Here is a 115,343-nt window from a genome sequence, read left to right as displayed (position 1 = left end):
TACGTCTAGTACAGTCGCTGCAGCAGCAATATCACCTGTGGCACTTGTTTCAATTGTTCTTCTTGCACCTTTAGTAGAAGAGTTTGTTTTTCGTTATGCGGCCATAAACATTTTAATGTCTATGTTTAAGCAAACTTGGAGCATACTAATAAGCGCATTGTTCTTTTCTATCATGCATTTTGATTTTCCATTTATATTTGGATATTTTTTAATTGGAGTTATACTAGCTGTAGTATATATGCGTACCAATAGGTTACTAGTATCATTTGTTGTTCATGCTAGTATGAACTTAATTGTTGTTATACTCCAGATTTCTTGATAAAAAAGAAGCGGATTCGCGCAACTGACTAGTGATTTATTTTTTTGTTTATGAATTTAAAAATTATGGTAAAATTAATAAGACTACATTTGAAAATGTGGGTTCAAGTTGCTGTATTGACTGAATTACACACCAAAAAACCAATTCCATTACACGGGAATTGGTTTTTTGGTGTGTGTTTTGTTAGCGTAATGTTTGACGGCCTAAAGGAGATTTGTTTCTTTGTAGTTTAGTATAACTTAAATAAAAAGAAAATTCAAAAACAAAATGATGAATCTTTACATATTATTAAATTACAACACAAAAATGTAAATATATAGTTTATAATAAGTGGTGAAACACTCTCCTATGTTTCTAGTGATTGTATTTTTTATCTGTTTTTGGTGCGAAATCTGTTGATAGATTTTGCACTTTTTTTATTTTTTAATAGGATCAGAATGATATGGGGTATGTGTAGCAATGGAACAGGATAACGCAACAAGCATTAGCGGACATCATATGGTATAGCGACTCCATTAAGTTAACTGAGTTAACCTGAGTTATAATAAGGGTTTTTGTGTGCATTTAGGTTAACTTAAAAAGTCGATGTCATTTGAGCACAACTAGATAAATTTGATACTTAATGTCCTATAAGTATCATTAGCGGACATTAACTCAGTAAAAATAGTTATTTTATGTCCGCTAATACTTATTGCGTGATTTGGTTCCATTGCTACACAAAGACCAGATATAGTGCCCCTATTTCTTGTAAACTCCTTTTCTCCATACCCACTCAATAGGACCATAACGGAAATATTTACTCCAAATCTTGCTGAATAGTATTTGTACAAATATAATTAAAAGCCCGAAGATACATAGCTGCCAGTAATATACGTGTGAGACATCTTTAAAGCACCACGAAAGAATGACAAGCGTAAGTATGCTTTGAGTGATGTAATTCGTTAAAGCATACTGGCCAACGTTCATAAAGGGGTGCAGACATTCTATATATTTTTTATTCTCACAAACTCTCAGTAGAGTACAAATATAGAATATAGCTAGCATTTTCCCTCCAAATAGAATCCATAGTTGTACATCCTGAGAGTAATAGACATCTGTTTTTATAAAGTAGTAGATAATAGGACAAGAGAGAAGACATGACATACATAACGAACTCCACTGTAAAAATCTAATTTTCTTTATTAATTCCGGTACCCTTTTAAAAATATTTTTCTTACCAGCCCATAACCCTATTAAAAATAAGCCTATATATTCCGGGATTCCTATTAGGAGTTGCTGAAATTCCTGGGTCATTAGGAAGAAAAGACGTGCTTTTACTTGATGTGAATAATGTGTAAATAGATTTACTGTGTGATTGGTAGTGTTGCCTGTAAACATATATTGATAGTAGTTTGGCACTTCTGGAATAGAAGAACTTGTTCGTAAAAATACAATAATATGTAATACATAACTAACTAGTAGAAAACTACAACCAGCTACAAAAATAAGCTTAGTAGATTGCTTATAAAAGAATAATAGAATAAATCCAGCTAAAGCATACGCATGTAGAATATCTCCATACCATAGAAAGGTGAAGTGAAGTAAACCGAAGGCTAATAAAATACACAGTCTGCGAATAAACAACTTATACATGGGGTATCCTTTTGCTTCTGTATTTTTCATAAAGATATAAAATCCTACGCCAAATAAGAATGCAAAAATAGTGTAGAACTTTGCTTGTAAAAACAAATCTACTAAAAAACGAATCACTTTATCTGTATCGGAGTAACCTACCTGATTAAAAGGATCTAGTCCTGTCATAGTGGGTAGATTTGCAAAAAGGATACATAGTATGGCGATACCTCTTATTATGTCTAAAGAATAAATACGGGCGTTTTGTTGCATGTTAATTCTCCTTTCTTACAAAGAAAACGAGCACTATACTAGCTAGCGCTCGAATTACGTCTTGCAAAGAAACCATCATATGTAGCAGCTGAAACAGCTCCTTCTAAACGTTCAACTTCCTCACCTCTGTTATAAGCTACAACAACTGGAGTACCAGGAATGTCGTACTCTTGAAAGGCACTTTGATTTTCTGGTGTAGAGATATCAATACGATAGATTGTTCTATCATGCTTTTTTGACATACTATCGATATCTGGCGCAGCCTTTTTACAATAATGACAGGTTGGTTGATAGTAATACGCAATGAATTCTTCGTGGGATTGTATTTTCTGCTTTAATTCATCTTTTGAAATATCTTTTATATTCTCAGGTGATACTTTTGCGTCTGCAGCAGATACAATTGTTTTTTCTGGTGCTATAGTTTCTGTGTTGACTGATTCATTTGTAGTTAAAGTAAAGATCGCGATACAAGCAACGCATAAAGTTGTAAGAACTGCTCCGATTTTGTAGATTTTTTTCATAGTAAATTCCTCCTTTAATAAAAAAAAGGACAAACCTCGCCCGAGTTAACTGGGCGTAAGGTTTGTCCTTCACGCTACGTACAATAGAGTATAAACAATGGAAACAAATTTTCTATCTATATGTTACCATAAGATTCGTATAGAATGCTATAATAATTTTAAAAGAAAAACACAGGAATAAATAAATTGTAAAATTTCATGTACCAGACTGATTAATAAAAACAATAAACCAAACAACAAGGGGGAGTGACAGGGTTGCTGACATAAACCGCAAAGTATGAGTTGTTTTTTTGTATAATTAAGGAGAAAGGGAGGTTGTCTATTTTGATAGAATTAAGACTTAATGAGGATCTACTTAATTTTAAAGATTATGCAGAAGCGCAGGACGAACTTTTTAACAAGTTAGTACAGTTCATAGAATTAAAGGGACACCAAGCAAGGAAGGATTCTATAGAAGCTATTAATGCATGTGATTACTGCGGACATGCAATACAAAAAACATATGATGCATTTGCAAGTGAAGTGAATCCGAATGATATATGGTATATATCCATACAAGATGAAAATGAAGATGATTGGTTGAAAATAATGGGTAATGATGACGATTTTACCCAAGAGCAAATACAGATTTATCGTTGTAAAGCATGTGGCAAATGGGAAATTTGTAATGACGGTTAAGCATCCATAATGGATGCTTTTTCTTTGTTATATGGGGGAACTTTAATTAAACCATCATTAAGGAAAAGTGCACCGTACACTTTTGAAAAGGTTTATGGGAATCATTTTGGCAATTATTTTTGGTAAGACTGAATATTATTGATATCAAGCACCTTAAATAAGATTGAATGAGTTACAAAAATTATGTTTTTTGGTAACTGATTTTAGTGCTTTATTCATTTACTTTGCGGTTCATAGTAAGAACCCTGTCACTACTCCAACAAGGGGATTCTCTGTTGTGTATCCAACTGATAGGGACACTATCCTCCTCCAATAAGCATAAAAACATTCAACAAACACATCTCAAAAAGTGTGTGTACTTATGAAGTATATCTTAAGTACATTTTGATACCTTTTGAAGTAGTTTATGCTGTGAAAAGTATACTTTGTCTAAAGGTGTGCCTTTTTGAACATATATTACGTATCTGTGATATATTGGATAGTTATATATTGTAAAATTATTATATCTATGAAAATACAAATTATGTTATTTTATAAATATCTTAAATTAATGACTATATTACTGTAGGAGGAATAATTAAAATGCAACCTATTAATCTTTTATCTTTAGTTAATGCTAAAAGTAAACTAGGTGATACCATCTTTCAATCATATAAAAGCAGCTTCGGAATCGATATTGATGATGCTGAATTACAAGATATAAATTCTTTAGTAATGGAGTTACACTCTATTCGTGAAAGTGCAAGAATTGTAGATGGGTTCTATGTTGGATATAGAATTAATCAAATTAGTGGACAGTTTGATCTTTTACGATTTGGAGAAGATAATGTTATAAATATTGAGCTAAAAAGTGAAAATACTGGACCAGAAATGGAAAAACAACTTTTAAGAAATAAATACTACCTTGGTTTTAAAGGAAAAAAAATTTTGCAATTTACTTATGTTTCCTCAGAAAAACAACTTTTTTATTTAAATGAACAGGAAGAATTTGTAGAGGTAGAAATGGCTTTTCTAGTAAAACATCTAAAGAAACAAGTAGTAAGTGAAATTGGAGATATAAATGAATACTTTAGCCCCTCTCAGTATTTTGTTTCTCCATTTAATTCTACAAATAGGTTTTTAGATAATGAGTACTTTTTGAATGAACATCAGCAGAGAACTAAAGAAGAAATACTAAGCTATGATACAAATACCGATCCATCTTATATTTCAATTGAGGGTCACGCTGGAACAGGAAAAACACTTCTTACTTATGATATTGCAAAATCGTTTAGAGATAGTGGAAAAAAAGTTCTTATTATTCATTGTGGAGCATTAAATGCTGGACAACAAATTCTCCGAAATCATGGTTGGGAGATAACATCTATTAAAGACTATGAAGATTATACTTTAAGTGAGTATGACATTATAATCATAGATGAGACTCAACGAATATATACACATCAATTAGAGGTTTTATTAGAAAAAATAAAAGATACAAATGTAAAATGTATCTTTTCTTATGATCCTATCCAATGCCTTTCTGAAGGAGAGATCGAAAGAAAAATCCCTCGGTTTATTGAAGATAAAGTTTCTCATAAACATTATTCGCTAACTGATACGATTAGAATAAATAAGGAACTATCAGCATTTATAAAGAATTTATTTGATTTATCTAAGGGAAATCCCAATTTTAGCTATACAAATATTGATCTACGATATTTCGCAGAACCTTCATTGGTGAGTAATTATTTAAGGGTGCTTTCAGATAAGGGGTGGAAAGCAATAAATTATACACCTGGTTTACGTAGCATTTATCCTTATTAGTTTTATCAAAATTCGCAAGATGAAAGTGCACATAGTGTTATCGGACAGGAATTTGATAATGTAGTTGTTGTAATAGATTCTAATTTTGTTTATGACGGGAAATTTTTGACAAGTAAAAGGAATTACTACTACGATAGTACAAAAATGCTCTATCAGATGGTGACAAGAGCTAGAAACAAACTGCATATTGTTATTATTGATAATGAAGAAGTTTTAGAGAAATGTTTAAGAATCTTAAAATCTAATAGACAGGTTCCAGACCAGGATAATAAGAAAATTTTAGAAAAATGCTTAAAAATTTTAAAGTCTAATAAACAGATTACAGACTATGATAAAAAAGATTTTTTAGAGAAATGTCTAGAAATATTAGAATCTAATAGAGAAATTACAAGTTGAAAAATTGAGGGTAATTATGACCAGCAAATTTAATATAAAAGAAATGACATTTATATAATAATAGCGTGTTAATGAAAGGTAATAAGACGTATTGAAAGCTATTGATCAAACTAAAAGGTAGAAATAAGAGAGACTCTACCTTTTAGTACTCAAATGAAAATTACAATAGTTATCATTAAAATTGATGATCTGTGTCATACTTGTTTTTATTTTACTTGAATTCTACATGAAATTTTGAGTCTATAATTCCAAAAGATACTTTACATGGAAACAGGCTTTTTCCTGCTGAAGCAGAGCTCATACATGAAAGTACCCAATATTCCATTTATAAAGGTAAGCGGTATATTTGATTACTACCATCATTGTTTTTTACCGTAACAATTGGGGCATTTATCCTAGTTGTAGCAAAATCATCCGTTGATATCATCCCTACTGCATCATTGGTGTAAAAACCAGCGTTTAATACCTCATAAACCATTCCGTCTTCCTCATTAATAATCATAGGTATATTTAGTAAGGGGTATTTTTTAATATCATTATGAATAACTACTCCTGCTGTGTTCTTTCTTAACTGATTCCCTTGCATTTTTACACTCCTTTAAATGAACCTAACTTGTTAACAATAATTTGTTCTATTTTACATCTATTATATTAGAAAATTGCAGTTTCATCATGTTATTGTTATAAAAAGCATCTTCATATATAAGTTACCTTTATACGAAACATATAATAGATAATGATATGCTTATTTATATAATTGTTATTAGGGGGGGAAGTAAGTGGAGAGTGAGTTTCAAGTTAAAATAAATGGCGAGGGACAAACTTTAGAATCGATAGCAGATTTGTACTTAGGGTTGATAGAAGAAGATTTTAATATGACAATTGATGAAAAAGAATATAGCGCCATACGTTCATCATATATATATCAACTTCGTAGCAAATAAGGCATTATTTACACATAAAGATGAAAGTAAATATATTGAGTTATTCATAAAACGAAAATTATTTTCACGAGTGGGATTTCAACAATTTGTATTGAAAAATTCGTTTTTATTGGGGGATCGGGACCGTTATTATTTAGATGAATTAAGCCCCACTGCCAAAGAAAAATTAGGTGAATTAGCCAAGAATCAAGAGAAAAAAACTACTACCGAAAAAATGTATGAAACTAACGCTACAGCAGGCAAATCTTCTATATTCGGAAACAGAATTAACGAATTTAAGGTTAGTGAGTTCCCTATAAAATTATATAGTCTTAAAGACTTATTGGATGGTATAGAAGATCTTAACATGAAGTTTCGATATAAAGTAAAGGTGTATCGATATTTAAAGCAACAAGGTATCTCGAAAATAAAAATACAATCATTAATTCGATATAGAAGAGAAGATATAGAAAGTGCTGCGGATTTCTCGCTTCCTCTTGTTGTTGATAAAGAAAAACTATTGTCAAATATAGAGACTGTAATTTGCGGTGAGGACCAATAGACGTAAGGTTTGAGTGTAATTGTCCTACATTACAAAATCCCAAACACCATTCTTTGTTATTCGAATGAGTGTTTGGGATTTTGTAATGAAATTCAACAAACAAGTCAGTTTATTTTTTTTTATAATATAAATGGAAAAGTCCAACGAGAATAAAGGAAATGGAGAGGATTAGTAATTTTTGACCATGTATCTCATTAAAAGCTGTAAAAAATTTACCTAATGACTTATCCCATTCATCTAATGAGTTTGTATAAAATGCAGCCGCTATATAAGTGAAACCGAAAAGTAGAATTCCAGATAGTATAAGAATTGCTCCAGATATTTTCATTATTATCTCCCCCTTCTTACTTTATTTATACAAAAAAGTGAAAAAGACCTTTAAAATCTAAGGTCTTTTTCACTTTCTATATTATAACTTCCAAACTACGAAGCAGAATCCTACTTGTCTATAGGCTGTTCCTTTGAATAATTTGGTGAAATATACATCGAATGGTTGGATTCTGAAATCGTCATAAGCAACTATTTGATAATTTTGGCCAGCAGTATCTACTTCTCGTTTTGCTGTTCTGTTAAATTCTGCTCCAACGTTATATCCGACGCCAGCTGAAACGACTTTAGCCGAAACGCTGACATTCGATGAATAAGAATTTGAGACTTTAACTGATTGTTCTAATATTAATTTTCCGCTTGCTGGATCACCAGTTCCTGAAGTTCTTGCACGTACTACTAGACCACAACCATCTCTTTCCATACCATTTTTAACTACGAGCCAATCCCAATCAGCTAAAGGAGCTTTAGAAGAATTCTGAACGTCTTCTATTGAAGATACTCGAATAACCTTCTCGATTTGGGCGTTAGGTGTTGGTTTTTCCCATCCTGTTTCTTGTAATAATTTCTCTTGATTAATTGGGGCGAACTCTTGGGTTTTTTCAGATTGATCAAAGGATAGGTTCTCTTGTGTAAGTTTAAGATTATGTTGATCGTAACATGCTGCTGTAGTTTTAATCGGTTTTGAATTTGGCGATTTTTCAGTAGCTGCAAATGATGTACTTGAAAACAATAAACTAACTAACAAAATTGAAGTCCCCGCGATTTTTTTGAAATTCATTCCCATTCCCCTTTCTACTCCCTGTTTTAAACTAGTTCGTTTTCATTTTACAATAAAAGGGATTTTTACGTTATTGAGAAAGAAATGGTAATTATTTGGGTGTTAGTCAAAGAGATGCTATTGGACCTTAATGAAGACATATCAGTGTTTGATATTACTATAAGAAAAAGTGAATATAGTATGCCGTTTTTTATTAGAATCTTAAAGACTTTTTGCTAATCATATAGTATTCACTTTATGGAAAACATCTTAAGAATTGTGTAATAAATGTTGAGAAAATTCAGTTTTTAAATTTATTCATTCTAGAATGGTGGTATTCAATCCATTCCTCAATTGTCATGTTGGACTCTCTAGCAATTTTTTTTGCATATTTGTGAACGATTTTGTTCGTCTCTTTAAATCCGTATAAATTGATTCCAGCAGTAGTTTCGCCTATGAAACTAAATTCTGTATGTTCACCAGGATAATAGTTAAATGCAATTTGATGAATAGTAGTGTCGATTAGGTATCCGTCAAATAGAATGTAAGAATGTAGTCCGAATGCACCATTTTGGTAAATATTATTCAAGAAATGGTTTTTATGAAATTCGTGGTGATAAAATCCTTGCATAAAAGATAATTTATTTTTCGATACTTCATTTGTTTTTAGCAATAAATAATAAAGTAAAACACTGGCGTAGATACACAAGCCGCCTTTTTCATTGTATTTCAGAGTTTCTTTCCATGCTACATCTTCTTTTGTGAGAAAAGAGGATACTAGGTTGTGATCTTCGTATAAAGCGGCATGAGTTAATTTGGTAAGGTATAGAATCGGTTTTATGGTTTGGTTGGTAAATAGTTGGCCAGGTACCTTTTTACTTTGATAATGAAGGATATTCTGTTTTGTGTAGTCGTAACTTGTAATCCATTTTTTTTTAAAAACGGTAGAAATATTTTTAATGGCTTCGTTATGGGGATCTTGATTTTTATGTACTTTTAGAGATATATCCATGAGAACCCTCCGTATATATAATTTCACATACCTAAATGTGAATACCCCTGATTCTAATGAACAATATGAATTCTACCGTCCTCAAAAATTTCGATACTTTGATAACTGCCTAAGTACTCCATTGAAGTTACAAGCATTCCATGCTTTAGCAAAATCTCTTGACCTTTAGTAAATTTTTCTTCATCTAAAATCAAGTAATAAAAATAACACTCTTGGTTATCAATAAGTTCAGAGCTTACTAGTTGAAAAGTTCTACCGTACTTATTTATAAACCAAGTGCGAGCTTCGTCATGGCTAGAGAAGGAAGGGATTTTTTCTTCATCTTCACGAGAAATGTGACCAGGAACATACATAGAATCGCCAACTTTCTAAAGATTAATTGTTTTATAGTTTTATTTTCTCATAAAAAGGTATATCCTTAAACCCAAAAATAAAAATCGATAATAATATTATTATGTTAACTCTTTCTACTAAAAAAGCTTATTGTTGAAAGAGGGGGGATGTAGTAATGGAAAAAAAACGCAGCACCGTTTTGATCAAACTAATTAGTAATAATTAATTTGATGTTTAAGAGCAGCAAGCAAAAATAAAAAGAACCCTTGATATGATATGATCCCCTTATAGTAGACAGTAAAAAGAAAGCACATTAATCTGTTTACTATGGAGGGGATTTTTCTATGGGCAAAATTAGAGTAACTTATGATATAGAATTTAAGAAAAAAGCAGTAAATTTATACTTGAAAGAAGGAATGGGATACAAAACGGTTGCTAAAGAATTAGGAATTGATCACTCGGTAGTAAGACGTTGGGTGAAACACTTTGAAGCTGAAGGTATCAAAGGACTAGAAGAAAAACGTGGTAAAACGAAAGGTCCAGGTATAGGTAGACCAAAAAACAATCCAGAAGATCCAGAAGCTAAAATGAAACGATTAGAAGCGGAGAATGCAATGTTAAAAAAGCTCTTAGGGATGTAAAAGGAGGAGTGGAATCTGTACCAAAAACGAGGAAGTTTGAAGCCATCAAAGGGCTATCAGAAAAAGGTTATGCAGTTACCATTCTATGTGATATCGCTGGAGTAACTAGAGGTGGGTACTACAAATGGATTAAGCGACAGTTGACGCCTTCTGAAAAACAATTGGAAGATACCGAAATAAAAAAGAAGATATTGGAGTGTCATAAAAAACTTAAAGGGATTTATGGATACAGGAGAGTACAAGTTTGGCTGAAAGCCACTTATAACCTTCATTTTAATCACAAACGTATACAAAGGTTGATGGGTGAACTAGGTATCAAAGCTATTATTAGGAGAAAACGACCTTATTACGGGAAGAAAGAAGCTTATGTGATTTCAGATAACCATCTGAACAGGGATTTTCAAGCTTCCAAACCAAACGAAAAATGGGTAACAGATATTACCTATTTGATTTTCAATGGACAGAGATTGTACTTATCCGCTATTAAAGACCTATACAACAATGAAATTGTTGCCTATGAAATTAGCCGTAGAAATGACCTAAAACTAGTACTAGACACACTTAAAAAAGCAAGAAAAAAACGAAACGTGAAAGGGATTCTCCTGCATAGTGATCAGGGGTTCCAGTACACATCTCGTCAATATAATCAACTACTCAAAAAATATCAGATGAAGGCTAGTATGTCCAGAAAGGGAAACTGTTGGGACAATGCTTGTATAGAAAGCTTCTTCAGTCACTTTAAGTCAGAGTGTTTTCATTTATACTCTTTCCGCACAGCTGATGAGGTTAAGTTTGCTGTGCGCAAATATATACACTTTTATAATCACCAAAGGTTCCAAAAGAAACTAAATAACCTGAGTCCATATAAATATAGAACTCAGGTTGCTTAGTTGTGTTTTTTGAATACTGTCTACTTGACAGGGGTCACTTCAATATTGGGTTCTTTTTATTTTGTTAATGATTATTTGTGTTACGCATTATAAGGGGTAATGACATAACTTTTTAGTACTTTATTTTGTTAAATAGTTTCACCATGTGCATATTGAACAAAATCTACTTTTTCTTTTGATACAGATTGTAAATTTGTAGTGTTGCTGAAGCTGAAAGATAAAAAACTTGTGACAATAGCAAAAATTAATAGAGATTTTTTCATTATTTTAAAGCTCCTTTCTCTGAAGCCTTTTTATCAGCTTCGTTCGTCATATGTAGATACGTGCTAGCTTTTTCATATGATTTTAATTCGTAAAACTTATTGCCTAAAATAGCGGAATAATCTTTTACGTATTTCCATAACTCTTCTTTCTTGAAATAACAAATTCCTGCCAAAATGATGTCTTCAAAGTCATCTGTACTTAGATTGTCATTTAATCCTTTTAGGATATTGAAATGATGATTGTACTCTTCATTTGAAATCTTCAATCCATTTTCAATATGTAATCTAGCAGCGTTTTTATTATTTAATTTGAAATACTCCTGTGCTAATAAGAATAATGTTTTTTGGTTATTTACAAGTGATCCATTTAGGTATTTAATTGCTAGTTCGGAAAGGTTTTGATCTGCATACAATAACCCTAAATTATGTTTCACTTTTGCTGATAGTTTATCCTCGTTTTGTCTGTTGAAGGTACTTAAAGCTGCAAGGAAATGTTCTTCTGCACTTTCATACTGTCCAAGGGAAGTGCAAGCAAGTCCTAGTGTATTATTACAAGCTGCAACTTTGATTTCATAACCTGCATGCTTTGAAAATAATTCCTTTGCCTTTGTAGTATATTTGATTGCTGGTAGCGGCTGATAAATATGATAATGGAAAGAACCAAACATATAATTAAATTCAGCTATTTCAAGTTCATCTGGAATATCCTTTAATAATGTTTCAGCCTCTTCGTATTGCTCTTTAGCAGAAGTGTAATCTCCCATATTAATTGAATAAATTGCTTTAAAAAAACTATGATAATATTTTAGAAAGTTGTCTGCTTGATCAGGTATACAATCTATCTTTTCTAAACTATCTTTATAGTTTTTAACGTCATGTGTAAGTAACTTATATCTAAAATCTAGTAATGAATAATAGATAAGTATATTTTGATCTTCTTCGATTTGATGAATCTTACTATCAATTTCTTTCTTGTAATTCGTGGATTTTAGTACATGTTGTGAAATGATGGATTGATACCAATTGTTTAGTAGATTTGTTATTTCTCCTTTGGAGACAGTTTGAACATTCATATTTGATCCCCTCACCCTATTAGTATATATTTCCATAATTTTATCATGTTATCAGAATTTTAAGGTGTTGTTACTGTTGAAAAATAATAAACTGAAAATTCTGTTTTTAAGAAGGGTAGCGGGAGACCTTTTTGTTTGGTTTGCTCTTTCCTGAAAAATAATGAAATAAATATAAGTAAAAAGTGTTAACAAAGTTATCTATTCTGGTTATAATAAAGATAACAAAGTTATCACTTTTTGAAAGGGATGTTATAAATGGAAAAATACATTGTAAACTATCATACTGGTGTTACAGAAGAAGTTGAGGTAAGTGATTTAAGTGAAGCGAAGAAAGTTGCTGAAGAAGGAATAGCTTACACGCAAGAAAAAATCACAATTGAAACTTTAGATGGTGAAGTAATAACAACCGCATATTGGTATGGAATATCCCCGCAAGAGGATGATAATGTACTCGAAACGGTTGGCGGTGGCTTTTATCAAACGTGGAGTGATGAACTGGGGGAGTAGTTCCCCCTCTCGTTGGTTTAAAAGAATTTGCTGAGATACTGGGCTGGGATAAAGCACGTTTAAGCGTAAAGTTTTCTCGACAACGAGATGGGAAGAAAGTAAGGCCGTTATTACCTAATCCAATCCAGATCCTTGCTTCTACACCTGTTTGGACATTGAAACAGGCAAAAAAATATAAAGCTATAATTGATGGTAGGTCTGCTGAATAAGCAGACCTTTTTTATTTGAATTCAACATGATATTTTTTGTCTATAATTCCAAAAGCAACTTTACATGGAAACGGATTTTTTTCTACTGAAGCAGCACGCATACAAGAAAGAACCCAATGTTCTAGTTCTAAAGGTAAGCGATATGCTTGAATACTACCTTCATTGTTTTTCACTGTTATAATCGGTGCATTTACCCTGGTTGTAGCAAAACTATCCGTTGTTAGCATTCCTACTGTATCATTAGTGTGAAAACCAGTACTTAGAACTTCATAAATCATTCCATCTTTTTCATTAATAATCATTGGTATATTTAAATAGGGGTAGGCATTGATATCGTTATGAATAATTGCTCCTGCTGCATTCTTTCTTATTTGAGTCTCTTGCATTGTTTACACTCCTTCATAATCGTTTAAATGTGTTTACGTAAATACATTCTATTTTGCATCTATTATATTATAAAATTGTAATTTCATCTTGTTATAAAAAGCATCGGTACATATAACAGCACTATTTGGTGGATCGATATCAACAACAGTCATATAGCCTGAAAGTAAATAACCGTCTTCAAAATATGTAATTAATATTTCCTCTTCAGAAAATAAGGAACATACTAGCATATTTTCAATTCGCTCTTTTTCTTCAGTAGTTAAGATCGGACGGGTTACTTTGTGTTGTTCCTTAATGATTTCACGTATGCCGTCAAACTGTGCTGTTAATGCTGCGAACGGGGTGAATTTTACCATTCCTCTTCCCTTTGGCATATTAGCGTTATTCATGATTTGTGGCCTCCTATTAATGTGTTTCTGTGTCTAGCTGTAGCGCTATGCGTGTAAGAAATCCCTCGTAGAATACTGTTCTTCCCAAACCTTGTGCGTATTTCATCCATTACTTTTGTTAGTTTTACTTCTTGTTCTCGTTGCGTGACATTATCGAAAAGAGAAATTTGTTCCTCCCCTTCTCGAATTAGATTCGTTAGAGAAATGTTTATGCTGCGGATAGGTTCTCCAGTATATTGTTGATGTAAAAAGTATGTACAAATCTTATAAATATCCATTGTTAGGTTAGTCGGTCGGCTTAAAGTATGTGTTTTTTTAATCCCGCCGTTATAACTCTTGCTATAACCAACAGAAAATTGAACTGTTTGAGCAAGTTTGTTTTGTCTTCTAAGGCGATAACAGACTTCTTCAATATGTTCCAATAGAACAATTGGGAATTCTTCTATTGTATAGTCACGCATTAGAATTTGGCTTTTTCCGATTGAAGTTGTAGCAGGGACGTATTTCTCCGAAATACGGCTGAAGTCGATGCCGTTGCTATGTAAGTGCAATTCCTCTCCAATTTTGCCGAAGCTTTGTTTCAAGTATTTAAGGGGGGAATTGGCTAAATCCCCAATAGAATGTATCCCCTTTCGATTCAATTTTTCTTCTGTTTTGTACGAAATGCCCCAAAACTTATTAAGTGGTCGTATGCTCCATAATTTAGTTGGGACATCTTCATACTTCCAATGAGCAATTCCTTCTTTGTTCTTCTTTGCTTCAATATCTAAAGCAACCTTACTCATTAAAGGGTTCGGAGCAATTCCGATGGTACATTCAATGCGTGTATGTTCATATATTTCACGTTTGAATTTCAAAGCAAATTCATAGGGATCGTTAGCAAACAAATGAATGCTATCCGTAACGTCCAACAGAAATTCATCGCATGAATATTGGTGGAAATCCTCGATGGGTACGTATTGTAAAGCTAACTTTGTTATGTAATTAGAGCATTTTATGTAGGTACTCATAATCGGATTCACAACAAGAATATCTTTTCTTCGAGGAATCTCGTAGAGCCTTGCCATCTTCTTTACGCCCAGGGCTTTTAAGGGTGGTGTTGCAGCTAGAACGATTGAACCATTTCTATTTACATCACCTACTACAGCTAATTTTGTATGCATTGGGTCTAATCCCATTTTAATGCAGCTTACTGAAGCATAAAAACTTCGTAAATCAACACATAAGATGATCCTATTCGGTAGGATTGAATAGTCATACACTGTGATTCCTCCTTAAAATAAAAGAACGTCTGTTCCTATCTTATTATATGCGAACTTACGTTCTTTTATAAAGAGGTTTTAAAAATATAATTTAAATATAAATGTTTGAAGAAGAGTTCAAATCCCCAAAAACGAGCCTTTAAGTTTAATTCGTTCTTTCTTTTATGAGGTACCGCCAGCATTTCGGAAAAAAACACGCTAAGAGTATGCGAAATTTTATATAGTTTTTTGGCTAATTCAGTAACAAACGAGAAACCAAAAACCGCGCCATAATAGAGATGTATAAAAAATGTATAAGTCCATAGAACGAAAAAATGAAGTAATTATTTTTTATTGTTTTGCTCTGTTTTTATATCAAATGTTTATAATTTATGATAAAATGTTATTAACGGATAACAAAAAGTGTTATCCTTGAATAAATTATTGTATGACTGAGAACACTAGTCTTAATATTGGATGTGGTTTTATTGGCAGCATTCAACGGAGCTACACAGGCCCAGGTTGAAGATATTTTAAAGAAGATTGTTGATTGCATTAATCGGGGAAATGACCATTTTATCCTTTTAGCACAAAGAGATAAGAATGAAGCTACTTTGTTGGAATTAGGATTTAGACCCGCAGATGTAAGACGGATTGTTGAAGAAGAACTAACTTATGAAGATTATTACAGAGGACCAAATCCAAATGGTAGCAGTAATGTTCCCCCACGATTGCGAAGTAGTGATATGTGGGAATTTGGAAAGGTTGTTACTGGAAATAAAACGATGGAAGTTTATATTAAGTTTAGTTTTATTGAAGACAATGATGGTCCTTTTACCTGTTGTGTTTCTTTTCATGAACCAGATCGTACAATCACATACCCCCTCAAGGAATCATGAGGGGGCATGAAAAACAGGAGGAAAAAGATATGACGTTACAATTAAAATTCTGTGTTCATTGTTTTGAACGAACTCCGGTTGAACATAAAATTGTTAAAGATAAAGTTGAATTGCACGGCGAAACTATCATATACGATGCTGAACGTTATGAGTGTACTAAATGTGGACAGTACACAGATAACGATGAATTAACAGATAGAAACTATAATAAGATTTATCGTAAATATCAGGAAAAGAAAGATATGCTAAAAGCAGAAGATTTTTATTATGTTCGTAAGGAACTTTATCAGGTTAGTACGCGTGTAATGGCTAAATTAATTGGATGGAGCCCGGCTACTATCTCTCGATATGAACATGGAAGTTTACAGACAAAAAAACATGATACTCATTTTAAAACATATTTAGATCCACGCGCGATGAAACGAGCATTTGATAATTATCGTGATGAACTTGAAGATAAACCTAAAAAAGCACTTGAAGAAAGGTTATCTTTTTTATTAGATACAGTAAAATCGGGTGAGTTATTAAAGGGATTAGATGATAGGCTTACTTTATTAAATATAGAAAATATAGATGATGAATGGCAAATGACTTCTATAGAATCAGTAGAGAAGTTTTTTATTATAAAAGGGCAAGAATTTAATGAGAAAGATGAAGACGATTTAAGAGTTTCTCCTTTAAAACTTCAGAAATTAATGTATTTTGCTCAGGGATGGAGCCACGCTTTCACTGGACACGATTTATTTGAAGATAATTTCCAAGCATGGCAACATGGTCCGGTAATTCCTGATTTATATCATCGCTATAAATCATATGGCTCGAAGAGAATTGATAAGGATTTTAATGTATCTATCCATGATTTAGGTTTAACATCTGATCAGTTGAGTATATTACATTGGATATGGGATAAATATAGTAAATTTGAAGCGAAATTTTTAGAAGACTTAACACATATGGAGTACCCTTGGCGAAAAACGCGCGCAGATTTATCTGATGATGCGAGTTGCGATTGGATAATTGAAAAAGAAGATATTCATCATTTCTTTGATTCAATGTATAGAACATTAAAATTGCTACAGAGAAATTAATCTAAGGTTTATGTAGTCTGTGATAAATAAAAATCGATAATTATGTAAATGAGCTGTCCAAATGGATGGCTTATTTTATTTTTTGTTTAGCGTGGTTTTATTCCGAAATGCTGGCGGTACGCCCTTATGTGCCTTTTTCTTTTTCATAGTATTTCCTCCTTTTTTCTGCATGTTGGTCATTATACTCATCCCGACTTTATTTTTAAATTCTTTTATTTCGACAAAACATAGCAAGGACCGCGCGAGCTTCGTCGATGAATATTAAGAGGTATTAGAGGTTTGATATGGAATTCCCCTTATAGGAGGTGCGTAGCGCTATGTCAGAAGCAGAGGTAGTATATACCAGCAGTGAAGTATATACTCGTTTAGGGGTAAGTGGTAGCACACTTAGAAAGTATTCGGATGTCCTTGAACGTGAAGGGTATGATGTAAGAAAAAATAATCGAGGGAGAAGGGAATATTCAGAGTTTGATGTTGTACTTATTGAACAGTTAGTAGAGTTGAGTAAGCAAGATGGTATGACTTTAGAAAAAGCTGCAAAAAGGATTGCGAAGCAGTTTGGAATCCATAATATGAAAGAGGAATCCCAGGGATTAGATTCAGTTCCTTATCAAATACAGTATCAATTCCAACAACAATATAGCGCTATGATAGAAGAAATTAATAAGATGCAGCAAGCAAAACTTTTAGAAATGGAAAAGAGACTAGGTGATCGTATGGATGAAAGAAATAAATTGATCGAAGAGGATATGAAAGATCGGAAGGAACGTGAAGAAAGGATAGAAAAGAGGTTAGAGCAAAGGGATGATAATCTTATGAAGATGGTCAGAGAGATTCAAGAAGCAAAACGTACTATTATATCAGCTCAGGAAGAAATAGCAGCTGCAAAGAGGAAATCATGGTGGAAGTTTTGGAAGTAAGTACATTCATTAGTGGGTGTACTTATTTTTGTGAAATTAACATGAAATTAAATAAAAATGCAAGATTATCAGTTAAAAGTTCAATACAACAGTAAAGTTATAACATACTATATAACTGCAAATGAAACTTATGTATAAGTGCAATAGTAAAAAGGGCTGATATGAATATCAAACCCTTTGGACTATGTGTAATTATTTCACTGCCTCTTTTAATTCTTTTCCAGCTTTAAAAACAGGTGCCTTTGAAGCTGCAATTTGCATTTCTTCACCTGTTTGTGGGTTACGTCCTGTACGTGCAGATCTTCACGTACTTCGAATGTACCAAATCCAAGAATTTGTACCTTCTCTTCGTTAGCTAGAGCGCTTGTTATCGTATCTAATACAGCTTGTGTTGCTGCAGCTGCATCTTTTTGTGTAAGTACTGCTTTTTCTGCTACTACTTTTGTTAATTCTGTCTTATTCATTTTTTGCACCTCGTTATATGTAATTTGGTGACTATTATAACGTGTGTGTACACAAGATGCAATTTATAGTGTGCATAGAAAAAGCCCTAGTAAGAGCTAGGGGATAATTTTGTAAGGTAGTAAGAAATTAAAATGTATTCATTACATAGATTGTACTTATATATATTGATTTTTTAATTAAAGATACCTATTCTTTATGTTCTACTTGTTTCCACATATTCTAAAAGAAAAATATCCCTCTGATTTATTTCATCTTAGAAGGATATTTCCAATCTTTTTCTTTTCGAGTATTTAGATCAGGTTTAGATATATTTGTTGGAAGAGTTTGCTTTTCTATTTTAGCTATTCTCTCATCTAGTTTTTCAATAGCCTCTTTTGTTTCTTTCAGTTCTAATTTAATTTCTGTCAGTAAGCGAAGTATTGCATCTCCTTTTGTCATTTTCAACAGTAATCGCTCCTTTACTTAATAAAACGGAAATAACTTATTCTTAGATATATAATAGCATTTCTATAGAATCTCTAACAATTTAATTATAAAAAGGAATATATAAGTATAGGAAGAAAACACGTTATATCACGGATTATAACGCGTCCAAAGTAGGCTGAAAAAATAATGACCTACGCTAAATTCTAAAGAAAGAGAAAACAAGATAAAAGACGAAAAAGGAATTTAGAGATATAATTGTAGTATTGCATGCATAGGATACCAAAAAAATCATTAAATACGCTTGTTCATATGTGATTATTAGATAGAAAAAATATAAGGTGGTATAAACATGAAATCAACAGGTGTTACACGAAAAATAGATGAATTAGGGCGAATTGTTCTTCCAAAAGAGTTAAGAAGAACGTTAGGAATTGCAGAAAAAGATCCTATAGAAATATTTGTAGAAGAAGAAAAGATCATTTTACAGAAATACAAAACTTATGATGCTTGTGCAATAACTGGTGATATTTCAGAAAAAAATATATCATTGGCAAATGGTCAAATCGTTTTAAGTCCTGAAGGGGCTGAACTTTTAATTAAGCAAATCCAACAACAATTAGTTAAGTAAGTTCGTTCTTCCTATTGCATATAATTAAGGAAAGCCATCTATATTGATGGCTTTTCTTTTTGACATTGAATAGTACACAAAGTGTATTACATATTAAAAAGAGAGCACCTACGCTAATAGATGCTCTTAATCTGTTAAGGAGTTAATCATGAGTGAATGTGAAACAACGGAGGGTTGTCCCATACTTTACTATATGCTTGTTCCTATTAAAATGTTACATAGTAAAAGCACCTGTTTCCGCAAGTGCTTTTACAACCAAGACTATTCTGTTTTTGTATTTGAAAGTTTCGTATTATAGTATGTAATTATAAGTAACAAGTTACCCCAAAATACAATATGCGCTATTTGTCTCTCGCATATTTTTTGAAAAGAATAATACCAAGTGTAAAATAAATTTAATGATTGACACAATAATCTCTAGAATGCTACGGTTTTAATGGTAAAGTGATAAGAGGTTTAATGTTTAGGTATGGCGTATATGATGCTAAAAGGCAACTGAATACCTTTAGAGAATGAATTGTATATTCTTATATTCCTTAAAGCGAAATATAAAGATAATCTAATTAAATAAACCGTCCATATAGAGAGGAAGAAAGTTAGATGTTTAAAAGAGTTAGATCAGTTGTAGCTGCTATTATAGGAACAAGTCTACTACTAACAGCTTGCAGTAGTGAAGAAAAAGAGACAAAAAATAATGCAAAAGCAACTAACAAGAATGAAACAAAACAGTCCATTCATTTACCGTATATAGCGGAGATCCCAACAATGGATGTAACGAAGGCAACGGATAGTGAATCAATGAATGTAATGCGGAATGTGTTTGAAGGCCTGTACATACTAGGAGAAGATAACAAAGTAATTCCTGGTGTAGCAAAATCATATGAAGTGAGTGACGATAAGAAAACATACACATTCCATCTAAGAGATTCCAAATGGTCAAATGGAACACCTGTAACAGCTGCAGATTTCGTATACTCTTGGAAACGTGCTGTGAATCCTGATACAGCGGCAGAATATGCGTTTTTATTCTTTGATATTAAGAATGCAAAGAGAATTAATAGTAAAGAGCTACCTATAGATCAGTTAGGGGTAAAAGCAATAGATGATAAAACATTAGAAGTGCAATTAGAGCAGCCTGTCCCTTATTTCATTAATTTAACAACGTTTGCAACATTTTTACCTATTAACGAGCAGTATTTTGAATCACAAGGAACGCAATATGGCTTAGAAGCAAGTCAATTGGTCTATAACGGAGCGTTTACATTGGATAATTGGAAGCATGAACAAGGTTTTCAGTTGAAAAAAAATTCGAATTATTGGGATACTAAAACAGTGAAATTAGACGAAATTAACTTTGATATTGTGAAAGATAAGTCAACAGAAATTAATTTATATGAAGCAGGTCAAATTGACCGTGTAGGACTAACAGGTGAGTTTGTAGATAAATATAGAAATAGTTCTGATTTCAAAGAGCGACCTGAAGTAACTATGCAGTTTTTACGTATGAATCAAAAAAATGAAGTATTAAAAAATAAACATGTCCGTTTGGCAATTAGTCAGGCGATGAATAAGAAAGCCTTTGTAGATACAGTGTTAAATAATGGATCTCTTCCTGCAGATGGTTTTATACCCACTGAGTTCGCTAAAGGTTCGAACGGAAAAGACTTCCGAAAAGAAAATGGGAAATTAATAAAAGATGATGTAAATGCAGCGAAAGAGAACTGGAAAAAAGCAAAGCAAGAACTTAAAAAAGAACAGATAACACTAGAATTGTTAACAAGTGATAATGCAATAGCCAAGAAAAATGCGGAGTACTTAAAGGGCGAACTAGAAAAGAATTTAGAGGGGATAACGGTGCATGTTAAAACGCAGCCACGTAAACAGCAAATTCAATTGCTGCTGAATAGTGATTATGATTTAGGAGTTGATGTATGGGCTCCTGATATTCCTGATCCGATTACATTTTTAGATTTGTTTACGACAGATAGTACATATAACTTTGATAAGTATTCAAATAAGGCATATGATGAACTAATTCATCAAGTGAAAACAGACTTAGCTGGTAATGAAAATACTCGTTGGGAGACAATGAAACGAGCAGAGAAAATATTATTAGAGGATGGAGCAGTCGCACCATTCTATCAACCAGGTAGATCATACTTACAACGTTCTTCAATTAACGGAATTGTAACGAATGATTTTGGTGGGGAATTTAACTATAAATGGGCTGAAGTTAAGAAATAGGTAAAAAAGGATTCGAATTATTCGAGTCCTTTTCGTTTGCATTACATTGCGATTATGCAGAATTGCATATTTAATTATCTTTTTATATCGACAAAAAACGACATTTTTTTCGATATAATTATATTAGAATCGAATATAACGATATTGGATGTTACAAATATACTGAGGGATATTGGGGAATTCTTGTTTTTTAGAAGGGAAAATATTATGAATGAAACACTTAAGAGAGAAGATAAAATTTCAGAACAAACATTAAACAAATTCTTGAGTAAAATTATTGATGAAATTGATTTCCAAAGGAAAAATCAAGAGGATATCGCTAAAATAATCGGTATTTCTTCAGGAACGCTTTCGAAGAATTTAACGGGGAAAAATCAATTTGGATTTTGGAATTTAATTAAATTATTGAAGCTATTGTATGCGGGTGATATTGATAAACAAAGAAAGATGCTACACATCTTCTGTTCTGTCACAACAAGCAAGAAGAACTTGAGGATTGCTATGGAATACGCCAATGCAAAAGGTGATTTATCACTTCTTAAGCTATTAGTAGAACAGGAAAGAAAGTCTTCACTTGCAATGAATAGGGAATGGGCTTATGTATATGAATTGGTATTACTTAGAAGTAATGGGACAATTAAAAAGCAGGAATTATTATCTAAGCTTGAAGATCATAAAGGTAGTAAGATAATTAAGACAAATGAGATGAAGGTCTTATGTGGTATATTAACTTACTACACCATGTATGATTTAGAAAACTATAATTCTCTGTTCAAATATGCTGAAATGTTACTTCCAGATGTAGATGCAATTACTGATAGTTTCATTAGGTCATCTTATCTTGGCAGGATTAAAGAAGGATTAGCATATGCCTATTTAGTACAAGATAATCTTGAAATATGTAGGAGTGTGTGTCAGGAGATTTTAGCAATAGATGATTCTAAAGATTGTTTCCATCTTTTAAGGGCATCCGCACTTGCGTATATAGCAGAGTCATATACTTTCGATTGCTATGATAGTGCATCTTGGTATATGAAAAAGGCACTGAAGCAGCTGGGAGCATGTAATTTTGAAAGGGAAAAGCAAAGAAAGCTATCAATTCTTAACACATATGCTTTTATTAAGTTAGTAAATAAGCAAGAATTAGAGAATATAGTTATATATCATTCTGCAGAAAAGTCTTTTTTAGAAATCATTAAGGGGAATTACAAAAATGCAGTTGAGATCCTGAGTGATTTAGACAAGAAAAATGGGATGCTAACACCGATGCAATATTGTTATTTAGGAATAGCGAAGAATGATATTTCATTAATTGAAAAGTCGATTGTGTTACTAGAGTGTGCTGGTAATAGGTTCTATTGTAGATTCCCTAAAAAAATAGTGGTAGAATTTAATAGAAGTGGTATAATGTACGAGGGTGGTGCTATATGAAGAAATTACTATTTGTAGTAACAAGTATTTTTTTAACAGCAGGAATTGTTTACACTGCTGTTGGTAGTAAAGAGCAACCAAACAATTTAGTAAAAAAAGATTCAGAACAATTATTAGCTAGAATGGGTGATCCTGGAAGTGGAATGGGTTAACCTTTAAATAATTAGAATGCGATTGTCTCATAGGAGGCAATCGCATTCGTTGTTTTTAGGGATATTTCCTAAATATCAAATTCGAAATACAGGAAAAGTTTGTGAATTATTCACAAACTGATAGCTAATACGAAATCAAAATTTTAAACTATATTGTTAGTAAAGTTGCAAAAAACCCTGTGTTATCAAATCTACTGATAACACAGGGTTTCCAATGATTATTCCGCGAGGGCGGGGCATTGAAAATGTGTAGCCCCTTTTTACAGGCTAATATTAAACAAGTGCACTTAACTCACGTATCATATAAAATATGCTGAAAAATAATTTTACATTCATTTGGCAAAATGCTTTTTTATGAAGTAGGTGTATTCAATAAGAACCTCTAACACTTCTTGCTGTTTTTGTGGAGGCAAATCGGATATTGCTACTTTAATTAATTCTAATTTACTTTCTAGGGGTGCATTTCGCCCGAATAGTTCATCTATGGAGACATTATGTATTTCAGCAAGATTCATGATGGAATCTGCATCAGGATCAGCTTTCCCATATTCCCAATTTGCATAAGTAGTGCGGGCAATGTTTAGGCGATGTGATATATCGGATTGGGTATATCCTTGTTTTTTTCTCAATTCAGCAAGACGTTTGCTTAGATGGGACATATCATCACCTTTTCCTTTCTGATTTATAAAGTTAGTGTAAAACAGAAAAGGTAAATTGTGTCCTAATGACTAATAATAAGTCATATTTTAATTTTATTTGTAATAATTAGTTTAAATGTTATGATGATAGAGAAATAATTAGAATTCCATGAGCAAAAAAACAGGAAGAAATCGAAACATTAAATCGAGTTTCTTCCTATTATATATACTTACTAAAATAATGAATTTCCTATATCTATTGTGGCCAAGTTTTGACGTCTTGTACGCTCTCTTAAATAACGTTCTGTAGTCATGATAGATTCATGCCCTAAATAGTCCCTTATTTTTTTTAGTTCAACACCCTTTTCCATTAAGTAATTAGCCATGAAATGCCTACAAGTGTGAGGAGTGATTCTATCCTGTCGGTAACGCAGAAAATCTAAATTTATTTCTTCTATTTTTTTAGCCACAAGAGAAGAGAGATAGTCCGCTCGATAATTTGATCCATCAGCTTTAGGGAGAAAAGCGGAGGTACTCGATGCATCTAGTTCTGTTGTTTGTTTACGTAAACTTCGAACATGGCATAAAGCATCCAGTGTATCTTCAAAGATGCGAACTTCCCTACTTTTATTCCCTTTACCAACGACACGAAGTAGATAGGCATTTAAAGATGAATGAAAGACCAAATCTGCCCATTTAGCAGTTGCGATTTCTTCAATTCGTAGTCCTGTTGTAGTTAACAGGAAAAATGCAGTGTAAACAAAATAGTTGGATTTTTTTAGTTCATCTAATATCTGGTTAACTTCTTCTGGGTAAAGGTCACGATTGACCAGTTCTTCTTTTTTTACGGATACTTTTTTAAGGCGACTACTAAAGTTGTCTGAGAGTCCGTTGTTATCATGCACATATTTTAAAAACTGCTGAACTACTGTTTTCTTTTTACGTAATGTAGTGGCCGCATATTTCTTACTTAATTCATAGAAGTAGATTTCCATCTCATTATGGGATAACTCCTGGATGGTTCCGATTGTTTCTTTTATGTAACGAAGAAAATGAGAAAGATCATGCAGATACTGTTGTTTTGTTCGCTCACTTCTTTTTTTCGTTAAAGAAGGCTCATCGTGAAAAAATAAATAAACCAATGATTCTTCGCTTAATTGCGAGTAGTCAATATTACGGATACCCAAATCCATAATGCTTTCAAAATGACTGCTATCAAAAAAATCCGATTTTGATTTTACAATTTGGTTATTATGTTCGTAATTTATGATATTCAAATTTAAACACAACCTTTTATAGAATGAAATAATAAACATATATTTTTATATAGATTTTAATGATTCTAATTATACCACAATAAATACATAATTTACCGTGGTATAAACTTAAATGATTAAAATATTATTTTCACCTTAAAATTTAACGTTTCTGTTTAGGTGATGTATAATGGAAATATTAAATTTATTTTTTTGTACATTTCAATCCAAATGCGGTAGGAGGAGATTTTTTTGACTCATCTTCGTCTGAAAATTTTACATGAAATCCATAAATTAGAAAGTACCCATTGTTCAATTTGCCCTCTGAACAACCTATCAGTGAATTGTACAGATGAGCAAGAACAGGCAAAACAAAGAAACTACAAACATTGTAAAGGATGTCCCGTTTTCGATTCCATCCGAGAAAAAGGAGATCAATTGAATTCTTTATCGAAAAAGAGTACATTTAATAAGGTGCGAGAACGTTATATGGAAAATCCATTTAAGTATTTGCAGTATAAGGAGTACTCAATCACAGATGTAGTGAAAGAAACCGGTTTAACAAAGTATCAACTAAGAAAATTTAAAGAACAGCTAGAGTGAAAGTTTCGAATGAGGTGAGATATGAGCTATTTATCTTTAGAAGAGGTATGCGATCGGGTAGGTCTAACAAAAAATCAATTAGGCTATTTAATTAGGTATAAACACATCCAACCTATTAATCTGGCTACCTGGAAAGCAGATGGGGGATATTGCTTTGAAAAAGAGGATGTAAAAAAGCTAGAGGAATTATACAAAGATTGTTTGACATTAAAAGAAGCTGCTGAATTTCTAAACAAATCTAAGACATACGTTCATAATGCAGCTAAAGATGGGATATTGCCTTTTAAAGAGATTGCTAAAGGGACATCTACTGAACGATTATACTTAAAATCCGATTTGGAAATTTTCAAAGAAAGAATTGAAAATAGATCAAAGGAGAAATTAAAAGAAAAAAAGCAGCATTTAAGCCTATACCTTGATGAAAAAGTTTTAGAAGCAATAAAGAAAAAGGCTGAAAAGAAAGGATATAATGGCTACAAGAAGTTTGCTGAAGACATTTTATCCGCCGAAGTAAAAGAAGACATAGAAGAATAGAATTCCCAAAGAGGATAGACTCCAAAAAACGAAAAAACGTTACAAGGGGTCTATTTACGTTTTTAAGAGGTTTTTAAACCGTTGAATATAATTACATTAACTGAACAGCTATTGATTCTTAGAGAGGAATTTGAGAGGTCGTTTTTCACGTCAACCTCTGTATAAATTACTAAAATTTCTAAAATAGGTTTTATATAAATTTAAAGTTAATAAAAGGAAATTAAGATTTGATTTTAAAGGAGGTTTATTTTAGATGAAAAAAGAGTACAAAAAGAAATGAGAAACGCAATTAAAAATGAACCTATTAATAGGTTGAGTACAAAGCTTTATATGAAATTTACAAGATAAAAAAAATCAAACATTTAAGTTTACATATTTTGATTATAGTAAACTAATTTCTTGTTAAACTCTTAAACTATAAGATTATGATTAGGCTTCAATTGGACGAATTTGCTATTTTAGAGTGTAGAAGTATGGTAAAATAGAAGTATAACTGTATATCGTGTGAAGGTGGGCTTGTTATTATCCCTTCTTTCCATTCGGGAGGAAAGGGGGTGATATAACATGGAATTTTTGTTTGAACTTTTAAAAGAAATTGCAAGAGCAGTTGTGCGTGAGGTTTCAGCATATGCACTGAAAAAGCAATTTGAAAAAAAAGACAACAAAAAACCCTCGCTTCACCGACCAAAGTTCAAGCGTGGGCCTAAAAGAAAAAGATAATGCATAATAACAACCACCTTGACAGTAGCAGTTATAAGGCGAGATGTTGACAGCATCTCGTCTTTTTTAGTTTATGCAATTCAGTTAAGTACTATACTTTATATATATTGGATATGCATTCAATATATATCTAATCTACAGTAAACATACCATATTTTTATTTTTTGGTCAACGTTTGGTAATATAAGGGGCTAAATAAAGAAGCATATACATTAATTCATAATACAGGTGATAAGAAAAAATAACTGTGGTTTTATAGAGAAGGGGTAGCTTGATCTGCGTACAATGTACAACCAAAATCAGAATAAATTTTAATGTTGTATTTAATATAAAATAAAACATATTTATCACAAAAACAGCCCATTCCTTATTAGGAACTGGGTCTTTTTTGTAAGGCGAAATATTCTCACTTTTAGAAATGGATATTTTCAAATGGTAACTATTCATGAAATAATGATATGTTATAATTTTCATAATATACACGAAAAGAAGGGATGGAATGAGCACACAAATTAAAGTAACACCGGAACAATTAGAACAAGCTGCTAAAACCGTAAAAAATACGAAATCATCATTAGAATATTTACATAAAGATTTATACTCTCAAACTGAATATATAGCTTCTCAGTGGAGCGGAGCAAGCAGTGATCGTTTCTATCAGATGTTTAATGAAGCAAAGCCAATGATGTTTAACATTTTGCAAGAATTGGATAAAATCGCAGTAGAATTAGATCGTGCAGCTGTTAAATTCAGAGAAGCGGATGAATTGTATGGCGGAAATTTAGTTGACTCTGACATTCAAGAAGGAGGCATGTGTGGTAAACTCCCTCCAAAATCAGAAGAGTCATTTTTGAATAAAAAGGATTTAAATGCTGCGTGGACTGGTATTTCTACTGGGTTTGTAGATGGTGCAGTGGATGCCTGGGAAGGACTAATATCCTTAGGTGATAAAGAAACTTGGTTAAATATGCGAGATGCGATTGTAAACTATGATGAAACTATTCCTGCTGCGTTGAATGCTCTATCTGATTCATTTGTAAACAATTTTTGGAATGGAGATATGGAAAGTAGAGAGCATTATGTAGCTTATGGTGTAGCAACGTTAGGACTCGGGCTTCTGGGGGATAAGGCTCTTAGTAAGGCAGGACAAGTGGGGAAGGTAGCTGCAATTACAGGTATTAACAAAGGGAAATCACTTGTTATTAATTCTCCTGCTTATAGGAATGCATTGCATATATTAAATAACTATGAGTTCAAAGGTGGTAAATACCTTTCATATGCGGGAATTGGTAGCACGCAACAATATTTACAGAAAGCGGCCACCTATACTTATGAAGGTAAAAATGGTCCAAAGACAATTAGGTTAAGAATGGGTGAATTAGCTGGCGATAAACATCCAGTTTCAGGAATACCATATGACTTAAAGGGATTCCCTATTTTCGATGCTTTTGCTGAAGTAAAATTAAAAGAAGTTGACTTTAAAAAATCAAGACCTACTCATGATAGAATATGTAATAAACTGTTATACGAACAGATATTAGAAGATCCCAAACTCGCTGCTAAATTTACTGCAGAGGAAGTTGAATTATTTAAAAATGGTCAGAAACCCAAAACATATACATGGCATCACCATCAGGACACAGGCAGAATGCAGCTAGTAGACGCGAAATTACATAAGCAGACTGGTCACACAGGTGGGTATAACATCTGGGGTAAAGACGGAGAAAAATAGGGAGGTTTATTAATGCATAACATTGTATGGGTTGGTGTAAGTAAAGAAAAGGTTACAGATTATGAAATCGAACAAGTAGAAAAATACTTAAACATTAAACTACCTAATGATTTTATTGAATGTGTGAAAGAATACGATGGAGGTTACCCTCGTCCTAAAATATTTGATGTACCAGGACAAGATGAAAATGTATTCAATGATTTATTGACCTTCCATATGGAAGATGAGTATTCAATTGTTAAAAATTACGAAGATGTAAAAGAAGAATTATTAGATAACATATATCCTTTCGCAAATGACCCTTTTGGGAATTTCTTATGCTTTGACTATCGTAACAATCCCACATCACCAACAATCGTATTTTGGGATCATGAAGAAGAGGACATGGAAAAAGCAATACATCCTGTTTGCTCAACATTTACAGAATTGCTTGCAAGTCTACGTGATTTCGAAGAAGAAAATTGAGGAAACTAAAAAATGGTCTAGAATTCTAGACCGTTTTTTTATGATTTACTAATTTTCCAACCATCATCCGTTTTCTCAAGCTCAATTATGATTACTTTTTTAGGATTACCTTTGTATACAGCATCAACAGTTACTGTAGCAATTTCATTTTTCTCTTCGACTTTTCGAATCTTATAGCTTTTAAGGTCTTCACTAATTGATTTCATTAATTCTGCATTTCCACCAATAAAACCAACTATTTTTTTTGCTTCTGGAGTGAATAACTCACCAAAATCTTTAACATTTCCTTCTTTTGCATCTTCGAAATACGCTGTAGCAACTTCTTCGGGATCACGATTATTTCCACATGCTGCAAGTGCTGTAACTGATAAAGCCATTACCACTATTAACATAATCATACGCGTAAATTTGTTCTTCATTTAAACCGCTCCTTATATATAACTTAATTTCAACTCGTAAAAAGAGCTAAATCACTTGTATAAGTATATAATAATTAAAACTATAAAACTATATATTTTTAGATAATACTTTTATAATATAATAATCATAAAAACGAAGAAGTGTAGGGGAAATTCACCTATTATTACAGTATTGATTTCCGTTATATACATTAGTATAATAATAATGTCAGAGCATGCTCTGATTAGTCAACGTTATATTGGGGTATAACAAGACAACATTCATCTTTAAAATCATAAAATCGGATTCACTTATATGAAAGATAAAAGCCCTTCTTTAATTAGGAGGGCTTTTATCTTTCATATAAGTGTACAGCATATACATGTTCAGAAATGTAGTAATTTTGTATCTGCAGGTTTGGTTCCAGAAGGCACGATATGTATTTACCTTTATTGTATATTCATTATATTATAGTATTATCACCTTAACAAATTGACTACCTAAGGAGAAAATCACAATGAACCTGAATAAGAAAACTATCGCTCTTACTCTAGCCTTATCAATAGGAGTAGGAGCTTGCGGAACCCCAAAAGAAAAGGAAGTTGATCCGAAAGTATCACTAAAGTCTAAAATGGATTATTCACAAGTGCCTTACAAGGAAAGAAGCATTTATGTAGACTATCAGCATGGATCTATCACGAAAGAGGAGATGACCGCAAAGCAAGCTGATAGCTATGAGAAGGCTAAAAAAATTCTTGAGAAGAACTTAAACTCTGAAGAGCTGAAAGAGCTCAACAAGCAACGGGAAGAACGCCGAGAGAAGTTCCTGAAGAAGCAAGAGCAGATGAAGAGAGACGACAAGAAGAAAGCTGAAGAGGATGCTCTGAAAGATAAGAACCGCAAGGAACGTCTCGACAATCATAAGCAAGAAAAAGAGCAGAAAGAACTTCAGAAGCATAATGAAGAGAACGCAGAGGAGATGAAGCGACAACTGGAGGGATTATCACAATGAAGATACTAACCACAGCTAGTAAGACATTAGAAGAATGAAATTAAACTTAATAAAGTGATAGCGAGCTCTGACCAGTCAACGTTATAGAGGTATAACAGGCGACATTCATTTTCAAATCATAAAATTAGATTCACTTATATGAAAGATAAAAGCCCTTCTTTAATTAGGAGGGCTTTTATCTTTGCTTAAAGAGTACAGCATATACATAAGCAGAAATATAGTAATAGTTATGTAGTTTGTATCTGCAGGTGTTGTTCGAGAAAACACGATTTACATAAAATTACAATTGACAAAAACAGAATATTCATAATCATTATAGGAATCACTAGAACAATATCTTATAATGATACTATACGATACATTAGAAAAATTTCTAAAAATAACTATACTGAGGTGAATAATATGTCATTAAAGTTATGGATTAGTCGCGAAGAAGCAGCAGAAATTCCTAATTTTAAAAGCCACGAAGAAGCAAGAAAGTATTTTAAAGAGAAGTATGGAGATACATTCCAACTTTCTGAACCTTTCAAGATAGATGGTGAACAAGTATATTCCTACATGTATATCGTAGATAAAGAGAAATTTAATAAAATGCAAGATTATATGGAAAAGCATAATACGCGTCTTATTAACGCTGGGGACCCAGAAACCGAGGGATTCATGGAATCATACCAATCAATTCTAATTTTCGAAGATGGCAGATTAAGTATTAGCCTTTAATAATAACAATATTCTATTAAATGCAGTATAAACCTGGAAATAGGTTCTTATTTTAGAGCGTTATTTTCAGGTTTTTTACTAAACTGCAAGTAGATCTTAAAAAGAACATGAAAAATGTGAAGTGACAATAAATTCATTTAAACAACACATAAACGTGCAATACCAGGTGTATGATATTTTATATGAAAATTCTCCATTTAAAACTCCCCTAAAAATTTACAGTAACTCCATACAAAACAAATACATTGTATATATAATATATTTATAGATACTAACATTAAGAAAAAGCGTTAAATAGTGATTTTAGAGTTTACTATTTATCTATTCACAATGCATTAAACCAGTAGTGAAAATTTAGTGGCCGAAGCAGAAGAGAGGATGATTAACAATGGGACAAGTCTTTATTGATGAAAAAGGACCGCAAGAAACAATCAGAATTCCGAATACATACCGAGATGATAGAAGAATAAATCTCGGTGATGATTTAATGCGTTCTTATGTAGCTGATGTACTTTATATTCCAGAAGATTCCCTAGAAAATGTTAACAAAAAATATCTGGAACTGGTTGAAAACTATAGAAACGGACAAAAAAATAAGGTTGAGAAAGAACTAAAAGGAAATTTTAATTTCGGTGTTGCAAGTATGAAAGAAGTGAATAGTAGTTTTTATCTTAATTTATTTAGCATAATACTAGATTCGAATGTCTCTAACTTACTATTTTCAGTAAATAAAATGTCAATGGTTATTGATGCTAGGCTTACACAGTGGATTCTCCAAATGGAGGCAAAAAGATTTATTACTTCTCCTATTTTGTTTAAATACAGTCTCACAAAGTATTGTGAATTAGAAGCATCTGAAGAGGTTATTAGAAATCTTTTTGATCAAAAAAAAACAATCAAAGAAATACTATTCTCTATTCAAAAAGATTTGAAAGAGTTTGTGGCAAAACATAAAAATATTTCTAGAATGAGGGATCAAATAGCATATTACAAAAAAATGATAAAGTACATTGGGAATGGGAAAAAATTAGCTAATGATGTAGTATTTGAACAAGTATCATTCGACTGGGAAAAGGTAAGCTCTGATGTTGATTTATGGCTAAGCGAGAATAAGCTAAACGGTATATGGCAACCTGAGCAATCCACACTAATTCTTGATCAGGGGATACCTTCTAAGCCATTTGAGGGTATTGGATTTGGGAACATAATGGTAGAAAAGGATTCTAAAGAATTTGTTGGATTACAATTAGCAGATATGCTAGTGGTGATAACAGGGAGCTACATTTCGAAACTTGCATCTGCAGTTCGTTATGATAAATCGGAACCAGACAAACCTAAACACCTTGATGCAAAATGGTTTGAACTAGAGAGTCATCAGTTTGACCTAATATCTAAAATGACAGAGTTCCTATTTGGAAATGATCATATTTACAGTGTCATAGGAGATACTTATTTTGATGAAACTCACTTGTTTGAAATGTATTGTAGGTATATAAGTTCCTTTAGTAATCATGAAAAATATGTTAAAAAGAGTAGTGAATTACATGTTAAAGATATGTTTAGTTATCTCGCAGCTGCTACAAACGAAAAATGGAAATTAGGAGTACAAAACGAGTTTTTCGCAAGGAATATGTATGGAGATTATATGACTGGAATTAAAGAGGGCGTGCTAAGGAAATTATAATTTGTTCGCTTACTTAAAGTTGGTGATAAACTACAGTAACTTGATGTATACAATAACTAAAATTAAGAGCTTAGAATCCTTATAGGTTATAATTTCTAAGCTTCTTTAATAGATTTTTTCAAAACTCTGTACAACGTTAATTCAACAACAGTTAGTATATATTTTAAAAATATATTGGCTTGTTTATATTTTATCAGTAAAGGTAATGAACATGAAGAATAAGCAATTGTAAAACTTGAGGGACGTTCCTTCAAATGTATAATATATTAAGAACGCAAAAGAGCCACAATCCCCAATGGCTGAGATTATGGCTCTTTCAAGAAGCAAGAAGACACAAGAGAAAAGTACAGTGACAAGGTATTTATAGATAGAAGAGACTTGTCATTGTTACGTTCTCATTAAAATTATAGCATAAAAGAATTTTAATGAGGAATAGCAACCGAAAAACTAGTTGCAAGATTTATAGTGAATAAATTACAAAAAACCAATTCTTGTATGGTAGAATTGGTTTTTTGTAATAACATAGCCTAAAGGAGATTCGACTCTTTTTCTTAGTATAACCAAAAATAAAAGAAAATTCAAAATAAATCAATTGCAAAAAGTGATTTACTATAAGATATTCATGAAATATAAACAATATAGGAGTAAAGCATATGAAAATAGATAAGAATTCTTCCGATTACGTGAAAATTTATCGATTTGATAACAAAGGTTTTTTTTGCAAACCCTATAATTCTGATACATATGATCATGTATTTGAATTTATAGATACTGAAGTGACCGATCTGATATTAATTAATCAAAAAATACTAAAAAAAAACGTCTATACACCTAAGTATAATGACAATATGTGGTCAGGCTGTTTTTGTTTTATAAGTGAATACGTAAAAAATATTACTAGCGACGATGGTCCTTTGAAAATGCGAAAAGGTCATAAACTTAATATCGCCCTATTACCTAAAAAGACAAAAATTTGGGTTAGAAACTGCAGTCATCTAGGAAAAACAGAACCATTTTTTAATAGATTTATCTATCCCATTGAACATGAAGGTCAAATAAAGTTAATATCTAGCAGCCAAAGTTTCAATTGTTATTGTTGGGTACGAATGAGTGTTGAATTAGCCTTAGAACGAATTGAATTGTGGAAAATAAACAACACAGGCTGTGAACTACCTGAATGGTTGACAGAATTTTATCTATTAGAAGACCAATTAGGACTTATCTATCCACTATCATTATGGGATAGATTCATTTTACATATAAAAAATTTTAAAATAATCATTGCAAGAAAATAGCATTTGTATGCTGATCAAAAATTAATAATGCACTATTATTAATTTCAGAAGGCCCTGACTAGGGGAGCAGGACCTTCTGAAAGGGAATGTTATATAGTTATCCATAGGATTACCTTCAGATTACTATAATTGCAATTTAAAATCCAATAGAAAAGGTTGATAAATAAAATAACTCATCTTTCATTTTTTTATTTACATATTTATCAATATTCTATAAAGTGTATTTAAAATCTATTTGTTCTAACGGAACAACTATGTTTCATGAAAATTAATTAGATGTAGAATAACATTTGAATAGAGATACGTATAGTAAATGTACTTTTTTCATAATAGGCGATGGAGTTCGCCATAACCGCTATATATAGCTAATGACTCCTACTGATAAACGAGGCTTTTTCATGTTTATCAGTAGGAGTCATTTTTTTGTATATCACACATAAGTACATGAATAAGGAGTGAATATTTTAATGGAATTTAAAAAGAAAAAAACAACGTTCGGTAGGTTTTTATATAAACACGAGATTGAGGAAGAATGGCTTATAAAAAAAACAGGAATCGGAAAAAAGATAATTGATGATTTAATAAGTAACCCGAACAAATTTCCCTCAAGAAATAATAAACGGAAGATCATAAAGGTGTTACATAAATTCAATCCCCTAATTAAATCTAACGACTTTTGGAATTGATAAAAAGGGAAACTATATCGGAATGTACTTTATTCATTCCAAATATGCTTATGCTTGCTAAAACTTATTCCTGCAACTCCTTGTTACTTAATCGTTTATAAGTTTTATATGCCACTCCTGCAGCTATGAAAAAACCAATCACAAAAAATGTTGAACCTCCTAGTGTAAACAAATTACCTATATAATTCTCGTGAACTTCTTTTACTTTAGGATTCACCAGAAATCTACTCCTTTCTCCAATTTTTTGGCAAAAAAACAGACTCCTACCAGTAAATTTTTACTGGTAGGAGTCATTAGCTAAGTAGCGGTTATGGCGAACTCCATCGCCTATTCAATTAGGGATTCTTCATGCATATAGCTAACTTACTAAGTGCTGATTAGCACCCTATCATATATTTTGAAACCTTACAGCAGCATTCTCCCCTGATATATACATATTCTGTATGTAAGTCCCATGTGCCCATTTTTTTCATTCTGGTATTTATTAAGCACTTTAATATGTCAAATTAGACTTGTAAAATATACTTCTTAACATATTAGGTCGATAAAAAAATTGTATAAGCTTTAATGTTTTGTCATACTCTATCCATGTAAGACGTTTACATTTTCATAAAAGGCGATGGAGTTCGCCATAATCGCTATTATATAGCTAATGACTCCTACCCATAGACAGGAATATTTCTGTCTATGGGTAGGAGTCATTTTTTTGTATATAAAAACGTATACAAAATTGAACTTCACTTTGTTTAGGAGGAATTTCAATGAAAGCCGTGTACTTTGATTGAAGGAGAAGATGAGACATGAAAAAACAAGTATCTATTTTCGCTCTGATGATATTGAGTGTTTTTATCGTCTGTACAGTAGGAGTTGCAAAGAGTTCTTATGATTGGCATACAGGTGTAGACATTCCGTTTACATACATTCCTAATATTTCAGTAGAAAATCAAGGAATTGGTATCAAAGGTTCTCAATCGCTTTATTCTGAAAAACATACAATTAAGTATGAACTAGTAAAAAAGAAGTTTTTATCCGATGAAGTATTTGATTCAGTTGAAGTAAAGGGAAGCCATAACCCGAATGAGAGCTTTTTTATAAAGTTACGAGCACCTAAAGGAGAGGGATATCACATACGAATATCAGGTTCTGGACATGGAAATATTGGTATCATACCGTATGAAGTCAAAAACTGAATTATAAATAAAACCAGCTGATAAAATCAGCTGGTTTTATTTATAGGTTTATAATTTCCCTACATACATTCCTACAAAAGCAAATAATATACCTATAGTATAAGTGGCTCCCAAATAGAGAACGAAATCAAACCATTTCTTATTTGTACCAAGCTGAATGGCTTCCAGCTTGAATGTAGAAAAAGTTGTATAGGCCCCCATAAATCCTGTCCCCACCAATAGTTGCCAACTTTTATCCAATCCTGTTCCTACTATATACCCTAATAAAAAAGCCCCTGTTATATTAATGATAAATGTAGCCATTGGAAAGGAGGTTTTATTCCTTTTCTTAAACCAATTGCTGATACCAAAACGAGTAATTGCTCCACAAAACCCACCAATGGCAACCAATAAGGCATGATACTCTGTCATGACTCTGTTCCTCCTTTGGCTTGTAAAACGTTTTGTTTCATCTCATACCTCATAAATTGAATTTCTCCTAGTTTATAACCCATTCCAGACATAAGTAAACCACCTAACATACTAATGCATACATACAGCAGCGCGAGCATCCACTCCGAATGATTGACTAACTTTATCGTTTCTACGCTAAATGTAGAAAAAGTTGTGAATGCCCCTAAAAATCCTGTTCCAATGCCAGTAACAATCTCTTTTCTTAGAATTTTTAAACGGGAAATATAGGTTGTAAGCCATCCTAATAAACAACATCCAATCAAGTTAATTAATAATGTGGCTAAAGGGAATGATTGATGCCAATACCTATCAATTATTAAACCAAATTGATAGCGAGAGAGCGCGCCTAATATTCCAAAAAGCCCAACGATAATATATGCCATTTTTTCACCTCTTTTTATATTTTGTCCAAAAAAATAGACTCCTACCAATAGACAAGAGTGATCTTGTTCATTGGTAGGAGTCATTAGCTAACTAAATAGCGGTTATGGCGAACTCCATCGCCTAATGTATACGAATATCAGTATACTAAATATCTCTCAACCTTCCAAGAAATTCATATTAATTTCAATAGTTTTTTAATATTATAATATAACTATTGATCAAGTGAAAGAAAATAAATTACTCAAAAACATTTTCACTTCAAGAAAAAGGGAATAATTAAAAAGACAACAAACAAAGAGGTTTATTGTCCTCATAAAAATAGGAGCGCTTGACCAGAGTACTCCATATCGCTAATAAGAATACCTTTAAAAGTATATGAGACCTTTGGATAAATATGTTTTAAAAATAAAATCCGTATTCAAGTAGGAAAGATCGCCCAGGAAAACGATCTTTGACCAAAACCCATATTGAAAAGTGAGTATTTGGCAGCAATATATCATATGTACATTTTTATTTCATGTGCAATTTTAGCGTAAATTTATATATATACGAAAAAAACATGCACAATTTTTGTGCATGCGTAATAAACAGCTATGTCCCATCTATATAAATATATGCTTGTTTTATACAAAATGTGAGTATGTTTAAAATAAAGATTTGACGAACACTTCGGTGTTGAAGATATTTATACAATTAATGCTTGATATTAAAAGATTATGAGAGCATTAAATAGAATTTAGCAACAACTAAGTTATGTATAATGATTTATTTAACTTTTATTTTTTATGAAGTTGAAGATATAATGAAATCGATATTTCGAAAAAAATATGTCCTGTAGCAAGGATGCTTTTTTGTATGCTATGTGGAGACCAAATATTGTTTTGGGTATGTGCATTAATGGTATATCCATATCCACTATAATAAATTTATATAGCCCTTAACATAAAAAGAAATTAAGATTTACGTATTTTATGAACAAACATTTAAATATAATATGAAGATATAATATTTTAGATACCTAAAAAGTGTATTTGGAAAACTAAATAAACAAACATTCTTTTTTATTATTAGATTTGTATAAGATTATTTTTAGGAAATTATTTAATTAAAGTGATTTCATTTTAAATCTTCAATTATTATTTATTGTGCTTTTGTTATACATAACTGAAGATATTCTTCTATGAACTAACCAACTTAACACGCTTACGAGATGTTTAAAGTGGGTGATTCCTGTGAACATTGATGTATCCACAGCTTATGGGAGCTCTGCCCGAAATTCCTACGATAAGAACTGCAGTGTCTTGTACGTTGACTCATGACGCTCTCGACTGGTCTTCGCAATTTCAGTAAGAATGGAGCGATAGAACGTTTAAGATCTTACATCTCCAAACAAATTTAGGAAGAAGTCTACCGTTGGAAAAGATAAAATTCTTTTATTATTGTGTCAAAAAGGTTTTCATATAGAAAATAGAACAGCATATGATAGACATTTATCAGTTTGTTTTTTTAGTTGAATGTTTACAATAAAGTATGAAGTTTTGCATAATAATATCTTTATAGGTAAAAATATATTATTATTTTTATATATTATATAAAACTATTTTCATTTTTTATATTCTTGATAAAAAGGATTGATAAAACATGTTTAACTTAAATATACAGAGTTTTAAGAATCATATAATAATCCAATGGCAATCAGCTGAGATTACTATTCTTTTAAAAGATATTATCAATATTACTACAAATGATATCCCTCTAAAAAAACTTGATCATGTTGTTTATATCGGAATTTCATCTCTTTCAAAGAAAAAGGTAATCATTAAAACAAAAAAATTCAACTATGTTTTGTATACTAATGATACATCGGAATTATTAAACAGAATAAATATTTGATAGGTAAATATTTATTCTGTTTAATAAAGTTATTTGTGAAACTAACCTGTTGGGTGTGTGTAAAAACAAGTAAATTTATGTAAGGAAATTGAAGTGTTTTGTTCATGATTTTGAAATATATTGGAATAGAAAGAAAAACGGTAGAGGAAGCAAGTTGTTGTTATCTTAAAAACATTTACTACTACCCAGTTATGTTCAAATCGTGGTTACCATAATAAAGACGTGAAAAATCTAAATCTTTTGGAAGGAGATTCTCCTTCCTGTGACCACATCACAATACAAATATTAACACAGGACTGAATTGTAAACTACTCGCCACGTAGTAAAGCTTGAAGTAGGAATTTCTCAGTTTCACAACAAAAGTAACCTTTTGTAGCACTGATTGTTACTTCAGGTAGGAAATCTAACCTTGGACGCCCTCTTGGTTTTCGCATTCAATTTCCTTCCCACCACCTCTTACATCAAGTTAAAAAAGATTTTTTTGCCATGCCAAACCAGAATTCCTCTCCGATCTACAGTTGGGGGGTATCACTCTTCACACGCTTGCCGAAGGAAAATCCTTTCAGCAAATTCGTTAAAAATAAAACAATTCTTCTTTTGACCACAGGGACTCTAATCAGTAAAAAAAACACTGGGTTCCTGTGCAAAAACTTCCACTTCAAATAGTCAGCTAGGCTGTTAAGTGATGAGTAATTCAAGGTATATCTGATATAAAACAAATCACATCAAAAAATTGAATTTTATTTACACTTGATTATATATTAATTTGGTGTACTATTGTAGTTAATGGTTAAATTTTCTATAAATGGAAGGTGAAGCGAAGTGTTAACTGAATTACAAAAAAGTTTCTTCTCACGATTACAGGTATCTCCCAAAGAAGATGTAAACTTTAAAGATTTACATGAAATTCTTCTGCGAATGGCATATGTAATACCTTATGAAAATTTAGACGTTATGGAAAAAAACATCCGGAAAATTACTAGAAAGAATGTTCAAGAAAAATTACTATTAATGCACCGTGGAGGATTATGTTATGAACTTAATACTCTATTATATTATTTTTTACACGATTGTGGATTTGATGTCTATCGCGTAGCTGGTACGGTCTTCGATTTAGGTGGCGATAAGTGGAAGCCTGACGATGGACATGTAATTATTATTTTAAATTATAATAATCAGAAATATATTGTAGACGGGGGGCTTGCCTCACATCTTCCATTACATCCAATTCCATTTAGTGGTGAAGTAATTTCATCTCAAACAGGAAAATATCGTATCCGCCAACAAAATACTGAAAAAGGAACTTATCTACTAGAAATGAAGAAAGGAGAAAATGGGGAGAGTGCTCAATTCTTAGATTCTGAACCTACTAATACATGGCGCACTGGGTTTGCATTTACATTAGATGAAATAGATAAAAACAAAGTAAATGCTATACAAAATATTATTGTAGAGCACCCCGACTCACCTTTTAACAAAGGATACATTGTCTGTAAATTAATTGAGGATGGACATATTTCACTTACTAAACAAAGTTTTACAGAAACAAGAAAAGGACAAAAAAGGAAACATACCATAAATGAAGAGGAGTATCAAAGGATTCTTAAAGAAGTATTTGATATTTCTCTGAATAAATATCCCGATAAAATTTTAGAAAGAGGCTAGCTTAAACTGGCCCATATAAATTCAATTGAGGTAGTTGGTATACTTTATTTGCAATATATTTTAACAGTGGAAAAACTAAAAAAACATGTATCTAATCAGACCAGTATCATGTATAGGATATTGGCCTGATCAGATTTCAAGAATAATTAGAAGAGAACTAATATTACAGCTTTTTATATGGGTAAAAGGATATACGATTTATGGAGAGACTTTCATCCAATGTGCATTTCTTCCTTTTGAAACAAGTTTAACTTCTCCAGATAATTGCAAGGTATTTAATGTCTTACTAATTGTACTTTTTGCTATATCAGGGTATATGCCACTAATAGTTTCTTGAGTGAAAGGCTGTTTTTGATTGTATACAAAATTTTGAATACGTTCAACTTTACTTTGATTACATATAGAATCTTGTATTCTGTTATGCAAGTCTTTATATGCCTCTAAAATAATAGTTAAGAAGTTTTTTAACCAGAAACTAATATTATGTTCATTACAATACCAATTAACTGAAGATTTACATACAGCATTGTAGTATTCTGATTGTTTTTCATTTATGTATTTATCTAAACAAACGTATTTTACAAATGTATGTCCATTTTTTAATAATAATAAATGCATTAATATCTGAGTAAGTCTACCATTTCCATGGCTAAAAGGGACTATGCAATAAAAACTCAATATAAAACGAGCAATTAGTAAAAGGGAATGTAACTCTTTATTTGTGTATAATGAATTGTATTGGGAGCACAAGTCGTCCACAGTTGGTGGAATCAGTTCATGAGGGAGCGGATGGTAATTAATTATGTGTATTCCGCTATCTTTAATTTCTGGTATAGAAAGTGGTTTTTGACGCCACATTCCACTATCTGAGGTATAAAAATTCATTACTTGAAAATGTAATTCTTGTATAGTTTCTGGGCTAATAGATAAAGTGCTGGATTTTTGATGTACGAAGGCCAGAGTCTGATAGTGACAAAATATCGCATCTTCCGCAACAGATTTAGGTACCTTGTTATTAAGAATAAGTTCTTTTATTCTTTTACTTGAGATTTTTTTATCTGTATAAATAGTAGTATAATTTTTCGTGTAATGTAGAGGTATAATTTTTTCGAAATTATTAAATATATTAGGCCTCTGCTCTTGATAAGAAGCTAACTTTCCTTTATACTCACTAATTTCGCTAATTAAGTTTATTAATTTCCTTTTAAGTTCAACATTTATGTACTTATCTTCGAAGAAATTTCGCACGCTGTGCCTCCTATTTTTCCCCGCCAACATAACATGAAATCTTCCATTCTATTACAATCTAATGTTCTGGTTTTCTATTTATTAAGGAATTAAATTGAAATTTCAGCTATAAATTTAATTCGTATCACAAAAGATTGTTCTCTCGAAATAATAAAAATTATATCGGAATTTTTATAGATATAATGTTAGCATGGAATTAATAAAAATGAAAGCCTTTTCAAGTTGATCTATAAAGTGATTTTAATATAGTGAATTTTAATCGGGAACTTATAAGGGGAATTTAACTTTAGATAGAACGGTTTTTATAGCAACCCGTTTTTCATCATATAATTCTTTGTTACTTAATCAGAATATCTATTGAAATTTCTTAACTACTCACCATTTAACGTCCTCATGCATCGCTTGAAATGAGAGATTCCTAAGCACAAAGTGCTATCGAGCTCTAATCGAATGGGATAATCCCAATCAAGAATTATTAAATTCATAAATGGAATGTAATATGACTGAAGTGTCAAAAGGTCCTGAAAGACTGAATCAACGATTTAATAAAGGCCCTCATAACAAAGAGTGAATTATAGCTTTAGGAGATTTATATGGGATTATTGCTCCAGTAGGCAGGCATTCTGGTAGAGTTAGAAGTTTGGACAGGAAGAGGATGTAAACATTTGCTTCTATGACAGATGGCAAAGTAAAATATGATGATAAAAAAGAAACGATTAATAGCATGCTAAACTTTAATAAATATAAAATAATATACATATAAATATCAATTTTCCAAGGATACATTCTGACGGTACAGCTTGGAGTGATCCACACCCTACTTTGAACAATCGTTCTGCAGCTAAAATAAAATTAGAAAACTCAAAGAATAATTTGAGGATATTTAGATAGTAGATAAATTTTTAAATTACATAAAAATAATATACATGATAATTTTTCCTATTTTGAGAAAGTGTAGCTTACTTCTTTAAACCTTGTAGCAAAATCACCATAGCACAAAACGTCATTAAAAACTACCGGATATGCACAAATATATTTTAAATATGACAAATTTGTTAAAAATAGGGATATATTTTTTTCTTTCCATTTAAATTGTAACATTGAAATGTAAGAATAAAAAAATTTTAAAAAGGGGATAATTAATTATGTTCACAGTAAAACAAAAGCTGGTTACCGTAGCGACTACTTTAGCATTAGGATGTGGATTTACTTTTGGTATAACACCTGCTTCTGCCGCATCGAACGAAACTACTACAGATCTTATTTCCATCTCGTCGTTCGAGAAACAACAGCAAACACATTTCACAGGTTATGTTGTTTCTGTTGATAGTAATTATATGACGATTGTGGATGCACCAACGATGGAAGAAGCTCAAATGTATCAAGAAAATTGGTGGGATTTTGTTAACAAAAATAAAATATTGCTTGTTCCAATTTTAGATAATAATTCTTATATTTTAGGAGATAAATTAGATGTTTATTTTAAAGCAATGACTATGTCGCTTCCTCCTATTGCAATGTCACCTATTGTTGAAAAAGTAACAGAATAGCCTAGGATACTATAAAATAAGAGTTTGTACGAACTCTTATTTTTTTTGAATGATATTCTTCAATTTAAGAGTAACCCGTTCATAAGAAGTTTCTATGCGTTTAATATTGCTATTGAGCAGATTAAAATTAGTTACAATCATGTAATGTAATTTGGAAACCGACTGCTACTTTTAAAATAAATCAATTATTAATATTATATTGCCTAATATAAGTAAGGTGTTCACCTATCCTATACATACTTTACATTTATAAAAGAATAGATTATTTCATAATACAAAATAACAACTGGAGCGTAATTGATGTATATTTTTTCAACAAGCGAAAGGGGCATTTAAATGTTAACTGAATTACAAAAGAATATTCTCTCAAGATTACAGATTTCATCAAAAGAAAGTATCTAATTTGATATCTTGCATCAAGTTCTTTTACAGATAGCACATTTATGCTAGTAGTTAAATTCGTTATTATATTATTTTTTTAATGATTTTCAATTTGATGTCTATTAATTATCGGGTATTCCTTATAATCCACAAAAAAGAAAATAGAAGTCTGATGGCAAACACGTAATAATTATTTTGGATCACAAAATTACTAATTCAAGAGATTATCTTTCTTTAAAAAAAATAAATGAAGATACATTGAACAATATTCATAAAATGAGTATAACGGATCCAGACTCCTTCTAAAAAAGGGTGATCTAATGTATAAATTAATTGAGAATGATTAAGTTGAAAACTAATTTTCCCCACTAATTCTAAATAAGTCTATAAAGTACAAGATTAATGGGGTTGTTACGAAATAAATGAAGCTGAAATATATTATAAGATATTATTAAAGTACATTAATAATAGTTTTATTATTTGTAAACATAATTTTCATACATATATGAAAATAGATATATCCTTTTATTTATAGATGTAGTCTAAACTATATTTATGCATGAGCCTGAGAGTTAGGAAAGAGATAGGCATAAAAAATAGTGGATTTATGGTATCCAAAAAATTTATAGAATAGCAGATACAGATAATTTCCTTTATTCATGCATGAGAGTACACATTGAATATCGATAATATAGTAGAAGGGGGGTATAGAGAATGCTAGAGAATGAGGCGGTATTAGTGAAAACATTTCTAGCTACCTTTGGTGGTTTTTGCGGTTACTTTTTCGGTGGATGGGATGTTTTATTAAAGATTTTAGTAACTATGGTCTCGGTTGACTACATTACGGGAATGATTGCAGCGGGTTATAATGGAGAACTAAAAAGTAAAATAGGTTTTAAAGGCATTGCAAAAAAAGTAGTATTATTTCTTCTAGTAGGCGTCGCAACTCAATTAGACATAGTATTTGGAAGTAATAGCGCAATTCGAGAGGCAACAATCTTTTTTTTCATAGGAAATGAGTTAGTATCTATCTCAGAAAATGCTGGACGCATGGGTATTCCACTTCCACAACCATTAGCCAATGCCATTGGAACCTTAGGTGAAAAAGCAAAAAGTACAAAAAAGTTAAATAATTAAAATAGTTAGTCGATCTAAATAAATATAATACACAATGAATGTGGAGGTTATAGCGCTCGTAATGACCTAGCATCCGAAAGTGAAATTATAAATGAAAGGGAAATCCTACTTTTTTAATGTTCATTTAATTTATTAGCGTAAGGAGTAAACATTGCATACTAACTTCCTTTAAAGATACATCAAAGGACTATTCGTAATCTGATTGTTAATTGCTTTATAGGTACTTTGCTCCTTATGTTTTTCAACTTCCTTAAAAAAGAACAACGACATGCTTTAGAAAGATATACATAAAAATATTATAAAGGAAGATACGTTTGAACCAATTTAAAGAGATGTTAGACAAAGGAGCAATCTCTATCGGCCAATCCGACCAATTTGGAAAATCTTTACGTCAATTTGATGAAGTACAATATGGAAATGGGATCTATCTTGTTATTTGGCACCCCATCTATATGGAATTTGTAGGTTCTCATGAATCAGGGGATTGGATTTCTAATACTAATTTACATCAAGCTATATGGATTAAAAATTTAAAAGAGCATTTTGCAAAACAAAAATAAAAAAGTCCCAAAAGTGAAGTGCATCCCAATTGTTAGACACAGTCTAACAATTGGGGGTACTTTTTTTATGGCTAAATTTTCTTCAAAGGAAAAAATACAAGCGGTGAGATGGTACAGAAAGTGGAAAAATAATTGCTAAATTTATAGGATTTACTCCTGCTTTACTTCGGGAGTTAATTATACGATATGAATCTTCAGATGAAAAGTCCCTTGAGAAGTGCTATACATTCTAACCTGCCCAGTTTAAACTAGATATACTTTATTATATAAATGAACATGGAACATCCATCAGAGAGACAGCGGCACTTTTCAATATTCCGTCTTATGAAACAAGAGGATTGGATGTCCTATAATTAAAGAAAAAGGGGCGTCCAACCATGAAAGATAAAAAAATCAGTAGTTCAAAGATTAATTGAAGCCTTACAAGCGGAAATAGAGCGTTTATGTATGGAAAATGCGTAATTAAAAAAGTTGAATGCCTTAGTTCAGAACAAGGAAAAATCACCAGACAAGACAAAGCACAAGTAATCTGTGGGTTAAGGAATAAGTTTTCTGTCAAGGAGTTACTTCAACTCGCCAATATTTCGCGTAGTACGTACTATTATTGGATAAAACAGTTCAATCGTTCTGATCCAAATGCGGATGTAAAAGAACTGATTCAAGCTATTTATAATAAACACGATGGTTACTAGGTCTATCGTCGTATTCGCGATGAATTTATGAATTGCGGGCACAAAATAAATCATAAAAAATTGTATCGCCTTATGAAAGAATTAGGGCTAAAATGTCTGGTTCGTATAAAAAATATCGCTCTTACAAAGGAACAATTGAGAAAATTGCACCGAATATTCTAAATCACAACTTCTAATCTAAAAAACCAAATGAGAAGTGGGTTCCAGATATTACGGGGTTTAAGTTATTTAGGGAGAAGTTATACCTTTCACCAATGTTAGATTTATTTAATGGTGAAATTATCACGTATATAATTGGTTAAAGACCTACCTATTCCCTTGTTTCAACAATGTTGGACCAGGCCTTTTATTGTGTAACCGATCAGGGTCAACTTCTCATTCACCCTAATCAGGTTGGCACTATCAAATGAAATAATACCGTCATTCTCTTAAGAATTGTGGCATAACTCAAAGTATGTTTAATAAGGAAACCATAAAGAGTGAATTTTTTCCTTATTAAACATACAGGGAAATTGATGGGCTTCTAGTATCCATTATATTTCTTTCTTGTATTGTCTTTACCTGTTTTCTACACATCTCTAATCGTTTTTATGCTTGAAATTATATTAGTAACAAAGATAATTAATGACATCGCTCAAAAAGATACAACCATAATATACATATAGAACAAAAAAATTAAAATAACGCATTTTTACGCATCTACATTGAATGTTTATGATATTTGTATCACCCTTCATTTATAAAAAAGCATAGATATCTTCCTCTATAGAGGAAGATATCTATGCTTTTTCTTTTTGAACTAGAGATATACTTTACTCAAAGCCGCAGGAAAAGAGTTAACAGGAAATTGAATTCAATTTCACCAGTTGTATAGGGGAAACCTGTGTGAAATTGAACTGAAAAATAATTATCTTTATTAAATGGATTCTCTAATTATACCTGTTAATCTATGAGGAGGATAGAAGTCGTTAAGAAAGCGGTGAATGCATGCCTTAAAAAACTCAAAAAATGATGTTGGTTTTTAAAGAAATAAAGGAGTTAGTTCCCTATTTAATATGAATCATAAAAGTACGCTTCGTGTATGATACGTGCATCCATCAAAATGAAACATAAGAGGAGTGAAAATATTGTGATGAATAATTGACATATACAGTTTACTCCCCACATAGAATGTGCAGAGTGGCTGGTAGAGGGGATTTAAAATCAGTAACATAATGAACGTAGAAGGGGGTGAATACCATGCATGAGTCACAGGAAGGTAGAGATGTTCTAAATGGGATAACTAAACATAAACACCATATACCTTTTCAGTGTATCGTTTCCCTTCCATTAGGCTTTCAAATTGAAAAGCCTAATGATTTGAAACTTGTTTACGACGTAAGTCATTTGTCTATGACAAAAGATACGTGTAAAAAGCGTATTGAGATTGATGAATGCGGACAAGTAGAGATTGATTTACAAGTACTTAAAATTAAGGGTATCCTTTCTTTTATCGGTAATTTTTCTATTGAACCTATTCTTTGTGAAAACATGTATACAACAGTGGATAGAGATCCATCTATTTCCTTGAGTTTCCAAGATACGGTATATATTGGGGTAGCACCAACAAAACGCGAATTTCGTACGCTAAGCAAAATTTCATAAAGAAAAAGTCGGTTTTCTAGACGTGTAAGAGTTATACAGTATTGTAGGTAGAAAACATATCCAGATAATTTAAATCAGCTCATATTAATTGGGTCAATAATCTTTAAGGAAATCCACTCTAAGTAAGTAGGATAATGAAGAAAAGTCTTAAATTTTATTAAAATATAAAAGGAGTAGAAAAAATTTTCTACTCCAATCTCTTTTGGATAACTTGTATTTTATTCGATTTTAAAAATGTACTTTATACTTTAATATTCAATATCATTAATGCTATGATAAATTCTTTAATAGCTATGACCTATTAATCCTCATAATCTTCAAGTGCACTCTTCAATTTCCTAGATAAGAACTCATAGAAATCTTTAGCTTCAAGCACGGTCTTCTTACTTACAAAATCCCACGTTACCACTGGACATTCGCTATTTGCAAGACTTGATGTATCTAGGCAATATACGTATTCACCTACATCCCATATAACAACATAGCTGTTAGGAAGTCCCATTTCACGATACACTCCAGTTTCTGAAAGTACTGGTGAATTATCTCTGTAACCTGCACATGTTAAATCTATTCCGAGTATACCTCCGCCACCGTAATGCTTTAAAAACCAGCGATAGCTATCTGGAAATTTACAATCTAAGCTTTTTTCAAGTTGGTTAATAAATTCATCTTCAACTCCTCCAAAAAAATCTCCTTTTTCCTCCCGTTCGGAAAAAATGTTAGCAATCCATTCCTTCATTTATATTACTCCTTTTTTCATTTTATTTTTGATAATCTTGTGCTCTTTGTTTCCAATAATAATCACGAAATCTCTCATACTGAGCTGTTAAAACTGGATCGTTTCTAAAACTCTCTCCATCCTCAATTGTACCATGAAGCTGTTTTGAGTATTTTCGATGTTTACTAGCCGGTAATTCAACCATGCTTCCTGCTTCTCGCTGAGTCGTATGGTGCAGTTGAATTTGTGTATCATCCTTGTAAAAAGGACTTCTCCCTTTTTTTGCCAGCTCTAAATTTGATAAACCTTTCGCTTGAGGGTTTGATGATACATAATTCCAATCAATATCTTTCATCTGATATACACGTCTATCTAAAATACTAGTTTGTTTCAGTACCTTGGCTGTTCCAGTAACTTCAACCGCCTGGTATTTATCACCAAAACGTTCTAGCCATGATAGATCTACCTTTGTGGTAGTTAGTTTTTGGCGCTTAGTAACTTTACTTATAGAACCAAAAAAGGCTGCACCAGCTTTAATTTCACCACCACCGAGAACAGCTAACATGTTTATTGCATAATCAGGTGCCTTAAGATCTTCCTCACTATTTAAATTTTTACCCGAGATTAATTCACCAAGTGAGACGAGGTTACCTGTAAATGGCATCCCAGCAAGTATATTATACATTGCTTCATCACGCTGTTGTTGACGTAATTTTTCCTCTGGTGAACTTGTAGGTACAATATTAGAAAAATCAAAATCCAAATGAATTGTTTTTAAATCTGACTGTGGAGCTTTGTTAGGTGCATCAATTACACTATTAATCTCTTTAACAGATACGTCTATACCACTAATCGTCTTTTCTAATCCTTTTTGCATTTTATTTGTGGCATTTAGCATTTGCTGCATGCCTTCATTGGCCTGGTCAACTGCATTATTCATGCCTTGTAAACCTGAATTCGCTTGGTTTACTCCTTGGATCATTTGTTGTACACCATTTTTCATTTGCACCATGCCTTCATTGGCTTGTCTTATTGATCCATTCATACCTTGTAAACCTGAATTCGCTTGGTTTACTCCTTGAATCATTTGCTGCATACCACCATTAGCAAGACGTAGTGCGTCACTTATTACTTTATTTGCTTTTTCTAAATTTAAATCTTTTAATTTTGTATTGATTTGCTCCATTTCTTTCATGGCTATATTGAAATCTGTGAGGTCGATATTAAATTTGAGATTAGGTATGTTGAGATCAGGTATGCCGATATCAGATATGTTGAGATCGGGAATATTAAGATCAGGAATACTGAGATCAGGTATGTTAATATCTTGTATATCAAATGTAAATTTCCAATTTGATATATTATTAAATGCTTGTTCACTTATCCCATCATCATGTCCATTAGTAACTATATTTTGTATCTGTGGTAACGATGCATATATGGTAGGTTGTTGTATATATTTATTCTTTGTTTCTTCCACAAGTTCCATTGAGAAATAAGTTAGAAACCCATAAACATATTGACCATTCCATAAAATTTTATCGATGTCGACTACAGTAATAACAGTGTCTTTTGGAATGACACCTAATTTCGAACTTAGTATGTCTTTGGACGCCGAAAAGTCTATCGCTTTTGTCGTTCTATATTTTATACCGTTTGGTGCAATCCAATGTTGACCTTTTGAACTTTTAATTTGGTACCAGCCACCTGGTTGTTCACCAATAACTGTGACTATTTCTGAAGCGATTGTTCCTTTATGATCAGTAAAGCCATAATCTCTGTACAATTGTGTGGGTTTCGCAATTTGATAAGGTATGCCATCTGGAACAATCCAACGATCCCCATAAGCCGTTTTAATTCGTTTCCAACCATTTGGCCTATCTTCTAGCAAAATTACTTTTTGTGGTATTAATCCATACTCTTCTTTGTCTGCAAGAAATGATGGCTCTCTATACATCGCTACATTTTGTTTTAGTTCGTATGTAACGCCTTTAGGAGCAATCCATGTGTCACCCATATGGCTTTTAATTTTCAACCAACCATTTTGCTGAAAATCAACAACTTTCACTGTTTGTGAAGCAATACTACCTACAGTTTTACTTTTATAATCTGGTGAAGAATACAGGGTTTGTGAGTTTTCTACCTTATAATTTATACCCTCTGGTGCAATCCAGCGCGTACCATTATCTGTAAGAACCTTTTTCCAACCATCTGGTTGTTCATCCAGTAGCGTTACCATTTGCGCACCCAATACTCCCGTGCTCTTCTCCTCTATTGAAGGCTTAAGATACATTTTTACATTGACTTGTAAATTATATTTTTGTCCTTCTGGTGCGACCCATTTTTCTCCGTTTTGCGTTTTTATTTTCTTCCATCCATTCCCTTTTTCTTCTGTTACCGTGACAGTACGGGGATGGATGCTATCGTTTGCTTGTTTCAAATAAGAAGGCTCACTATATAACAAAGTCGGCCGTTGTATGACATACTCTTTATACGTTGCCACAGATTCATTATTTTCCATATCTGTTACTTTCATAATCGTACGGTATAAGAACATAGAAAATTGCTCTCTTGTGACAATTCCATTTGGATTAAAATTGCCGTCACCTGTACCACTTGTTATGTTGTTACCGGCTAATATTTTGACATATTCATTAGCCCAGTGACCTTTCATATCCGTAAATTCAAAATTTCCTTGCGGCTTTAAATTAAATGCTTTTACAAGCACCGTTGCCATTTCAGCACGTGTCATATTATTTTTCGGATTGAATCTTTTCTCTGCATTTACGCTAAAAATACCACGTGCTGTAAGGGCCAAAATTTCCTTGTTGAAATTGCTGTCACCAATATCAACAAAGGGATTATTGGTACTATCTTGTGGTTTTAAATACCGATACAAGAAAGCGGCGAGATGTTCGCGAGTAATAGGATCCGCAGCACCGAAATATCCATTTCCGTAACCAGTTATAATCTTATTCTCAGCCATATACATCATTTCTTTATACGCCCAGTGGGTTTTAGGTACGTCAATAAAAGATAATGAATTCCCTTGACTATTTTGTTCTGCAAAAGTTGTTCCTAATGTACTGAATAATAAAATACATGTCATAAAACTTAAAAATAATTTCTTAATTTCTTTCACAAATTTACCTCCTATTCTACTGTTTAAGATATATACCCTATATCAGTACTAACCTTATCATTTCTTTATATATATTTATATGAATTTTTCATTTCCATTGACAATGATATTTCTCGTAAGAACAAATTAAGTAATTATTCCTAAGTCATTTTTAATTAATATGATATTTGATTTTTAAAGATTAAGAGAAAGGAGTCCTATAAACGACCGTTTATGGGACTTGGTTATTTTTTAACAAAAGCGTTTAAAAACTATCCATATTAAGTACCAAAACTCATATCTAAAAACAAAGTTCCTTATTTTAATTCAACTAGGTTTTTGGTACTATTTTAATAGATATATTTAGATAGGAAGTGAAACAATTTGATTTTTGGTTATGCTCGTGTCAGCACAGAAGAACAAAATCTCGATATGCAAATAGATGCTTTACAACAATATGGTATAGATAAGCTATATCAAGAGAAAATGACAGGAATAAAAAAAGATCGTCTTCAGCTCGAAGAGCTGTTAAAGGTACTACGTAAAGGCGATAAGATAGTTGTTTACAAACTTGATCGAATTTCTCGCTCTACAAAACATCTAATTGAGTTAAGTGAAAAATTCAAAGAACTAGGTGTAGATTTTATTTCTATTCATGACAACATTGATACATCTAATGCTATGGGGAAATTCTTCTTTCGAATGATGGCAAGTATTGCAGAATTAGAAAGGGATATTATTAGCGAACGTACCAAAACAGGATTAAATGCGGCTAGAGCTCGTGGAAAAAAAGGAGGAAGACCACAAAAACATACAGATAAGGTAGAAATGGCTCTTAAAATGTATCAAAGTAAAGAATATAGCATTAAACAAATTACAGAGGCTACTGGTCTAAGTAAAACAACATTGTATCGATACATTAACAAGTAACCTCATTATTTTTATAAATGGAGGAAATGTTATGAGAGGAAAAGAACTTCTCACGCCTGTACAAAGGGAAGAACTATTACATATTTCTGTTGAAACAGAACATGAGCTAGCACTGCATTACACATTTTCTACAGAGGACCTTGAAATCATTAATCAACATCGTAGAGATCACAATCGCTTAGGATTTGCTGTTCAGCTCGGTATCTTAAGATATCCTGGATGTACTGTTACGAATATGCCAGCAATTCCTGAAGGACTCTTAAAGTTTGTTGCTAAACAAATTGGTGTAGACCACACGGTCTATGAAGCATATGCAAAACGAGAACCTACTAGGCGAGAGCACTTAGAAGAAATACGTAAAGAATATGGATATCGTAATTTTACTATTCTTGATTATCGAAGGATTTCTAAATTTCTACAACCATATGCATTAGAAAATGGAAATACAATGTATCTGATTGAAACTGCATTACAAGAACTACGGAAAGAGAAAATCATTTTACCTGCAATACCAACAATAGAACGAGCTGTATGGGAAGTACGTAAGCGCACAGAAGAAAAGATTTTTAAAGTACTAACCGCCTCTTTGACTTCTTCACAACAAGAAAAGTTAGATAGACTACTCCATCCAATGCCTAATACTTCAAAAACTTATTTATCGTGGCTAAGAGAAATACCTGGCCAATTTTCTCCTGATGCATTTTTAAAAGTAATTGAACGCTTAGATTACATAAGAAGATTGACATTAAAGCTTGACACCAAAGGTTTACATCCAAATCGTATACGACAATTATCTCGAATAGGAGCAAGGTATGAACCCTTCTCATTTCGACGATTTCACAGTACGAAAAAATATGCGATTATGATTGCATATTTAATAGATTTAACGCAAGACTTGGTTGATCAAGCATTTGAAATTCATGATAAACAAATCATGAATCTTCAACTAAAAGGAAGAAAACAGCAAGAAGAAATTCAAAAACAAAATGGAAAATCCGTTAATGAAAAAATCAATCATTACGCGAATTTAGGAACAGCTTTAATTAGAGCTAGACAAGAAAACTTAGATCCATTTTTATTATTAGAAACGGTGATGCCTTGGGATACATTTGTAGCCTCTGTAGAGGAAGCAAAAAAATTATCTCGTCCTATGAATTATGATTATCTTGATTTATTAGAAAGTCGTTATAATTATTTACGTAAGTATACGCCAACACTACTCAGAACATTAGAATTTCAATCTACCAAGTATGCAAATCCCGTTTTATTAGCTTTAGATACTATCCACGAGTTAAATGAAGCTGGAAAACGAAAAGTTCCAGAAGGTGCTCCATTAAGCTTTGTTTCCAAGCGTTGGGAAAGATATGTATATGATGAAGACGGAAGTATTAATCGACATTTTTACGAATTGGCCGCATTTACTGAACTTCGAAATTATGTACGCTCAGGGGATATTTCTATTGTAGGTAGTAGACAACATAAAGATTTTGATGAATATCTTATTCCACAGCAAGAATGGACAAAGAGTAAAAATATCGGTACCAGGTTAGCGGTCCCGATTCAAGTAGAAGAATACATAAAAGAGCGCACCGAAACCCTTTTGCATCGAATTCAATCCTTTTCTAAAAATGTAAATTCTCTAGAAGGCGTAGATTTAGAAAAAGGAAGTTTGCGTATTCACCGCTTAGAAAGAGATGTCCCAGAAGACGCCAAGAAACTAAGCGCTAAGCTATACAATATGTTACCACGTATAAAACTAACGGATTTATTACTAGAAGTGTCGAATTGGACAAATTTTGAACAGCAACTGATCCACGCATCAACAAATAAACCGCCTAAAGGCGATGAAATTATTATATCTCTTGCTGCAATGATGGCGATGGGAACTAATATTGGTCTAACTAAAATGGCAGATGCTACTCCAGGTATCTCCTATCATCAGTTAGCTCACGCTAGCCAGTGGAGAATGTATGATGATGCTTTTCAACGGGCTCAATCCATACTCGTAAACTTTCAGCATAAAATTCCTTTATCCTCTTATTGGGGAGACGGAACTACTTCATCATCGGATGGAATGAGAGTTCAAATTGGGGTCTCTTCTCTCAGTGCTAGTTTCAATCCACACTATGGGACAGGAAAAGGAGCAACCATCTATCGATTCGTAAGTGATCAATTTTCTTCTTTTTATACAAAAGTAATTAATACAAATGCTAGGGATGCTGTACATGTTATCGATGGATTATTACATCATGAATCTGATTTGGTTATTGAAGAGCATTACACAGATACAGCAGGCTATACAGATCAAGTCTTTGGATTGGCTCATTTATTAGGTTTTCGCTTTGCGCCTCGGTTACGTGATTTAGCCACTTCTAAATTATATACGATTGGATCGCCTAAAGAATTCTCAAATATAGAATCCTTAATACGGGGACAAATTAATATGAAGTTAATTTGCGATAATTATGATGATGTTTTACGGCTAGCTCATTCTATCCGAGAAGGTAAAGTATCGGGTGCATTGATTATGGGGAAATTAGGGTCTTATACCCGTCAAAATAAAGTGGCGAAGGCACTAAGAGAAATAGGGAGAATTGAGAAAACAATTTTCATCTTAGATTATCTTTCAGATAAAAAAATGCGTAGACGTATTCAACGAGGATTGAATAAAGGGGAAGCTATGAATGCACTTGCTCGAGCTATTTTCTTTGGAAAACATGGTGAATTACGAGAAAGAGCGCTACAAGATCAACTTCAAAGAAGTAGTGCACTAAACTTCTTAATTAATGCAATTAGTGTGTGGAATACTGTTTATTTAAGTGAAGCAATAAACGTTTTGAAGAAAAAAGAAAAATTTGATGAAGAACTATTAAAACACATTTCTCCATTAGGATGGGAACACATTAACTTCCTAGGAGAATACCGATTTAGTAAAAAAGAAATTGCACCATTAGACTCTCTACGACCATTACAGATAACTTAGTAGTAAGAAGCCGATTATCTCTTAGCGTACAGGAAATCGGCTTTTTCTTTATAAAATTTTGCTTAGCGTACGAAATTCGCGTTTTGTTGGTGCTACCCCATCGCTATCAAGCTAAAGAAGTAGGTCACCCCCAAAAAGAGAAAATATGTTAAATTCTCATAGATAACTATCTTATATTAATTACATAATCCAGTGTGATATAATAATATAAAGATATTATATTTAAAAGGGGGATTCAAATTGGTTAAAAACTTACCTTTACTAATAGTGATTTTACTACTAGGTATCAGTTCTTCTACATTAAGCACGAACGGATACTTTTCTCCAGTTATAGAATGGTCTTTAATGATTATAAGTATTATTTTGAACATTACTGCAGTGATAGGTTTATCATTACACGTCCTTGTATATCAACCTATGAAAAGATTTAATAAAAATTTAAAAGGGACCTTCAAATAAAATAATTATATTTGAGGTAACACCACATCGCTATCGAGCTAAAAAAATGTATCCATAAAGAGAAAAAAACGCTATTCTTTCTGTAGAATCATAGGAAAGGATGGCGTTTTTTATGTCTGTTTCTGATGAATTACAACTATTTGCTCAAGAGATTCAACGTTTTTTATCTCCAAATACCTTACGGAATCTTGCTCGAGATGTTGGTTTCGTACAACGAACCAGTAAGTACCAAGCAAAAGATTTAGTCGCTTTATGTGTATGGATGAACCAAAATATCGCTACGACGTCTTTAACTCAGTTATCTAGCTGTTTAGAAGCCTCGACAGAAGTGCTCATCAGTCCCGAGGGACTGAACCAACGATTTAATAAAGCAGCCGTCCAATTTCTACAACACATACTAGCTGAACTACTAAGCCGAAAATTGACCTCATCTATACCGATTTCTTCTCCATATACTTCTGTTTTTAAGCGTATTCGTATTTTAGATTCAACTGCATTTCAACTCCCTGATGTATTTTCATCGGTTTATCCAGGTGCAGGAGGATGTAGCCATACAGCTGGGATAAAAATTCAACTTGAGTATGATTTGTTAAGTGGACAGTTCCTTCATATTCATACAGGTCCAGGTAAACAACATGATCGCACTTACGGCTCTTTGTGTGCCCCAACTGTGACAGCAAATGATTTATGTATCCGAGATTTAGGTTATTTTCATTTAAAAGACCTTCAATATATACAAGATAAAGAGGCCTACTATATCTCTCGTATCAAGTCGAACACACGTATGTATCAAAAAAATCCTAACCCTGATTATTTTCAAGATGGAAGAATTAAGAAAGGTACAGAGTATATACAGATAGATATAGAGACGTTAATGAACTCCCTTCAACCAGGACAAACGTGTGAAGTAGCTGATGCTTATGTAGGAATGAATGATAAAGTGCCAGCTCGTGTAATTGTTCATCGATTAACAAAACAACAGCAACAAAAACGATTACAAGATCAAGCTGTAAGAGAAAAAAAGAAAGGAATGAAGTATTCTCCTCGTAGTAAACGACTCAGCGGTATCAATGTATATATGACAAACACCCCTACAGATATTGTCCCTATGGGACAGGTACATGACTGGTATTCTTTGCGTTGGCAAATCGAAATTTTATTTAAAACGTGGAAGTCATTCTTTCAAATTCATCATTGTAAAAAGATAAAAGCAGAACGATTAGAGTGCCATTTATATGGTCAATTGATTGCCATTCTACTCTGTTCTTCTATCATGTTTCAAATGCGCCAATTGCTCCTCATGAAGAAAAAACGAGAGCTTAGTGAGTATAAAGCCATATATATGATTAAAGACTATTTTCTTCTTCTATTCCAAACTATACAGAAAAACACCCAAGAGCTATCAAAGGTGTTACTTCGTCTGTTCAATCTTCTACAGCAAAACGGGCGGAAATCTCATCGATATGAGAAAAAAACGGTCTTTGATATATTAGGTGTCGTTTACAATTCTATGTCTGATAATCAAGCCGCTTAATTCAAAAAAGTGAAACCCGGTAGGGTTTATTTCGTATGCAAATCTTTCAATCACCTATACTTGCTCCTTAGAAAAAAGAAACAATCTCGCCTAAAATTGACTTTGCATAAGCTTAACTTGATAGCGATGTGGTGCTACCCCATGCCCATCAACTTAAGGATAGAAACGCCGCGGCTTTCCATTGATTAAAATGAAAAAACTTTGAAATAATATAATTCCATTAAAAATGAGTATACGAAATAAACCCTAACGGGTTTCATTTTTTAACTTATGCAACTTTCTTTTGTTTTCTATATCCACTATACTCATAGATAACACCCATAATATCAAAGACTGTCTTTTTCTCATATCGATGAGATTTCCGGCCATTTTTCTGTAGTAGGGTAAACAGGCGGATTAAGACCTTTGCTATTTCTTGGGTGTTTCTCTGTATTGCTTGATATAACAGGGATAGATGATCTTGAATCATCCCAATTGCTTTATATTCACTTAATTCTCTTTTGTGCTTTTGCAACAAAAGTTGGCGCATCTTAAACATCGTAGAAGAACAGATAAAAATGGCAATGAGCTTTCCATACACATGGCATTCTAATCTCTCTTGCTTGATAGTTTGCCAGTGATGAATTTGAAATAAAGATTTCCACGTTTTAAATATGATTTCTATCTGCCAGCGAAGGGAGTAAAAATCATGGATTTGTTCCATCGGAACCATCTCCCAAGGCGTATTCGTAACATATATGTTGATACCTGTTAATCGTTTACTTTTTTCTGAAAACGTAATTCCCTTTTTACTTTCGGTATAGCTTTGTTTTTTTCTACGTTCCAGTATTTGTTCCTCTGTTAATCGGTAGATAATTACTCTTGTAACTAATCTTTGATTCTTGCCAATATACGCCTCTTTTATTTCATATGTTTGTCCTGATTTTAACGTGTGCATAATGTTCTCTAAATCCACCTGGATATACTGTGATTGTTTTTTGATTGTCCCATTTCGAAAGTATTCCGGAAACGGATTTTTCGTATAGACGGTATGGTTTAACTTAAGTCTTGATATATAGCACACTCCACGTTGATCCATTTGATCTAAGTCTTCCAATGAAAAATAGCCTAAATCACGAATACACAGATCACCCGGCCGTAAGGTATCTAAGCAATCTGTTCCAAATGTTTTATCATTATGTTTTCCTGGACCTACCTGGAAGTTTAGAAACTGTCCGCTGTGTAAGTCATATTCTAATTGAATCTTGATGCCTGCTGTTTGTGCACAACCACCTGATCCAGGATATACATGAGCTAAATGTTTTGGTACTTGGAAAATCGTCGCATCTAAAATACGAATGCGTTGAAAATACATGAGTGCTGCACTTGAAATAGTTGATGTTTTACAAAGTTTACTTTTCCATAATGCAGAAAAAATATATTTCAAAAATTCAACTGCTTTTTTATCAAAGCGTTTATTGAGTCCTTCTGGACTCATAAGAGTGCCTGTGGCTGCGTGTAATTGACTGCATAGTCGAACGAGAGAATCGCTCGCTGTACGTTGACTTACCCAGATACATATGGTAGCTAATTCATTTCCTGAAAACTTTCGTTTTCTTTTTACAAACCCTAATTCTTTTGCGAGTTCTTCCAAAAGAGAGGGAGTTAAATGACGATACAGCTCTTCAGAAAATAGTTGTAATTCATCTTGAATCGAAAGATTCATAAAAAATGTCACCCTTTCTAGCTAGCTTTTTAGAAAGGATAACTTTTTTTGACACTTGGGGGTAGTGAAAATTCTTAAGTTGATGGGCATGTGGTGCTACCCCACATCCATCAACTTAAGGATTTAGACTATTTTTGAAGTTAAAAGCACGTTACTATTTTCTTATGTTAATAAGAAAGGGTGACGTGTTTTTTATGAATATGAATCAAAAACAAGAATTATCTTTATTCGCTGAAGAGTTATATCGATATATGTCTCCCGCTACACTTAATCAATTAGCCATAGAAGCAGGCGGAATGAAACGAAAACGTAAGTGCCACGGGCACCATTTCTTATCTTTGTGTGTATGGCTAAATCAACAAGTCGCTACTACCTCTCTTACTCAACTATGTAGTCAATTAGAAACTTCAACAGGAGTTTTATTAAGTCCGGAAGGACTTAATCGGCGATTTAACTCTGCTTCTGTAGCCTTCTTTCGAACTGTATTTACTACACTTCTACAAGCTAAAATTGGAGGCGTATCTAAGATTTCTCATTCTCTTTCTTCCTACTTTGAGCGCATTCGCATCCTTGATTCTACAACCTTTCAGGTTCCAGATCGATTCGCATCTACCTATCCTGGTGCCGGAGGATGTAGTCATAAAGCTGGTGTGAAAATTCAACTAGAGTATGACTTGTTGAGTGGGGAATTTTCTGATGTGAAAATTGAACCAGGAAAACGAAGTGATCAGGTGTATGGTGCGACTCGAACAGGCATGATACAAAAGAATGAGCTGTATATTCGTGACTTAGGATATTTTCGTCTACAAGACTTTAAGTCTATTCAAGACAAGCAGGGGTATTATTTATCTCGTCTTAAGTTACCAACTAAAATATATAGAAAAGAGTTCGAAACAGTGGTATTTAAAACAAAACCCTCTCAATTGAAACCAGTATATATACAAATTCATTTGGAAGACATTATGAAACAACTACAACCTGGCCAAGTGTATGAATTACACGATGTATATGTAGGGAGTAAGGACAAATTGCCTACTCGTATTGTAGTTTATAGGTGTACCGAGGAGCAAAAACAGAAACGCCTACGTGACCGAGCTATTCGTGAAAAGAAAAAAGGAATTACATATACAGAGCGTACAAAGCTTTTACAAGGTATTACGGTATATATGACAAACATTCCTACGGAATGGGTACCAAAAGAGAAAATCTATGATTTATATTCATTACGTTGGCAAATTGAGCTGTTATTTAAAATATGGAAATCTTGGTTTCAAATTCATCGTTGTAAATCTATTAAACAAGAGCGATTAGAATGTCATCTTTATGGGCAACTCATTAGTATTCTATTATGTTCTTCTACTATGTTTAAAATGCGAGAACTCCTATTACGTAAGAAACAGAAAGAGCTAAGTGAATATAAAGCGATGTACATAATTAAGGATTATTTTTCACTTTTTTACCAAGCATTACACAAAAACACCCAAGAATTATCAAAGGTTCTCCTTCGTCTGTTTAACCTCCTACAGCACAACGGACGAAAATCTCATCGATACGAGAAAAAGACAGTCTTTGATATTTTGGGTGTTATCTATGAGTATACCACTTCTACTCATCAGGTAGCATAGTAAAAAATTGAAACCCGTCAGGGTTTATTTGATATGCCCGCTTTTATAAAATCTACAAAAGATAATAAAAAACTATATGGAAAGGCCGCATTTTGTTTAAAAATATACCTTAAGTTGATGGATGTGTGGTGCTACCCCATATTGATCATATTTTAAAATATAGTGTGCATCAATTACCGTATTATGTGATTGATGGTGATCATATTCAAGTGCGTGACTTACAAATCAAACTGATGAAAGAGAATCCGCAATCCGCTCAAATATCTGGTTTATTTTGTTTTGTGTATGAGTAAGAACCGAAGGTTTGTAAAAAAGAAATTGGAATAAATACCATCCATTTTTTCAAGAAAGATTTTTTTATTAGAAAGGAATCTTTCTTACACAGGAGAATACTAAGATTGAGAGTAGAGATATATAGATGTCAATACAATAAAGAGTCTGTCAGGTTTTTTGAAAGATATGATTTGAACATGTAATAGATTTATAGTATAGGAGGAAAAAGTATGAATCGAAATAATCCAAATGAATATGAAATTATTGATGCCCCCTATTGTGGGTGTCCGTCAGATGATGATGTGAGGTATCCTTTGGCAAGTGACCCAAATGCAGCGTTCCAAAATATGAACTATAAAGAGTATTTACAAACGTATGATGGAGACTACACAGGTTCTCTTATCAATCCTAACTTATCTATTAATCCTAGAGATGTACTACAAACAGGTATTAATATTGTGGGAAGAATACTAGGGTTTTTAGGTGTTCCATTTGCGGGTCAACTAGTTACTTTCTATACCTTTCTCTTAAATCAGTTGTGGCCAACTAATGATAATGCAGTATGGGAAGCTTTTATGGCGCAAATAGAAGAGCTAATCGATCAAAAAATATCGGCGCAAGTAGTAAGGAATGCACTCGATGACTTAACTGGATTACACGATTATTATGAGGAGTATTTAGCAGCATTAGAGGAGTGGCTGGAAAGACCGAACGGAGCAAGAGCTAACTTAGTTACACAGAGGTTTGAAAACCTGCATACTGCATTTGTAACTAGAATGCCAAGCTTTGGTACGGGTCCTGGTAGTCAAAGAGATGCGGTAGCGTTGTTGACGGTATATGCACAAGCAGCGAATTTGCATTTGTTATTATTAAAAGATGCAGAAATCTATGGGGCAAGATGGGGACTTCAACAAGGGCAAATTAACTTATATTTTAATGCTCAACAAGAACGTACTCGAATTTATACCAATCATTGCGTGGAAACATATAATAGAGGATTAGAAGATGTAAGAGGAACAAATACAGAAAGTTGGTTAAATTACCATCGATTCCGTAGAGAGATGACATTAATGGCAATGGATTTAGTGGCCCTATTCCCATTCTATAATGTGCGACAATATCCAAATGGGGCAAATCCACAGCTTACACGTGAAATATATACAGATCCAATCGTATATAATCCACCAGCTAATCAGGGAATTTGCCGACGTTGGGGGAATAATCCGTATAATACATTTTCTGAACTTGAAAATGCTTTTATTCGCCCGCCACATCTTTTTGAAAGGTTGAACAGATTAACTATTTCTAGAAACCGATATACAGCTCCAACAACTAATAGCTTCCTAGACTATTGGTCAGGTCATACTTTACAAAGCCAACATGCAAATAACCCGACGACATATGAAACTAGTTACGGTCAGATTACCTCTAACACACGTTTATTCAATACGACTAATGGAGCCCGTGCAATAGATTCAAGGGCAAGAAATTTTGGTAACTTATACGCTAATTTGTATGGCGTTAGCAGCTTGAACATTTTCCCAACAGGTGTGATGAGTGAAATCACCAATGCAGCTAATACGTGTCGGCAAGACCTTACTACAACTGAAGAACTACCACTAGAGAATAATAATTTTAATCTTTTATCTCATGTTACTTTCTTACGCTTCAATACTACTCAGGGTGGCCCCCTTGCAACTCTAGGGTTTGTACCCACATATGTGTGGACACGTGAAGATGTAGATTTTACGAACACAATTACTGCGGATAGAATTACACAACTACCATGGGTAAAGGCATCTGAAATAGGTGGGGGTACTACTGTCGTGAAAGGTCCAGGATTTACAGGAGGGGATATACTTCGAAGAACGGACGGTGGTGCAGTTGGAACGATTAGAGCTAATGTTAATGCCCCATTAACACAACAATATCGTATAAGATTACGCTATGCTTCGACAACAAGTTTTGTTGTTAATTTATTTGTTAATAATAGTGCGGCTGGCTTTACTTTACCGAGTACAATGGCTCAAAATGGTTCTTTAACATACGAGTCGTTTAATACCTTAGAGGTAACTCATACTATTAGATTTTCACAGTCAGATACTACACTTAGGTTGAATATATTCCCGTCTATCTCTGGTCAAGAAGTGTATGTAGATAAACTTGAAATCGTTCCAATTAACCCGACACGAGAAGCGGAAGAAGATTTAGAAGATGCAAAGAAAGCGGTGGCGAGCTTGTTTACACGTACAAGGGATGGATTACAGGTAAATGTGACAGATTACCAAGTCGATCAGGCGGCAAATTTAGTGTCGTGCTTATCAGATGAACAATATGGGCATGATAAAAAGATGTTATTGGAAGCCGTACGCGCAGCAAAACGCCTCAGCCGCGAACGCAACTTACTTCAAGATCCAGATTTTAATGAAATAAATAGCACAGAAGAAAATGGCTGGAAGGCAAGTAACGGTGTTACTATTAGCGAGGGCGGTCCATTCTTTAAAGGTCGTGCACTTCAGTTAGCAAGCGCACGTGAAAATTACCCAACATACATCTATCAAAAGGTAGATGCATCGACGTTAAAACCTTATACACGATATAAACTAGATGGATTTGTGCAAAGTAGTCAAGATTTAGAAATTGACCTCATTCATCATCATAAAGTCCACCTCGTGAAAAATGTACCAGATAATTTAGTATCTGATACTTATTCTGATGGCTCATGTAGTGGAATTAACCGTTGTGAGGAACAACATCAGGTAGATGTGCAGCTAGATGCGGAGGATCATCCAAAGGATTGTTGTGAAGCGGCTCAAACACATGAGTTTTCTTCCTATATTCATACAGGTGATCTAAATGCAAGTGTAGATCAAGGCATTTGGGTTGTATTGCAGGTTCGAACAACAGATGGTTATGCGACGTTAGGAAATCTTGAATTGGTAGAGGTTGGTCCATTATCGGGTGAATCTTTAGAACGAGAACAAAGAGATAATGCGAAATGGAATGAAGAGGTAGGAAGAAAGCGTGCAGAAACAGATCGCATATATCAAGATGCGAAACAAGCAATTAACCATCTATTTGTAGACTATCAAGATCAACAATTAAGTCCAGAGGTAGGGATGGCGGATATTATTGATGCTCAAAATCTTATCGCATCAATTTCAGATGTATATAGCGATGCAGTACTGCAAATCCCTGGGATTAACTACGAGATGTATACAGAGTTATCCAATCGATTACAACAAGCATCGTATCTGTATACGTCTCGAAATGTCGTGCAAAATGGGGACTTTAACAGTGGTTTAGATAGTTGGAATGCAACAACTGATACAGCTGTTCAGCAGGATGGCAATATGCATTTCTTAGTTCTTTCCCATTGGGATGCACAAGTTTCTCAACAATTTAGAGTACAGCCGAATTGTAAATATGTGTTACGTGTGACAGCGAAGAAAGTAGGGAACGGAGATGGATATGTTACGATCCAAGATGGCGCTCATCACCGAGAAACACTGACATTCAATGCATGTGACTACGATGTAAATGGTACGCATGTAAATGATAATTCGTATATTACAAAAGAATTGGTGTTCTATCCAAAGACGGAACATATGTGGGTAGAGGTAAGTGAAACAGAAGGTACCTTCTATATAGACAGCATTGAGTTCATTGAAACACAAGAGTAGAAGAGGGGATCCTAACGTATAGCAACTATGAGGGGACACTCTGTATAAATAAAGATTAAAAAGAATAGAAAATGAATAGAACCCCCTACTGGTCTTTTTACCAGTAGGGGGTTTTTCACATAAAAAAATGGATTTGTTTACTAAGGTGTATAAAAAACGGAATACCTGATAGAAAAAAGGGAGTACCTTATAAAGAAAGAATTCCATTCACAGTTTCGGTAACCTATAAAGAATGATGGAAGTATCCATTTTTAATTACATTATTTTTCGCAATTATCTCGATGTTCTTCTTTATGCTCACAATGATGATGATCATGACAACAATCGCGTCCATAGCGAACTCTTTCGATATTAATAATATCTAAACTCGTGTAGCATTCATTTCCATTTTTTTTGATCCAGAAAATAAATTCTTCATCTTTTTCTTCCGTTGTTTGATTTAGTAACATAAATAGAAGTAACCTCAAATTGAATTAATTAAATAAATTATAAGTTCAATATTATTTGAAGTTTGCTTGTAAGTGCTTTTTCATTTTCCTTTAAAAATAATTGGGGGAGGTATGGGGAATAAAGCATATGTAGCAAGTGCATAAATAAGTTCATGCACATTCCTTTTATTGCAAAACTAGTAGTAGAACATGAAGAAAGAAGGAAAGAATTGTCGGTTTTAATACTATTAGATACATGTGGGAGTTAAATAAAATTATAATGAGTAATAAATAAAAGAAAAAAAACTAACGATCTTATACATATATTTTTATTTAGGAGATTTAGAAAAATTTAAGAAGGTGAACATATTTTTTAATCGTTCAAAAGTACAACTTATTTTCTTAGCTGCTGTTCTAAGCTGCTATGTTAGCTTCTACTTATTGCTTTTATTTGCTTTTCACTTTAACCATTTTTTTACTGATTTTAATATAAGAATATCATCTTTAATTATTGAAACTATTGTATTCGCTTCATTGCTTTATTCTTTATTATCAAGAAAGATTAGCAAAGACGTCTTCTGGATTTGCATTACCATTGCAATAGGCTGTTTCTTATTAGGAAATTTCATATCCGCTTTTCAAATACTAAATATTGAGATACCGATAGAAAACTTTCATGTCTCTGATGTATTTTTGTTATTTTTCTTATTTCTTTTACTTGTCGCATTCTTTTATAAAATTATAAAAGAATGCAATAAGTGGGAAAAAGCATATTTACTTTGTGATATATCCATTGTGATTACTTCTATATTTACCTTAGAATGGTACATATTTAATAACCCTGCATTTGATAATTTTCATTTTTCAATAGGAGATGTTTTTCTTTCTTTTATTTTTCCAATTATAGATTTATTACTTTTCTTACTTGGAGTCAGTCTGGTATTTCTTCCTGCTATTTTTCATGCAAAGAGTAAATTATATATTTTTATTCTAGTATTAACTGGATTAGCTATTACAGACTACTTATATTTCTATTTACAAGATGATTTATCAGAGCGTTGTGTCATAATGTTAAGATGTTTGTATAGAGTCTTTCTTTTACTCATCGCTATTGCTGCTACAATCCCAAAGAATACTTCTTCTAAAAGAAATTATTTTATTATTAATCCGACATTTGGAGAGAAACTTCTTGGTATATTCCCTTATCTTGCAGTTGCAGTCTTAATTGGCTTTACTTTGAAAGAGCAAACTTCTTCAGCTACATTAATTACGGGAAATTGTATTGCTTTTGTATTTGTACTGATTCGTCATACAATCGTACGAATGCAAAACAAAGAGTTAACTAAAACATTAAAAGTGTTTAATAATCAATTAGAACAAACAGTATCTCAAAGAACAAGGGATTTAATAAATAAATCTAATGATTTAGTAAAAAATCAAGAGAGATTTAAGTCATTATATGAGTATCATCCGGATCCTATTTTAACGATTGATTCAAACGGTATCGTATTAAATATAAACCAGGCTGGAAGTATGTTATTAGGAAAAGAAAGTGCTGCATTGATAGGGAAAGAGTGCTTCTCTATTTTTTTAGATGAAGATAAATCTGAATTGGAAGCAGCTATAAAGAAAGGGAAACGATGTAGTTCATCTTCACTACAGTTACGTGTGAAAAATAACAATGAGAAAGATATACTCTTTTGGTATGTCACTATAGTTCCTATTATGATAGAAGGACAAACCTTTGGGAGCTATGTAATGGTAAAAGACATAACAAGGATGAAACAACAACAGGAAGAGATAAATTACCTTGCATTCCATGATACGGTGACGGAGATTGGAAATCGTATATTCTTCCAACAAGAATTAGATAGATCCATTAAGCGTGTGCAAAAAACACAGGATAAATTTGGGCTCCTGTATATTGATTTAAACCGCTTTAAGACTATTAATGATACACTGGGCCATTCCATTGGTGACAGGGTTTTAAAAGAAGTTGCCAAACGTTTTAGGACATGTCTTTCACCGACAATTCCTCTAGCAAGAATAGGTGGTGATGAGTTTGCAATCATTGTCCATAACCAAACAGAGCAACAGCTATTGAATTTGTGTAAAACTCTATTTCTTATAACTGAAGAACCATTCGTAGTAAATCAGCATAGTTTTTACTTATCTCTTAGTATAGGAATAGCAGTGTATCCATTTGGAGGAATAAATACTACTACACTTTTACAACACGCTGATATCGCTATGTATAGCGCAAAGGAAAAAGGTAACAATGCTGTTTGTATGTATGACGAGACATTATCTCAAAAAGTAACCCGTCGATTACGATTAGAACAGGATTTACCAAATGCAATTGAAAATAATGAGTTGTTTTTATTGTATCAACCACAAATTGACAGTAAGGAAGGTAAGGTTATTGGTGCAGAGGCTTTAATACGTTGGCAACATCCAGAACTTGGGCTGATTTCTCCGTTTGAGTTTATACCTATCGCAGAAGAAACGGCGCAGATTATTTCAATTGGAAAGTGGACGTTACAGAAAGCGTGTCGACAACTGAAAGAATGGCATTCTGCGGGCTTTTCAAATCTAAAGATGGGGATAAATTTATCAGCTATAGAGTTTGAACAGAAAGATTTTGTTCAAACCATTATATATACCATAGAAGAGATAGGAGTACCTGCTAATTCGATTAATTTGGAATTAACAGAGCGAATCGCCATGGTAGATGAAAAAGAAACCTTATCAAAGTTAAAAGCATTAAAATCATTTGGTGTACATTTATCAATTGACGATTTTGGCACAGATTATTCTTCATTAGCATATCTACCTCTTTATCCAATTGATATTTTGAAAATTCCAAGAGAATTTGTTAATCGGATCGGAACTTCTACTGATGGCAGTGAAATTATACAAACCATTATCTCACTTGCTCATACTTTAAACATGAGAGTGATAGCAGAAGGGGTAGAAACGAAAGAACAATTAACAGTATTACAACATAATGCATGTTATTTTATTCAAGGGTATTATTACAGTAAGCCTCTAAAGAAAGGTGAATTTATCAATTTTTTGAAGAGAAAGGTTTAATTGATATATACTTTGTATTACTCTAGGTTTTGAGAATGAGCTAATTAAGTAGCTTTTTAACAACTTTATATTAGCTCATTCTTTACAAATTATAAAAGATGTAATGCTTTTAAATTTCAGAGGAAATATCAAAAGTACAGTTGACCAAACGTAACAAAAGCTTCCCTTAAGGAAAGCTTTTGTTAAAATTCACTTTTTTATTTGAAGACCAACTGTTTCCGCAGTCATCTTCAATTGGACAAAGTTCTATTAATTTTGCGAAAAATTGCTTTCACTATATATAATGCGTATTCAAACACAGATGTTCCATGAAATTATCGTTAGACTAATTGTAAGAAATAATAACATCTATATTTCGTTCTAGAAAAAATAAAAGGGGGGTTAGTTAAGTTTTAATTTTACATTAAATTCGAGTTTAACGTAACCAACAATTGTAGGAATCTAAAATTTTCATTTATATCCATCAAGAGAGAGTATTTATATACCAATTATAGAAGGATTCAAATTATGTATTTTTTACATAATAAAATCAAATTTAAAACGAATAATAAATAGGGTTTAAATCTTAACTTAAGTATGTAAAAAGATAAAAGTTCAACAATGTAAAATTGCTGAACTTTTATTCCTTATTCTTTCCTATTCTGCCTAAACTATCTTTAATAGTTGTTTCCCCAAGTTGTGTATATAGCAAAGCTGTATCTTGACTCGTATGCCCAAGTTGCTGCATCACTTGTAACGAGTCTTTTTCTTCCATATATAATTTATTTGCCAATGTATGTCTTAATTTATGAGGAGACATTCTTTTACCGTAGGCCTTAGTATATTTTTCTACGATATCTTGGATAGCCCTAACCGAAAGAGGCTGTGCAGTATGTTTATACTTCGATAAAAACACATTTTTTAATTCTTTCCCTGGAGCATATTTGTTATCTCGAATTTCCATATATTTTTCTAGATCATTTAATGCAATTGGGGTAATCCATACAGAATCTTCTTTGTTTCCTTTTCGGATTACATCAATGAGTCTTTCTTTTAAGTTTATATCTTCCATACGAAGATCCGCCAATTCACTTACACGAATGCCACTGCCAAGAAAAAGGGAGAGGATTGCTACGTCGCGGTCTTTATCTCTTAGGAAATAGAACAACTGATGTTTTGTTAAAGATTTTTCGTGCTCATACTTAACGTAATTTAAAAACTCTTGATCATCATTATTATGAAATATTTTAGATCTCATACGTTTTGCACGGGCATTTAATGTTTCTTTATCTTTATGTATTTCAATTTTAGCCATTACATTTCTATAAAAATAACATTCTCCATCTTCGTTCTCTGACAGGGAGGTAAGGTATTTAAATAAAGATTTTAAGGCTGAAATTTTCCTGTTAACAGAAGAATTCTGCATGTTCTGTTGTAGTTTTAGAAATCTCATAAAGTTTTCAACATCTTTTTTCTTTAAATTCTCCAAATCAGCGAAGGATATGTCTTTAATGGGTTTTAATTCAATAACTTGTTCAGATAATAGCCAATTAAAGAAGACTCTAAAATCATATACATAATTGAGTAGGGTGGAGGGAGAGGCATCATGCAATTCTTTGTACTCCACAAATTCTTCTATGTAAAAGGGCATTTCATTTAGATTTTCATATAATTTTTTACGATGTACGGATTTTTGACGTTGCTTGCTGTAGTCCATAAAAATCACCTCATATATAATATAACAGAAAACAGAAGCGAACACAAGTTCGCGCTAAATTCAATTTTTACACAAACTTATTTACATAATTAAATTATGGAATACTAAAATATGCTCAAAACTGAATGGTATGTGTAGTTAGTCAAATGAAAATTATAGCTAATTAAGTGATAAATTTGTATAAAACCATAAAAATTAGTGTAAAAACTACATATAAATGTATGTAAAATAAAACAATTTTCATATATAAATTCATACAAATAATCAATATATGAAAACAGTTTAAAATTCGTTATCTAACATGAATTGGCTAATTTAAGCATGATTATGAGGGGTTAATTAGATGAACTTAAGAAAAAATCTTATAAATTAAAATGTAATTTACTATAAAAAATATTAATGACTAACTTAGCATTTAATGATTTCTATATAAAGCATGAATTATATAGGCACATACAAATATAAAGAGATTCATGCTAACGAGCTTAAAATCCTTAAATACTGTATTAGATTTTCATTTAACTATCTTATTGTTCGTAAAATTTGTATTTCGTGCGAAGTTGTGAGTGTTTATTTTTCCACCCTTTTATAAAGCTATCATATACCTTACTTTTCATCAGTATTAATGTCTTTTAGTTTCGGGTACAGTCAGCTATACATATTAATGTTGATTAAATGCTTGTTTATAGAACTTATCCAATATATAACATTTTAATGCAAAACAGTTTGCTTTAACTCCTTAAAACTAAATAGTTGGTGTATTTTTCAAAATTTAATTGTTGTGATGTCGAAATAGAGCATTTCCTTTAATTCTTTTTATTGTAGTCGGTTTAGCTAAGCGTTCCGCTAAATATTATTTAAATGCAGATTTCAAAATGTAACTACTAAATTTTTCTTTCTGTCTCAATGATATAAGTATTCTTTTCATTTTGAGATTTATTCACTTGTTTTTTATAAATCCCTATTAGATATGTTATGTAAACTGTTTAAAAGTAATTTATTGTAAACCCCTTTATATAGCCATTTTTCAAGTCAAATTCCTCCCCTACTTTACCACTCGGTGTATCCTCATTCTGTATGCTTTCTGCTTCATGTAAGTGCAAATCCGTACATCCGCATTCATCATGATATATGCTAAATCAATTCTTTATTTTTTAGATTCATATATTCTTCTAAAGTTAGCTTTTCTTGATATATACTCTCAGCGATATCTCCTACATAACGAATATGCCAAGGTTCATATGCATAACCTGTTATACTGTCCTTACCTTTTGAGTAACGAATGATAAACCCTGCTCGATGTGTGTTATCCCTCAACCATTTTCCTTCCTTCGTATTTGCAAAGGCTAGCTCTAGTTCATTGTTTGCACTTTTAGAAGAAACATCTATAGGTAACATATATCGTTGTATTTCTTTAGGTATCATCATTATTATAAATAGCAAATACATCCTGTAAATCAGTACTCTTAAAAAGTCTAATAATTAATCTTTCTGTTGTGATTTCCAAGTTAGCTTTCCTCCCTTACATTCGTTCTACAAATCATTTTTTATAGTAATTAAACCTCCTTCTTAGATTTCACCTAGAAGATTACATATTTCATCATATTAAATTAAAATCCTTCTTCCACTAACTGCACCGTTAGCTACATAAGAAAAAGAGCTACAATCGCAGCTCTTAAATTACTATTGCATCAATGTGCTTGTACTCAAAAATCAACAATAAAGTTATTTAATTTGAGCTCAATGCCTTCTATCTATTAGTAATAATTTATTAGTTCCCACGCCTTTCATGCATCTCTATTTTTTATTGAGTAAATCTTTACCTCAAACTTACATTGCTTTTGATTATCTTTTTTGATGTAATTTGTCGATGGTCTCTACTTTTCTAACATTCTATGTAGAGTATTTTGGGCTATTCGATTTACATATTACGTTCGTGGTTATGTCATCTCATGCTGTTTTGATTTTCACTAGCCTATCTACTATATTGCTAGAAATCATATTTTACATATTAGATAGGCTAGAATTTTCAGTACCGAATTCAAATAATAAATAGAAAGTTACATGTATTGTACATTCTACATTCTTAAGATATTATGCAAGGAGTACAAACGATGACAGAAGAAAAATACGTGCTGCCGCTTAGAAAATCATTCGAGAAGTACCAGCGGAAGAAGAAAATAACGAAAAATTAAAGTGAGGTTCTCCCTCACTTTTTTCTATGCACTCATAAAGAATATAGATTTTATTCTTTTATAGTTTAATTCCTCTAAATAGCCCAATTACATGCAGTACTTTTACGCAAAGGATACACTTATTAGTTCATTTCTTTCCATTCTTGTTCCAAAATACTGTATAGAAGGGAATCACGCCAGCCATCTTTTAATAATATACACTCACGAATCCTTCCCTCTTTCGTCATTTCATTTTTTCTAACACTTTTTTCGAACCTATATTTCTTGGATCGCAAGTCGCAAAAATACGATGAAGATTTAATTCCTCAAATCCAAATATAATCAGCAACCTTGCTACTTCCGTTGCAAGTCCCATTCCCCAATAATCTGGATTTATGTTATACCCTATTTTTCCCTCCCTATTAGTAAAATCTCGAATCTTAATCTCACCTGCCCCTACCACTCTTTCGTAATCCAATTCAACCAATGCAAAAGAAAATCGACTTCTCGGGACCTTACTTGCATCTTGAAGAACTTGGTTTACAAATTCTTTTGTTTCCGTTTCCGAATTAGGGCCCCATGCTTGGTATCGGAACACAATGGACTTTGATGTGTATATATGTATATCCTTCCAATCATTTTCTTCGATTTCTCGTAGTTTAAATCTATTATGTATTATGTTATGAACCATCTAATTCCCTCCATTAACTTATCTTAATTACAACATGAAAAAAATCGTAAATCCACTGATACTATTTATCTAGTAAAAGAGAATCAGTACATATAACCTTTGTACGTTTCTTCAAACATCTTACTCGAAATTGATCCTACATATTTGAATGTTCCATACCAGAAAATAAGTTCTTGTAGAGATTTGTCAAACACTGTACACTGAATACGTGCCGTCTTTGCCCTTCTCTTTTTAGAGGAGGTGACAATAGAACGTGGAGAATACTAGAACCACCCGTAAACGTTCAGAGAGAGAAAAGAAACGTAAGCGTCTTTTTTCTTTTGGCACAATCGTTACAGCATTCAGTTTCCTTAGAAATATACATTACTTTTTTACCAAAAGTGAAATAGGTAAGGGTATAACTGAATATGTAAGACATCTTCTTAAATAAAAAAGTGCCGCTATAAGTAGCGACACTAAGACCAGTTTGTAGTTATGATTGGGTTCCAAGGTGAAGTACTGACCATACTTTCATTGCACACGACCAATGCAGTATCATTTTGAAGTGCAAAGACGTTGAAACCCAGCTTACTACTCTATATAGTATTGCGACATGCAGTGCTTTTATTCCTGTCTGCGTACGAAAAAAAGCCTTGGTGACCAAACCAAGACTTTTCAAAAAGCTTACGACCTATCAATAGAACGAGAATCAGAACCACCCGACTTCTTGTTCGTTATAATCTAGCTTACACCCTTATTGTACTATACGTTTTTTATATTTTCAACAGTCTGCATTCCTTTCACGCAATATTCATACTTCTAATACTGAAGGTTACCTTACACGACCTCTATCCATTGAAGATTCACGTCACACTGTACATGCTTCATAGAAAAGATACAATAACATTACTATTTTTTAGTCTGTAGCTTGGTATACAATAAGAATATCCAAATACTAGGAGTGATCAGGATGACAAGTACTTTACTACTATTAGCTCTTACTTTGTGCGGAATAAGTGGACTATTCTCTCTAATTAAGAAACTAACTACACCAAAACAAGATGAGGCTAAACGTTTAATTATTATCGAATCATTGTCTATATTAGGAGTTGCATGGATAGGTATTGGACTCTTCTTGTAACATACTTACACATTAATTTCGTTACGAATGAATAAAACTCATTATTCCGTCAATAATACGGATAGGCATTAGCCAAAACTCATTTAAAGTTCTTAGTCTTTCTCTTTTCCCCTTGGAGATTCCTTGACCTGGAGCAGTTAGCTTTACTAACAGCTCCTTTTTTGTATCTGTAAATGCATGATTTGATTTGCATTTGTTTGAATTGCATACAGAATGCTTTCCTAAAGTAATCGGTACATAAAATTCCATTCTATATGAAGACTACCTGTGTAATGTACCAAGCAACTCCTGCTCGTGCATTTACTCTATTAAACTAGATCCTATTTTCACTTCACCTTCTCTACGAAACTTATCCCCATTCTCTATACGACCCAGTTTCCAGTCGTACGGATATTCATCATTATGTAGTTTTTGTAGTATGTATTTATTTCCTCTTTACCTTTAATTCTAAGTCCATATGTCGACTCTCCCAAGTATGCGTATTGAATGTTTCCTGCCTAAAATCAATATACTACTTTGAAATTATTTGAGTGTTAATTCTTTTTATCTAGTATCTATTCCCTATGTGATAATTATAAATTGTAATTAGCTATAAGCATTCCATTTATCACTTTGATATAACGGTTGACCTGTGTCCCAGTCGCACATAATCCATTCCACCGTTCCACTCCCAGCATCTTTAAACTGCATTTGAACTTCTACCTTATCCGTTGTAACATGAAAAACATCCATTGCTGGACTCTTCTACTCTTTCATACGGACTTTTTATGATATGTATGCAGGATTCACCCATACATATACCGAAACCCCAATAGGGAATCATTCCACTAATTACCATCCCCATTTCATACCATTACATTTTGGAGGTTAAACAGGATGAAAAAAAAGAAGTTACAAAAATCAGCACTTTCTTTTACCCTACTCTTTTTTTTAGGTATTTCTTCTTTTCCGCTTACAACAACCATTCATGCGGATACACAAGGGGCACAAACTGCAGAAAAGAAACAAGTCTCTTTAACGGAGCGTACGTCATTATTTTTTGACTATCTCCAGCAAGGTAAATATGCAGAAGCACTTCAGTTGACGTCTGCTGCTTTTCAATCCAAGTTTACGGCAAACATATTACAAAACTGGTGGACACAAAGTGGCGGGAGCAGGATTACAAGCATGGGAACACCTGTTATTAAAGAACGAAACATAGTCCATCAAACGGTTGAAATTCCAGGAGCTATCGAAGGAACTACTATTCCACTACTCCTTAAATTCACGCCTGGTGGCAAAGTTGATGAAGTTGGCGTAAGGACGACGCCACAGAAATCTTATACCATCCCGCATCCTAGTTATGACCAACCTGATTCCTACCAAGAACGTGAAATCGTAATTGGAAATACTACATACCCGTTACCAGCCACATTAACGGTTCCAAAACATAAACCTGGCGAAAAAGTACCTGTTATTGTACTTGTTCACGGTTCTGGTCCGCAAGATCGTGACAGTACATTTATGGGAGCTAAAATCTTTAGAGACCTTGCAGCTGGTCTTTCATCAAGCGGTATCGCAGTGTTACGTTACGAGAAACGTTCCTTAGAACACGGTTTTAAAATGACTGCAGAACCTGCTACGTTAGACCGAGATACTACAGATGATGCCATCTATGCTGCAAAATCAGCAGCGCAGCAGGAAGGTATTGACCCAGATAACATTTTCATTCTCGGACATAGCCAAGGTGCTGGCACCATGCCACGTATACTAAGCAAAGCACCTTCATCACTTGTAAGAGGAAGTATTTTAATGGCACCACCTGCACGTCCTTTTACTGACATGCTCCTTGATCAGTATCAATACCTTGGGGCACCAAAGGAGTATATTGATGAACTAAAAAAACAATTTGCTTATATTGAGGATCCTACTTTTAATCCAGATCACCCACCAGCTGGTTATAATTATCTTTCTCCACATTTCATGTATGATGTGACCCGTTGGCATCCAGTTGAGGAAGCAAAATCACGAAAAGAGCCATTACTGATTCTACAAGGCTCACGTGATTATCAAGTAACAGTAAAAGAAGAGTTTACGAGATGGCAAAAAGGTCTTTCAAGTCGCAGTAATGTTCAGTTTAAAGAATATCCGAAATTGAATCACATCTTCACGGAGGGCGACGGGGAATTCAGTCACCCTAGTGAATACGAAGTCCCTTCCAATGTTCCTGCGTATGTCATCCAGGACATCGTTACATGGATCAATGAGACAAAGAAATAAGAAAACAACAAAAGCCATCATGCAATCATCATTGCGTGATGGCTTTTGTGATACTAATGATTCCATAAACGTGATACTGACATATCTATTATTCTCTTTATTGTTTCAACAGAGCAAAAAAGATACCACCTCTTTTGAGAGAAGGTTCAGATTCTAAAATATATCCAATTTCATCATTTTCTCGGTCGGAAGTATGCTGATTAATTTGGAAGCTGCCTGGTGATTTTTTTTGTAACCATTGAACTATGCCATTTATGGCCGGTTACATCACTTCGATATTGAATAACGTCCCCAACATTCACATTAACAGCTTGTGAAACGAAATTCGTACAATCTCCCCGTCATTCCAATGCTATAATCGCCAAATCTAGGATTTCGTCTCTTTGCCCAACATACTGCATAACTAGCAGCTGCACTTCCATTTATACTAAAAAAATAATACTATGCTTGTTGTGAGAGCTAAAAACAAACGTATGTTCCGGTTCGATATACTTGCTAGCAGGTAGAGTCATAATCTGCTTTCTACATGTAATGTATTTATTATCTTTTGTGTTTGTTTGCAAGTAAGTACATCCTAGACTTGATATTTTTACAGCGCTTATTGGCTTCACATCTTGCTATTTCTGGTCCATCAGTGCAAGAATAAAAGATTTATTTCAATATGTAGGAATGCATATTATTTCTCTTGGATGTTATGATATACTCTCTTTGTGAGCTGATACAATATTTCTTTAGATTGGAAAACTAAAACCTCATTAACCCAAGTTGGGGGCGCCTTATGGCGTCTTTTTTTAGTTCTGCTACATTAGATATTTAGCTTAGATATGGAAGTAACTCGAAAACAAACAATAAGCTACCCATTTGGACAACTTATTTACATCATTTTCGAATGTGGAAGTTCCATCTTTCAAAGTCACCCTATTAAATAGGATTAGATGTATAAAACATATTAGTTACAGAATGCTCTCGACTTGAGGCTACTACAAATGCTTCCTCCTAATCATCCATATGAATATATGACTTACTTCTGATCAATTTGTCGTTGTTGTTTTTCGTTAAAACACATTGAGAATTGTGGATATTTTTCTGCTTCTTTCTTTGTTCCTATAAAGAATTGCGAATATGTTAATCCCGCTTGCGATGATACTGATCTATTGTGAATATCTTTGCCTTTTTCTAACCTCTTAACTTGGTTTCCGCTTTTGTCTACATAATAGTATTTTACATTATCCCATCCAGAATCAAGGTCACTTTCCCTACCAATTCTTTCATTCGATGATGTTTTCAATAGTCCATCTTTAGTTACTTGATATATAATTTTCTTATCTTCAATTTTTAGGGATGGTGCATCCTTGATGTTATAAAGGACACCCACGCATCCTTTGTAACCATCAGGTATTAAAAAGACCTTCTTAGCAAAAGAATTATACATATCATATATCCAAACAATAGGGGTACCTAGTATGATAACAGACAAAAAAAAGGCTATTCCAGCATAAGCATATTTACTCTTACGGATGGAGTACCAAGCCAAAAATATAAACAGTATAAAAAGTGGTATTGCTTGAATGAAGAGAAACCCTTTCAAAAAATCAAGTTGAGTACTGTCTGGAGGGTCTGTTGCCATCCCACCTATAAATAATGCTAATGGAGCTGTGATGAGATTCAATCCTAAACTAAGATAAATCAATAACAACAGGTTTTTATTTTTTGGTACTTTATCCACCCGAATTCCTCCTACACTTAATACAATTAAGCTCTTGTTGCACAGCAAACCCTTTCCCATTTTGAGAAAGACATGATCCGCCCTTAATATTTTTTCTTTTTAAGCCGATAAAGCCCCCTCAGACTGGCTCCCAGTGCAATGACAGTCATACCGATAAAGATACTTAGGGAAGCAACCTGATTTGGAATCAATTTGGAAATGTTTGCCCAAAGTAATGTAATGCTTGCAAGCCATGTTAAACTGATGATATAAAACCAACCTGATTTTTTGTCCATTACCTGTTCATCTCTCTTCTCCTAATTATTTGTTGGGATTTTAAAATGTATAGGATATATATGTAAGATTTACGTTATGACTTATTATTAGAAGTAAGAAAATATTGAACTTTATCCTCACAAAGCAATCCTATTTCCTTTCTTTAAATAACTCTATTTATTTTTTATACACTCCTAGACTAGGCAAACTTTTAGCATGAATGTTTTCGTAAATGCAAACGTTCTTCCTCACCAAAACATTAAGTACATTAGTCCATTTCTTCGTTTAAGAGGAGCTGGTTTTACATAAGATAAAACACTAAAAAAACTGTGCACAAAAACCTGCTTGGTAACAAGTTTTTGGCACAGTTCTATTATTTGATCCCTTTCATAAGTACCTGAATCTTTGGAGCCATGAAATATAAAATAACACTTAAAACAATGGATATTCCGCCAATTACACCGAAATAAATAATCTCTGTTTCAGGATTATATAATCGAACAAGCTGCGCATTGATAGCTTGTGCAGAAGCACTCGTTAAGAACCATAGACTCATTGTTTGAGCAGAGAACGCTGCTGGTGCTAGTTTTGTAGTAATAGATAATCCGACAGGTGATAAACAAAGTTCCCCGATTACGACTAAAAGGAAGCTAATGATTAACCATATTGGGCTAACAAGGGATTCGGTACCATGGATATATGCAGGAATAATCATCACTAAGAATGATAAACCAGCAAATAATAAACCGATTGCAAATTTATTTGCTGTACTTGGTTGGCGTGAATTCAGCTTTACCCAAAGCCAAGCAAATACTGGTGCTAGTAAAACAATATAAATAGGGTTTAAAGATTGGAACCATGAAGATTGAACCTCCAATCCTGCAAAGTTTAACTGCGTACGTTGATCAGCATAACTAGCTAAGATGATTGCTCCCTGCTCTTGAATCGCCCAAAACATCGTAGCAGCGATAAATAGTGGTATGTAAGCAATTAAGCGAGATTTTTCAACTTCTGTCGTCTTTGGACTACGGTACATAAAGACAAAGTAGCCTGTTGGAATTAGAATACCTAAGATACTTACAAGTAAAGTAAATCGATCAATCGTTAAAATACCTGTTGGAATTGTTAACACACCAACTAGTGCAATTGTGATAATACCAATACTAAACTGTATAAGGACCTTTTTTCTTTCCTTGTCTGTTAAAGGATTTGGTACTTGCGTTCCTGCTAATCCTAGATTTTTCTTTTTCGTAAGAACATACATAATTAATCCAAATAACATACCAATTGCAGCCACACCAAAACCTAAGTGAAAGTTATACTTTTGACCGAGTGTTCCAATCACAAACGGAGATAATAGAGCCCCTAAATTAATACCCATATAGAAAATACTGAAACCTGAGTCACGTCTAGTGTCTGTTTCGCTATATAAATCACCAACAATACTAGATACATTCGGTTTTAATAACCCTGTTCCAAGTATTAAAAATACCATTGAGATAAATAATGTACTAACCGTGCCTGGTAGAGCTAAGATGAGATGACCAATCATTATTAAAACGCCACCCCAAAATATTGTTCTACTTGAACCTAATAGGCGGTCAGCAATCCACCCACCAATAATGCCAGACATGTAAACTAACGAACCATAGATAGCCATAATGGATGCAGCTGTGGCGTGATCCATCCCTAAGCCACCTTTAGAAATGGAATAGTACATATAGTAAAGTAATATTGCTCTCATTCCATAGTAAGAAAATCGCTCCCAAAATTCTGTAAAGAATAGGGTAAATAGCCCTTTTGGATGTCCAAAGAAACCATTTTGTGGAACGGTGCGAATGATATCGCTTTTGTTAAGCTTCTCCATACAAATACACTCCTAATATACAAATATAATAATTCATTTTTAAGTATATACCAAAAAATAGAAAATTTAAATAAATTTTTATTTGTGTAATAATTAGATTTTTAAGAAAAAACTAATTTATGTGTTGTTTTCGATGATAATTTTATGTAAATTATATAATATATATATAATAATTCTGATAGTGATATTGTACAAATATAAATACAAATATAGGAGGATTTATATATTGGCAATGAAAGCAGTTACGATAGAAGAAATTTATCAAGAAATATTGGATGGCAAAAGGAAACGATTCCCTCCAAATACTTGGAAAGAAGATTTAGATAATAAACTCGCCCGCAGAGTAATCACATATTTATTACACAGTATCTTAAAATGGGATAAGGAAGACATCAGAAAAAAATGGAACACTCAATTACTTGTAAAGTATAAATTACGAGGATTACTCAAACATAGATACGAAAATAGCCCTTTTAAAGCAATAAATGATTTATACCCAAGTGAGTTTAAAGAATGGGAGTTTGGTATGACTCCTTTAAATTTTTGGACGAAAGAAAAGGCATTAACGATTTTGAGATGGATGATTGAAGAAAAAAAAGGGTTATCGAACGAAAAGCTCTTACGCGTATACGGCAAAAAATGGTTGGAGAAAAACAAACTTAGTGCCCCTCTGGCTATGTACTGGAATAGTAGTCCGTTTGCAATGATTAACGATTTGTACCCTAGTCGTTTTAAAGAATGGGAATTTCTCATGACGCCCAATAACTTCTGGACAAAAGAAAAAGCATTAGAAGCATTGAAATGGACCATTGAAGAAAAAGAAAAATTAACGCCCGAACAAATACTGGATGTTTACAGTATAAAGTGGCTAAAGACTCACAGATTAGCGTCTCCATGTCAATTAATGTGGGGAAATAGTCCATTTAAAATGATAAACGACTTATATCCAGGTCGCTTTAAAGAATGGGAATTTAAAGTTACACCAGTTGGCTTTTGGTCCAAATGTAAAGCACTAGAAGCATTAAGATGGACCATTGAAGAGAAAGAAAAACTGGATGAAAAACAGCTATTAAACGTATTTAATCAACGATGGCTCATAAAACAAAAATTACGGACACCCTTACAACGCTATTGGAAAGGAAGCCCCTACGGGATGCTTATTGCTTTATATCCAAATCGTTTTTCTAAAGGTATGTTAAAAGGGTATTGTAATAATTAAAGTGGAAATGTAAGTATGCAGAGACGCCCTTTGGTGTCTCTTTTTGAAATCCTATGTAAGTACATTCTTATGTGCCTATCGCTTTATTTATCGAAGAAAGTGAACCTGTTATATTATTTCCCAATCCATCTCGTCAAAGCCATACCAAGAAACCCAGCGCCCATCCCTATCATCCACCCAGTTTTGGCGCCTCCAAACATAGATCCCACTCCCGCGCCAAGAAACGTACAGCCCACGAATACTATCCCCCGATGCCCCAGTTCGGTCGTTCCATACTTCATCCCCACCCTTTCTTTACAACATATACTATATGCAAGCTAAAATTTCTAGCTTATGAACTGTTCATTTTCTCGACTATAACTATATGTTTCATATCCATTACTTACAGGTCCAAATGTCATTTTTACATCAATGCGTTACTTAACTTCATTGGTTACTTTTTTTCATTTTATAGAAGATTATTTCTCAACACATAACACATGGAATTACATTACCAGTAATGGTAATATAAAGGTACCTTCAATTGTTAACTGTTGTTCCCTTTTTGAAAGTCCTGTCAAAAGACAGGACTTTTTAAATTTACTTTCTACTAATTTGGCTTTTTCGTTAATATCCTTTCACCTTGTATTTATTTGTTTTGTTATCTTTCCTTAACAACAAATAAGACGTCGCCAAAATCAAGGCAGCGCCTACTATAATTCCTATACACTTAATCAAAATCATTTATCCTCAAATTATTAATTACTTTGCTTCAATACCCATTCTCTTTACGAAAAGTATCTTTTCCATTCATGAAGTCAGCTGTATTACCAGAAATGCTATATTTCTTATTCTTTTTCTTAGACTTCTTCTTCAGCCTTTTCTCTTCTTGGATAGCTTGCAAATCCGCCTTCCATTGTTTCAACAAATCCTTTTCACGTCGCATCGAATTTGTACCCCTTGGTTTAAAATGTGAACCAGATAATTAGATTCTACCTATTCATATGGATATCCTCTAATCCAATGTACCAAGTTATGTTTTTCTTTTTAAATAGACCAACAATATATTAAAATATTCTATATATCCAAGGAGGTTTGTCATGCTCAACTTTCATAAAGAATTACCCCTATTAGGATTCTTTTTGTTTTTATACAGTTTTATTGGTATCATCTTTATATTACTATTCCTGAGCGTGTAGTAACAATGCAATGCGTATACATATATGTTTAATGTGTAAATTCTATAAAAGAAGTAAAAAGCACCTCTGCTGGATGATTAATATATACTATATATTAATTAGGAGAAAACATTTGGTATAATATAAGTGCTTTATTATATGTGTTTTCTTCAAACCGTCTTAGGAGGAAAGCAGTTTTTTATTTTTTCAATAGTACTTACTAACTATTTCTGTTAATATTTAGTTACCGATATGTGTATCAACCGGCCTGTGCTTCTGTACGGGCTTTTTTGATGCTTTCATGCTTCGTAATACCCAGGAACCTGTCTTAGTATTCGGGAATTTTACTAGATTCCCGAATACTAAGACAAACAAAAGCCTGTCCTATTAACTCTATAAAGACACCATTGCAAATATAACCCCTTATAGCTTCTATAGATTCTCAACTTTTTCATAATATTTATGAGAGTTTTTTTATATTCATATTTCTGTAACATCTTTATATAACGTTTCAATATATTACGTGTTAAACTTAAAACATTCCAAGAAGTCCTTTACTTTTAGAATCGACAATTCTTCAATACCCTTAGTCTTGCCCTGCATCCCCTGCAGGGCTTTTATCATTTAGCTAGAATTGATAAAGCCTTTTGTAGATTTCTTCAACCCTATCTGTACTGTTATTTATATCTCTAGCTCTTAAATTCTTTGTGAGCCACAAGATTTTCTTCCGTTCATATTCATCTCTCTGCTATTTATCCGTTATTTTCCATCCTTAATAATCCGTTTATTGATGCGTTCCATAACTTTATCCTTAGTTAGATTTTCAATAACATTGGAAATTGAAAAAGTGAAACTATCTGTTAAAGGCAATTCGAAAAATATTAAAGTTATGATAGATTCAATGAAATTAGATCCACCTCAATCCCTTTAAAACAAATATAGCCCAAAATTCCTATTTAATTTCTTTAAATTTAAACTATATAGAAATTTATTTAACTTTTAATAATTAAGTCTAGCTATGAGACTATACAAAAAATCGTCAGCGCTTTTAAAAAGAAACTGACGATTTTTTTATTCTCTTACATTTTTATTTAAATTGGCATCAACAATAATTCCATTGACATCTATAATAATTATGTATGTTATATATTTCTTAATCTCTTGTTTTAATTAAATAACAGATTCGCTATGCGAACCGAACAAACAATCTCTTATTTCTCCATGATTCTACAAATGCGCTTTAAATTTTATACAACTTGAAACTGATCCACCAATGTCATCTTTATTTGATGAGGCCTTTTCTATTTTTAAATCGTAGTGCTTTTAATATAGTTTCTTTCATGATTTCGTTTCGATTTCTCTTTTGTTTCCGTTGTTCTTGAAATGAAATTGGAAATTAATTATAGTATCCCAAATGGTATACACAAGCTATTTCACACAAATGATTGACCATATTCTTTAAATTGTATTTAATCATTAATTTTTGAATTACCAATAATATTTTTCTGGGTTATTACATTAAAGTTAATATTGTGATATATTTATATTCGGAATAATTATATCTTACATTTAAAGGGAGAATTTTAATGGATAACCTACTATTGAAAAAGGACTTAACAACGGATCAAATGGTTCTTGTTACTTCAGAGTTTGAGAAAAAGAAAAAATCAAAAGGACTTGCTTACCTAATTTGGTTTTTTCTAGGCGGACTTGGTGGTCACCGCTACTACGCACGTGACTTTGGTATGGCAATTGCCATGACACTTACTCTTGGAGGGCTTGGTTTCTGGGCTTTAATCGATGTTTTCTTTATTGGAAGCCGAATTGGTAAGAAAAATGAAATGTTAGAACGTGAAATTATTATGAAAGTTAAAAAGATGACTGCTTCAAAACGTTTATCTTCATAAAAAGCCTCCTTTGGGAGGTTTTTTATACAAACACTTCAATTTATGTTTTCACTAAATACTTTTTCCAATAACAAGTATCCTCCCCCCATAACATGTAGCCATCAATACATCATACACATTTCTAATTCTTGTTTCTCACTGCGTGTAATCATATACAACTTTACGTAACTCGTCCTTACTTCTCTTTTTATGTATTTTTATGTTTTAAGAAAATGACTCCACCAACTAAAAACTTTTTTCACTTTAAAGGTTTAAACAATTACGACCACATTTTTTTGAAATAAAAAGCATCTAATTCTATTTGAATTAGATGCTTACATTTAGTCCTTAACCCTAACAATCTAAACTATTTATGCGTTTGTAGATCTTTTTTTATTACATCCCAGAGTGAATTATCTTGACGCATCGGTTTACCCTCTTCATCCCATTTTAATTTTCCTGTTCCCAATTCATAATTCATCCCTGTCCATGTGTCTTCACGGAATGCATAGAATGATTTATGCCATCCTTTTTGGTTAAAGATAGAAATAAGATCTTGCATGTATTGGGTAGCACCTGGAACAGTACGGTTAATTCCAAACTCCTCTGCGATAATTCGATTAGATGGTACATGATTTATCTTAGACTTAGGAAACTTTTACGTATAATTTACCTATAGTCCTAAAATTTCTACAATCTGACGAGCTTTATTATTATCAATATAATAATGCATCTCTAATCCTTTTCTTTCTGCACGGATTACAATTCCTTTTAACTTTGCTAAATGTTGTGAAATAGTGGATTGTGGAAGTTTTAATATTTCTGTTAACTGTGTAACATTGCACATTTTATAATGCATTAACTCACTTATAATTTTTAATCGAACCGGATGTGCCATTACCCTTATTACATCTACATCTTCTTCGCGTATTTTAACTAGGTCATTATTAGATATTACAGTTAACATTTCGCATTCTCCTTTATTATTAATTTCTATTTTCCTATTATCCTTATAAGTAATACTTATAGATAATTACAATTTTTCCTGTTGAGAAAATATATTCTGCTCAATACAAAAAAGACACCTATTCCGAAAACAGTTTTTTACCGTTCCAATGAATTGGTGTCTTATAATTTTTTAACTAGACTCTTTTTATTCATATTATAATTTCCACATAACTTTGAATAATGCTTTCTAAGCAAAAACAATACTTCCACTCCTCGTTTCAAGAAAAATTTAATTGAAATATTTACTTTCTCATATTGCTAAACCTATAAGAACCCTCTACTCATCTCACCTTTTACATCATATATTATTTATTTCTCAACACAAAAACATGGAATAAAAATTCCAATAATGGTAATATAATGGTACCTTCGGTTGTTAACTGTCATCCCTTTTTTTAATCCCTGTCTTTAAAGACAGGGATTTTAAATTTCCTTAACTAAAACTGTCTATTAATTATAAACCTAAAACTTCAATAAGCTGCCACTATAGTAAAGAGAGGCTTTCATATTTATTCATTCCCCTTTCATGCAAACATGATATTTTCCGACTCACTTCAATCACATCACGTTTGCGTGAATAGTTAATGAGAAAACCATGAATAAAATATAATTGGGTCATCACAATTAATTTATTTTTCTGAATTTTATCGAAAAATAAATATAATACAATTAAACGAACTGGATACTTTGCTATAATGGTAATATATAACATTAGTAGACTTTTATAGGATGGGGGAATATATAATGATGGTTTCAGCTAAGGGGAATAATGAAATTACAAAGCTATTAAGCGATTGGTATGTTGAAATCCGCTCAAGGCGTATAGGTAATGCACATCAATTAAAAGAAATAATTGATTCTAAGATGCATAATATTGAAGAGGATCAAGATTTATTACTCTACTACTCACTACTAGATTTTAGATACCAATTTGTAATTGATAATTTAAGCGTTTCAAAAAGCAGTTTTGACAAAGTTGAGGCTTTTGATATGCCTACAGATAATTTCCTAGCTTATTATTATCACTTTTTCAAAGGGATTCATGCCTCTACTATTGGCGAATATCAAATCGCAAAGGAGAGTTATGAAAAAGCAGAAAAACTTTTAGACTGCATTCCTGATGAATTGGAAAAAGCGGAATTTTATTATAAAGTTGGAGCTTTCCATTATGACATATATCAAGGGCTATTATCTTATAAAAAAGTATCAGAGGCAAGAGAAATCTTTGCTCAACATGCTGGGTATGAGATCAATGTAGCATTCTGTGATAATCTTATAGGCTTAGCTTGTACTCATTTGAGAGAATGGGAGCTCGCTGAAGAATATTTCACGAAAGCAATGGATATGTTCCAAAAAATAGACGAAGAACAATTTATTTTAATGGTGCGTCAAAATTTAGGGTTAATGTATGCTACTCAAAATCTTTCGCCATTAGCCATTAGATATCTTTCAGAAGTAAATCAAAAAATGCCTAACAATTATAAGGCTCTTTTTATTGAGGCAAGGGAACACATGAAGGAAGGAAATCACTCCGTCGCCAAAGATCTCATAGCAAAGGGATATTCCGTTTGTCAAGAGATTGAAAATATAGAGTATCTTCACCATTTTAAAATATTAGATGCAATGAATGGAGGTTTTCCTGCCGAAGCACTTGAAAGGACAGTGTTAAAAGGCGTATCATATTTTAAAGAGCAAGAACTTTTTGAATTCATTAAGGAATACGAAGAATATCTTGCTACTGCATTTTATAAAGAGAATAACCATATTAAAGCAAGTCATTATTTCTATTCATGTTCTCAAGCAGGAAAAAAGTTATTGAGAAGGAGGCATTAAAATGAAAAAGACAATTCTCGGTTTAGTTGGTGTAATTACTATTTTTACTTTAATGTTTGGTGCCCAATCCCCTACAGAAACACATAAAGCTATTGATGTTATTCAATATGCTCACGGAAATCATGGTGGTTAAGATCTTAATTTAGCGAGGATAAAATCGCACAATACACTCATAGCCATACTGACGGATATTAAATGAATAAAGGTCTTCACTTCATTTTTTACTGAAAGATAAGAAAAGTGAACTTTGAGGTTTGAATTAGCAATAAAGGTATGTTGTTAAACAATTGTAGGGAATAAAAAGAGGAGTGGGGGAATCCACTCCTTTTATCACGACAATTTGTGGTTTAAATTCAGTTTTTATCCCTCATACGTCTCAAATAACTTTTTCAAATACTCCTGTTTTCCTTCTGCTATGTACTGCTCAGCTTCTATCAAACGAGTCGCTAATTCATTCTTTGTTAGACGCATATATTGTCTATAAACATTCTTTAAACTTCTGTCAAGTTTTAATTGCCCAAACTCATGAAAGGAATATTTTTTATTTTTACGATAAGGAAGATGCTTTTCCAGCTCTTTTTGCTTTTTCTTATAACTCTTACTTTTTTCTTTATAATATGCATAGAGTTCTTCATGATTTCTAATGGTGTTAAAATGAATCCCTTTGCCTTGTTCATCAAGTTCTTTTGTCTTTTTAGATACATTGTGTAAGGTAACTTCTTTGCCCTCCGTAAGGAGGACATCTATTGCTTTTTTACCTAGTTTAAAGGAGTTAACCCTTCGTTTTTCATAATCGTTCTCTAAACCGCTTTTATGTCTTTTTAATGATAAGTTTTGGCTCATTCTCCTTATCTCTCCTATACTCCTCAATTAATGCTATTTCTTTCAATTCAACTTTCGCATCGTGTATCGTTTTTTTAAATTTTGTTACTTCCAATTTGAACCCTTTTTCTTGGTGATACTCCATTGATTTTTGTGCCCATTCTAAATAAGAAATTAACTCGTGCTTTTGTTCTGGTTCAGGTATTTTAGTACCACATCCTACACATGCAAACTTTATTGGACAAATCTTATTAGTGACACATGTACCCCCAACAGTTTTACTAAAAGGTCCACTAATTTCTCTCTGACGTTTAAAAATTTCTTGTAGCTCTTTTGGGTTTCTTAATACTTCCTTCATAATGTCAATTTTAGTAGTCATAGAAGTATGAAAGTCGAACACCAAACCTGTTACTTGGCTTTGGGTAGGTTGAGAATAATATCCTGTAACTGATACATCCTTTTGGTTAAGAATCATTGCTACGACATCAATCGGGAGTTCCTCTGCCTGTACCGCATGTGTCGCAAAACTGTGGCGTAATAAGTGTGGTTTCAGCTTTACTAATTTCTTGTCTTGTGTCTCATAAACCAATCCGAAACAGATGAAGTTTAAAACACATGCAAAAGTTATATGTCCAAAATGCTTACCGTAAAACTGAAATAAATAGGGTTGGTCTGGGCGCGATACACCCGTACTTTTACGATATCTAAATTCCACAGTTGGAAGTGAACCTTTATAATGTACATCTCTAAGGTAAAAACCAATTTCCTTTATTAAATCAAAAGTATCTTTGACGACATAAAAGATTGCAGGCTCATCTCTTCCTTTCGGAATAGCTCTAAACATGTACGCTGTTATCTCTTGATTTGTTTCTGAATCGATGACAATTCCCTGATCTAAACACCCTGTGCCAAAATGAATTTGCACCATTTCCCCTAACCTTGAACCTGAAGACGTAAATATATCTAGTGCTGTCGCACCGAATAGAGCTGTAATGTACAATACCTCAATGTTCATTAAAATGCCATCGGCATGATTCTGGTTTTCAGATACAAAAATACCTTGTGATAGAATGCCTTTGTGATTAGAATAGAAAGGCGTAGTAAGACCCTCAGAACCTAGTTCGCTATATCCGTACATCTCAAGTATTTTCAATTTTCTTTTTATTTTCTCTTCGCTTAAAGATTGATGCCAAATTCCGATTAATTGATGTTCCAAAATGGGTAAAAACCAAAAACCTTCAGTTTCTTCTACTGGTTTACCAGTTTCATCATCTAATACTTCTGCTTTTAAAAACTCGACGAAGTATTCATTGTTTTTATCTGAATAAGTCAATTTTTGTGCTTTTGCATTACCAATGGTTACTGAAGAATAATTGTCACTATGATGAAGTACGAAAGACGGTTTATCCCATAATCGAAAGGAAAAAAGCTCCTTTGATACATCTCCACGTTCTCCGTTTTCAATATAAGAAAATTCAAAAGGAAGAGGATAACCGTGATCTTTTACTAATTTCACAACCTCAAGGTATTTCTGTCGCAAACGCCTAACTTGATTCAAACGGAATCCACCTTCAGCACGAATTTTTAAAAAGTCTTTCGAAATTGCGTCTGTTTCGGACTTCCGTTTATTCTTTGCATTTTCAATTGCAGATTTTGTAACTTTAAAATCCCTGGGCTCCAAGTATGTTTGAGGGAATAAAAAAGGGGCAAACACTTCTTGTTGCTCCTTTTTTAATTTAGTCTCGTACCATTTTTGTACATGTTTGACTTCACTTTTATAGAACCTAAAGAATTCACTTCTCTTATGATCTGAATGGGCGGGGAGAATCTCCCCGCGTAAATAATTGGACAGATGTATATCCACATCAAAATCATTAACACTCGCTAGTTTTAGTTCTTGAAAGAGGTTCTTGAGACCGATACTTACTGCTATATTTACCCCGTAAATAGTCATGGGGTCTAAATTTTCATTGGACATTACCATCAAACCTAATGCTAAGTGGTTTGTAAAAGGGTGATTACAACAGTTGCTTTTGAAGTAACGCAAATGCTCGGGATTAACCTTATCCCAAAAGTAGCCTCGTTTATCTTGATAGGCAAGAATGTTGTCATCAACCTTGCCTTTTAATTCTTGATACCATAGTTTACTTTCTAATTTATTAATCACATTCCCACATCCTTAGATTAATGGATTAACTATTCAATTCATTAATAAAGTCCATTAATTCATGTCGTTTTTCAGGAATTTGAACAACCTTATTTCTAGGTTCAACCGAAGGTTGTTTAGCCTTCTTACGAGGCTTTAACGGATTTAAATACTCCTCCTGATCCTGTTTCATCTTTTTCAATAATTTATCATGCACCTTTGCCACATAATCTCTTTCATCAATATAGTGCTCATAGATTTTCATGGTGTCTGCTTTTTCGCTCCAATTTATATAAATTCTTAATTGTTCGATTGCATTATCCTGTTCTACCTTTGTCTTGTAGTTTTCACGAATTTCACGAATGTTTCGGGTTACGAACCAATGACGAGTTTTATGAATGTTGATTTTAATTTCTGCTTTTCCCATGATAGTTAACCAATTTTTTAGAAAGGCATCATACGTGTAGGGATTTCCATATTGATTAAGAAATATTGGAGTTTCATCAGGTGTGTCATTCATGTTTAAAGCACTTTTATTAACTTTCTTTCTCTCACCATGGATATATTTATCAAGTAATTTTAATGTGTCATTATCTACTCTCAAAAACTTTGTCCTTTTTCCATTGCTTCCTTTGTTAAAGGTGGCAAACTCATTCTTGTCATTCCTAGAACGATAGTCACCAAATGTAAGTTCAATAACCTCTCTTGCTCTTGCTCCGGTTTGAAATAACATTCGTGTAATAATTTCGTCTCTAAGTTTCCATTTACTTTTCGCTCCAGCCTTATCAATCATAGCAGGGAGATGAGGAGTATCAATAATCTGAGGTTTCCACTCGCCATTTATGACCTTAAAAAAAGAGTCGGTTAACCTTCTGAATCTTTTTGGTAAAGGTTCTTCTGTCCCTGCCTCATTGGGCATTCTGGGTTTTCCCTCCCTAATACCCTCTTTTAGGGTTTGGTGCTCTTCTAAAATAGCGTGCGTATCAATTAAGGGATTGGGATAAAAATACATCCTTACATGAATCATGATTTTGTAAAAAGATTTTAAAGCACTTAACAATCGACTAACAGTATTAGGGCTTTTATTTGTTAACTTTACATTGTAATGTGTTTTGCTATCGTTAGTTGAAATCTTACAATGAGCTTCATACATCAAATAGTCCTCTATGGATGCCCGTACAATGTGAGGTTCATCATTCCAATTTACAATTCTCCCCTGATAATTACTACCGGTACGAAGCCATGTAAAGAAGGTATAGAGGGTTTTAAGGTAGGATTCCGCACTGCTGTCTGAAACCCTACCCAATGCCTCCTTATAAAAAACCGTGAGAGGTAAGAAAGGAGTATGATGTTTGTCCATTACGATTAATTTAAACTTTTTAGGTTTTACCCCTTCAGGGCATTTAATATGGTAGTAATAATTGCTTTTCATCTCACATTAACCACCTTTATTCCTACTCCAACCAATTGTACAAAGGGATTTTCCCCATGCTTTGTTCCTTCAATCCCCCTCCCTCAAAATCACGTTGTGTGAAATCGACTAAACTTTTTTTCTTCTCATCTGTAATCGGATCTGGTGTCCACTTCTTCGTTATCGCTGCTTTGACAAACTTGAATGGAGCATCAATTGGTCTACTTTGTTGCCGTAAAATTAGACAAATTTTAAGTGCTTGTTCTAATGGTAAAGAAGTGAGAGCTTTATGTACTCCTTCCGGAGGGGAAGTAAGGGTTGCTATTTGATATGCTAATTTGACCAGCTCAAATTTGTTGTAATCAGTAGACGATGATTTTTTGCTTTGGATTTTTTTTAGAGAAGAGCCAGCTAGAGTTGCTACATCGCTTGCTGGTATCTTCCAACCTTCTTTGCGGCTGTTTTGGAATGCATTTGGAAAAAGCCCATCTTTTAGTTTTCTTTTTATGGTTTCTTCGTTTTTATAGCCCAGAAGGGCTGCTACTTCTTTAACTGAAAACCATTTTTCCATATAAACTCCTCCTTAAAGTGTTATTTCCATTATGTTGTTAAACAGATTGTACGTTCTGCTATGATGCCCCGATAGGAGAGAATTTAAGCAATAATGGTTGTATTTGTTACTTCGATGGATGTGGTAATAAGTCGACTGTACAATTAATTTACCTTCTCTTGAACCGAAAGAAATAGCAAAAATGGTGATAAAAGTGAATGACCACGCCACAAACAAGTTTTATATGTGGGTTTGAAATAAAGTAGCGATCTTTCTATATAATAAGTGACTGAATCAGATTCAATAACACTTGACTGAATCGAATTCAGTCGTTTATGATTGAATCAGATTCAGTCGTAAAAATAATACGGTAGGAGATAAATTATGAAAAGAATATCAAAAGAACCTGATATAAGGCGTCAAGAGTTAATGGATATAGGTTTTGAACTTTATATGAAAAACGGTATGGGAGGATTTAGCATAAAGGATGTCGTTAATCATGCAGGTGTAGCGACAGGTTTATTTTATTATTACTTTAAATCTAAAGAAGATTTTGTTGATGAGATTTTAAATGATTTTATTGTGAAAAATATAGAAATAATTCAGCAAATACTTACTTCGAATGAATTGCTCGTTATGCAAAAAATGAAAAATTCTCTAGATATATTTTGGACATTTATTGAAAAACTAGCACCATACAAAGATTCGAGTTCATTTCAGACAGAACAACATTACCTACTTGAGCAGAAATTATTTATGCAATTACAACCACTCATTCAACAAGTGATTGAGGATGGAGTAAAAATAGGAGTATTCCATACTGACAACTTATCTTTAACTTCTGGATTTATTTTATATGGTCTTAGCAGTATTGCCCATTCGGAGCTAAATTTAAATCTTGATACGAAGAAAGAGATGATTAATCTCATATTCACCACATTAAAGTACGATCAAAAAGAAGATATCTAAAATAGCACTATGGAATTTCTATTCCTAGATATGTTTTTAAAAAATACTTTGGTTTTACTCAGTAAACTGACTAACAATAATTTAAAAAAACGATTGTTGGAATAATAATTGATGAAGAGTAAAGGAGAATTAATATGAAAATTTATATTGAAGGAAAAAACATTTCACAAGAAGAACTTACAAAATGGAAAAAAGAACGTATTAAGAAAGTTTTCAATACATTAGGACATAAAGAGCCTCAAATACATGATACAGATGACATGATAAAAAAACTAACGGAACTAAAGTTAAGATATTCATACAATGAAATGTACGATAAGTTGAGATTTAAACTTAGACTGAGTGAGATGGGCATGCGTATTGGTACGGCTTTATCTGGTGAGAGACGGAAATTTTCAAAAACAAGTATTTATTTAGATGGGATTACAGCAGAAGAAGCGATAAATGGAATTGATAGTCTTATGCTTGAACAATCACGCGAGAATAATCAAGTGAATTTATCAGCTTGTCCTGATCACTATGTACTAAGACCTTTTGGAGAAAATCAATTAGAAGTTATAGAAACTACTGGTAATTCTCCATTTCCAGTTCAATTCTTTATTGTTTTTGGTGACGAAACTAGATTGCAAACACCTAGAGATAAGTCTTATCAATACCAATCAACAGGTGTAGCACGTATGAAAGACGGTACTATTATTGGTGGAGTTCGACATCAATTTAAAGATACTGATACTGGGATAGAAGTAAGTCTAGTTGTTGAGTTCCCTGCACTTTGTCCTAACAGCCTTATTAAATCGCATCAAATGCATTTAGCATGTGAGTTTTCTTACTGGTTACAGTGGATAAAAAATCAAAAAAATTAATAATGCAGAGCCTTCTTGAAATAAAAAACATAAGTTTTTTAATGTAATTAATCCTGAATTTATTGTATTCATTACACCTGACGACGACTTTGATATAATCAATGCCGTCGTTTTAATTTTTTATTTTTTAGAAAGAGAATATTCCGGTGGAATAGACTGGATTTTAATTTGATAAAACGGGGGGAAATTTCTATGTTTGCAATACTTCTAGCTATAAGTTTTGGAGCTGTTTTTGCTGTGCAAACAGCCATTAATGCTCAATTAAGAAAATTTGTGATTTCTCCTTTTTTAGCTTCAATGATCTCATTTGCTGTAGGGGTAATCTTCTTAACTATTACAATATTAATTAGTGGTTCACCATTAGGTATTCCACTAGACTTATTCTTGAACCAACCTATCTTTATATGGCTGGGGGGGATTGGTGGAGCAATTGCTTTAACCACCAATATACTTTTGTTTCCTAAATTGGGTAGTGTACAAACAGCAATAATGCCAATCTTGGGAATGACTCTGATGAGTATGCTAATAGATAATTACGGTTGGTTTAATTCAGTACAGTATCCTTTGGGATTAAGCCGAATCTTCGGCGTATTACTAGTCTTAATAGGTGTCTTTTTAGCTATAGCTAAACAAGAGAAAAGTGAAAAATATTCTTCTCAAACAGACAAGGAGAGCATGTTAAATCAATGGATTTGGCGTATAGTAGGCATAATGGCTGGTATGTTAATGGCTATACAAATTGCTATCAATGGTCAATTAGGAAAGGTTCTTCATTCATCTTCGCACGCAGCCCTTGTTTCATTCTTTGTAGGTACTATTATCTTAATTATAATTGTCGGAATAATAGACCGTTCTTACACAAATATTAAAGAACCTATTAAGCAATCAGCCCCATGGTGGATATGGCTTGGAGGGATATTAGGTGGGTCTTATGTTCTAATAAATGTATACCTCGTTGATCAAATTGGAAATGGACAAACTGTAATCCTTACTTTATTCGGTCAAATCATTGGTAGTTTGATGGTAGAACAATTTGGATTGCTTAACTCTTTGAAAAATCGAGTCAAGCCCATACAAATTTTCGGTTTAATTGTTATGATAGCTGGTGTTTTTTTAATCAGGGTATTTTAAATTGTTCATCAATATGTTTTTTGGGATAACAAATAGATCGTTACTTTATTTTTACAAGCACAATTAAACATCTTTATTCTTTTTACACAAAAGTAGTAATAAAGAGATTGAATGTAGTGATAAATGGGCGATAAAAGCATAAAAAAATAGGTGTATCAACCAAATTGTTGATACACCTTTAAATTACGTTGTTAAACAACATACGTCGTCGTGTATTAATACTATATAATTAATAACAATCATTCATTCAGTATTACATATTAGTGAGGGCTTTTTTTTATAAGAACCCCACTTATAACATCTTTAAAATCTACTATATTTAAAAACATTATAATTACACCAAACCTTTTACATCTATAAGAGAAACTTAAAAAGATTAAAATGTTTAAAAAGAGTAAGAGAATATAGATGTATACACAAGAAAACTTTTTATAAAAAATTAATAGAGACACAAAAGTAATAACAAATTTTCTAATCAACGAAGTTAGAATACCTGTAATCATTATTACTGTAGATAAATTTTCAGGGCTGATCCCCAGCAATAGAAATCAACAATTCCCCTATAATCAAGCAATTTCAATAGTTGTTGTATAAACTATCTTAAACTCTAGTGGCTCATTATTAATATATGAGCCACTAAAAAAGGAATCCTTATTAAAAGGATTCACCACAGAAAGATATACATCAATAAAAAGAATTAATTATAATATAAAAATAAAAGGAATATATTGAGAAATATATAATAAAATTGAATATTCTTTCTTTTTATCGTAAAATCAATATGAGTCAAGTGACAACATCTCTCTAACTCTTCTAAAAGAATCCTTTATGACATGAGGATTCTTTTGCTTTAGACAAATTATTCTTATTTTAACATTTGCAAAAAAACTCTTCTTAACCAACTACTCAACAAATATAAGTAAGGATTTAGTTTTATGAATATTTTTATGATCTAAGCAACAGGTAATAGCCTTCAATATTTGTTAGATGTAAAAATATATAAAAAAACCCAAAAGATGCTCTATCAATACTGTAAGAAGATTTGCTGCTAAACATGCATTTTTTCATTGTACCCTTTATAATCTGAGCTTTTTAACACTAAAGAATTAAGTATAGATTTATAGCCATGAATTCTTCTATTTGTACATATAATATTCTTTATATCTCTCAAAATTTGTTTTTTTTGCTCGTGTTGATGTTATGGGTGATTTTAATGATTTAGATACTGCTACCTGCTTTGGTGTTTGTAATGTGCCCCGTTTCTTAAGTTCTCTATACAAACTACTCACATTGCACCTCAGTTTTTTTGCAATAGTTGGATATTCCTCTCCTTGATTAAATAATTGTACTGCTTTTTTACATTTTATGTCCCATTTTTCTTCTGACGTTTGAAATTTTTGAGTTCGTTTTTTAACTCTATTTTTTTCTAAATTAATACTCTCTCTTTCTATTTTACATCTCTTGGAAGAATACTGTTCTGCATCTGCCTTAAGCCCGGAATGCTCCTCCTGTAAACGTATCATTTTTACTTTCTTTGCAATTTCTCTCAAGTTAAAGTCACCTCATTTTGTTTGATAAATTCTACCAGTACTTGATCACCCTATTGTCTGTATCCCCAATCATCGTTTATAAACAGCTATAAATACTCACATTCCCCTTATAATAGTTTTCAATCTAATATTTACGGAAAATTATAATCAATTCTATTTTTACATAATTGGAAACTATAGTAAATTGATAATATTGACACAGAATATTCTAAACCTTAATTCATACTATACACATCAATACACTAATTATCCCCTTTGCTTAAAAAGTCGAAAATATCGTTTTCGCATAGCAAAACACGGTATCCCCTATTCAGAGTCATATAAAACAAAATACTTTATCTATTATAGCTATGGCACAAAGAAAAAGAATGCAGACATGTACTGCACTCTTTTTTAGTAACCTCTATATCAATTTTTCACCACAGTCAGCTCCTCCATTATTAGAAGGACTAAACTTTAAGCTTGTGAATTTATCATTCTGCAGTACATCATCTTTTGCAGCTATATTTAACAACACTCTTTCTATCATCCTATTTCGATTTAGAATTAAATACCTAATACTCCGACAATCTGACATGCCTTGGAATTCACAATATGATAATACATCTCTAATCCTCTTCTTTCTGAGCGAAGAATTTTTCCACGCATTTTAGATAAATGCTGAGATACGGTAGATTGAGGAACATCTAATAGCTCTGTTAACTGTGTTACATTACAAATTTTGTGGTGTTCTAGCTCCTTCACAATTTGTAATCTAACTGGATGGGCCATGATTTTTAATAGTTCTATATCCGCCTCTGGAATTTTGTACATTTCATTACTTACTTGCATTGTTGTCATTTTTTATTTCTCCTTTTTTAATTTCTTTATATTTTTATCTATTTATAGGTATTTTTTGTTTATTCGAGCATATTGTTCATAATCGCTGTATTGTTTATTCTTTTGTCTCTCTCAGATTTAATATATAGAAGTATTATGATAGCTAAAAATCCAACAAAAGATAGCATAGGTATCGAAATGAAACCGAATAAATTTAAGTAATCTTTTGTGCAAGAAACTCCTACTGAACAAATCTGCATCTCACTATTAGGAAACGCTTGAATTGTAATTTGATATACAGATAACATTAAACCGATACACGCAAATGGAAATGCATACGTGCTTACGTGCGAATCTTTTCTATATATCCCTACCCCCATACATGGCCATTCTTTGGTACCAGCACAAATCACATGGCGGCAGCTTTATCCATTCACTAAAAAACAAACTAATTAACATTGCACTAGTAGCTATCGTCCAAGCAATTACAATGTGATACTTTTGAATGATCAACATCTTATTTTCGCTTCACCTATTTTTTAAAATACAAAACATTTGCTAGTATATGACTAGTTTATTTCCGTGTTTCGAATACCCTGTTTCAATAGAAAGTATCCAATCATTGATATCTTCTCAGTCGTATCCCCTCTCTTTTAATTCTAGAGGGAAAAGATTTTCAAAATCACCACGCATTTCGTACATGGTTTCTAATGCTTTTTCTAGCGAACCAAATCTATATACCATGTGTGTATGTACTTTTTTGTTTTTCTTTTCTGCTACAACTAAATATACATACCGTCTTTCTTTCGCTAAAACAAACTTTAAAAATCCAGGTACTTGACTCACCTTTCACACTCCTTTTCGGCTTTCCTTACCAAACTTAAAAGAATATGAGTAAGGAAAACTATTTAGCTTTAATTACCAATTTAATAAATGTCCCGTTTTTTTGCTTTGAAAATACAAGAAAACGCTCATCATCACAATATTTATTACACCAGCTGCAGCACCAATTTTGGAGATAACATACACATATTCATTATTACTAAATGGCAATAGACTCGCGAAAATAAATAAAATTGAATTGATAAAGGATAAGAGCATATTTCTTTTGTTTTCATTCATTCAAAAAACCTCCATTTTGCACAAATATTTGTATTGCAATGGGTTAGGGTGTTAAGTTGCATCTTTACGGTTATAATGCTGGTTCTTTTCATCTACAAAGCCTTTAATGCTCCATACGCCAACCTTTGATTCTTTTGCTTCATTTTCTGCTTCTTTCATTTCAGATAGAAATGTAGTATTAGGTCTAGAAATATAGGCTATAATCCCATAACCCGACTTGACCATTAATTCGTTGATGTGTATTCCAACGCAAAATACATAAGCCAATTTTCTACCGTATTTGTCTTCTTTTGGTCCCCGATCATAAACAAATGTTACACTTTTCCCTTCTAGCTGTTTCTTTAAAAAGGAAGATGGTTCTTTTCCCATCTTTTGTGGTGGAATTTTTTGAGATACAGACTCAGGGGGATCTAATAACAGTAACCTTACCATCTGTTTCTGCCCCTTTACGTTTACGTCTATTGTATCTCCGTCTTTTATATATAATACCTTCCCTTTAACGGTCTCTAAGTCTTTTAATTTCCCCTTATAATCCCCTGGAATATCAACAATACCTTTCCCTTCTACGTGCTGTTGTATTCCGTTTTGTACTGCTTGGGCAGGTCTCGAATCATTTTTTGTTTGCGTCGAATTGCTACATGCTGGCATTTGAAATACAAATGATGTTATACAAATAGCCTTAATTCATATTTTCATATCGGAAATTCTTCCTCCTAATCAAAATACGTAAATAGCTACATCTAATAAACAAACGGACTCTCTATTGTATTTACTTCTCGATAATTACAATATAGGCAATACTGTATCCATTTTGGATAATCATTATAAAGTGCTCTAAATGAGAGTTTCTTACAATTCGGGCATATTGACACTATGTTTTTTTCATTCTCTTCCTGACTTTTCAATTTTTCAAAAGAAACATTAGTAGATGCTATATTACTGGTACACAATATACATCCCCCTTTTCAGTCTTGAAATCTTAAAAACAAATAAAAAAGGACACACCTATCGCATATGTATGCGTAGGTGTGTCCTTTTGCAAGATAGTTTTAGAAGTATTTTGTTACTTTCATCATATCATACTTCTTATTAATTTTATATATGAAATTAAAGATTTTACGATATTATTTCTTTTTCTCATGTATAAACATAATGCGTTGTTTTTGTATAACATAGCTTAATTTTGCATCAAGTTTTTCTCCATTATTCCTATTTTCAAAACTTGAAATTGTATTGGTCATATTCTTTCTAATAACTTTTTTATTTCGTGCTAGTTATTTTCTTTTTCAACATGATGTTATTTTTCTTTTATTTTGGGTAAACAAATATTACGGGTAGAAAAACGAAAAATTTCTCTTATTCTAAAATAATTCCCTCGACACAAAGATACTATCTCGTACAAGCATTCAACTTAATAAATATGTTTTAGGAAGGTTAGAAAAAATGGATATTTTATTAGCGATTTTACCAGCATTATTTTGGGGAAGTATTGTACTCTTCAACGTTAAACTAGGAGGCGGTCCTTACAGTCAAATACTTGGAACTACCCTTGGCGCTCTAGTTTTTTCTATCGGTGTTTATATTTTTATAAAACCCGTTTTGACGCCCGTGATGATAATTGTCGGGATTATATCTGGCCTATTTTGGGCATTAGGACAAGCCAATCAATTGAAAAGTATTGATTTAATTGGGGTTTCTAAAACAATGCCTATTTCAACAGGGATGCAATTAGTTTCGACTACTTTATTTGGGGTCATTGTATTTCATGAATGGTCAACAACAACATCTGTTGTATTAGGTGTTCTGGCACTTCTTTGTATCATAATCGGAATCGTTCTAACATCACTCCAAAGCAAAGAGGAGAAAAACGATGAACAAAAAGGAAATTTCAAAAAAGGGATTGTGATGTTATTAATTTCAACTCTTGGTTACTTAGTATATGTGGTAATTATCCGCCTATTCGGTATAGACGGATGGTCAGCGTTATTACCACAAGCCATTGGTATGGTGTTAGGTGGAATTCTACTAACCTTTAAGCATCAACCATTTAATAAATATGCGATTCACAATATTATTCCTGGTTTAATTTGGGCAGCAGGAAATATGTTTTTATTTATTTCCCAGCCGCGTGTAGGGGTGGCAACAAGTTTTTCCCTTTCCCAAATGGGGATCGTGATCTCAACTTTAGGTGGAATTTTTATATTAGGTGAAAAGAAAACAAAACGACAATTTATTGCGATTGTCATTGGAATTATCTTCATTATTGCAGCTGGCATTATGTTAGGAATTGCTAAAGGATAAAAAGGAGGAAAAAATTATGTATACAGATTTAAAAGGGAAAGTTGTTGTTATTACAGGTGCATCCACAGGATTAGGAAGAGCGATGGCAATTCGTTTTGGAGAAGAACAAGCCAAAGTTGTAATTAATTATTATTCAAACGAATCAGAAGCAAATGAGGTAGTACAAGTAGTTAAACAAGCAGGTGGAGAAGCGATTGCGGTAAAAGGAGATGTAACAGTTGAATCAGATGTTATCAATCTCGTTAAATCTGCTGTGAAAGAATTTGGTACACTGGATGTCATGATTAATAATGCGGGTATTGAAAATTCAGTACCTTCACATGAAATGCCATTAAGTGATTGGAATAAGGTAATTGCTACGAATTTAACAGGGGCTTTCTTAGGGAGCCGGGAAGCAATTAAATATTTTGTTGAGCATGATATTAAAGGTAGTGTTATTAATATGTCAAGCGTTCACGAGCAAATTCCATGGCCATTATTTGTACACTATGCAGCAAGTAAAGGTGGCGTTAAGCTAATGACAGAAACATTAGCACTAGAATATGCACCAAAAGGAATCCGTGTAAATAATATTGGGCCTGGTGCTATGAATACGCCGATTAATGCTGAAAAATTTGCGGATCCAGAAAAACGTGCCGATGTTGAAAGTATGGTTCCTATGGGATATATCGGAGAACCGAAAGAAATTGCAGCGGTAGCAGCATGGCTTGCTTCTTCACAAGCGAGCTATGTAACAGGTATTACACTGTTTGCTGATGGTGGTATGTCGCTATATCCATCTTTCCAAGCTGGACGTGGTTGATTGATATATAACTAAATTAGTTACTTTCAATAAGTTTAAATGCGGCAGTAAGCTTTTTATTGAATAACCTTTTAATTATTCGTGACATCACATGCATTTTGCAAAAAATACACTTTTCTTTCTGTAGAATTATAGGAAAGGATAAAGTTATTTTATTTTAGGTTTACAATTTCGCTTTAGTTAAATGCCGATGGGTAAAGAAACCCTATAATAAATTTAATATTATAATCAAAAAAAAGGAATACCTTATAATAAAATGTACCCTATAGAATAGACACTTGAAAAAAGTCTATTCTATAGGGTATTTCTTGTATAATAAAAGGAAAATTGGGATCGGAGAATGTTGAAAATGACAAAAAAACTATTTACAGAAAGAGAAATTCAAATTCTATCAAATAACCTATACGTAAAATCTGTAAGTCAGAAAGGTATCACTTATACAGAGGAATTTAAGCATATTTTTATTGAGGAAAATGAAAAAGGAAAGCTACCTCGAAATATTTTTGAAGAATGTGGTTTTGATATAGATATGATTGGAATGAAACGAGTTATGTCATCGGGAAGTAGATGGCGTGCTGCTTATAGAAAAAATGGTGTATTGGGTTTAAGGGATACACGTATCGAAAACGCTGGAAGAACTCTTGAGAGAGAGCTTACGTTAGAAGAAAAGTATGCCCGTTTAGAAGCCGAACGAAACTTACTAAAGGCGGAAAACGAATTGCTAAAAAAAATCAAACTTATGGAAGGGAGGATGAGAAGGAAATAACACTACCATCTAGTCAGAAATTCATCTTGATTCGTTCTGTCATCATGAAATACAACTTAAGGAATATGGTCAGTCATTTGTGTAAAGTAGCTGGTGTATCCCGTTCGGGATACTATAATTACTTTTCAGTTTCATCTCAAGAACAACGGAAACAAAAGAGTGATCGAGATGAAATCTTGAAGGAAACCATATTAAAAGCACTTCGATTTAGAAATAGAAACAAAGGGGCTCGTCAGATAAAGATGACATTGGCGGGTCAGTTTCAAGTTGTCTACAATTTAAAGCGTATCCGTAGAATTATGAAGAAATACGAGATTATCTGTCCGGTTCGCAAAGCGAATCCTTATAAAAGAATGCTTAAAGCTACAAAAGAACATCGAATAGTACCGAATCAATTAAATCGGGAATTTAAACAAAATACCCCAGGGAAAACACTTCTTACAGATATCACCTATTTAGTTTACGGTAAGAATCAAAGGGCCTATTTATCTACAATTTTAGACGGCTCAACTAATGAAATTTTAGCTTACCATGTTTCAGAACAGATGACATTAGAGCTCGTAACGACAACTCTCCATAAACTAAAAAGGAATCCGCGGATTCGATTGACTGAAGGTGCTTATATTCATTCAGATCAAGGATCCCACTACACAAGCCCTACCTATCAAAAGCTAGTTAAAAAGCTAAACCTAGGACAATCCATGTCAAGAAGAGGAAACTGTTGGGATAACGCCCCACAAGAATCATTTTTTGGTCATCTGAAAGATGAAGCTCATATAAAACCTTGCGTGTCCTTTAATGAATTGAAACAAGAGATTAAGAAATATATGACGTATTATAATCATTATAGATATCAATGGAATTTAAAAAAGATGACTCCTGTTGGATACAGAAATCATCTTCTTGATGTTGCCTAACTTTTTTCAAAATGTCCTTTACAAAGGGTACAGATTATAATAAAGGATTCCTTTTTTTTGATTATATAGCTGCTATTTAAAAACAAATAATGTTATACAAGCGATCTTAATCCAAGACTTCATCGTATTAACTATTAAAAAATTTAGATGTTAGCTATATTTCTGAAGTATACAATGTGACCATTCCATTTGTTCTATTTTCACTTGATATAATTAATTTGGTAATATTCTTAGGCGCAAATCGATATATAGAAATATTTGGACCAGGATTATTAGATTTAAAGTGAATAACTTCTTCATTATCAATAAAACCTTGAATATAGCTTTCACTTCCTTCAAAAAATTGAAAATGAGCTGACACTGATATAATCTCGCCATTGTTCTCAAATAAAACTATTGAATTTCTATATGTATCAAAATTAATAAGTTTCATTTTTGACATAATTAGGATGCTCCCTTCTATGAAAGCATGATGATTAAAGCATACTACCATTTAAAGCAATTCTTTTATTACCATGTGTAAGTTCTAATGTTTTATTGAGAAAATACAAGCCATCTTGCTGATGTGAAATCATAATTAATATATTACAAAGATTGTAATTTTGAAGTATCTCATACATAAGATTTCTTGTATCAATATGTAAATTAGATGCTGCTTCATCTAATATTATTATATCCCTTTTTGTGAGGATAGCCCTTAAAAAGGCTATAAATTGTGCTTGACCTCCTGAAACACTGGAACCATCTTGTACAATTATAGTATCTAATCCATTCTCAAATCTGTTGAGATGTGATGTTAAATGATACCTTTTCATTAACTTAACTACATCTTCTTTCGTTTTATTTGTTTGTCCATATAATATGTTATCTAATATAGTTCCTTTAAACAAAAATATATTTTGTGAAACTATACCTATTCTATCTCTAACACTTTCTTTATGTATTAAGTTATAGTCAATATTATTTATCAATATCTTTCCACTTTCAGGTTGATATAAACCTGTTAATAATTTTATAAAGGTAGATTTTCCTGATCCATTTATACCATCAATTAATAACTTGTCACCCTTTTCAATTTGCACGTTTAAATGATCAAATATCAAATCACTATTTCCATTATATTTAAAACAAACATCTTTAAATTCTATTGAATTAATTGGTTCTTTCATTATATTTGTACCTAGTGTATTTTCAACATCTAAATTGAAGAACTCCTTAATTCTCTTAATACTAATACACACGGGTTTTAGAGTTATATCTAAGCTGCCTAAAGCTTGGGTAGTCGCAAGGAGTTTAGCCATATAAATTGAAAATGAAGTATACACCCCTATAGTAAGCTGGTTTTGTAAAATTAAAATACCTGATACCAGTAATACTATTACTGTAACAAAGTTATTTGTTACTATTAAATTTTGCATAAAGAAAATAAAATGTAAATTTTGTTTTAGCGCACTTTTAATTACATTATTTAATTTACTCTTAATCTTATTGGTTTGTATATTTTTACCGTTTAATAATTTTATATCCTCTATTCCATTTAAGGTTTCATACATTTCTGCGTTTAATACTGCCGATGACTCGTATACGTTTGTGGTACTTTTCGATATCATTTTAGAAGAATGTTTGGATATTATAAAATATATTGGGATAATAATTACTATGATACCTGTAAGTTTAACACTTAAATTAAACATTATAAATAAAGCAAAGAAAAAATCGAATATACCTGAAAAAACCCTTAATAAATTTGGAGAAAATAATGCACTTACATTACCAGATTCAGCAATTCTGCTAAGAATGTAACCTTTCTCCTTCTGATTAATATAAGAAAGAGGCGCATCTATAATATTACTTATCATAGATAATCGAATTTCATTAACTACATTTTGTTGTACACGAGTAAATAAATACTCATAACCTATCGATATTAAATAGTTAATACAATAAATTAATAAGAGTATAAGAGTTGTTTTTAATAATTGATCGTAGCTTTTGTTTAATAGTATAACTTTATCAATAATGTACCCAATAATATATGGTATCGGTGCGATAATCAAAGAAGCTATAACCATCCCAATTAAACCAAAAGCTAACAAAGTTTTTGTATTTTTCAAATACGGATATAAAAATAATAACTCTTTATAAGAAATTTGAATTTCATCTTGTTTATTTATCTTCTTATTCACCCTCTTTCTCCTCCTTTGTCTATTTATTATATTAATTTACGAATCAATATAATGAGGTTTATATAATTCCATAGATATCTTGAGACCTTATCCCGACGCATTATCTATGGAATTATATTGGTTTATCCTCAGAAACTTAACAATATTCATCTCATCCAATCATACTAATTTTGCCCTTACCATTAATGGCTCCTTCAATCATACTAATTTTGCCCTACCATTAATGGCTCCTTAATTATTTCAGGGACATGATTTTTAAACCATTTACATTTATCGCCAATTTCTTGTGCTTTTATAAAGCTTCTTAAGAAGCATGTACTACAAAAACGTTTATTTTCACACTCTTTACATTCCTCAGAGTCCATTTGAGGTGCTTGCAAGTTAAAAAATGCATTAATGTATTTGAATTTTTCGTCATAAATATCTTTAATATTCTGTTCAAAAACATTACCTATACTGTTTTTCAAATCATCTAAACTATGCATAGTACACATTTTAATTTCACCATCAGGCGCAATCACAATATGTGATGTTATTGCACCACAATTCCTAATCTCAGCGCGCGCACCTTCATATAATGAAACAAATTTAGGATATTTTTTATTTATTTTCAACAATGCTTCACCATATGTTTTAACATCCTCTTCATTTAAATAAAGATCACTACATCCTAAGGCTCTTCCCATTGGTATTACTGGAGATACCCCAATACTATCAATCCCTAAATTATGTACCCATTCAGCTATATCTTCTACCTCGTGCACATTCAAATGTGTAACTATTGTGGCGATCCGCAAACGAACATCATTTTCGGCTAATTTCATTATGTTATTTTTAATTTTATGAAGTGTATTAGGAACTTTAAAGAACCAAGTCAAATAATTATCATCTAAGCTATGCATATCAATTTGCACAAATGTTTTCGACTTATTTTTTATTATTATGTCCATAACTTTCTCAGAAAGAGCTATACCATTGGTCAACAGTGTTATTTGAGAAAAATCCAAGTTAAGTGCATATAACAATATCTCTTTTAGATTTGGATGTACTGTTATATCACCGCCCGTAAGTTCAATTAATTTCACTCCTATATTATTTAAGTCATCTAATAAGGATTTTATTTGATCTAAGCTCATTACTTTTGGCTTTACTGCTCCAAAATCTCCATAGCAATGACGACATCTTACATTACATCTGTTTGTGATTTCAATTGAAGCCACTTTTGGATATATAGTCTGTTCTTCAATTAAATTAACTGGTACATTTATAGGTTCTTCTTGCGTACCAATGTTCATATTGTAAACTTTGGATACATTATTTAAAAATGCATTTAATTTCTTTTCAATACTTATTGGATCTTCACTGTATTTTAAAGACAAGAAAGATACAACTTGTCCATATGTTTTAGTACCATCAATTAACTCAATAATTTCAGTGGCGGTTTTATTTATCGTAAATGTATTTTCGTTTTTAAGCGTAGGAGCGCTTTCGTTTGGGTTTTTATGAACTACCAACATAGATTCATAATTTGATGTGAATTTTCTTATTTCTAGCTTTTCTTTCCAAAATAAATAGCCATTCACTTTAATCATCTCCTATAAAATTTAAATTTGTTTTTAGTTTATGTATTACAAAAATCCCATACTCGTTTTCGATAAATATATAGGACTTATTCTTAACATAACTGTTTGTCATTAGAATAAGCCCTAATTTAATTTCACCATAAACACTCTCACATTTTAAAATTTTAACTTGCAGTACTAGCTCCGGTTGCCGCAGTAACTAGATTTAATAACTCTACAGAACATGCTGCACATACTAAGCAACTCCAACAAGTCCAATCCCTTGGTTGTACTACTGGTGTTTCCATTTAGAACATCTCCTTTTTGGTTATTTATTTTTCTTCTAGAAAATTCATTTGACCAAAAGTGCTCATTCTCTTAGTACCTTTAACCAAAAAACTTCTAAAAGGATATTAGCTTGCAGTACTAGCCCCTGTTGCCGCAGTAACTAAATTTAATAATTCCACAGAACATGCTGCACATACTAAGCAACTCCAACAAGTCCAATCCCTTGGTTGTACTACTGGTGTTTCCATTTAGAACATCTCCTTTTTGATTATTTATTTTTCTCCTAGAAAGTCTAATTTGACCAAAAGTGCTCATTCTCTTAGTGCTTTTAACCAAAAAACTTCTGAAAGGATATTAGCTTGCAGTACTAGCCCCTGTTGCCGCAGTAACTAAATTTAATAATTCCACAGAACATGCTGCACATACTAAACAACTCCAACAAGTCCAGTCCCTTGGTTGTACTACTGGTGTTTCCATTTGACCTACCCCCTTTTCTGTATTGTGTGGTGCGACTAAAGTATAACTCCCTATGTTTTCTAAAAACAATCAAAAAATTTTAAACATTTTGTGTGTGTTTCTTTAATATTTTGTGACATATATTTACAAAACTTTCTTTTTGGTTTATTTAAAATAACAAATATCTTTATTAACTGATACTAAAAATTTTATTTATGAAAAGTTATTTAATCGCAGTATATCTTGTTAAACTGCTTTTTATAATTTATAATGTTAACTGTGTATAGTGTGTATGGTGTGCATTACATAACATAACACTTATCGATAGAGAGGTTGTTTAATGAAAATAGTCTTAAGTAATGTATCAAGTCTGCCTTTATATCAACAGATAAAGGAGCAAATTAAGGAATCCATATTTAACAATGAATTAAAAGAGGGTGAACAATTACCATCAATCCGCTCACTTGCTAACGACTTACATGTAAGTGTACTTACTACAAAAAGAGTTTATGCAGAATTAGAAACAGAAGGCTTTATTATTACAAAGGTTGGAAAAGGGACCTATGTAGCTCCTACAAATTTAGAGTTGTTAATGGAGTCCAAACGCCGGATGGTAGAAGTTAAACTTACTGAAGTTTGTCAAATGGCTCGTAGTATAGGTATTCATGCAGATGATCTCCATTCAATTTTAGATTTAATTTTAGAGGAGGAGAATGAAAAATGAATGTTGTGTTAGAAGTAAATAATTTAAATAAATCTTACGGAAATTTTTCGTTAAAAGATGTTACCTTTTCACTTAATACAGACTGTATAACAGGATTTATCGGTACAAATGGTTCTGGAAAGACCACTACAATTAAAGCGATTTTGGGTCTTATTTTAAAAGATACTGGGAAAATTAATTTTCTAGGAAAAGATATGGATAAGCATGAAAGAAAGTCTAAAAACAAAATTGGTATTGTGCTAGACGAGGGCTATTTTTATGATGAATTAACAGTAAAGGAAATGAAAAATGTTATTGCTCCATCCTACACTGAATGGGATGAAACAGTTTTCCAAAATTATATTAAAAAGTTTAACTTAAATCTAGAACAAAAAATCTCTACTCTATCCAAAGGAATGCGAATGAAATTTGCAGTTGCATTAGCCCTATCCCATCATGCAGATCTATTAATAATGGATGAACCAACAAGTGGCTTGGATCCATTAGTACGGAGTGAATTAATGGATATTCTCCTTGATTTCATGAAAGAGCCGGGGAAAAGCGTATTTTTTTCCACTCATATTACATCTGATTTAGATAAAATTGCTGATATGATTATTTTAATTGATGATGGAAAAGTTTTAGTAAATGATGAAAAAGATGTTTTAATAGACACACATGCATTGGTAAAGGGCGACAACCGCTTAATTAATAAACAAACAAGACCTCTTTTTTTAAATTTACATCAAACTCACTATGGATTTGAAGGGATTACTAATAAAAAAGATGATGTACGTCGACTCATGCCTGATGTATTAATAGAAAGACCAACTATTGAGGAGATTATGCTTTCATATATTGGGGGGAACATCCATGTTAATTAACCTAGTGATGAAAGACTTTTTGTTAGTCAAAAAATATTTTCTAATCTTACTCGTTTTTGCTGCTATAGCTCCTATTTATCTTTCTTCACAATTACAATTAAACGATGGCGGTCTTGTTAGCTTTCTTTTAACCGTTATTTTGATGGAATATATTTTGTTCGGAACGGTATCCAAATTTGAGGATCAGTACAAGGGAGCGGCTTTACTTTGTGCTACCCCATACACACGAAGCGCATTTGTAAAAGCGAAGTACCTTTTTCTTTTTGTAATTTTTATTTGTGCAGCTATTATCCGTATAATCATTTCAGTTGTCGCACCATCGGGTATAGAAAGCTTGAGCGCTAGCGCTCTTGGAATAACTTTTTTAACTCTAAGTATTTTATTTGGTGTACTACTTCCTGTTCAGTTTAAATTTGGTTATGACAAAACCAAAATCATATCACTTTTAACTGCTTTTTTAATACCTTTTGTTGCTCCTACTCTTATAAGGGGACTACAATCAAGTGATATTGATTTCAAAAGTATTTTTCCATTCTCACCAACTGTCCTAACATGGATGCCTTGTTTCATCTCAATTATTATTGGTTTTATATCAATGATAATATCTCTGAAAGTATATGCAAAAAAAGATTTATAATTTAAATTTGAAATCATAGGAATGAGTAATTAAATACTTTATATATTTAATTACTCATTCCCTTTTATTTAATTCTCTTCTCTAATGAACTTATTCCTAAAATACATTTTATCGATATCAAAGTGAATAAATTTTTCAAATCACTAATTCTCTTAACATCTCTTTTCATTAACGATTTAGTAAACTAAGGATTATACATAATATATCAAGAGGTGATTTTATGAAAAAAATAATTAAATTCCTTCTGTTAATTAACTTGATTTCCGGAACTTTCATACCTATTACTACAGTTCATGCTGAAAATAAATCACAATATTATACTATAATGTTGAAGAATTATGAAAATAACCAAAAACTAGCTAGTAAGTTTCAAAAATATGATATGCAAGTAGTCTATAGTGTCCCAGAGATTGGTGTTATACAAGTGAAAGCTACCGAAAAAGCAATGAATATTGTTCATTCGGATCCTAATATAGATTCATATAATAAGTCATTACAATCGTTTAATTCAAGAGAAGTAGCAACCAATGTCTCTTCCCCCCTGCCCTTAAATGAAATATGGGAGAATCAATGGGATATGCAACAAGTAACCCATAATGGTGATAGCTATAGACTATATCCAGGAACTAAAAATGTAACTGTTGGTATCATTGATTCAGGCATTGATATAAATCATCCTGATTTAAAAGATAACATTTCACCTGGATCTAAAAATTTAGTACCTAAAGGTGGATTTAGAGAGCAAGAATCTCAAGAAACAGGTGAATTAAATCGCCTAATAGATCTAAGAGGACATGGAACTTTTACTGCTGGACAGGTTGCAGCTAATGGTTTTATGAAAGGGGTTGCTCCTGGTATTGGAATTAAAATGTATAGAGTGTTTGGTAATGGAGCAGGTGAGGCTATTTGGGTTATTAAAGCCATAGTTGAAGCTGCGAAAGATAATGTTGATGTTATCAATTTAAGTTTAGGCGAATACCTCATCAATGGTATAGTATCTTCTTCAGACGGTGAATCTAGTGAGGAATTATCCGAAATTAAAGCTTATAGAAAAGCCATTAAATATGCTAAATCAAAGGGAAGTATTATAGTTGCTGCGGCTGGTAATGATGCTCTTGATGTTACTAACAAGCAGGAAATGAATGATTTTTTTAGAAAAAAAAATGAAAATACTGGGGTAACATTTACTGGAGAAGTATTAGATGTTCCTGCTGAATTGCCAAATATAGTAACAGTTTCATCTGTTGGTCCATCTAAATTACTCTCCTTATTTTCAAATTATGGTGAAAGTTTTATAGATATTGCTGCACCTGGAGGAGATAATAGATTATTTCAGCAATATGGTTTAGAACAGTGGGTAAAAAATAAGTTAATGTTAAAAGAACTAATATTAACTACCGCCCCTGGTGGTGGCTATGCTCTCTCTATAGGGGTTTCACTTGCCGCTCCAAAAGTGTCAGGTGCTTTAGCATTAATTATTGATAAAAATAATTTTTAAAAAAATCCAGATAAGGCCGTGAGATATCTTTATAAAAATGGAGTTAGCAATGATACCCCTACTAATAAAAGTTTTTTTGGTAATGGTTTGCTTGATGTCTATAAAGCGATTTCCCAATAAAATATATACACTTCAATTTGGTTTTAAACTAACAATTGATAGTGATTTTTTGATGGAACCTTTATTTAAAGCAAGTCTAATTGCCTTAAATAAAGGTTTTTTATTATATTGAATTAAATTTTTCCATATCCATCTATTAGATTCCCTATTTAGTCATTCTTGGATCCCACTTTTACTAATAACCTTAACAAGTGGTTATTTGCATAATTAGACTATTGTATCCAAAATTAAAAAACACTATTCTTCCTTTATATTTCCACAGAGAGAAAGGCGTTTTTCCCGCAGATATTTCTCTAAACTTTTGAGAGAGATATTTATGGAAGATTGTTATTCCCTATGTTCCTCTACCACTTTATAGTAATCAATTTTTTCTTCAATAAACAATATACTACTCGGAGTATACCGAGTGTATTTTTGTAAATACTAAAATTGTTAAATGTTAAATCGAGGAGGGTTTGTATGCAAGATCGTAAAAAAGCTATAAAAAGTACTGGTTCTGTTATGAAACCAGATTTTGCTGAAACAGATGCACAAAAAGTGAAACAAGAAATTCAAAATGATGTAAGAGCAGGACAAGGAGCAATGACTTCCCGAGAGGCAGGGGCAATGCGAGATTAAGAAAACACTCCTTATTGGTTTTTTCTTCTCTAGAACTTTAACCAGTAAGGAGTTATTCCCGAACTATTTTAGCTTTTTACGTTTTTCCTTTAGAAACATAATGCGTTTCGTTTGTAAATCATAGGTTAATCTTACATCGAATTTCTCTCCATTAAATCTATTTTTTTAAACTAAGATTATTTTCTTTCAGATAATGTATTGCATCTTTGTTCACCGATCTTAAATCTATACCTTGTTTCTCTGCTGCAAATGAACATCCACAATAACATTGACGGAAAACATCATATTCATTACACATTTCAATTGAACGTTGATATCCATTACTTTTTTTGAAATCACTTGGTAAATAACGCGAATCATAATTTTTTTGCACACCGATTCCAAGTTCATTTATTAATTGACTATTTTTATTTTTAGAAAGAGTAATGGCACTCCCAAAGTAATCAAAACCTTTTTCTTGTGCTACCTCAGCTGAACGATCCAATCTCATATCAAAACAAGCTGAACAACGAAGCCCGCCTTCTGGCTCTTCTGCCAAACCTTCTTCTTTTACCATTTTAAAAAATACATTTGAACGGTAGTCATCCTCAAGAAATCCTACTGTGTGCCCAGTACGATCATTGAACTTTTCTACAAAAATCTTTTGTTCATTAGAGCGTCGCATGTACTCACTTTTCGGATGAATATTCGAATTCGAGAAAAAAACCGTAATATCTGCATGTTCTGCAAGGAATTCCAATGAAGCAGTACTACAAGGAGCACAGCATGAATGAAGTAACACTTTTGGTCTTTCGTTCCTTGCTTCCCAATCATTAATCATTTTTCTTAATACTTTATCATAATTTATTTTCTGATTCTTCATTTTCTTTAAATACGTTTCTACATCTAACACTTCTTTCACAACTAAACCTCCTGTTTATTTTTATTTATTATATCACTTAAATTAATTAATAAAATATAGTAATGTATGTATTTATCGATCGTAAAACGGTTCTTATGACCTTTGGTGATGGCTAAAATAATATATGTATTCTATTACCTCTATTTCTAAAATAAATCCTTAATCCTTCTTTTTCATCACAAAATCTTTTGGATTACCTTTTAACTGGTAATACTTCACGTTAAGACGAATAACTACTACAATGATTACCAAAAATCCTATTATATATAACATTGTTCCTTGCTCCGTTTCTTATTGTTTAGCGAACTTATTCTGTAAATACTTCACATGTTTATTTTCAGTATCCTTATCAGTAATATTTGCTTGCAAAATAGTCTGGTAAATATGCTCGACCTCGTCTTTTGTTAATTTCACATCAATATAGGATTCGATACATTTTTTTAGATCGTTATAATATAGGACATATTTATCTTTAGAATGAACATTTACTCTTTTTAGGCTGCATTTTGGATGAAACGCTGCAATAGAAATACACGGCAGCTGTTGTTCCATCACCCATTCAATTGTTTTCATGTGCTTATAGTTTTGTCTAAATGGATTCTGAAAAGAGTGCTTCTTTCTAAAAATACCTTGTGTCCATCTTGCTGCCTTCTCACTTCCATAAATCCAGCCCTCGTAGTTCTTCGTTTCTATAACAAATATACCTGTTTCTGCGATAACAATATGGTCAATTTGAGTTGTATCACCATACTCTGTATGAACCGTCACATCATGTAACACCCAATACCTTTCGTGATCTAATTTTCTTAATATACGTTTTACCATCTTTTCTCCAGCTCTTCCTTTCCATTTTGGAGCATGTTTTTTTACCATAATGTTTATCGGTATCAGAAGCACAATTAGAATTAATTCAAATATTAATACTTTCATAATATAAGTCCCCTTTTCACATTCTTGTGTTTCTATGCATTAAACGATATACATGGGTTTCTAATCCTAAAATATAATATGAGATACATAAACCTTTTATCACCATCTCTATGAATCCTAATGCTAATGAAACAATGAGTCCGCCCCGAAATTGAAACGGTCTTGTCACCCTCCGATTCACTGGCTTTTCAATCACTCCAAAATTAGCCCAGGTTGGCAAACGCTTTTCTACATTCTTTATAGTGCCCATTAATCCATATTTCAATGACAAAATGAAACATCCAATTAGTAAATATATAATAGAAGAAAAATAGATAGATAAGCCCATAACAATAATTGTGAGCAGCCAACCTATCAAGATAGAATTACGTAAAGCGGTATATTCTCGATTTCTTTTCAAAACAAGCACTCCTATCAAAATAAATTGAGTTATTATTAAATATGAGGTATGAATTTCTAATTTAAATATTATTTTAGTTTCTATCTTCCTCGTCTGTTTTGCAGGCATACCAGCTCTACTACAAGTTCTGTTCATTCTACAAATGGCAATCATTTTCTATCTGTTAAAGCGTAGTTGTCTGTATATCGAAAGATTACCGATACATAATCTCTATCAAATAAAGCAATATATTTGCAACAAAAAACAATTAAAAATCGAATAAATTATCCTCAATAATGAGGAGCATGAAACCCTTACTATTTAAACCAAAGATAAACAAAATTATATATAACAGTGTACTTAAGTAGCATATTACCCCCTATACCATATGAAATATTTGCAGAATACGAAAGAAAAAATGAGATGGGTAGTTAAAAGGTACTGAATGAACATTCAGTACCTTTTATATCTATATATACTTCTTTACATATTCGCAAATAGCCATGGAGCGAGTACGGCTAACATACACAGGAAACAAGATCCCGTTATGACTCGATTGGACCAACGGTAATACTCTGGCTGTTTCGTACTCTCATGAATTTTTCTTAAACGAATACCTGCAATTAACATAAAGGGTGTGAAAATAAGTGCTGT

105 protein-coding genes, 14 pseudogenes and 4 riboswitches (2 of these 123 only partly in view) are annotated in these 115,343 nt (G+C 32.4%); of the genes and pseudogenes, 60 read left to right on the top strand and 59 right to left on the bottom strand.

The window, feature by feature from the left end:
• On the top strand, positions 1–319 hold the end of the coding sequence (locus QCI79_RS29520; RefSeq protein ID WP_021728166.1) for a CPBP family intramembrane glutamic endopeptidase. 365 nt of this gene lie to the left of the window's left edge; only the last 319 of its 684 coding nucleotides appear in the window; its start codon lies off the left edge, out of view; its stop codon occupies positions 317–319.
• A gap of 738 nt (positions 320–1,057) precedes the next feature.
• On the opposite strand, the gene QCI79_RS29515 is transcribed toward QCI79_RS29520, so the two are convergent.
• Both QCI79_RS29515 and QCI79_RS29510 read right to left on the bottom strand, forming a co-directional pair.
• Positions 1,058–2,203, bottom strand: a complete 1,146-nt coding sequence (locus QCI79_RS29515; RefSeq protein ID WP_087997927.1) for a DUF418 domain-containing protein — start codon at positions 2,201–2,203, stop codon at positions 1,058–1,060.
• A gap of 38 nt (positions 2,204–2,241) precedes the next feature.
• The gene (locus QCI79_RS29510) at positions 2,242–2,724 is read right to left on the bottom strand and encodes a thioredoxin family protein (RefSeq protein WP_021727952.1); all 483 of its coding nucleotides are present in this window, start codon (positions 2,722–2,724) and stop codon (positions 2,242–2,244) included.
• A 324-nt stretch (positions 2,725–3,048) separates the two neighbouring features.
• Here QCI79_RS29510 and QCI79_RS29505 point away from each other — a divergent pair, with 324 nt between their 5' ends.
• The 3 genes from QCI79_RS29505 (at position 3,049) to QCI79_RS29495 (ending at position 5,604) form a co-directional block, all read left to right on the top strand.
• Positions 3,049–3,402 carry a hypothetical protein gene (locus tag QCI79_RS29505; protein WP_021727951.1) on the top strand — a complete coding sequence of 118 codons (354 nt, stop codon included), beginning with the start codon at positions 3,049–3,051 and terminating at the stop codon, positions 3,400–3,402.
• A gap of 582 nt (positions 3,403–3,984) precedes the next feature.
• Positions 3,985–5,208: an ATP-binding protein gene (locus QCI79_RS29500; protein ID WP_021727950.1), complete on the top strand. Its 1,224-nt coding sequence runs from the start codon at positions 3,985–3,987 to the stop codon at positions 5,206–5,208.
• Positions 5,209–5,313: 105 nt separating this feature from the next.
• The gene (locus tag QCI79_RS29495; RefSeq protein WP_228225097.1) at positions 5,314–5,604 is read left to right on the top strand and encodes a hypothetical protein; all 291 of its coding nucleotides are present in this window, start codon (positions 5,314–5,316) and stop codon (positions 5,602–5,604) included.
• A gap of 211 nt (positions 5,605–5,815) precedes the next feature.
• On the opposite strand, the pseudogene QCI79_RS29490 reads toward QCI79_RS29495, so the two are convergent.
• Positions 5,816–6,190 (bottom strand): annotated as a pseudogene (locus QCI79_RS29490) (hypothetical protein).
• 193 nt (positions 6,191–6,383) lie between these two features.
• On the opposite strand from QCI79_RS29490, the gene QCI79_RS29485 reads away from it, so the two are divergent.
• Together QCI79_RS29485 and QCI79_RS29480 are read left to right on the top strand one after the other, a co-directional pair.
• Complete coding sequence (locus QCI79_RS29485) at positions 6,384–6,548, top strand: hypothetical protein (protein WP_165495930.1); 165 nt, start codon at positions 6,384–6,386, stop codon at positions 6,546–6,548.
• Positions 6,490–7,089 (top strand): hypothetical protein, encoded by a 600-nt coding sequence (locus QCI79_RS29480; protein ID WP_021727947.1) that lies wholly within the window; start codon positions 6,490–6,492, stop codon positions 7,087–7,089. The genes QCI79_RS29485 and QCI79_RS29480 overlap by 59 nt, the downstream gene beginning before the upstream one ends.
• Before the next feature lie 109 nt (positions 7,090–7,198).
• Here QCI79_RS29480 and QCI79_RS29475 read toward each other — a convergent pair whose 3' ends face one another.
• The 4 genes from QCI79_RS29475 to QCI79_RS29460 form a co-directional block, all read right to left on the bottom strand.
• Complete coding sequence (locus tag QCI79_RS29475; protein ID WP_021727946.1) at positions 7,199–7,417, bottom strand: hypothetical protein; 219 nt, start codon at positions 7,415–7,417, stop codon at positions 7,199–7,201.
• A gap of 81 nt (positions 7,418–7,498) precedes the next feature.
• Complete coding sequence (locus QCI79_RS29470; protein ID WP_023901257.1) at positions 7,499–8,197, bottom strand: hypothetical protein; 699 nt, start codon at positions 8,195–8,197, stop codon at positions 7,499–7,501.
• A 280-nt stretch (positions 8,198–8,477) separates the two neighbouring features.
• Positions 8,478–9,188 carry a hypothetical protein gene (locus QCI79_RS29465; RefSeq protein ID WP_021727944.1) on the bottom strand — a complete coding sequence of 237 codons (711 nt, stop codon included), beginning with the start codon at positions 9,186–9,188 and terminating at the stop codon, positions 8,478–8,480.
• 53 nt (positions 9,189–9,241) lie between these two features.
• A complete protein-coding gene (locus QCI79_RS29460; protein WP_021727943.1) occupies positions 9,242–9,541 on the bottom strand; it encodes a hypothetical protein in 300 nt (99 codons plus the stop codon).
• A gap of 324 nt (positions 9,542–9,865) precedes the next feature.
• On the opposite strand from QCI79_RS29460, the gene QCI79_RS29455 reads away from it, so the two are divergent.
• Both QCI79_RS29455 and QCI79_RS29450 read left to right on the top strand, forming a co-directional pair.
• Positions 9,866–10,162, top strand: a complete 297-nt coding sequence (locus tag QCI79_RS29455) for a transposase (RefSeq protein WP_000516529.1) — start codon at positions 9,866–9,868, stop codon at positions 10,160–10,162.
• Between the two features lie 8 nt (positions 10,163–10,170).
• On the top strand, positions 10,171–11,052 hold the full coding sequence (locus QCI79_RS29450) for an IS3 family transposase (RefSeq protein WP_000446736.1): 882 nt from the start codon (positions 10,171–10,173) through the stop codon (positions 11,050–11,052).
• Positions 11,053–11,314: 262 nt separating this feature from the next.
• On the opposite strand, the gene QCI79_RS29445 is transcribed toward QCI79_RS29450, so the two are convergent.
• Positions 11,315–12,388: a Rap family tetratricopeptide repeat protein gene (locus QCI79_RS29445; protein WP_033699745.1), complete on the bottom strand. Its 1,074-nt coding sequence runs from the start codon at positions 12,386–12,388 to the stop codon at positions 11,315–11,317.
• A 255-nt stretch (positions 12,389–12,643) separates the two neighbouring features.
• Here QCI79_RS29445 and QCI79_RS29440 point away from each other — a divergent pair, with 255 nt between their 5' ends.
• Entirely contained in the window at positions 12,644–12,895 is a 252-nt protein-coding gene (locus QCI79_RS29440) for a hypothetical protein (RefSeq protein ID WP_021728154.1), read from the top strand.
• 220 nt (positions 12,896–13,115) lie between these two features.
• On the opposite strand, the gene QCI79_RS29435 is transcribed toward QCI79_RS29440, so the two are convergent.
• The 3 genes from QCI79_RS29435 to QCI79_RS29425 are packed head-to-tail and all read right to left on the bottom strand — an operon-like array spanning position 13,116 to position 15,142.
• On the bottom strand, positions 13,116–13,490 hold the full coding sequence (locus QCI79_RS29435) for a hypothetical protein (RefSeq protein WP_021728153.1): 375 nt from the start codon (positions 13,488–13,490) through the stop codon (positions 13,116–13,118).
• A gap of 48 nt (positions 13,491–13,538) precedes the next feature.
• The gene (locus QCI79_RS29430; protein WP_021728152.1) at positions 13,539–13,880 is read right to left on the bottom strand and encodes a YolD-like family protein; all 342 of its coding nucleotides are present in this window, start codon (positions 13,878–13,880) and stop codon (positions 13,539–13,541) included.
• The gene (locus QCI79_RS29425) at positions 13,877–15,142 is read right to left on the bottom strand and encodes a Y-family DNA polymerase (protein ID WP_021728151.1); all 1,266 of its coding nucleotides are present in this window, start codon (positions 15,140–15,142) and stop codon (positions 13,877–13,879) included. The genes QCI79_RS29430 and QCI79_RS29425 overlap by 4 nt, the downstream gene beginning before the upstream one ends.
• 458 nt (positions 15,143–15,600) lie before the next feature.
• On the opposite strand from QCI79_RS29425, the gene QCI79_RS29420 reads away from it, so the two are divergent.
• From QCI79_RS29420 to QCI79_RS29410, 3 genes are all read left to right on the top strand, one after another.
• Complete coding sequence (locus QCI79_RS29420; RefSeq protein ID WP_002061732.1) at positions 15,601–16,020, top strand: type II toxin-antitoxin system MqsR family toxin; 420 nt, start codon at positions 15,601–15,603, stop codon at positions 16,018–16,020.
• A gap of 29 nt (positions 16,021–16,049) precedes the next feature.
• Complete coding sequence (locus tag QCI79_RS29415; RefSeq protein WP_021728150.1) at positions 16,050–17,108, top strand: type II toxin-antitoxin system antitoxin SocA domain-containing protein; 1,059 nt, start codon at positions 16,050–16,052, stop codon at positions 17,106–17,108.
• Between the two features lie 317 nt (positions 17,109–17,425).
• A complete protein-coding gene (locus QCI79_RS29410; RefSeq protein WP_021728149.1) occupies positions 17,426–18,028 on the top strand; it encodes a DUF3967 domain-containing protein in 603 nt (200 codons plus the stop codon).
• A gap of 192 nt (positions 18,029–18,220) precedes the next feature.
• Here the strand turns inward: QCI79_RS29410 and QCI79_RS29405 are convergent.
• Together QCI79_RS29405 and QCI79_RS29400 are read right to left on the bottom strand one after the other, a co-directional pair.
• Positions 18,221–18,492: pseudogene (locus tag QCI79_RS29405) on the bottom strand (HU family DNA-binding protein).
• Between the two features lie 244 nt (positions 18,493–18,736).
• Positions 18,737–18,931 (bottom strand): hypothetical protein, encoded by a 195-nt coding sequence (locus QCI79_RS29400; RefSeq protein ID WP_003308768.1) that lies wholly within the window; start codon positions 18,929–18,931, stop codon positions 18,737–18,739.
• Positions 18,932–19,268: 337 nt separating this feature from the next.
• Here QCI79_RS29400 and QCI79_RS29395 point away from each other — a divergent pair, with 337 nt between their 5' ends.
• From QCI79_RS29395 to QCI79_RS29380, 4 genes are all read left to right on the top strand, one after another.
• Positions 19,269–19,547, top strand: coding sequence for an AbrB/MazE/SpoVT family DNA-binding domain-containing protein (locus QCI79_RS29395; protein WP_000843047.1), 279 nt, complete (start codon positions 19,269–19,271; stop codon positions 19,545–19,547).
• A 600-nt stretch (positions 19,548–20,147) separates the two neighbouring features.
• The gene (locus tag QCI79_RS29390) at positions 20,148–21,791 is read left to right on the top strand and encodes a peptide ABC transporter substrate-binding protein (protein ID WP_021728147.1); all 1,644 of its coding nucleotides are present in this window, start codon (positions 20,148–20,150) and stop codon (positions 21,789–21,791) included.
• A gap of 207 nt (positions 21,792–21,998) precedes the next feature.
• Positions 21,999–23,222: an AimR family lysis-lysogeny pheromone receptor gene (locus QCI79_RS29385; RefSeq protein ID WP_021728146.1), complete on the top strand. Its 1,224-nt coding sequence runs from the start codon at positions 21,999–22,001 to the stop codon at positions 23,220–23,222.
• A complete protein-coding gene (locus QCI79_RS29380) occupies positions 23,219–23,374 on the top strand; it encodes a hypothetical protein (RefSeq protein WP_021728145.1) in 156 nt (51 codons plus the stop codon). The genes QCI79_RS29385 and QCI79_RS29380 overlap by 4 nt, the downstream gene beginning before the upstream one ends.
• Positions 23,375–23,706: 332 nt before the next feature.
• Here QCI79_RS29380 and QCI79_RS29375 read toward each other — a convergent pair whose 3' ends face one another.
• Both QCI79_RS29375 and QCI79_RS29370 read right to left on the bottom strand, forming a co-directional pair.
• Complete coding sequence (locus QCI79_RS29375; protein ID WP_042991667.1) at positions 23,707–24,033, bottom strand: helix-turn-helix domain-containing protein; 327 nt, start codon at positions 24,031–24,033, stop codon at positions 23,707–23,709.
• A 212-nt stretch (positions 24,034–24,245) separates the two neighbouring features.
• Positions 24,246–25,289: a tyrosine-type recombinase/integrase gene (locus QCI79_RS29370; RefSeq protein WP_021728143.1), complete on the bottom strand. Its 1,044-nt coding sequence runs from the start codon at positions 25,287–25,289 to the stop codon at positions 24,246–24,248.
• Positions 25,290–25,520: 231 nt separating this feature from the next.
• Here QCI79_RS29370 and QCI79_RS29365 point away from each other — a divergent pair, with 231 nt between their 5' ends.
• The 5 genes from QCI79_RS29365 (at position 25,521) to QCI79_RS29345 (ending at position 29,322) form a co-directional block, all read left to right on the top strand.
• On the top strand, positions 25,521–25,871 hold the full coding sequence (locus tag QCI79_RS29365) for a zinc-finger domain-containing protein (RefSeq protein WP_048549461.1): 351 nt from the start codon (positions 25,521–25,523) through the stop codon (positions 25,869–25,871).
• 21 nt (positions 25,872–25,892) lie between these two features.
• Entirely contained in the window at positions 25,893–26,405 is a 513-nt protein-coding gene (locus QCI79_RS29360) for a helix-turn-helix domain-containing protein (RefSeq protein ID WP_021728226.1), read from the top strand.
• A 564-nt stretch (positions 26,406–26,969) separates the two neighbouring features.
• Entirely contained in the window at positions 26,970–27,125 is a 156-nt protein-coding gene (locus QCI79_RS29355) for a hypothetical protein (protein ID WP_000394774.1), read from the top strand.
• 499 nt (positions 27,126–27,624) lie between these two features.
• Complete coding sequence (locus QCI79_RS29350; protein ID WP_021728225.1) at positions 27,625–28,857, top strand: WXG100 family type VII secretion target; 1,233 nt, start codon at positions 27,625–27,627, stop codon at positions 28,855–28,857.
• A 12-nt stretch (positions 28,858–28,869) separates the two neighbouring features.
• Entirely contained in the window at positions 28,870–29,322 is a 453-nt protein-coding gene (locus QCI79_RS29345) for an SMI1/KNR4 family protein (protein ID WP_021728224.1), read from the top strand.
• A 38-nt stretch (positions 29,323–29,360) separates the two neighbouring features.
• On the opposite strand, the gene QCI79_RS29340 is transcribed toward QCI79_RS29345, so the two are convergent.
• A complete protein-coding gene (locus tag QCI79_RS29340; RefSeq protein WP_021728223.1) occupies positions 29,361–29,741 on the bottom strand; it encodes a nuclear transport factor 2 family protein in 381 nt (126 codons plus the stop codon).
• 497 nt (positions 29,742–30,238) lie between these two features.
• Here QCI79_RS29340 and QCI79_RS29335 point away from each other — a divergent pair, with 497 nt between their 5' ends.
• The 4 genes from QCI79_RS29335 (at position 30,239) to QCI79_RS29320 (ending at position 34,432) form a co-directional block, all read left to right on the top strand.
• Entirely contained in the window at positions 30,239–30,733 is a 495-nt protein-coding gene (locus QCI79_RS29335) for a hypothetical protein (protein WP_021728222.1), read from the top strand.
• A gap of 402 nt (positions 30,734–31,135) precedes the next feature.
• Entirely contained in the window at positions 31,136–31,453 is a 318-nt protein-coding gene (locus tag QCI79_RS29330; protein WP_021728221.1) for a hypothetical protein, read from the top strand.
• Between the two features lie 388 nt (positions 31,454–31,841).
• On the top strand, positions 31,842–33,137 hold the full coding sequence (locus QCI79_RS29325; protein ID WP_021728220.1) for a hypothetical protein: 1,296 nt from the start codon (positions 31,842–31,844) through the stop codon (positions 33,135–33,137).
• Between the two features lie 653 nt (positions 33,138–33,790).
• A complete protein-coding gene (locus QCI79_RS29320) occupies positions 33,791–34,432 on the top strand; it encodes a hypothetical protein (RefSeq protein WP_021728219.1) in 642 nt (213 codons plus the stop codon).
• Between the two features lie 323 nt (positions 34,433–34,755).
• Positions 34,756–34,817: riboswitch (Fluoride riboswitch) on the top strand.
• 365 nt (positions 34,818–35,182) lie between these two features.
• Here QCI79_RS29320 and QCI79_RS29315 read toward each other — a convergent pair.
• Complete coding sequence (locus QCI79_RS29315) at positions 35,183–35,335, bottom strand: hypothetical protein (RefSeq protein WP_021728217.1); 153 nt, start codon at positions 35,333–35,335, stop codon at positions 35,183–35,185.
• Between the two features lie 60 nt (positions 35,336–35,395).
• Positions 35,396–35,455: riboswitch (Fluoride riboswitch) on the bottom strand.
• A gap of 269 nt (positions 35,456–35,724) precedes the next feature.
• Positions 35,725–35,787, top strand: a riboswitch (Fluoride riboswitch).
• A 131-nt stretch (positions 35,788–35,918) separates the two neighbouring features.
• Here QCI79_RS29315 and QCI79_RS29310 point away from each other — a divergent pair.
• A complete protein-coding gene (locus QCI79_RS29310) occupies positions 35,919–36,308 on the top strand; it encodes a hypothetical protein (protein WP_021728216.1) in 390 nt (129 codons plus the stop codon).
• A 48-nt stretch (positions 36,309–36,356) separates the two neighbouring features.
• On the opposite strand, the gene crcB (QCI79_RS29305) is transcribed toward QCI79_RS29310, so the two are convergent.
• Together crcB (QCI79_RS29305) and crcB (QCI79_RS29300) are read right to left on the bottom strand one after the other, a co-directional pair.
• Positions 36,357–36,719, bottom strand: a complete 363-nt coding sequence (gene crcB, locus QCI79_RS29305; protein WP_021728215.1) for a fluoride efflux transporter CrcB — start codon at positions 36,717–36,719, stop codon at positions 36,357–36,359.
• Positions 36,716–37,144, bottom strand: coding sequence for a fluoride efflux transporter CrcB (gene crcB, locus QCI79_RS29300; RefSeq protein ID WP_021728214.1), 429 nt, complete (start codon positions 37,142–37,144; stop codon positions 36,716–36,718). The genes crcB (QCI79_RS29305) and crcB (QCI79_RS29300) overlap by 4 nt, the downstream gene beginning before the upstream one ends.
• 67 nt (positions 37,145–37,211) lie before the next feature.
• Positions 37,212–37,275: riboswitch (Fluoride riboswitch) on the bottom strand.
• Positions 37,276–38,786: 1,511 nt separating this feature from the next.
• Here crcB (QCI79_RS29300) and QCI79_RS35090 point away from each other — a divergent pair.
• A complete protein-coding gene (locus QCI79_RS35090; protein ID WP_021728213.1) occupies positions 38,787–39,038 on the top strand; it encodes a SunI/YnzG family protein in 252 nt (83 codons plus the stop codon).
• Positions 39,039–39,185: 147 nt separating this feature from the next.
• A pseudogene (locus QCI79_RS35085) lies at positions 39,186–39,361 on the top strand (RNA-guided endonuclease TnpB family protein); the annotation flags it as partial.
• On the opposite strand, the gene QCI79_RS29295 reads toward QCI79_RS35085, so the two are convergent.
• On the bottom strand, positions 39,347–39,472 hold the full coding sequence (locus QCI79_RS29295; protein WP_023901337.1) for a hypothetical protein: 126 nt from the start codon (positions 39,470–39,472) through the stop codon (positions 39,347–39,349). The pseudogene QCI79_RS35085 and the gene QCI79_RS29295 sit on opposite strands and share 15 nt — an antisense overlap.
• Before the next feature lie 388 nt (positions 39,473–39,860).
• Here QCI79_RS29295 and QCI79_RS29290 point away from each other — a divergent pair, with 388 nt between their 5' ends.
• A complete protein-coding gene (locus tag QCI79_RS29290; RefSeq protein ID WP_021728212.1) occupies positions 39,861–40,703 on the top strand; it encodes an arylamine N-acetyltransferase family protein in 843 nt (280 codons plus the stop codon).
• 198 nt (positions 40,704–40,901) lie between these two features.
• On the opposite strand, the gene QCI79_RS29285 is transcribed toward QCI79_RS29290, so the two are convergent.
• A complete protein-coding gene (locus tag QCI79_RS29285; protein ID WP_048549463.1) occupies positions 40,902–41,951 on the bottom strand; it encodes a Fic family protein in 1,050 nt (349 codons plus the stop codon).
• A gap of 1,145 nt (positions 41,952–43,096) precedes the next feature.
• Here QCI79_RS29285 and QCI79_RS29280 point away from each other — a divergent pair.
• From QCI79_RS29280 to QCI79_RS29260, 5 genes and pseudogenes are all read left to right on the top strand, one after another.
• Positions 43,097–43,501, top strand: coding sequence for a DUF3221 domain-containing protein (locus QCI79_RS29280; RefSeq protein WP_021727974.1), 405 nt, complete (start codon positions 43,097–43,099; stop codon positions 43,499–43,501).
• Between the two features lie 1,095 nt (positions 43,502–44,596).
• Positions 44,597–45,019 (top strand): phage holin family protein, encoded by a 423-nt coding sequence (locus QCI79_RS29275; protein WP_021727975.1) that lies wholly within the window; start codon positions 44,597–44,599, stop codon positions 45,017–45,019.
• Between the two features lie 308 nt (positions 45,020–45,327).
• On the top strand, positions 45,328–45,579 hold the full coding sequence (locus QCI79_RS29270) for a hypothetical protein (protein ID WP_042993752.1): 252 nt from the start codon (positions 45,328–45,330) through the stop codon (positions 45,577–45,579).
• A 67-nt stretch (positions 45,580–45,646) separates the two neighbouring features.
• Positions 45,647–46,683 (top strand): annotated as a pseudogene (locus tag QCI79_RS29265) (IS3 family transposase); the annotation flags it as partial.
• 827 nt (positions 46,684–47,510) lie between these two features.
• The gene (locus QCI79_RS29260) at positions 47,511–47,915 is read left to right on the top strand and encodes a hypothetical protein (protein ID WP_021727978.1); all 405 of its coding nucleotides are present in this window, start codon (positions 47,511–47,513) and stop codon (positions 47,913–47,915) included.
• A 301-nt stretch (positions 47,916–48,216) separates the two neighbouring features.
• Here QCI79_RS29260 and QCI79_RS29255 read toward each other — a convergent pair whose 3' ends face one another.
• On the bottom strand, positions 48,217–48,654 hold the full coding sequence (locus tag QCI79_RS29255; RefSeq protein ID WP_021727979.1) for an SMI1/KNR4 family protein: 438 nt from the start codon (positions 48,652–48,654) through the stop codon (positions 48,217–48,219).
• A gap of 22 nt (positions 48,655–48,676) precedes the next feature.
• On the bottom strand, positions 48,677–51,775 hold the full coding sequence (locus QCI79_RS29250; protein WP_021727980.1) for an S-layer homology domain-containing protein: 3,099 nt from the start codon (positions 51,773–51,775) through the stop codon (positions 48,677–48,679).
• A gap of 363 nt (positions 51,776–52,138) precedes the next feature.
• Between QCI79_RS29250 and QCI79_RS29245 the strand changes: the two genes are divergently transcribed.
• The 4 genes from QCI79_RS29245 (at position 52,139) to QCI79_RS29230 (ending at position 57,660) form a co-directional block, all read left to right on the top strand.
• Positions 52,139–52,684, top strand: coding sequence for a recombinase family protein (locus tag QCI79_RS29245; protein ID WP_021727981.1), 546 nt, complete (start codon positions 52,139–52,141; stop codon positions 52,682–52,684).
• A gap of 31 nt (positions 52,685–52,715) precedes the next feature.
• On the top strand, positions 52,716–55,667 hold the full coding sequence (locus QCI79_RS29240; protein WP_021727982.1) for a Tn3 family transposase: 2,952 nt from the start codon (positions 52,716–52,718) through the stop codon (positions 55,665–55,667).
• 240 nt (positions 55,668–55,907) lie between these two features.
• Entirely contained in the window at positions 55,908–56,126 is a 219-nt protein-coding gene (locus QCI79_RS29235) for a hypothetical protein (protein WP_000240401.1), read from the top strand.
• A gap of 112 nt (positions 56,127–56,238) precedes the next feature.
• Complete coding sequence (locus QCI79_RS29230) at positions 56,239–57,660, top strand: IS4-like element ISBth4 family transposase (protein ID WP_000116413.1); 1,422 nt, start codon at positions 56,239–56,241, stop codon at positions 57,658–57,660.
• A 268-nt stretch (positions 57,661–57,928) separates the two neighbouring features.
• On the opposite strand, the gene QCI79_RS29225 is transcribed toward QCI79_RS29230, so the two are convergent.
• Positions 57,929–59,365, bottom strand: coding sequence for an IS4 family transposase (locus QCI79_RS29225; protein WP_042991529.1), 1,437 nt, complete (start codon positions 59,363–59,365; stop codon positions 57,929–57,931).
• A 194-nt stretch (positions 59,366–59,559) separates the two neighbouring features.
• Here QCI79_RS29225 and QCI79_RS29220 point away from each other — a divergent pair, with 194 nt between their 5' ends.
• From QCI79_RS29220 to QCI79_RS29210, 3 genes are all read left to right on the top strand, one after another.
• Positions 59,560–60,990, top strand: coding sequence for an IS4 family transposase (locus tag QCI79_RS29220; RefSeq protein WP_021729018.1), 1,431 nt, complete (start codon positions 59,560–59,562; stop codon positions 60,988–60,990).
• Positions 60,991–61,118: 128 nt separating this feature from the next.
• The gene (locus tag QCI79_RS29215) at positions 61,119–61,283 is read left to right on the top strand and encodes a hypothetical protein (RefSeq protein ID WP_154302018.1); all 165 of its coding nucleotides are present in this window, start codon (positions 61,119–61,121) and stop codon (positions 61,281–61,283) included.
• Positions 61,284–61,493: 210 nt separating this feature from the next.
• Positions 61,494–64,946: an insecticidal delta-endotoxin Cry8Ea1 family protein gene (locus QCI79_RS29210; RefSeq protein ID WP_021727542.1), complete on the top strand. Its 3,453-nt coding sequence runs from the start codon at positions 61,494–61,496 to the stop codon at positions 64,944–64,946.
• A 260-nt stretch (positions 64,947–65,206) separates the two neighbouring features.
• On the opposite strand, the gene QCI79_RS29205 is transcribed toward QCI79_RS29210, so the two are convergent.
• Positions 65,207–65,395, bottom strand: coding sequence for a hypothetical protein (locus QCI79_RS29205; RefSeq protein ID WP_021727543.1), 189 nt, complete (start codon positions 65,393–65,395; stop codon positions 65,207–65,209).
• Between the two features lie 339 nt (positions 65,396–65,734).
• Here QCI79_RS29205 and QCI79_RS29200 point away from each other — a divergent pair, with 339 nt between their 5' ends.
• On the top strand, positions 65,735–68,467 hold the full coding sequence (locus QCI79_RS29200; protein ID WP_374993192.1) for a sensor domain-containing protein: 2,733 nt from the start codon (positions 65,735–65,737) through the stop codon (positions 68,465–68,467).
• 619 nt (positions 68,468–69,086) lie between these two features.
• On the opposite strand, the gene xerS is transcribed toward QCI79_RS29200, so the two are convergent.
• From xerS to QCI79_RS29180, 4 genes and pseudogenes are all read right to left on the bottom strand, one after another.
• A complete protein-coding gene (gene xerS / locus QCI79_RS29195) occupies positions 69,087–70,163 on the bottom strand; it encodes a tyrosine recombinase XerS (RefSeq protein WP_000386619.1) in 1,077 nt (358 codons plus the stop codon).
• 1,134 nt (positions 70,164–71,297) lie between these two features.
• Positions 71,298–71,558: pseudogene (locus tag QCI79_RS29190) on the bottom strand (M15 family metallopeptidase); the annotation flags it as partial.
• A 22-nt stretch (positions 71,559–71,580) separates the two neighbouring features.
• A pseudogene (locus tag QCI79_RS29185) lies at positions 71,581–71,670 on the bottom strand (GNAT family N-acetyltransferase); the annotation flags it as partial.
• 810 nt (positions 71,671–72,480) lie between these two features.
• Positions 72,481–73,028 (bottom strand): annotated as a pseudogene (locus tag QCI79_RS29180) (GNAT family N-acetyltransferase).
• 949 nt (positions 73,029–73,977) lie between these two features.
• Here QCI79_RS29180 and QCI79_RS29175 point away from each other — a divergent pair.
• On the top strand, positions 73,978–74,148 hold the full coding sequence (locus tag QCI79_RS29175; RefSeq protein ID WP_000204756.1) for a hypothetical protein: 171 nt from the start codon (positions 73,978–73,980) through the stop codon (positions 74,146–74,148).
• Positions 74,149–74,733: 585 nt separating this feature from the next.
• Here the strand turns inward: QCI79_RS29175 and QCI79_RS29170 are convergent.
• Positions 74,734–74,880: a hypothetical protein gene (locus tag QCI79_RS29170; RefSeq protein WP_023901419.1), complete on the bottom strand. Its 147-nt coding sequence runs from the start codon at positions 74,878–74,880 to the stop codon at positions 74,734–74,736.
• A gap of 144 nt (positions 74,881–75,024) precedes the next feature.
• Between QCI79_RS29170 and QCI79_RS29165 the strand changes: the two genes are divergently transcribed.
• Positions 75,025–76,407 (top strand): alpha/beta hydrolase family protein, encoded by a 1,383-nt coding sequence (locus tag QCI79_RS29165; RefSeq protein WP_023901420.1) that lies wholly within the window; start codon positions 75,025–75,027, stop codon positions 76,405–76,407.
• A gap of 1,021 nt (positions 76,408–77,428) precedes the next feature.
• Here the strand turns inward: QCI79_RS29165 and QCI79_RS35080 are convergent.
• The 4 genes and pseudogenes from QCI79_RS35080 to QCI79_RS29150 form a co-directional block, all read right to left on the bottom strand.
• Entirely contained in the window at positions 77,429–77,839 is a 411-nt protein-coding gene (locus tag QCI79_RS35080; RefSeq protein WP_374049753.1) for a DUF6843 domain-containing protein, read from the bottom strand.
• A 72-nt stretch (positions 77,840–77,911) separates the two neighbouring features.
• Positions 77,912–78,193, bottom strand: a pseudogene (locus tag QCI79_RS35075) (hypothetical protein); the annotation flags it as partial.
• A gap of 23 nt (positions 78,194–78,216) precedes the next feature.
• A complete protein-coding gene (locus tag QCI79_RS29155; RefSeq protein ID WP_021728304.1) occupies positions 78,217–78,408 on the bottom strand; it encodes a hypothetical protein in 192 nt (63 codons plus the stop codon).
• Between the two features lie 353 nt (positions 78,409–78,761).
• Positions 78,762–80,255, bottom strand: a complete 1,494-nt coding sequence (locus QCI79_RS29150; protein ID WP_071699955.1) for a peptide MFS transporter — start codon at positions 80,253–80,255, stop codon at positions 78,762–78,764.
• Positions 80,256–80,481: 226 nt separating this feature from the next.
• Here QCI79_RS29150 and QCI79_RS29145 point away from each other — a divergent pair, with 226 nt between their 5' ends.
• Complete coding sequence (locus QCI79_RS29145; RefSeq protein WP_001240850.1) at positions 80,482–81,474, top strand: DUF4046 domain-containing protein; 993 nt, start codon at positions 80,482–80,484, stop codon at positions 81,472–81,474.
• A 113-nt stretch (positions 81,475–81,587) separates the two neighbouring features.
• On the opposite strand, the gene QCI79_RS29140 is transcribed toward QCI79_RS29145, so the two are convergent.
• From QCI79_RS29140 to QCI79_RS29130, 3 genes and pseudogenes are all read right to left on the bottom strand, one after another.
• Positions 81,588–81,710, bottom strand: coding sequence for a hypothetical protein (locus QCI79_RS29140; protein WP_002063117.1), 123 nt, complete (start codon positions 81,708–81,710; stop codon positions 81,588–81,590).
• Positions 81,711–82,225: 515 nt separating this feature from the next.
• On the bottom strand, positions 82,226–82,399 hold the full coding sequence (locus QCI79_RS29135; RefSeq protein WP_021728052.1) for a hypothetical protein: 174 nt from the start codon (positions 82,397–82,399) through the stop codon (positions 82,226–82,228).
• Positions 82,400–83,845: 1,446 nt separating this feature from the next.
• Positions 83,846–84,105, bottom strand: a pseudogene (locus tag QCI79_RS29130) (IS3 family transposase); the annotation flags it as partial.
• 112 nt (positions 84,106–84,217) lie between these two features.
• Between QCI79_RS29130 and QCI79_RS29125 the strand changes: the two are divergent.
• Positions 84,218–84,538, top strand: coding sequence for a TM2 domain-containing protein (locus QCI79_RS29125; RefSeq protein ID WP_000369371.1), 321 nt, complete (start codon positions 84,218–84,220; stop codon positions 84,536–84,538).
• 346 nt (positions 84,539–84,884) lie between these two features.
• Here the strand turns inward: QCI79_RS29125 and QCI79_RS29120 are convergent.
• Both QCI79_RS29120 and QCI79_RS29115 read right to left on the bottom strand, forming a co-directional pair.
• A pseudogene (locus QCI79_RS29120) lies at positions 84,885–85,163 on the bottom strand (glycoside hydrolase family 5 protein); the annotation flags it as partial.
• A gap of 27 nt (positions 85,164–85,190) precedes the next feature.
• Positions 85,191–85,484, bottom strand: coding sequence for an ArsR/SmtB family transcription factor (locus tag QCI79_RS29115; RefSeq protein WP_021728053.1), 294 nt, complete (start codon positions 85,482–85,484; stop codon positions 85,191–85,193).
• A 785-nt stretch (positions 85,485–86,269) separates the two neighbouring features.
• Between QCI79_RS29115 and QCI79_RS29110 the strand changes: the two are divergent.
• Together QCI79_RS29110 and QCI79_RS29105 are read left to right on the top strand one after the other, a co-directional pair.
• Positions 86,270–87,363 (top strand): annotated as a pseudogene (locus QCI79_RS29110) (response regulator aspartate phosphatase).
• Positions 87,360–87,491: a hypothetical protein gene (locus QCI79_RS29105; RefSeq protein WP_000751016.1), complete on the top strand. Its 132-nt coding sequence runs from the start codon at positions 87,360–87,362 to the stop codon at positions 87,489–87,491. The pseudogene QCI79_RS29110 and the gene QCI79_RS29105 overlap by 4 nt, the downstream one beginning before the upstream one ends.
• A 227-nt stretch (positions 87,492–87,718) precedes the next feature.
• On the opposite strand, the gene QCI79_RS29100 is transcribed toward QCI79_RS29105, so the two are convergent.
• From QCI79_RS29100 to QCI79_RS29085, 4 genes are read right to left on the bottom strand one after another with little or no spacing between them, the layout of a single operon-like run.
• Positions 87,719–88,201, bottom strand: a complete 483-nt coding sequence (locus tag QCI79_RS29100) for a hypothetical protein (protein ID WP_021728027.1) — start codon at positions 88,199–88,201, stop codon at positions 87,719–87,721.
• Positions 88,170–90,347 (bottom strand): site-specific integrase, encoded by a 2,178-nt coding sequence (locus QCI79_RS29095; protein ID WP_021728026.1) that lies wholly within the window; start codon positions 90,345–90,347, stop codon positions 88,170–88,172. Before QCI79_RS29095 ends, QCI79_RS29100 begins: the two co-directional genes overlap by 32 nt.
• Positions 90,348–90,372: 25 nt before the next feature.
• Positions 90,373–91,758 (bottom strand): tyrosine-type recombinase/integrase, encoded by a 1,386-nt coding sequence (locus tag QCI79_RS29090; protein ID WP_021728025.1) that lies wholly within the window; start codon positions 91,756–91,758, stop codon positions 90,373–90,375.
• A gap of 22 nt (positions 91,759–91,780) precedes the next feature.
• Positions 91,781–92,308 carry a helix-turn-helix transcriptional regulator gene (locus QCI79_RS29085; RefSeq protein WP_021728024.1) on the bottom strand — a complete coding sequence of 176 codons (528 nt, stop codon included), beginning with the start codon at positions 92,306–92,308 and terminating at the stop codon, positions 91,781–91,783.
• Positions 92,309–92,671: 363 nt separating this feature from the next.
• On the opposite strand from QCI79_RS29085, the gene QCI79_RS29080 reads away from it, so the two are divergent.
• From QCI79_RS29080 to QCI79_RS29070, 3 genes are all read left to right on the top strand, one after another.
• Complete coding sequence (locus QCI79_RS29080; RefSeq protein WP_000822612.1) at positions 92,672–93,256, top strand: TetR/AcrR family transcriptional regulator; 585 nt, start codon at positions 92,672–92,674, stop codon at positions 93,254–93,256.
• A gap of 134 nt (positions 93,257–93,390) precedes the next feature.
• The gene (locus QCI79_RS29075) at positions 93,391–94,119 is read left to right on the top strand and encodes a hypothetical protein (protein ID WP_000708315.1); all 729 of its coding nucleotides are present in this window, start codon (positions 93,391–93,393) and stop codon (positions 94,117–94,119) included.
• Between the two features lie 192 nt (positions 94,120–94,311).
• Complete coding sequence (locus QCI79_RS29070; RefSeq protein WP_023901126.1) at positions 94,312–95,250, top strand: DMT family transporter; 939 nt, start codon at positions 94,312–94,314, stop codon at positions 95,248–95,250.
• A gap of 1,136 nt (positions 95,251–96,386) precedes the next feature.
• Here the strand turns inward: QCI79_RS29070 and QCI79_RS29060 are convergent.
• The 6 genes and pseudogenes from QCI79_RS29060 to QCI79_RS29035 all read right to left on the bottom strand — a co-directional run bounded on the left by QCI79_RS29060 (position 96,387) and on the right by QCI79_RS29035 (position 99,389).
• A complete protein-coding gene (locus tag QCI79_RS29060) occupies positions 96,387–96,800 on the bottom strand; it encodes a hypothetical protein (protein WP_042991620.1) in 414 nt (137 codons plus the stop codon).
• A gap of 546 nt (positions 96,801–97,346) precedes the next feature.
• Positions 97,347–97,640, bottom strand: a complete 294-nt coding sequence (locus QCI79_RS29055; protein ID WP_000210390.1) for an ArsR/SmtB family transcription factor — start codon at positions 97,638–97,640, stop codon at positions 97,347–97,349.
• Between the two features lie 59 nt (positions 97,641–97,699).
• Positions 97,700–98,135: pseudogene (locus QCI79_RS29050) on the bottom strand (disulfide bond formation protein B).
• Between the two features lie 42 nt (positions 98,136–98,177).
• A pseudogene (locus QCI79_RS29045) lies at positions 98,178–98,465 on the bottom strand (hypothetical protein).
• Positions 98,466–98,537: 72 nt separating this feature from the next.
• Positions 98,538–98,741, bottom strand: coding sequence for a hypothetical protein (locus tag QCI79_RS29040; protein WP_021728031.1), 204 nt, complete (start codon positions 98,739–98,741; stop codon positions 98,538–98,540).
• A 51-nt stretch (positions 98,742–98,792) separates the two neighbouring features.
• Positions 98,793–99,389 (bottom strand): thermonuclease family protein, encoded by a 597-nt coding sequence (locus QCI79_RS29035; RefSeq protein ID WP_021728030.1) that lies wholly within the window; start codon positions 99,387–99,389, stop codon positions 98,793–98,795.
• 795 nt (positions 99,390–100,184) lie between these two features.
• Here QCI79_RS29035 and QCI79_RS29030 point away from each other — a divergent pair.
• From QCI79_RS29030 to QCI79_RS29020, 3 genes are all read left to right on the top strand, one after another.
• Entirely contained in the window at positions 100,185–101,042 is an 858-nt protein-coding gene (locus tag QCI79_RS29030; RefSeq protein ID WP_000353531.1) for a RhaT/GlcU family sugar-proton symporter, read from the top strand.
• A 16-nt stretch (positions 101,043–101,058) separates the two neighbouring features.
• Positions 101,059–101,844 (top strand): glucose 1-dehydrogenase, encoded by a 786-nt coding sequence (gdh, locus tag QCI79_RS29025; RefSeq protein WP_021728028.1) that lies wholly within the window; start codon positions 101,059–101,061, stop codon positions 101,842–101,844.
• A gap of 340 nt (positions 101,845–102,184) precedes the next feature.
• Positions 102,185–103,527, top strand: a protein-coding gene (locus QCI79_RS29020; RefSeq protein ID WP_087986225.1) for an IS3 family transposase whose coding sequence is annotated in 2 segments (ribosomal slippage) — positions 102,185–102,566 and positions 102,566–103,527 — 1,344 coding nt in all. Because the reading frame shifts where the segments join, the coding sequence is not laid out codon by codon here.
• Positions 103,528–103,681: 154 nt separating this feature from the next.
• Here the strand turns inward: QCI79_RS29020 and QCI79_RS29015 are convergent.
• The 6 genes from QCI79_RS29015 to tucA (QCI79_RS28990) form a co-directional block, all read right to left on the bottom strand.
• The gene (locus QCI79_RS29015) at positions 103,682–103,969 is read right to left on the bottom strand and encodes a hypothetical protein (RefSeq protein ID WP_021728755.1); all 288 of its coding nucleotides are present in this window, start codon (positions 103,967–103,969) and stop codon (positions 103,682–103,684) included.
• Between the two features lie 34 nt (positions 103,970–104,003).
• A complete protein-coding gene (locus QCI79_RS29010; protein WP_021728754.1) occupies positions 104,004–105,713 on the bottom strand; it encodes an ABC transporter ATP-binding protein in 1,710 nt (569 codons plus the stop codon).
• Between the two features lie 203 nt (positions 105,714–105,916).
• Complete coding sequence (locus tag QCI79_RS29005) at positions 105,917–107,305, bottom strand: radical SAM/SPASM domain-containing protein (protein WP_033679607.1); 1,389 nt, start codon at positions 107,303–107,305, stop codon at positions 105,917–105,919.
• Between the two features lie 155 nt (positions 107,306–107,460).
• Complete coding sequence (gene tucA, locus QCI79_RS29000) at positions 107,461–107,583, bottom strand: subclass IId bacteriocin thuricin17 (protein WP_000449799.1); 123 nt, start codon at positions 107,581–107,583, stop codon at positions 107,461–107,463.
• A gap of 105 nt (positions 107,584–107,688) precedes the next feature.
• The gene (gene tucA / locus QCI79_RS28995; protein ID WP_000449799.1) at positions 107,689–107,811 is read right to left on the bottom strand and encodes a subclass IId bacteriocin thuricin17; all 123 of its coding nucleotides are present in this window, start codon (positions 107,809–107,811) and stop codon (positions 107,689–107,691) included.
• A gap of 106 nt (positions 107,812–107,917) precedes the next feature.
• Positions 107,918–108,040 carry a subclass IId bacteriocin thuricin17 gene (tucA, locus tag QCI79_RS28990; protein WP_000449799.1) on the bottom strand — a complete coding sequence of 41 codons (123 nt, stop codon included), beginning with the start codon at positions 108,038–108,040 and terminating at the stop codon, positions 107,918–107,920.
• 319 nt (positions 108,041–108,359) lie between these two features.
• Here tucA (QCI79_RS28990) and QCI79_RS28985 point away from each other — a divergent pair, with 319 nt between their 5' ends.
• The 5 genes from QCI79_RS28985 to QCI79_RS28965 all read left to right on the top strand — a co-directional run bounded on the left by QCI79_RS28985 (position 108,360) and on the right by QCI79_RS28965 (position 112,479).
• Entirely contained in the window at positions 108,360–108,743 is a 384-nt protein-coding gene (locus QCI79_RS28985) for a GntR family transcriptional regulator (protein ID WP_000706800.1), read from the top strand.
• The gene (locus tag QCI79_RS28980) at positions 108,740–109,606 is read left to right on the top strand and encodes an ABC transporter ATP-binding protein (RefSeq protein ID WP_021728268.1); all 867 of its coding nucleotides are present in this window, start codon (positions 108,740–108,742) and stop codon (positions 109,604–109,606) included. The genes QCI79_RS28985 and QCI79_RS28980 overlap by 4 nt, the downstream gene beginning before the upstream one ends.
• Positions 109,596–110,243 (top strand): ABC-2 transporter permease, encoded by a 648-nt coding sequence (locus QCI79_RS28975; protein WP_000906771.1) that lies wholly within the window; start codon positions 109,596–109,598, stop codon positions 110,241–110,243. The genes QCI79_RS28980 and QCI79_RS28975 overlap by 11 nt, the downstream gene beginning before the upstream one ends.
• Positions 110,244–110,463: 220 nt before the next feature.
• The gene (locus QCI79_RS28970; protein WP_021728269.1) at positions 110,464–111,741 is read left to right on the top strand and encodes a S8 family peptidase; all 1,278 of its coding nucleotides are present in this window, start codon (positions 110,464–110,466) and stop codon (positions 111,739–111,741) included.
• Between the two features lie 579 nt (positions 111,742–112,320).
• A complete protein-coding gene (locus QCI79_RS28965; protein WP_021728271.1) occupies positions 112,321–112,479 on the top strand; it encodes a hypothetical protein in 159 nt (52 codons plus the stop codon).
• A 157-nt stretch (positions 112,480–112,636) separates the two neighbouring features.
• Here the strand turns inward: QCI79_RS28965 and QCI79_RS28960 are convergent, their stop codons facing one another.
• From QCI79_RS28960 to QCI79_RS28950, 3 genes are all read right to left on the bottom strand, one after another.
• On the bottom strand, positions 112,637–113,371 hold the full coding sequence (locus tag QCI79_RS28960) for an epoxyqueuosine reductase QueH (RefSeq protein ID WP_031303436.1): 735 nt from the start codon (positions 113,369–113,371) through the stop codon (positions 112,637–112,639).
• 300 nt (positions 113,372–113,671) lie between these two features.
• The gene (locus QCI79_RS28955; protein ID WP_021728272.1) at positions 113,672–114,310 is read right to left on the bottom strand and encodes a nuclease-related domain-containing protein; all 639 of its coding nucleotides are present in this window, start codon (positions 114,308–114,310) and stop codon (positions 113,672–113,674) included.
• Between the two features lie 16 nt (positions 114,311–114,326).
• Positions 114,327–114,710: a hypothetical protein gene (locus QCI79_RS28950; RefSeq protein ID WP_021728273.1), complete on the bottom strand. Its 384-nt coding sequence runs from the start codon at positions 114,708–114,710 to the stop codon at positions 114,327–114,329.
• Positions 114,711–114,765: 55 nt separating this feature from the next.
• Between QCI79_RS28950 and QCI79_RS28945 the strand changes: the two are divergent.
• A pseudogene (locus QCI79_RS28945) lies at positions 114,766–115,124 on the top strand (hypothetical protein); the annotation flags it as partial.
• A 48-nt stretch (positions 115,125–115,172) separates the two neighbouring features.
• Here the strand turns inward: QCI79_RS28945 and QCI79_RS28940 are convergent.
• A protein-coding gene (locus tag QCI79_RS28940) for a hypothetical protein (RefSeq protein ID WP_021728274.1) crosses the window boundary here: on the bottom strand, positions 115,173–115,343 show its 3' portion. It continues 465 nt past the right edge of the window; only the last 171 of its 636 coding nucleotides appear in the window; its start codon lies off the right edge, out of view — the gene reads right to left on this strand; it ends in the stop codon at positions 115,173–115,175.

The organism is Bacillus cereus group sp. MG1 (assembly GCF_040460035.1).
Taxonomy (GTDB): domain Bacteria; phylum Bacillota; class Bacilli; order Bacillales; family Bacillaceae_G; genus Bacillus_A; species Bacillus_A cereus.
This window is presented reverse-complemented; position numbering and strand designations above follow the sequence as displayed.

What these genes read in the sequence shown, in the direction of transcription:
- QCI79_RS29510 (WP_021727952.1), bottom strand. Translation starts at nt 2,724, where the DNA reads ATGAAAAAAATCTACAAAATCGGAGCAGTTCTTACAACTTTATGCGTT.
- crcB (WP_021728215.1), bottom strand. Translation starts at nt 36,719, where the DNA reads ATGACAGAGTATCATGCCTTATTGGTTGCCATTGGTGGGTTTTGTGGA.
- QCI79_RS29380 (WP_021728145.1), top strand. Translation starts at nt 23,219, where the DNA reads ATGAAGAAATTACTATTTGTAGTAACAAGTATTTTTTTAACAGCAGGA.
- QCI79_RS35090 (WP_021728213.1), top strand. Translation starts at nt 38,787, where the DNA reads ATGTTTAACTTAAATATACAGAGTTTTAAGAATCATATAATAATCCAA.
- QCI79_RS29460 (WP_021727943.1), bottom strand. Translation starts at nt 9,541, where the DNA reads ATGTATGTTCCTGGTCACATTTCTCGTGAAGATGAAGAAAAAATCCCT.
- QCI79_RS29400 (WP_003308768.1), bottom strand. Translation starts at nt 18,931, where the DNA reads ATGACAAAAGGAGATGCAATACTTCGCTTACTGACAGAAATTAAATTA.
- QCI79_RS29255 (WP_021727979.1), bottom strand. Translation starts at nt 48,654, where the DNA reads ATGAAGGAATGGATTGCTAACATTTTTTCCGAACGGGAGGAAAAAGGA.
- QCI79_RS28980 (WP_021728268.1), top strand. Translation starts at nt 108,740, where the DNA reads ATGAATGTTGTGTTAGAAGTAAATAATTTAAATAAATCTTACGGAAAT.
- QCI79_RS29150 (WP_071699955.1), bottom strand. Translation starts at nt 80,255, where the DNA reads ATGGAGAAGCTTAACAAAAGCGATATCATTCGCACCGTTCCACAAAAT.
- QCI79_RS29275 (WP_021727975.1), top strand. Translation starts at nt 44,597, where the DNA reads ATGCTAGAGAATGAGGCGGTATTAGTGAAAACATTTCTAGCTACCTTT.
- QCI79_RS29415 (WP_021728150.1), top strand. Translation starts at nt 16,050, where the DNA reads ATGACGTTACAATTAAAATTCTGTGTTCATTGTTTTGAACGAACTCCG.
- QCI79_RS28965 (WP_021728271.1), top strand. Translation starts at nt 112,321, where the DNA reads ATGCAAGATCGTAAAAAAGCTATAAAAAGTACTGGTTCTGTTATGAAA.
- QCI79_RS29155 (WP_021728304.1), bottom strand. Translation starts at nt 78,408, where the DNA reads ATGGACAAAAAATCAGGTTGGTTTTATATCATCAGTTTAACATGGCTT.
- QCI79_RS29135 (WP_021728052.1), bottom strand. Translation starts at nt 82,399, where the DNA reads ATGCGACGTGAAAAGGATTTGTTGAAACAATGGAAGGCGGATTTGCAA.
- QCI79_RS29125 (WP_000369371.1), top strand. Translation starts at nt 84,218, where the DNA reads ATGGATAACCTACTATTGAAAAAGGACTTAACAACGGATCAAATGGTT.
- QCI79_RS29500 (WP_021727950.1), top strand. Translation starts at nt 3,985, where the DNA reads ATGCAACCTATTAATCTTTTATCTTTAGTTAATGCTAAAAGTAAACTA.
- QCI79_RS29435 (WP_021728153.1), bottom strand. Translation starts at nt 13,490, where the DNA reads ATGCAAGAGACTCAAATAAGAAAGAATGCAGCAGGAGCAATTATTCAT.
- QCI79_RS29350 (WP_021728225.1), top strand. Translation starts at nt 27,625, where the DNA reads ATGAGCACACAAATTAAAGTAACACCGGAACAATTAGAACAAGCTGCT.
- QCI79_RS29320 (WP_021728219.1), top strand. Translation starts at nt 33,791, where the DNA reads ATGAAAATAGATAAGAATTCTTCCGATTACGTGAAAATTTATCGATTT.
- QCI79_RS35080 (WP_374049753.1), bottom strand. Translation starts at nt 77,839, where the DNA reads ATGTATAATTCTTTTGCTAAGAAGGTCTTTTTAATACCTGATGGTTAC.
- gdh (WP_021728028.1), top strand. Translation starts at nt 101,059, where the DNA reads ATGTATACAGATTTAAAAGGGAAAGTTGTTGTTATTACAGGTGCATCC.
- QCI79_RS29330 (WP_021728221.1), top strand. Translation starts at nt 31,136, where the DNA reads ATGTCATTAAAGTTATGGATTAGTCGCGAAGAAGCAGCAGAAATTCCT.
- QCI79_RS29440 (WP_021728154.1), top strand. Translation starts at nt 12,644, where the DNA reads ATGGAAAAATACATTGTAAACTATCATACTGGTGTTACAGAAGAAGTT.
- QCI79_RS29070 (WP_023901126.1), top strand. Translation starts at nt 94,312, where the DNA reads ATGTTTGCAATACTTCTAGCTATAAGTTTTGGAGCTGTTTTTGCTGTG.
- QCI79_RS29480 (WP_021727947.1), top strand. Translation starts at nt 6,490, where the DNA reads ATGAAAAAGAATATAGCGCCATACGTTCATCATATATATATCAACTTC.
- QCI79_RS29260 (WP_021727978.1), top strand. Translation starts at nt 47,511, where the DNA reads ATGCATGAGTCACAGGAAGGTAGAGATGTTCTAAATGGGATAACTAAA.
- QCI79_RS29345 (WP_021728224.1), top strand. Translation starts at nt 28,870, where the DNA reads ATGCATAACATTGTATGGGTTGGTGTAAGTAAAGAAAAGGTTACAGAT.
- QCI79_RS29105 (WP_000751016.1), top strand. Translation starts at nt 87,360, where the DNA reads ATGAAAAAGACAATTCTCGGTTTAGTTGGTGTAATTACTATTTTTACT.
- QCI79_RS29015 (WP_021728755.1), bottom strand. Translation starts at nt 103,969, where the DNA reads ATGTCAAAAATGAAACTTATTAATTTTGATACATATAGAAATTCAATA.
- QCI79_RS29055 (WP_000210390.1), bottom strand. Translation starts at nt 97,640, where the DNA reads ATGACAACAATGCAAGTAAGTAATGAAATGTACAAAATTCCAGAGGCG.
- QCI79_RS29035 (WP_021728030.1), bottom strand. Translation starts at nt 99,389, where the DNA reads ATGCCAGCATGTAGCAATTCGACGCAAACAAAAAATGATTCGAGACCT.
- QCI79_RS29295 (WP_023901337.1), bottom strand. Translation starts at nt 39,472, where the DNA reads ATGCGAAAACCAAGAGGGCGTCCAAGGTTAGATTTCCTACCTGAAGTA.
- QCI79_RS29395 (WP_000843047.1), top strand. Translation starts at nt 19,269, where the DNA reads ATGAAATCAACAGGTGTTACACGAAAAATAGATGAATTAGGGCGAATT.
- QCI79_RS29225 (WP_042991529.1), bottom strand. Translation starts at nt 59,365, where the DNA reads ATGAATCTTTCGATTCAAGATGAATTACAACTATTTTCTGAAGAGCTG.
- QCI79_RS29465 (WP_021727944.1), bottom strand. Translation starts at nt 9,188, where the DNA reads ATGGATATATCTCTAAAAGTACATAAAAATCAAGATCCCCATAACGAA.
- QCI79_RS29005 (WP_033679607.1), bottom strand. Translation starts at nt 107,305, where the DNA reads ATGATTAAAGTGAATGGCTATTTATTTTGGAAAGAAAAGCTAGAAATA.
- QCI79_RS28985 (WP_000706800.1), top strand. Translation starts at nt 108,360, where the DNA reads ATGAAAATAGTCTTAAGTAATGTATCAAGTCTGCCTTTATATCAACAG.
- QCI79_RS29280 (WP_021727974.1), top strand. Translation starts at nt 43,097, where the DNA reads ATGTTCACAGTAAAACAAAAGCTGGTTACCGTAGCGACTACTTTAGCA.
- QCI79_RS29375 (WP_042991667.1), bottom strand. Translation starts at nt 24,033, where the DNA reads ATGTCCCATCTAAGCAAACGTCTTGCTGAATTGAGAAAAAAACAAGGA.
- QCI79_RS29080 (WP_000822612.1), top strand. Translation starts at nt 92,672, where the DNA reads ATGAAAAGAATATCAAAAGAACCTGATATAAGGCGTCAAGAGTTAATG.
- QCI79_RS29360 (WP_021728226.1), top strand. Translation starts at nt 25,893, where the DNA reads ATGAGCTATTTATCTTTAGAAGAGGTATGCGATCGGGTAGGTCTAACA.
- QCI79_RS29475 (WP_021727946.1), bottom strand. Translation starts at nt 7,417, where the DNA reads ATGAAAATATCTGGAGCAATTCTTATACTATCTGGAATTCTACTTTTC.
- QCI79_RS29075 (WP_000708315.1), top strand. Translation starts at nt 93,391, where the DNA reads ATGAAAATTTATATTGAAGGAAAAAACATTTCACAAGAAGAACTTACA.
- QCI79_RS29100 (WP_021728027.1), bottom strand. Translation starts at nt 88,201, where the DNA reads ATGAGCCAAAACTTATCATTAAAAAGACATAAAAGCGGTTTAGAGAAC.
- QCI79_RS28970 (WP_021728269.1), top strand. Translation starts at nt 110,464, where the DNA reads ATGAAAAAAATAATTAAATTCCTTCTGTTAATTAACTTGATTTCCGGA.
- QCI79_RS29210 (WP_021727542.1), top strand. Translation starts at nt 61,494, where the DNA reads ATGAATCGAAATAATCCAAATGAATATGAAATTATTGATGCCCCCTAT.
- QCI79_RS29410 (WP_021728149.1), top strand. Translation starts at nt 17,426, where the DNA reads ATGTCAGAAGCAGAGGTAGTATATACCAGCAGTGAAGTATATACTCGT.
- QCI79_RS29205 (WP_021727543.1), bottom strand. Translation starts at nt 65,395, where the DNA reads ATGTTACTAAATCAAACAACGGAAGAAAAAGATGAAGAATTTATTTTC.
- tucA (WP_000449799.1), bottom strand. Translation starts at nt 107,811, where the DNA reads ATGGAAACACCAGTAGTACAACCAAGGGATTGGACTTGTTGGAGTTGC.
- tucA (WP_000449799.1), bottom strand. Translation starts at nt 107,583, where the DNA reads ATGGAAACACCAGTAGTACAACCAAGGGATTGGACTTGTTGGAGTTGC.
- QCI79_RS29240 (WP_021727982.1), top strand. Translation starts at nt 52,716, where the DNA reads ATGAGAGGAAAAGAACTTCTCACGCCTGTACAAAGGGAAGAACTATTA.
- QCI79_RS29090 (WP_021728025.1), bottom strand. Translation starts at nt 91,758, where the DNA reads ATGAAAAGCAATTATTACTACCATATTAAATGCCCTGAAGGGGTAAAA.
- QCI79_RS29175 (WP_000204756.1), top strand. Translation starts at nt 73,978, where the DNA reads ATGACAAGTACTTTACTACTATTAGCTCTTACTTTGTGCGGAATAAGT.
- QCI79_RS29325 (WP_021728220.1), top strand. Translation starts at nt 31,842, where the DNA reads ATGGGACAAGTCTTTATTGATGAAAAAGGACCGCAAGAAACAATCAGA.
- QCI79_RS28975 (WP_000906771.1), top strand. Translation starts at nt 109,596, where the DNA reads ATGTTAATTAACCTAGTGATGAAAGACTTTTTGTTAGTCAAAAAATAT.
- QCI79_RS29340 (WP_021728223.1), bottom strand. Translation starts at nt 29,741, where the DNA reads ATGAAGAACAAATTTACGCGTATGATTATGTTAATAGTGGTAATGGCT.
- QCI79_RS29310 (WP_021728216.1), top strand. Translation starts at nt 35,919, where the DNA reads ATGAAAAAACAAGTATCTATTTTCGCTCTGATGATATTGAGTGTTTTT.
- QCI79_RS29170 (WP_023901419.1), bottom strand. Translation starts at nt 74,880, where the DNA reads ATGGATGTTTTTCATGTTACAACGGATAAGGTAGAAGTTCAAATGCAG.
- QCI79_RS29470 (WP_023901257.1), bottom strand. Translation starts at nt 8,197, where the DNA reads ATGAATTTCAAAAAAATCGCGGGGACTTCAATTTTGTTAGTTAGTTTA.
- QCI79_RS29085 (WP_021728024.1), bottom strand. Translation starts at nt 92,308, where the DNA reads ATGGAAAAATGGTTTTCAGTTAAAGAAGTAGCAGCCCTTCTGGGCTAT.
- tucA (WP_000449799.1), bottom strand. Translation starts at nt 108,040, where the DNA reads ATGGAAACACCAGTAGTACAACCAAGGGACTGGACTTGTTGGAGTTGT.
- QCI79_RS29430 (WP_021728152.1), bottom strand. Translation starts at nt 13,880, where the DNA reads ATGAATAACGCTAATATGCCAAAGGGAAGAGGAATGGTAAAATTCACC.
- QCI79_RS29385 (WP_021728146.1), top strand. Translation starts at nt 21,999, where the DNA reads ATGAATGAAACACTTAAGAGAGAAGATAAAATTTCAGAACAAACATTA.
- QCI79_RS29355 (WP_000394774.1), top strand. Translation starts at nt 26,970, where the DNA reads ATGGAATTTTTGTTTGAACTTTTAAAAGAAATTGCAAGAGCAGTTGTG.
- QCI79_RS29220 (WP_021729018.1), top strand. Translation starts at nt 59,560, where the DNA reads ATGAATATGAATCAAAAACAAGAATTATCTTTATTCGCTGAAGAGTTA.
- QCI79_RS29390 (WP_021728147.1), top strand. Translation starts at nt 20,148, where the DNA reads ATGTTTAAAAGAGTTAGATCAGTTGTAGCTGCTATTATAGGAACAAGT.
- crcB (WP_021728214.1), bottom strand. Translation starts at nt 37,144, where the DNA reads ATGGCATATATTATCGTTGGGCTTTTTGGAATATTAGGCGCGCTCTCT.
- QCI79_RS28955 (WP_021728272.1), bottom strand. Translation starts at nt 114,310, where the DNA reads ATGAAAGTATTAATATTTGAATTAATTCTAATTGTGCTTCTGATACCG.
- QCI79_RS29040 (WP_021728031.1), bottom strand. Translation starts at nt 98,741, where the DNA reads ATGAATGAAAACAAAAGAAATATGCTCTTATCCTTTATCAATTCAATT.
- QCI79_RS29455 (WP_000516529.1), top strand. Translation starts at nt 9,866, where the DNA reads ATGGGCAAAATTAGAGTAACTTATGATATAGAATTTAAGAAAAAAGCA.
- QCI79_RS29515 (WP_087997927.1), bottom strand. Translation starts at nt 2,203, where the DNA reads ATGCAACAAAACGCCCGTATTTATTCTTTAGACATAATAAGAGGTATC.
- QCI79_RS29230 (WP_000116413.1), top strand. Translation starts at nt 56,239, where the DNA reads ATGTCTGTTTCTGATGAATTACAACTATTTGCTCAAGAGATTCAACGT.
- QCI79_RS29165 (WP_023901420.1), top strand. Translation starts at nt 75,025, where the DNA reads ATGAAAAAAAAGAAGTTACAAAAATCAGCACTTTCTTTTACCCTACTC.
- QCI79_RS29030 (WP_000353531.1), top strand. Translation starts at nt 100,185, where the DNA reads ATGGATATTTTATTAGCGATTTTACCAGCATTATTTTGGGGAAGTATT.
- QCI79_RS29445 (WP_033699745.1), bottom strand. Translation starts at nt 12,388, where the DNA reads ATGAATGTTCAAACTGTCTCCAAAGGAGAAATAACAAATCTACTAAAC.
- xerS (WP_000386619.1), bottom strand. Translation starts at nt 70,163, where the DNA reads ATGGACTACAGCAAGCAACGTCAAAAATCCGTACATCGTAAAAAATTA.
- QCI79_RS29335 (WP_021728222.1), top strand. Translation starts at nt 30,239, where the DNA reads ATGAACCTGAATAAGAAAACTATCGCTCTTACTCTAGCCTTATCAATA.
- QCI79_RS29115 (WP_021728053.1), bottom strand. Translation starts at nt 85,484, where the DNA reads ATGTTAACTGTAATATCTAATAATGACCTAGTTAAAATACGCGAAGAA.